The sequence below is a fragment of the Salipiger marinus genome, from assembly GCF_035481585.1.
Taxonomy (GTDB): Bacteria; Pseudomonadota; Alphaproteobacteria; order Rhodobacterales; family Rhodobacteraceae; genus Salipiger; species Salipiger marinus.
On sequence record NZ_JAYKSL010000005.1, the window covers coordinates 37,042 to 150,119 of the forward strand.

Annotated in this window: 105 protein-coding genes (1 of these 105 running past the window's edge); 48 read left to right on the forward strand and 57 right to left on the reverse strand. The window is 68.4% G+C overall.

Going from position 1 to position 113,078, the window contains the following annotated elements:
- The 6 genes from VK682_RS08230 to VK682_RS08255 form a co-directional block, all read left to right on the forward strand.
- Positions 1-635: TRAP transporter large permease subunit (locus tag VK682_RS08230; protein WP_324781649.1), on the forward strand; the 635-nt coding region annotated here is incomplete at its 5' end.
- Positions 636-643: 8 nt separating this feature from the next.
- A complete protein-coding gene (locus VK682_RS08235) occupies positions 644-1,333 on the forward strand; it encodes a cyclase family protein (RefSeq protein ID WP_324781650.1) in 690 nt (229 codons plus the stop codon).
- 33 nt (positions 1,334-1,366) lie between these two features.
- The gene (locus VK682_RS08240) at positions 1,367-2,332 is read left to right on the forward strand and encodes a Bug family tripartite tricarboxylate transporter substrate binding protein (protein WP_324781651.1); all 966 of its coding nucleotides are present in this window, start codon (positions 1,367-1,369) and stop codon (positions 2,330-2,332) included.
- 52 nt (positions 2,333-2,384) lie between these two features.
- Complete coding sequence (locus VK682_RS08245) at positions 2,385-2,852, forward strand: tripartite tricarboxylate transporter TctB family protein (protein WP_230795462.1); 468 nt, start codon at positions 2,385-2,387, stop codon at positions 2,850-2,852.
- On the forward strand, positions 2,843-4,315 hold the full coding sequence (locus tag VK682_RS08250) for a tripartite tricarboxylate transporter permease (protein WP_324781652.1): 1,473 nt from the start codon (positions 2,843-2,845) through the stop codon (positions 4,313-4,315). Before VK682_RS08245 ends, VK682_RS08250 begins: the two co-directional genes overlap by 10 nt.
- Positions 4,312-5,199, forward strand: coding sequence for an amidohydrolase family protein (locus tag VK682_RS08255; protein ID WP_324781653.1), 888 nt, complete (start codon positions 4,312-4,314; stop codon positions 5,197-5,199). The genes VK682_RS08250 and VK682_RS08255 overlap by 4 nt, the downstream gene beginning before the upstream one ends.
- A gap of 3 nt (positions 5,200-5,202) precedes the next feature.
- Here VK682_RS08255 and VK682_RS08260 read toward each other — a convergent pair whose 3' ends face one another.
- From VK682_RS08260 to VK682_RS08295, 8 genes are all read right to left on the reverse strand, one after another.
- Positions 5,203-6,009, reverse strand: coding sequence for an N-acyl homoserine lactonase family protein (locus tag VK682_RS08260; RefSeq protein ID WP_324781654.1), 807 nt, complete (start codon positions 6,007-6,009; stop codon positions 5,203-5,205).
- A gap of 76 nt (positions 6,010-6,085) precedes the next feature.
- A complete protein-coding gene (locus VK682_RS08265; protein WP_324781655.1) occupies positions 6,086-7,447 on the reverse strand; it encodes an FGGY-family carbohydrate kinase in 1,362 nt (453 codons plus the stop codon).
- Positions 7,444-7,758 (reverse strand): L-rhamnose mutarotase, encoded by a 315-nt coding sequence (locus VK682_RS08270; RefSeq protein ID WP_324781656.1) that lies wholly within the window; start codon positions 7,756-7,758, stop codon positions 7,444-7,446. The genes VK682_RS08265 and VK682_RS08270 overlap by 4 nt, the downstream gene beginning before the upstream one ends.
- Complete coding sequence (locus VK682_RS08275) at positions 7,758-8,756, reverse strand: ABC transporter permease (RefSeq protein ID WP_324781657.1); 999 nt, start codon at positions 8,754-8,756, stop codon at positions 7,758-7,760. The genes VK682_RS08270 and VK682_RS08275 overlap by 1 nt, the downstream gene beginning before the upstream one ends.
- On the reverse strand, positions 8,753-9,733 hold the full coding sequence (locus VK682_RS08280; RefSeq protein ID WP_230795470.1) for an ABC transporter permease: 981 nt from the start codon (positions 9,731-9,733) through the stop codon (positions 8,753-8,755). The genes VK682_RS08275 and VK682_RS08280 overlap by 4 nt, the downstream gene beginning before the upstream one ends.
- Positions 9,730-11,277 carry a sugar ABC transporter ATP-binding protein gene (locus VK682_RS08285; RefSeq protein WP_324781658.1) on the reverse strand — a complete coding sequence of 516 codons (1,548 nt, stop codon included), beginning with the start codon at positions 11,275-11,277 and terminating at the stop codon, positions 9,730-9,732. The genes VK682_RS08280 and VK682_RS08285 overlap by 4 nt, the downstream gene beginning before the upstream one ends.
- 91 nt (positions 11,278-11,368) lie before the next feature.
- Positions 11,369-12,364 carry a rhamnose ABC transporter substrate-binding protein gene (gene rhaS, locus VK682_RS08290; RefSeq protein WP_230795471.1) on the reverse strand — a complete coding sequence of 332 codons (996 nt, stop codon included), beginning with the start codon at positions 12,362-12,364 and terminating at the stop codon, positions 11,369-11,371.
- Positions 12,365-12,404: 40 nt separating this feature from the next.
- Positions 12,405-13,208: a DeoR/GlpR family DNA-binding transcription regulator gene (locus VK682_RS08295; RefSeq protein ID WP_089849201.1), complete on the reverse strand. Its 804-nt coding sequence runs from the start codon at positions 13,206-13,208 to the stop codon at positions 12,405-12,407.
- A gap of 189 nt (positions 13,209-13,397) precedes the next feature.
- Between VK682_RS08295 and VK682_RS08300 the strand changes: the two genes are divergently transcribed.
- Positions 13,398-15,500, forward strand: a complete 2,103-nt coding sequence (locus VK682_RS08300) for a bifunctional rhamnulose-1-phosphate aldolase/short-chain dehydrogenase (RefSeq protein WP_324781659.1) — start codon at positions 13,398-13,400, stop codon at positions 15,498-15,500.
- Between the two features lie 72 nt (positions 15,501-15,572).
- Positions 15,573-16,847: an L-rhamnose catabolism isomerase gene (gene rhaI / locus VK682_RS08305; RefSeq protein WP_230795473.1), complete on the forward strand. Its 1,275-nt coding sequence runs from the start codon at positions 15,573-15,575 to the stop codon at positions 16,845-16,847.
- A 20-nt stretch (positions 16,848-16,867) separates the two neighbouring features.
- Here rhaI and VK682_RS08310 read toward each other — a convergent pair whose 3' ends face one another.
- Positions 16,868-18,037, reverse strand: coding sequence for a CaiB/BaiF CoA transferase family protein (locus tag VK682_RS08310; RefSeq protein ID WP_230795474.1), 1,170 nt, complete (start codon positions 18,035-18,037; stop codon positions 16,868-16,870).
- Complete coding sequence (locus VK682_RS08315) at positions 18,034-18,999, reverse strand: hydroxymethylglutaryl-CoA lyase (RefSeq protein WP_324781660.1); 966 nt, start codon at positions 18,997-18,999, stop codon at positions 18,034-18,036. The genes VK682_RS08310 and VK682_RS08315 overlap by 4 nt, the downstream gene beginning before the upstream one ends.
- 67 nt (positions 19,000-19,066) lie before the next feature.
- Between VK682_RS08315 and VK682_RS08320 the strand changes: the two genes are divergently transcribed.
- The 5 genes from VK682_RS08320 (at position 19,067) to rocF (ending at position 23,818) form a co-directional block, all read left to right on the forward strand.
- Positions 19,067-19,795 (forward strand): GntR family transcriptional regulator, encoded by a 729-nt coding sequence (locus tag VK682_RS08320; protein WP_324781661.1) that lies wholly within the window; start codon positions 19,067-19,069, stop codon positions 19,793-19,795.
- A gap of 79 nt (positions 19,796-19,874) precedes the next feature.
- Positions 19,875-20,852, forward strand: a complete 978-nt coding sequence (locus VK682_RS08325; protein ID WP_324781662.1) for a Bug family tripartite tricarboxylate transporter substrate binding protein — start codon at positions 19,875-19,877, stop codon at positions 20,850-20,852.
- Complete coding sequence (locus tag VK682_RS08330; RefSeq protein ID WP_089849187.1) at positions 20,849-21,280, forward strand: tripartite tricarboxylate transporter TctB family protein; 432 nt, start codon at positions 20,849-20,851, stop codon at positions 21,278-21,280. Before VK682_RS08325 ends, VK682_RS08330 begins: the two co-directional genes overlap by 4 nt.
- A 9-nt stretch (positions 21,281-21,289) precedes the next feature.
- Positions 21,290-22,786, forward strand: a complete 1,497-nt coding sequence (locus VK682_RS08335) for a tripartite tricarboxylate transporter permease (RefSeq protein ID WP_324781663.1) — start codon at positions 21,290-21,292, stop codon at positions 22,784-22,786.
- 102 nt (positions 22,787-22,888) lie between these two features.
- On the forward strand, positions 22,889-23,818 hold the full coding sequence (gene rocF / locus VK682_RS08340; protein ID WP_324781664.1) for an arginase: 930 nt from the start codon (positions 22,889-22,891) through the stop codon (positions 23,816-23,818).
- 41 nt (positions 23,819-23,859) lie between these two features.
- Here rocF and metE read toward each other — a convergent pair whose 3' ends face one another.
- Positions 23,860-26,190, reverse strand: coding sequence for a 5-methyltetrahydropteroyltriglutamate--homocysteine S-methyltransferase (gene metE, locus VK682_RS08345; protein WP_230795481.1), 2,331 nt, complete (start codon positions 26,188-26,190; stop codon positions 23,860-23,862).
- Positions 26,191-26,288: 98 nt separating this feature from the next.
- Between metE and VK682_RS08350 the strand changes: the two genes are divergently transcribed.
- Positions 26,289-27,182, forward strand: a complete 894-nt coding sequence (locus VK682_RS08350) for a LysR family transcriptional regulator (protein ID WP_230795482.1) — start codon at positions 26,289-26,291, stop codon at positions 27,180-27,182.
- Positions 27,183-27,197: 15 nt separating this feature from the next.
- Here VK682_RS08350 and VK682_RS08355 read toward each other — a convergent pair whose 3' ends face one another.
- From VK682_RS08355 to VK682_RS08365, 3 genes are all read right to left on the reverse strand, one after another.
- Positions 27,198-27,827 carry a glutathione S-transferase family protein gene (locus VK682_RS08355; protein ID WP_230795483.1) on the reverse strand — a complete coding sequence of 210 codons (630 nt, stop codon included), beginning with the start codon at positions 27,825-27,827 and terminating at the stop codon, positions 27,198-27,200.
- Positions 27,828-27,923: 96 nt separating this feature from the next.
- Positions 27,924-28,391: a copper chaperone PCu(A)C gene (locus tag VK682_RS08360; protein WP_230795484.1), complete on the reverse strand. Its 468-nt coding sequence runs from the start codon at positions 28,389-28,391 to the stop codon at positions 27,924-27,926.
- Between the two features lie 105 nt (positions 28,392-28,496).
- Positions 28,497-29,498 (reverse strand): LacI family DNA-binding transcriptional regulator, encoded by a 1,002-nt coding sequence (locus VK682_RS08365; RefSeq protein ID WP_230795485.1) that lies wholly within the window; start codon positions 29,496-29,498, stop codon positions 28,497-28,499.
- 134 nt (positions 29,499-29,632) lie between these two features.
- Between VK682_RS08365 and VK682_RS08370 the strand changes: the two genes are divergently transcribed.
- Genes VK682_RS08370 through VK682_RS08400 form a run of 7 tightly spaced genes read left to right on the forward strand, consistent with a single transcriptional unit; the run spans position 29,633 to position 38,981 of the window.
- Entirely contained in the window at positions 29,633-30,724 is a 1,092-nt protein-coding gene (locus VK682_RS08370) for an ABC transporter ATP-binding protein (RefSeq protein WP_230795486.1), read from the forward strand.
- Positions 30,725-30,727: 3 nt separating this feature from the next.
- A complete protein-coding gene (locus VK682_RS08375; RefSeq protein ID WP_230795487.1) occupies positions 30,728-32,794 on the forward strand; it encodes a hydantoinase/oxoprolinase family protein in 2,067 nt (688 codons plus the stop codon).
- On the forward strand, positions 32,791-34,782 hold the full coding sequence (locus tag VK682_RS08380; protein ID WP_324781665.1) for a hydantoinase B/oxoprolinase family protein: 1,992 nt from the start codon (positions 32,791-32,793) through the stop codon (positions 34,780-34,782). The genes VK682_RS08375 and VK682_RS08380 overlap by 4 nt, the downstream gene beginning before the upstream one ends.
- Positions 34,783-34,822: 40 nt before the next feature.
- Positions 34,823-35,863, forward strand: a complete 1,041-nt coding sequence (locus VK682_RS08385; RefSeq protein ID WP_324781666.1) for an ABC transporter substrate-binding protein — start codon at positions 34,823-34,825, stop codon at positions 35,861-35,863.
- Between the two features lie 52 nt (positions 35,864-35,915).
- A complete protein-coding gene (locus tag VK682_RS08390; RefSeq protein WP_089849167.1) occupies positions 35,916-36,758 on the forward strand; it encodes an ABC transporter permease in 843 nt (280 codons plus the stop codon).
- Between the two features lies 1 nt (position 36,759).
- Entirely contained in the window at positions 36,760-37,551 is a 792-nt protein-coding gene (locus VK682_RS08395) for an ABC transporter permease (protein WP_230795491.1), read from the forward strand.
- The gene (locus VK682_RS08400) at positions 37,548-38,981 is read left to right on the forward strand and encodes an NAD(P)-binding domain-containing protein (RefSeq protein ID WP_230795492.1); all 1,434 of its coding nucleotides are present in this window, start codon (positions 37,548-37,550) and stop codon (positions 38,979-38,981) included. The genes VK682_RS08395 and VK682_RS08400 overlap by 4 nt, the downstream gene beginning before the upstream one ends.
- Here the strand turns inward: VK682_RS08400 and VK682_RS08405 are convergent.
- The 9 genes from VK682_RS08405 to VK682_RS08445 all read right to left on the reverse strand — a co-directional run bounded on the left by VK682_RS08405 (position 38,978) and on the right by VK682_RS08445 (position 51,431).
- On the reverse strand, positions 38,978-39,703 hold the full coding sequence (locus VK682_RS08405) for a phosphatase PAP2 family protein (RefSeq protein WP_230795493.1): 726 nt from the start codon (positions 39,701-39,703) through the stop codon (positions 38,978-38,980). The two genes, VK682_RS08400 and VK682_RS08405, sit on opposite strands and share 4 nt — an antisense overlap.
- A 78-nt stretch (positions 39,704-39,781) precedes the next feature.
- Positions 39,782-42,406 (reverse strand): molybdopterin-dependent oxidoreductase, encoded by a 2,625-nt coding sequence (locus tag VK682_RS08410; protein WP_324781667.1) that lies wholly within the window; start codon positions 42,404-42,406, stop codon positions 39,782-39,784.
- Entirely contained in the window at positions 42,403-42,732 is a 330-nt protein-coding gene (nirD, locus tag VK682_RS08415) for a nitrite reductase small subunit NirD (protein ID WP_230795813.1), read from the reverse strand. Before nirD ends, VK682_RS08410 begins: the two co-directional genes overlap by 4 nt.
- A 50-nt stretch (positions 42,733-42,782) precedes the next feature.
- Positions 42,783-45,215, reverse strand: coding sequence for a nitrite reductase large subunit NirB (nirB, locus tag VK682_RS08420; RefSeq protein ID WP_230795495.1), 2,433 nt, complete (start codon positions 45,213-45,215; stop codon positions 42,783-42,785).
- Between the two features lie 5 nt (positions 45,216-45,220).
- Positions 45,221-46,906 carry an ABC transporter ATP-binding protein gene (locus VK682_RS08425; protein WP_324781668.1) on the reverse strand — a complete coding sequence of 562 codons (1,686 nt, stop codon included), beginning with the start codon at positions 46,904-46,906 and terminating at the stop codon, positions 45,221-45,223.
- 5 nt (positions 46,907-46,911) lie between these two features.
- Positions 46,912-47,994: an ABC transporter permease gene (locus VK682_RS08430; protein ID WP_324781669.1), complete on the reverse strand. Its 1,083-nt coding sequence runs from the start codon at positions 47,992-47,994 to the stop codon at positions 46,912-46,914.
- Between the two features lie 45 nt (positions 47,995-48,039).
- Positions 48,040-49,407 (reverse strand): CmpA/NrtA family ABC transporter substrate-binding protein, encoded by a 1,368-nt coding sequence (locus VK682_RS08435; RefSeq protein ID WP_324781670.1) that lies wholly within the window; start codon positions 49,405-49,407, stop codon positions 48,040-48,042.
- A gap of 267 nt (positions 49,408-49,674) precedes the next feature.
- Positions 49,675-50,850: an ABC transporter substrate-binding protein gene (locus VK682_RS08440; RefSeq protein WP_230795499.1), complete on the reverse strand. Its 1,176-nt coding sequence runs from the start codon at positions 50,848-50,850 to the stop codon at positions 49,675-49,677.
- A complete protein-coding gene (locus tag VK682_RS08445) occupies positions 50,847-51,431 on the reverse strand; it encodes an ANTAR domain-containing response regulator (protein WP_089849289.1) in 585 nt (194 codons plus the stop codon). The genes VK682_RS08440 and VK682_RS08445 overlap by 4 nt, the downstream gene beginning before the upstream one ends.
- Positions 51,432-51,629: 198 nt before the next feature.
- Between VK682_RS08445 and cobO the strand changes: the two genes are divergently transcribed.
- Entirely contained in the window at positions 51,630-52,244 is a 615-nt protein-coding gene (cobO, locus tag VK682_RS08450) for a cob(I)yrinic acid a,c-diamide adenosyltransferase (RefSeq protein WP_230795500.1), read from the forward strand.
- Positions 52,245-52,253: 9 nt separating this feature from the next.
- On the opposite strand, the gene nikR is transcribed toward cobO, so the two are convergent.
- A complete protein-coding gene (gene nikR, locus VK682_RS08455) occupies positions 52,254-52,676 on the reverse strand; it encodes a nickel-responsive transcriptional regulator NikR (RefSeq protein ID WP_324781671.1) in 423 nt (140 codons plus the stop codon).
- Between the two features lie 154 nt (positions 52,677-52,830).
- On the opposite strand from nikR, the gene VK682_RS08460 reads away from it, so the two are divergent.
- From VK682_RS08460 to VK682_RS08480, 5 genes are read left to right on the forward strand one after another with little or no spacing between them, the layout of a single operon-like run.
- The gene (locus VK682_RS08460; protein WP_230795501.1) at positions 52,831-54,366 is read left to right on the forward strand and encodes an ABC transporter substrate-binding protein; all 1,536 of its coding nucleotides are present in this window, start codon (positions 52,831-52,833) and stop codon (positions 54,364-54,366) included.
- A complete protein-coding gene (locus VK682_RS08465; RefSeq protein ID WP_230795502.1) occupies positions 54,345-55,334 on the forward strand; it encodes an ABC transporter permease in 990 nt (329 codons plus the stop codon). The genes VK682_RS08460 and VK682_RS08465 overlap by 22 nt, the downstream gene beginning before the upstream one ends.
- Positions 55,331-56,143 (forward strand): ABC transporter permease, encoded by an 813-nt coding sequence (locus tag VK682_RS08470; RefSeq protein WP_230795503.1) that lies wholly within the window; start codon positions 55,331-55,333, stop codon positions 56,141-56,143. Before VK682_RS08465 ends, VK682_RS08470 begins: the two co-directional genes overlap by 4 nt.
- On the forward strand, positions 56,143-56,919 hold the full coding sequence (locus VK682_RS08475) for an ATP-binding cassette domain-containing protein (RefSeq protein ID WP_230795505.1): 777 nt from the start codon (positions 56,143-56,145) through the stop codon (positions 56,917-56,919). The genes VK682_RS08470 and VK682_RS08475 overlap by 1 nt, the downstream gene beginning before the upstream one ends.
- Positions 56,912-57,505 (forward strand): ABC transporter ATP-binding protein, encoded by a 594-nt coding sequence (locus VK682_RS08480; RefSeq protein WP_089849142.1) that lies wholly within the window; start codon positions 56,912-56,914, stop codon positions 57,503-57,505. Before VK682_RS08475 ends, VK682_RS08480 begins: the two co-directional genes overlap by 8 nt.
- 42 nt (positions 57,506-57,547) lie before the next feature.
- On the opposite strand, the gene VK682_RS08485 is transcribed toward VK682_RS08480, so the two are convergent.
- The 6 genes from VK682_RS08485 to VK682_RS08510 form a co-directional block, all read right to left on the reverse strand.
- Entirely contained in the window at positions 57,548-58,903 is a 1,356-nt protein-coding gene (locus VK682_RS08485; protein WP_324781672.1) for a PepSY-associated TM helix domain-containing protein, read from the reverse strand.
- A gap of 106 nt (positions 58,904-59,009) precedes the next feature.
- A complete protein-coding gene (locus VK682_RS08490) occupies positions 59,010-59,360 on the reverse strand; it encodes a hypothetical protein (RefSeq protein ID WP_324781673.1) in 351 nt (116 codons plus the stop codon).
- A 59-nt stretch (positions 59,361-59,419) separates the two neighbouring features.
- On the reverse strand, positions 59,420-59,716 hold the full coding sequence (locus VK682_RS08495; RefSeq protein ID WP_089849136.1) for an AtuA-related protein: 297 nt from the start codon (positions 59,714-59,716) through the stop codon (positions 59,420-59,422).
- Entirely contained in the window at positions 59,703-61,013 is a 1,311-nt protein-coding gene (locus VK682_RS08500; RefSeq protein ID WP_230795510.1) for an acyclic terpene utilization AtuA family protein, read from the reverse strand. Before VK682_RS08500 ends, VK682_RS08495 begins: the two co-directional genes overlap by 14 nt.
- Positions 61,010-62,869 (reverse strand): TRAP transporter permease, encoded by a 1,860-nt coding sequence (locus VK682_RS08505; RefSeq protein ID WP_089849132.1) that lies wholly within the window; start codon positions 62,867-62,869, stop codon positions 61,010-61,012. The genes VK682_RS08500 and VK682_RS08505 overlap by 4 nt, the downstream gene beginning before the upstream one ends.
- 1 nt (position 62,870) lies before the next feature.
- Positions 62,871-63,830 carry a TAXI family TRAP transporter solute-binding subunit gene (locus VK682_RS08510; RefSeq protein WP_230795512.1) on the reverse strand — a complete coding sequence of 320 codons (960 nt, stop codon included), beginning with the start codon at positions 63,828-63,830 and terminating at the stop codon, positions 62,871-62,873.
- 91 nt (positions 63,831-63,921) lie between these two features.
- Between VK682_RS08510 and VK682_RS08515 the strand changes: the two genes are divergently transcribed.
- Positions 63,922-64,824 (forward strand): LysR family transcriptional regulator, encoded by a 903-nt coding sequence (locus VK682_RS08515; protein WP_165616855.1) that lies wholly within the window; start codon positions 63,922-63,924, stop codon positions 64,822-64,824.
- Positions 64,825-64,836: 12 nt separating this feature from the next.
- Here the strand turns inward: VK682_RS08515 and VK682_RS08520 are convergent, their stop codons facing one another.
- The 4 genes from VK682_RS08520 to VK682_RS08535 all read right to left on the reverse strand — a co-directional run bounded on the left by VK682_RS08520 (position 64,837) and on the right by VK682_RS08535 (position 69,264).
- The gene (locus VK682_RS08520) at positions 64,837-65,445 is read right to left on the reverse strand and encodes a hypothetical protein (RefSeq protein ID WP_230795513.1); all 609 of its coding nucleotides are present in this window, start codon (positions 65,443-65,445) and stop codon (positions 64,837-64,839) included.
- A 120-nt stretch (positions 65,446-65,565) separates the two neighbouring features.
- Positions 65,566-67,629, reverse strand: coding sequence for an NAD(+) synthase (locus tag VK682_RS08525; protein ID WP_230795514.1), 2,064 nt, complete (start codon positions 67,627-67,629; stop codon positions 65,566-65,568).
- Positions 67,626-68,138 (reverse strand): CinA family protein, encoded by a 513-nt coding sequence (locus VK682_RS08530; protein ID WP_230795515.1) that lies wholly within the window; start codon positions 68,136-68,138, stop codon positions 67,626-67,628. Before VK682_RS08530 ends, VK682_RS08525 begins: the two co-directional genes overlap by 4 nt.
- 220 nt (positions 68,139-68,358) lie before the next feature.
- Entirely contained in the window at positions 68,359-69,264 is a 906-nt protein-coding gene (locus VK682_RS08535) for an SDR family oxidoreductase (protein WP_230795516.1), read from the reverse strand.
- A 78-nt stretch (positions 69,265-69,342) separates the two neighbouring features.
- On the opposite strand from VK682_RS08535, the gene VK682_RS08540 reads away from it, so the two are divergent.
- Both VK682_RS08540 and VK682_RS08545 read left to right on the forward strand, forming a co-directional pair.
- Complete coding sequence (locus VK682_RS08540; RefSeq protein WP_230795517.1) at positions 69,343-70,188, forward strand: helix-turn-helix transcriptional regulator; 846 nt, start codon at positions 69,343-69,345, stop codon at positions 70,186-70,188.
- 86 nt (positions 70,189-70,274) lie between these two features.
- A complete protein-coding gene (locus VK682_RS08545) occupies positions 70,275-71,273 on the forward strand; it encodes a homoserine dehydrogenase family protein (RefSeq protein ID WP_324781674.1) in 999 nt (332 codons plus the stop codon).
- A gap of 383 nt (positions 71,274-71,656) precedes the next feature.
- On the opposite strand, the gene VK682_RS08550 is transcribed toward VK682_RS08545, so the two are convergent.
- The gene (locus VK682_RS08550; protein WP_089849114.1) at positions 71,657-72,064 is read right to left on the reverse strand and encodes a RidA family protein; all 408 of its coding nucleotides are present in this window, start codon (positions 72,062-72,064) and stop codon (positions 71,657-71,659) included.
- Positions 72,065-72,271: 207 nt separating this feature from the next.
- On the opposite strand from VK682_RS08550, the gene VK682_RS08555 reads away from it, so the two are divergent.
- A complete protein-coding gene (locus VK682_RS08555) occupies positions 72,272-73,171 on the forward strand; it encodes a LysR family transcriptional regulator (protein ID WP_324781675.1) in 900 nt (299 codons plus the stop codon).
- A 21-nt stretch (positions 73,172-73,192) separates the two neighbouring features.
- Here the strand turns inward: VK682_RS08555 and VK682_RS08560 are convergent, their stop codons facing one another.
- Positions 73,193-74,095, reverse strand: coding sequence for a LysR family transcriptional regulator (locus VK682_RS08560; RefSeq protein ID WP_324781676.1), 903 nt, complete (start codon positions 74,093-74,095; stop codon positions 73,193-73,195).
- A 120-nt stretch (positions 74,096-74,215) separates the two neighbouring features.
- Here VK682_RS08560 and VK682_RS08565 point away from each other — a divergent pair, with 120 nt between their 5' ends.
- Entirely contained in the window at positions 74,216-74,851 is a 636-nt protein-coding gene (locus VK682_RS08565) for a glutathione S-transferase family protein (protein WP_324781677.1), read from the forward strand.
- A 62-nt stretch (positions 74,852-74,913) separates the two neighbouring features.
- The gene (locus tag VK682_RS08570) at positions 74,914-76,545 is read left to right on the forward strand and encodes a pyridoxamine 5'-phosphate oxidase family protein (protein ID WP_230795524.1); all 1,632 of its coding nucleotides are present in this window, start codon (positions 74,914-74,916) and stop codon (positions 76,543-76,545) included.
- A gap of 1,349 nt (positions 76,546-77,894) precedes the next feature.
- Here VK682_RS08570 and VK682_RS08575 read toward each other — a convergent pair.
- The 4 genes from VK682_RS08575 to VK682_RS08590 form a co-directional block, all read right to left on the reverse strand.
- Positions 77,895-78,587, reverse strand: a complete 693-nt coding sequence (locus tag VK682_RS08575) for a type 1 glutamine amidotransferase domain-containing protein (protein ID WP_230795525.1) — start codon at positions 78,585-78,587, stop codon at positions 77,895-77,897.
- Between the two features lie 172 nt (positions 78,588-78,759).
- Positions 78,760-79,350: a TetR/AcrR family transcriptional regulator gene (locus VK682_RS08580; protein ID WP_230795526.1), complete on the reverse strand. Its 591-nt coding sequence runs from the start codon at positions 79,348-79,350 to the stop codon at positions 78,760-78,762.
- 102 nt (positions 79,351-79,452) lie between these two features.
- Entirely contained in the window at positions 79,453-80,586 is a 1,134-nt protein-coding gene (locus VK682_RS08585) for an MFS transporter (protein ID WP_230795528.1), read from the reverse strand.
- Positions 80,583-81,110 (reverse strand): TetR/AcrR family transcriptional regulator, encoded by a 528-nt coding sequence (locus tag VK682_RS08590; protein ID WP_230795530.1) that lies wholly within the window; start codon positions 81,108-81,110, stop codon positions 80,583-80,585. The genes VK682_RS08585 and VK682_RS08590 overlap by 4 nt, the downstream gene beginning before the upstream one ends.
- A gap of 209 nt (positions 81,111-81,319) precedes the next feature.
- Here VK682_RS08590 and VK682_RS08595 point away from each other — a divergent pair, with 209 nt between their 5' ends.
- From VK682_RS08595 to VK682_RS08605, 3 genes are all read left to right on the forward strand, one after another.
- Positions 81,320-82,339 carry a nucleotidyltransferase family protein gene (locus VK682_RS08595; RefSeq protein ID WP_230795531.1) on the forward strand — a complete coding sequence of 340 codons (1,020 nt, stop codon included), beginning with the start codon at positions 81,320-81,322 and terminating at the stop codon, positions 82,337-82,339.
- Positions 82,340-82,426: 87 nt separating this feature from the next.
- Positions 82,427-82,879: a thiol-disulfide oxidoreductase DCC family protein gene (locus tag VK682_RS08600; protein ID WP_230795532.1), complete on the forward strand. Its 453-nt coding sequence runs from the start codon at positions 82,427-82,429 to the stop codon at positions 82,877-82,879.
- Entirely contained in the window at positions 82,876-84,489 is a 1,614-nt protein-coding gene (locus tag VK682_RS08605) for a saccharopine dehydrogenase family protein (protein WP_324781678.1), read from the forward strand. Before VK682_RS08600 ends, VK682_RS08605 begins: the two co-directional genes overlap by 4 nt.
- Here VK682_RS08605 and VK682_RS08610 read toward each other — a convergent pair.
- Positions 84,486-85,160 (reverse strand): TetR/AcrR family transcriptional regulator, encoded by a 675-nt coding sequence (locus VK682_RS08610; RefSeq protein ID WP_230795534.1) that lies wholly within the window; start codon positions 85,158-85,160, stop codon positions 84,486-84,488. The two genes, VK682_RS08605 and VK682_RS08610, sit on opposite strands and share 4 nt — an antisense overlap.
- Before the next feature lie 127 nt (positions 85,161-85,287).
- On the opposite strand from VK682_RS08610, the gene VK682_RS08615 reads away from it, so the two are divergent.
- Genes VK682_RS08615 through VK682_RS08625 form a run of 3 tightly spaced genes read left to right on the forward strand, consistent with a single transcriptional unit; the run spans position 85,288 to position 90,168 of the window.
- Positions 85,288-86,466: an efflux RND transporter periplasmic adaptor subunit gene (locus VK682_RS08615; protein ID WP_230795535.1), complete on the forward strand. Its 1,179-nt coding sequence runs from the start codon at positions 85,288-85,290 to the stop codon at positions 86,464-86,466.
- Positions 86,463-89,579: an efflux RND transporter permease subunit gene (locus tag VK682_RS08620; RefSeq protein WP_230795536.1), complete on the forward strand. Its 3,117-nt coding sequence runs from the start codon at positions 86,463-86,465 to the stop codon at positions 89,577-89,579. The genes VK682_RS08615 and VK682_RS08620 overlap by 4 nt, the downstream gene beginning before the upstream one ends.
- A gap of 58 nt (positions 89,580-89,637) precedes the next feature.
- Positions 89,638-90,168: a ferritin-like domain-containing protein gene (locus VK682_RS08625; protein WP_230795537.1), complete on the forward strand. Its 531-nt coding sequence runs from the start codon at positions 89,638-89,640 to the stop codon at positions 90,166-90,168.
- Positions 90,169-90,356: 188 nt separating this feature from the next.
- On the opposite strand, the gene VK682_RS08630 is transcribed toward VK682_RS08625, so the two are convergent.
- Positions 90,357-91,250: a LysR family transcriptional regulator ArgP gene (locus VK682_RS08630; protein ID WP_324781679.1), complete on the reverse strand. Its 894-nt coding sequence runs from the start codon at positions 91,248-91,250 to the stop codon at positions 90,357-90,359.
- Between the two features lie 88 nt (positions 91,251-91,338).
- On the opposite strand from VK682_RS08630, the gene VK682_RS08635 reads away from it, so the two are divergent.
- Positions 91,339-91,950, forward strand: coding sequence for a LysE/ArgO family amino acid transporter (locus tag VK682_RS08635; protein WP_324781680.1), 612 nt, complete (start codon positions 91,339-91,341; stop codon positions 91,948-91,950).
- Positions 91,951-91,956: 6 nt separating this feature from the next.
- On the opposite strand, the gene VK682_RS08640 is transcribed toward VK682_RS08635, so the two are convergent.
- From VK682_RS08640 to VK682_RS08675, 8 genes are all read right to left on the reverse strand, one after another.
- Positions 91,957-92,259 carry a tautomerase family protein gene (locus VK682_RS08640; RefSeq protein ID WP_269061960.1) on the reverse strand — a complete coding sequence of 101 codons (303 nt, stop codon included), beginning with the start codon at positions 92,257-92,259 and terminating at the stop codon, positions 91,957-91,959.
- Between the two features lie 153 nt (positions 92,260-92,412).
- Entirely contained in the window at positions 92,413-93,555 is a 1,143-nt protein-coding gene (locus tag VK682_RS08645) for an MFS transporter (protein WP_324781681.1), read from the reverse strand.
- Positions 93,548-94,303 carry a DeoR/GlpR family DNA-binding transcription regulator gene (locus VK682_RS08650; RefSeq protein WP_324781682.1) on the reverse strand — a complete coding sequence of 252 codons (756 nt, stop codon included), beginning with the start codon at positions 94,301-94,303 and terminating at the stop codon, positions 93,548-93,550. The genes VK682_RS08645 and VK682_RS08650 overlap by 8 nt, the downstream gene beginning before the upstream one ends.
- A 282-nt stretch (positions 94,304-94,585) precedes the next feature.
- Complete coding sequence (locus VK682_RS08655; protein WP_324781683.1) at positions 94,586-95,635, reverse strand: TRAP transporter substrate-binding protein; 1,050 nt, start codon at positions 95,633-95,635, stop codon at positions 94,586-94,588.
- 50 nt (positions 95,636-95,685) lie between these two features.
- Positions 95,686-96,966, reverse strand: a complete 1,281-nt coding sequence (locus tag VK682_RS08660) for a TRAP transporter large permease (RefSeq protein WP_324781684.1) — start codon at positions 96,964-96,966, stop codon at positions 95,686-95,688.
- A gap of 2 nt (positions 96,967-96,968) precedes the next feature.
- Entirely contained in the window at positions 96,969-97,490 is a 522-nt protein-coding gene (locus VK682_RS08665; RefSeq protein ID WP_230795550.1) for a TRAP transporter small permease, read from the reverse strand.
- Positions 97,487-98,548: a D-TA family PLP-dependent enzyme gene (locus VK682_RS08670; RefSeq protein ID WP_230795551.1), complete on the reverse strand. Its 1,062-nt coding sequence runs from the start codon at positions 98,546-98,548 to the stop codon at positions 97,487-97,489. Before VK682_RS08670 ends, VK682_RS08665 begins: the two co-directional genes overlap by 4 nt.
- A gap of 1 nt (position 98,549) precedes the next feature.
- Positions 98,550-99,428, reverse strand: a complete 879-nt coding sequence (locus tag VK682_RS08675) for a MurR/RpiR family transcriptional regulator (RefSeq protein ID WP_089845268.1) — start codon at positions 99,426-99,428, stop codon at positions 98,550-98,552.
- A gap of 172 nt (positions 99,429-99,600) precedes the next feature.
- On the opposite strand from VK682_RS08675, the gene VK682_RS08680 reads away from it, so the two are divergent.
- Genes VK682_RS08680 through VK682_RS08695 form a run of 4 tightly spaced genes read left to right on the forward strand, consistent with a single transcriptional unit; the run spans position 99,601 to position 103,070 of the window.
- Entirely contained in the window at positions 99,601-99,972 is a 372-nt protein-coding gene (locus VK682_RS08680; protein WP_230795552.1) for a RidA family protein, read from the forward strand.
- A gap of 9 nt (positions 99,973-99,981) precedes the next feature.
- A complete protein-coding gene (locus VK682_RS08685) occupies positions 99,982-101,118 on the forward strand; it encodes an amidohydrolase/deacetylase family metallohydrolase (protein WP_230795553.1) in 1,137 nt (378 codons plus the stop codon).
- Positions 101,115-101,873: a creatininase family protein gene (locus VK682_RS08690; protein ID WP_230795554.1), complete on the forward strand. Its 759-nt coding sequence runs from the start codon at positions 101,115-101,117 to the stop codon at positions 101,871-101,873. The genes VK682_RS08685 and VK682_RS08690 overlap by 4 nt, the downstream gene beginning before the upstream one ends.
- A 12-nt stretch (positions 101,874-101,885) precedes the next feature.
- Positions 101,886-103,070: a threonine synthase gene (locus VK682_RS08695; protein WP_230795555.1), complete on the forward strand. Its 1,185-nt coding sequence runs from the start codon at positions 101,886-101,888 to the stop codon at positions 103,068-103,070.
- A gap of 42 nt (positions 103,071-103,112) precedes the next feature.
- Here the strand turns inward: VK682_RS08695 and VK682_RS08700 are convergent, their stop codons facing one another.
- Together VK682_RS08700 and VK682_RS08705 are read right to left on the reverse strand one after the other, a co-directional pair.
- Positions 103,113-104,042 carry a TRAP transporter large permease subunit gene (locus VK682_RS08700; protein ID WP_230795557.1) on the reverse strand — a complete coding sequence of 310 codons (930 nt, stop codon included), beginning with the start codon at positions 104,040-104,042 and terminating at the stop codon, positions 103,113-103,115.
- Between the two features lie 119 nt (positions 104,043-104,161).
- A complete protein-coding gene (locus VK682_RS08705) occupies positions 104,162-104,701 on the reverse strand; it encodes an FCD domain-containing protein (protein ID WP_230795560.1) in 540 nt (179 codons plus the stop codon).
- Between the two features lie 303 nt (positions 104,702-105,004).
- Here VK682_RS08705 and VK682_RS08710 point away from each other — a divergent pair, with 303 nt between their 5' ends.
- Entirely contained in the window at positions 105,005-105,643 is a 639-nt protein-coding gene (locus tag VK682_RS08710; RefSeq protein ID WP_230795562.1) for a cupin domain-containing protein, read from the forward strand.
- On the opposite strand, the gene VK682_RS08715 is transcribed toward VK682_RS08710, so the two are convergent.
- Positions 105,571-106,464, reverse strand: coding sequence for a LysR family transcriptional regulator (locus VK682_RS08715; RefSeq protein WP_230795564.1), 894 nt, complete (start codon positions 106,462-106,464; stop codon positions 105,571-105,573). The two genes, VK682_RS08710 and VK682_RS08715, sit on opposite strands and share 73 nt — an antisense overlap.
- 130 nt (positions 106,465-106,594) lie before the next feature.
- On the opposite strand from VK682_RS08715, the gene VK682_RS08720 reads away from it, so the two are divergent.
- The 3 genes from VK682_RS08720 to VK682_RS08730 all read left to right on the forward strand — a co-directional run bounded on the left by VK682_RS08720 (position 106,595) and on the right by VK682_RS08730 (position 108,672).
- Entirely contained in the window at positions 106,595-107,581 is a 987-nt protein-coding gene (locus tag VK682_RS08720; protein ID WP_230795567.1) for an MBL fold metallo-hydrolase, read from the forward strand.
- A gap of 189 nt (positions 107,582-107,770) precedes the next feature.
- Positions 107,771-108,415, forward strand: coding sequence for an aldo/keto reductase (locus VK682_RS08725; RefSeq protein ID WP_230795568.1), 645 nt, complete (start codon positions 107,771-107,773; stop codon positions 108,413-108,415).
- Entirely contained in the window at positions 108,409-108,672 is a 264-nt protein-coding gene (locus VK682_RS08730) for a hypothetical protein (RefSeq protein WP_230795570.1), read from the forward strand. Before VK682_RS08725 ends, VK682_RS08730 begins: the two co-directional genes overlap by 7 nt.
- Positions 108,673-108,910: 238 nt before the next feature.
- Here VK682_RS08730 and VK682_RS08735 read toward each other — a convergent pair whose 3' ends face one another.
- The 4 genes from VK682_RS08735 to VK682_RS08750 all read right to left on the reverse strand — a co-directional run.
- The gene (locus VK682_RS08735) at positions 108,911-109,591 is read right to left on the reverse strand and encodes a molybdopterin cofactor-binding domain-containing protein (RefSeq protein ID WP_230795572.1); all 681 of its coding nucleotides are present in this window, start codon (positions 109,589-109,591) and stop codon (positions 108,911-108,913) included.
- A gap of 93 nt (positions 109,592-109,684) precedes the next feature.
- The gene (locus tag VK682_RS08740) at positions 109,685-110,377 is read right to left on the reverse strand and encodes a class I SAM-dependent methyltransferase (protein WP_230795574.1); all 693 of its coding nucleotides are present in this window, start codon (positions 110,375-110,377) and stop codon (positions 109,685-109,687) included.
- A gap of 35 nt (positions 110,378-110,412) precedes the next feature.
- Positions 110,413-112,731: a xanthine dehydrogenase family protein molybdopterin-binding subunit gene (locus VK682_RS08745; protein ID WP_230795575.1), complete on the reverse strand. Its 2,319-nt coding sequence runs from the start codon at positions 112,729-112,731 to the stop codon at positions 110,413-110,415.
- 8 nt (positions 112,732-112,739) lie between these two features.
- A protein-coding gene (locus VK682_RS08750) for a (2Fe-2S)-binding protein (protein ID WP_230795577.1) crosses the window boundary here: on the reverse strand, positions 112,740-113,078 show its 3' portion. It continues 126 nt past the right edge of the window; only the last 339 of its 465 coding nucleotides appear in the window; its start codon lies beyond the right edge, outside the window; it ends in the stop codon at positions 112,740-112,742.

Sequence of the window (113,078 nt, forward strand, 5' to 3'; positions counted from 1 at the left end):
CCGCCGTGGCCCTGCTGACCCCGGTGCTGATCGTGGGCGGAATCCTCGGCGGCATCATGACCGCCACCGAGGCCGGGGCCATCGCCTGTCTCTATGCCTTCCTTACGGGGACGCTGTATTTTCGCGAACTTGACCTCCCGGGCATCGCGAAATCCCTCATCGGCGCGGCACAGGGGACGGCGATGGTCCTTGTCATCGTCGGGGCCTCCTCGCTGTTCGCGTGGATCGTCGCCGACCTGCGGCTCAGTCAGGCGGTGGGGGATCTCATCACCCGCTTCGGCGACAGCCCGCTGCTGTTCCTGCTGATGGTCAACCTGTTTGCGCTGGGGCTGGGGCTGTTTCTGGATCCGCTGGCGGCGCTGGTGATCCTTGTGCCGCTGCTGCTGCCCAATGCGGTGGATCTGGGCATCGACCCCGTGCATTTCGGCATCATGCTGGTGTTCAACCTGATGATCGGGCTGACCACGCCGCCGGTGGGCTATCTGATCTACCTGTCCGCCCATATCGCCGGGGAACGGCCCGAACGGGTGATGCGCGAAAGCCTGCCCTTCATGGTGGCGCTGTTTGTCGCGCTCGCCATCCTGACCTTCGTGCCCGCCGTCACCACGCTGCTGCCCCGCCTGTTCATGACCTGAGAGAGCCCATGCGCATCCACGATCTGTCCATGCCCATCCTTGCCGATCACTTCCGCTGGCCCGCGCCGCGGCAGGTGACGGGGGATCATTCCGACACGCAGCCGTTTCAGGTGACCAAGCTCACGCTGTCCTGCCACAGCTTCACCCATGTCGACGCGCGGCGCCACATGCTGCCCGGCGCGCCGACCATCGACCAGACAGCGCCAGAGGATGTGGCGGGCGCCTGTTTTGTCGCGGATCTGAGCGATGTCGCCCCGGATGAAGAGATCACCGCCGCCCGCATCGCCAAGGCCATCGCCGGATATGGGGGCGAGCCGATCCTGCTGCTGCGCAGCGCATGGGACCGCCAGCGCGACTGGCGTACCCCGGCCTACTGGCGCGAGGCGCCTTACATGAGCCGGGAGGCCGCGCGCGCCGTGGCAGCCCTTGCCCCCCGCGCGGTGGCCTTCGATTTCCCGCAGGATTACACCATCCGGCTGTCGCTGGACGGCATCGTGCCGCCCATCACCGACCACGTCACCCATGACGAGATCCTGCGCCATGGCATCACGCTCATCGAATATCTGATCGGCACCGCCGCGCTGACCGGCCCGCGCTGTTTTCTCTGCGCGCTGCCGCTGAAGATCGAGGGCGCGGATGGCGCGCCTGCCCGGGTCGTCGCCTTCGAAGGGCTCGCAGAAGCCCCCGGCGCGACCTGAGCCACACCCATAACCACAGGGAGGAGACCCGATATGACCCTTATCCAGAAAATGCTGACCGGCGTGGCGCTGGCCTGTCTGCCCGCAGGGGCGGCGCTGGCCGACTATCCCGACCGTCCCGTCACCATCCTCGTGCCATGGGGCGCGGGCGGCGGCACCGACACGATCATCCGCATCTTCGCCACCGGCTTCGAAGAGGCGATGGGCCAGCCCATCAACGTGGTGAACCGCGATGGCGGATCGGGCGTGGTGGGCCATATGGCCATCGCGCAGGCACGGGCTGACGGCTACACGCTGGGGGCCTGCACGCCCGAGATCACCTATTTCAAATCCATCGGCCTTGCCGACCTGACGCCCGAGAAGTTCACCCTGATCTCGCGTCTGGCGCTGATCCCGGCAGGCATCACCGTGGCGCAGGACAGCCCCTATGCCGATCTGCCCGCGCTGGTCGAGGCGGTGAAATCGGAACCGGCGGGCCATTTCCAGTCCTCGGGCTCGGGCATCGGCGGCACGTGGCACATGGCGACGGCGGGCTTCCTCAAGGCTCTGGGCGAGCCGGTGGACAAGATCGACTTCATCCCCTCCAAGGGCGGCGCGCCCGCGCTGCAGGACATGGTGTCAGGCGGGCTCAACATGTTCACCGGCTCCCCGGTGGAGGCCAAGGCGCTGGCCGATGCCGGAGAGGTGCGGATCCTTGGCATCATGTCCGACGAACGGTCCGATGCCTTCCCCGACGTGCCGACGCTGAAGGAATCCGGCGTGGAGTTTGCGCTGTCGAACTGGTTCTCGCTCTGCGCGCCCGCCGGTCTGCCCGAGGAGGTGACGGCGAAGCTGGCCGAGGCCGCGCGCGAGGCACATGGCGCGGCGGTGGTGCAGGACGCGCTCGCGCAGCGCGGCATCACCCCCTATTTCGACGGGCCGGAAGAGTTTTCGACCTTTGCCGCAGGCTTTGCCGACGAGGCGGGCACGCTTCTGGGCGAGCTTGGTCTGGTGAACTGATCCGCTGCCCGCCGGAGCCACCGGCCCCGGCGGGCCCTCAAGGGCAGGCATGATGAAATTCAACGACCGAGTGATCGGCATTCTGGCCATTCTGGGCGGGATCGCCATCATCAGCGGCACCTTCGGGTTCCGCGAGGCACCGGGGCAGCAGTTCGGATCCGGCTTCTTCCCGCGCATCGTGGGTGCCGCCGCGATGCTGGCGGGGCTGGTGCAGGTTCTGGCGGCGTGCGATCCCGGCCCGTGGATCCGCATCGCGCCGGAACTGCGCAGCCGCGATGCCTTTCTGAAGCTGGGCGTGCTTGCCGCCGTGGTGTTCTGGCTGCTGACGGTCCAGATGCTGGGCTTTCTGCTGACCACGACGCTGGTGGCGCTGGCGCTGAGCGTGGCGATGGGGGCGCGGCCCCTGCCCGCCACCGGCGTGGCGGCAGGCCTCTCCGCGCTGCTGTGGCTGGTGTTTGGCATGGTGCTGCGGGTGCCGCTGCCGCGCGGCTTGATCGAAGGACTGATGTCATGGACGTGATGTGGGAGGCCCTGCTGCTTGTCGCCCGGCCCGATGTGCTGCTGACCATTCTTGCCGCCTCGACGCTGGGCATCGTGATCGGCGCCATTCCCGGTCTGACGGCGGTGATGGGCGTGGCGCTGCTGGTGCCCATCACCTTCTTCATGGATCCGGTGCCCGCCATTGCCGCCATCGCGGCGCTGGCGGCCATGGCGATCTTTTCCGGCGACATTCCCGGCGCGCTGCTGCGCATCCCCGGCACCCCCGCCTCTGCCGCCTATGTCGATGACGCCTTCGCCATGACGCGGGCGGGCCGCCCCGAACGCGGGCTGGGCCTGTCGCTGGGATCGGCGCTGATCGGCGGGGTGATCGGCGTGCTGCTGCTGATGTTCGCGGCGCCGCTGCTGGCGCGCTTCGCCACCAATTTCTCCTCGGTCGAATATTTCTGGCTGGCGCTGCTCGGCCTTTCCTGTGCCGCCATCGTGTCGACCGGATCGGCGCTCAAGGGCGTGCTGTCGCTGATCTTTGGCCTGTTCGTGGCCTTCATCGGCATTGACGAGGTGGCGGGCCAGCCGCGCTTTACCTTCGGCAGTTTCGAACTCATGGGCGGGGTCAGCTTCATTCCCGCGATGATCGGCATGTTCGCCCTGACCGAGATCCTGCGCAACGCCACCCGCAACGCGCCGAAACCCGAAGCGCCGCGCATGGGCCCGGTCTTTGCCGGGCTGGGATCGACGCTGGTCCACCGCTGGCGCAACGTGCTGCGCGGCGGGCTGACCGGGTCGCTGGTGGGCGCCCTGCCCGGCGCGGGCGCCGACATCGCCGCGTGGGTGTCCTATGCCATCGCCAAGCGCCGCTCCAGGACGCCCGAGAAATTCGGCACCGGCCATGACGAAGGCCTGATCGAGGCGGGCGCCTCCAACAATGCCGCGCTCAGTTCCGCATGGGTGCCGACGCTGGTCTTCGGCATTCCCGGCGACAGCATCACCGCCATCGTCATCGGCGTGCTGTATCTCAAGGGGCTGGAACCGGGGCCGATCATCTTCGTCAAGACGCCGGAGTTGATCTATGCCATCTTCCTGTCCTTCCTGCTGGCCAACCTGCTGCTGCTGCCCTTGGGCTGGGCGGTGATCCGGCTGGCGCGCCATCTGCTGCGGGTGCCGCAGGCCTATCTGATGCCGATCGTGCTATGCGCCTGCATCGTCGGCAGCTTTGCCATCAACAATTCGCCCTTCGGGGTGGGGATCATGCTGGCCTTCGGGGTGATCGGCTGGCTGTTCGAGGAAAACGGCATCCCCGTCGCCCCGGCCATCCTTGGCATCGTGCTGGGCGCCATGCTGGAATTCAACTTCGTGACCTCCATGCTGAAATCCAAGGGCGATCTGATGACCTTTGTCGAACGGCCCATCGCGGCGGGTCTGGGGCTGGTGGTGCTGCTGCTTTGGGCCGCACCGGTGCTGCGCGCGCTCAGGAGCCGGACATGAAGATCATCGACTGCCATCACCATTACTGGGATCCGCGCGTCAACCCGCATCCGTGGCTGACCGACCGTCCGATGATCCCCTTCCGCTATGGCGATTATTCGGCGATCTGCCGCCCTTGGCTGCCCGGGGATCACGCCCGCGCCGCAGCGGGCTGGGATCTGGTGGCCAGCATCACGATGGAGGGCGAATGGTCCCCCGCCGATCCCTTGGGAGAGGCGCGCTGGATGGCGCAGCTGGCGCAGGAGCAGGGCACGCCCGCCGCCCATGTCGGGCAGATCTGGCTCGACCGCGACGACTGCGCCGAGGTGCTGGACGGCTATGCCACGCTGCCGCTGACCCGCAGCGTCCGGCACAAGCCGCGCAGCACGCCCCGTCCCGGCATGGGCCCCGGCGGGCTTGCCGATCCGGCCTATCTGGCGGGGGTGGCGGCTCTGGCGCGGACGCCGCTGATGTTCGACCTGCAATGCCCGTGGTGGCATCTTGCGGATCTGGCGCGGCTGCGCGAGGTGGCGCCCGACCTGCCGGTGATCGTCAACCATACCGGCCTGCCCGCCGACCGGTCGCCTGAAGCGCTTGTTGGCTGGCGCGCGGCGCTGGAACAGGCGGCGGGCATGGGCACGGTCTATCTCAAGATCTCGGGGCTGGGCCTGCCGGACCGCCCATGGCGGCTGGAAGACAACCGCGACATCATCCGCACCGCCATCGACATCTTCGGCCCGGACCGCGCCATGTTCGGATCGAACTTCCCGGTGGACGGGCTCTGCGGCAGTTTCGACACGATCTTTTCCGGCTTCGATGCCGCCACACGCGACTACGGCGCGGCAGAGCGCGCCGCCCTGTTTCATGGCACGGCGGCGCGCGTCTATGGTCTGGATCCGGTCTGAGCCTCAGCCCCGCGCGGCGGGCTCTGCGTCCAGCCGCAGCACATGCTCGGATCCGGCGCCCTCGGCCTGCGGGTAGATCAGGGCAAGGCGCGGATCATGGCCGGGCAGCACATGATCGTCGCTGTCGGCCAGCGCCCGGATGACGTCATGCCCGGCGATCATGTCGGCGGAGCTGTAGACGATGGCAAAGGGGATGCCGCGTTCGTATTCCTCGTAATAATGCAGCGCATCCGAGGCAAGCACGACCCAGCCGCGCGCGGTGCGCACCCGCACGATCTCCTGCCCGGCGGTATGGCCGCCCACCCAGTGCAGGCTGACGCCATCGGCCACCTGCCGCTCGCGCCCGTGCAGATGCAGGCGCCCCGCGTGCAGCAGGCTGACCAGCTTCAGGATCTCGGCGGAGTCATAGGCGCGGCGGAACCACGGGCGTGCCATGAACGGCCCGGTGATATAGGCCATCTCCTCGGCCTGCATGTAGAACCGCGCGTTGGGAAAAGCGTCGAGATAACCCAGATGATCGTAATGGGCATGGGTCAGCAGCACCGTGTCGATCTGCGCCGCCTCCAGCCCCAGCGCCGCCAGCGCCGCGACCGGGCTCAGCAGCGGCGTGTGGCCGTGGCGGGCGGCGACCTGCGGATCCATGCCGGTATCGACCATGATCGCGCGGTCGTCAGAAACCAGCACCCAGCAGTAGAAATCCAGCACCAGCGGCGCCCCGGGATCGGGGTCAAGGATGTAATTCTGCCCCCGGGTCCGGTTGGCGTTGATGGCGTGACGGATGCCATAGATCCGCCATGTGGTCTCGTTCATGTCCTGCTCCTCCTGCTCCGCCGCAGGGTCCGGCGCGGGCGGGGCGAATGCAACCCCGATTGCGCCCCGGCAGGCGTCAGCCCACCGCCGCCCGCCATGCCTGCGCATAGGCGCGCAGCGGCGCGGGGTCGGGGGCAGTGACCGCGCGCCCCGCCGGGACGGCGGCGGCGGACCCAAAAAGCAGCGCCGCGCCCGCGCTGGTGCCGGTGGCGGATCCCATGGCGGTCACCCCCTGCGGATACAGGGCGGCCAGCATCTCCAGATAATCGGCATTCTGGGCAAAGGGCCCTTCGATGACCACCGGCCCCGCCGCCCCGGCAAGGCTCAGGCAGGTGTCGGTCATCAGCGCCAGATACCATGACAGCGCCAGCATCCTCTCGCCCTCGCTGCCGGGCGGAGAGGTCCAGCCGCCCTTCATCCCGCGAAACGGCCCCGATCCGCGTTCGGTCGCGGGCAGGCGCCGCAGCTGCCGCGCCAGCACCGCCTGACGGTCGGCGGCGGTGGGCCGGGCGGTCGCGCCTTCGCGCAGGATCTCGTATTCGCGCCCGCCCATGAAGCGGGCGGAGGGCACCGGCTGCCCCAGCGCGTTGACATTGACCAGCGTGTCGCGCGCCGGGTCCAGCGTCACCGGGCGGCCCCCCACCGCCATCGCCACCACCCATGTGCCGGTCGACACCACCGCAAAGGGCGCCTTGCGCGACAGCACATGCGGATAGAGCGAGGCGTTGCTGTCATGGATGCCGGTGGCCACGGGCGTGCGCGGCGTAAGCCCGGTGATCCGCGCCACCTGCGCCGAGACCGGCCCCAGCAGATCGGCGGCGCGGCGCGGCGGCGCCAGCCGCCCGGCAAGCCCGAGCCGGTCCAGCAGCGCCGAAGGCCGCCCCCGCCACGGATCCCACAGATCGGTGTGACAGCCCAGCGAGGTGACGTCGCTGGCCCGCACCCCGGTCAGACGGAAGCCCCAGTATTGCGGATAGGTCACCACATGCGCCAGCCGGTCGCGCAGCCCGGGATCGCGCTGCAGCATCCAGTGCAGCTGCGCGCCAAGGTTCAGCCCGGCGCCCAGCCGGGGGCTGCCGGTGTCGTCAAAGCCGGGGCGCAGCGCGTCATAGTCGGCGGCGCAGCTGTCGGGGCCGTCATGTTCGTAATCCAGCATCGGCGCGGCAAGCCCGCCCGCCGCATCCAGCAGCACCGCAGAAGCGCCATGGGTGGTGACCGAAATCGCATCGACCCGGTGGCGGGCGTGAAACCGCGCAAGCGCGTCGAGCAGAAAGGCCCAGTGACCGCTCAGATCGAAATGCGGCCAGGGCGGGCCGGGGATCACCCGGTTCGGCCGGGTTTCCACCGCAAGTTCGGACAGATCCGCCGCATCGACCAGCGCCAGCTTGGCATTGGTCTTGCCGATGTCGATCACCGCGATATGGGCGGGGGCGGTCATGGCAGGTGGAACATGGGCACGAGCTCCGTCACGCAGGGCGAGCCGTCGGGGTTGGTGTCCATGAGATCGGCCATATGCGCCCACCAGCGCTGCATCACCGGATGGGCGGGCAGATCGGCCATGCCGTGATCGGCAGGCCGCCAGAGCACGGCAAAAAGCGCCGACGTGTCGGGATCAAGATGGATGGAATAGTCGCGCACCCCCGCCTCGCGCAGCAGGGCGGCAAGCTCGGGCCAGATCGCGTCATGGCGGCGGCGGTAGTCTTCGGCGCAGCCGGGGCGCAGGGTCATGCGGAAGGCGTATTTTTCCATCACCGCCCCCGGATCCGCGCGACCAGCCGGGGAATGGCGATGACCCCGATCAGCAGCGCCCCGATAAAGATCGACATGACGATGCCCGGCACGTTGAGCAGGCCCAGCCCGAAGGTGACCATGCCCATGACCAGCGCCGCCAGCACCACGCCGGGAATGGATCCCGACCCTCCAAGGATCGACACGCCGCCCAGCACGACCATGGTCACCACCTCCAGCTCCCATGCCGAGGCGATGGAGGGCCGGGTGGATCCCAGCCGCGCGGTCAGGCAGACCGCCGCGATCCCCGACATCAGCCCGGTGAGCAGGAACAGCACCATTTTCACCCGCTCCACCCGGATGCCGGAAAACCGCGCCGCGGTGGGGTTGTTGCCGATGGTCACGACATGGCGGCCAAAATTGGTCCGGTGCAGCACGATCCCGTAGATCAGCGCAAAGACCGCAAACAGCACCAGTTCGAACGAGATCACCCAGACCACATAGCCACGCCCCAGCCATGCGAAGCTGTCGGGATAGCCGTTGAAGGCCTGATCCCCCAGCACGATATAGCTGATGCCACGGAACAGGCTCATGGTGCCGATGGTCACCACGATGGAGGGCAGGCCAAGCCGCGTGACCAGCGCGCCGTTCACCGCGCCGCAGGCCAGCCCCACCGCCAGCCCGATCATCACCAGCCCCGGCGTGCCCAGCCCGAACTGCAGCGCCCAGCCCATGGCGGTGGAGGCCAGCGCGATGATCCCCGCCACCGACAGGTCGATCTCGCCCGCGATGATCAGCAGCGCCATGGCAAAGGCGATCATCGCCTTTTCGGTGAAGTTGAAGGTGGCGTCCGACAGGTTCCACGGATCAAGGAAATAGGGGCTCGCCTGCGTGTTGGCGACAAAGATCAGCACCGCGATGCCCAGAAGCAGCACCTCCCAGCTGCGCGACAGGCGGGCCACGGGGCCGGTCAGCCGGTCGGGCAGGCTGCGGGAACGGGGGGGATCAAGCAGGCTCATGCCGTGGACTCCGGTCTGAGGATGAGACGCCCCGCCTTGGCAGAGGACCGGGCGTTGAAGGCGACGGCGATGATGATCGCGGCCCCTGAAATGGCGAGCTGCCAGAAGGGAGAGATCCCCGCCACGGGCAGCGCGTTCTTGATGGTGCCCAGAAACAGCGCGCCCAGCACCGCGCCGCCCACCGTGCCAAGCCCGCCCGCGATGGAAATGCCGCCGATCACGCAGGCGGCGACCACGTCAAGCTCGAACCCGCCCGCGACATCGACATAGGCCACCGCATAGCGCGACACCCAGAGATAGCCGCAAAGCCCGGCAAGCCCGCCCGCGATGGCGAAGGCGGCAAAGCGGGTGCGGCCCACATCGATCCCGGTATAGACCGCCGCATGGGGATTGCCGCCCACGGCCAGAAAGGCCCGGCCAAGCGCGCTGCGGTTGACCAGCACCGCAAATCCCGCGATCACCGCCAGCGCGATCCATGACAGCACCGGCAGCCCGATCAGCTCGGCCCGGGGCAGCGCCTTGTAGGCGGCGCTCATCTCGTGGCTGTTCACCCATGCGCCATCCGAGATCAGGAAGATCAGGCCGCGATAGATGGTCAGCGTGCCCAGCGTCACCACGATGGGCGGGATGTCCAGCTTCCAGACCAGAAGCCCGTTGACCATGCCCATCACCACCCCCAGCGTCACCGCCAGCGCGATCAGCGCCGCCACCGGCAGGCCCGGGACCGCGGCATTGAGCATGGCGGTGACCATGCCGGTCAGCGCGAGGTTCGAGGCCAGCGACAGGTCGATGCAGCGCGTCAGGATCACCAGCATCTGGCCAAGGGCCAGCATGATGAGGATGGCGGTGTCGTTGAACACCGCCGCCAGATTGCCGGGGCTGGCGAAGCCGGAAAAGCGGCTTTCCACCAGCAGCACCAGCGCGATCAGGGCGCCCAGCAGGATCGCCTCGCGCGATCTGACGAAGCTGCGGATCATGCGGCCACTCCTTTGCGGTCATAGCCGGCGGCGGTGCGCACCAGCGTTTCAGGGGTCAGCCCGGCGCGGTCGAATTCGGCGGCAATGCGCCCCTCGCGCATCACGATCACCCGGTCTGACATGCCCAGAATTTCCGGAATCTCGGACGAGACCATGATGACCGACAGCCCCTCTGCGGCGAGTTCGGCCATGAATTCGTGCACCGCCGCCTTCGATCCCACGTCGATCCCCTTGGTCGGCTCGTCAAGGATGATGACCTTGGGCCGGGTGGCGAGCCATTTGGCGATGACCACCTTCTGCTGGTTGCCGCCCGACAGCTCCCCCACCGGCTGGTCAAGCGCCGCCGCGCGCAGATCCAGCCGTTCGGTATAGGTGCGGGCCAGCGCAAATTCCTCCGCCATGCGGATGAAGCCACGGCGCGAGGTGCGGGGCAGCGAGGGCAGCGTGACGTTCTGGAAAATCGGCATCGCGGTCACGGCGCCCTGCCGTCCGCGATCCTCCGGCACATAGACGATGCCCTGCGCGATGGCCTCCGCCGGGGAGCGGATCACCGCGATGCGGCCATCGATGCGCACCGCCCCGCGCGCGGGCCGGGTCACGCCGAAGAGCGCCTGCATGACCTCTGACCGCCCGGCCCCCACCAGCCCGTAAAACCCGAGGATCTCGCCGCGCCGCAGGGTAAAGCCGATATCGGCGAATTCGGTGGGATGGGCATAGCCCGCCACGGTCAGCACCACCTCGCCGGGAACGGACTCGCGCTGCGGAAAGATCGTGTCCACCGCGCGGCCCACCATCTTTTCCACCAGCTGGGTTTCGGTGACATCGGCCATCCGTCCGGCATCGACCATCTGCCCGTCGCGGAACACGGTATAGCGGTCCGCGATGCGGAAGATCTCGTCGAACTTGTGCGAGATGAACAGGATCGCCTTGCCCTCGCGCTTCAGCCGGTCGACCAACTCGTAAAGCTCTTCGATCTCGGTGGCCGAAAGTGCTGCCGTGGGTTCGTCCATCACCACCACCCGCGCCTCGATGGATAGGGCGCGGGCGATGGCCACCAGATGCTTGGAGGCGATGCCAAGCTCGCGCAGCGGCGTCGCGGGGTCGATCTGCGCGCCGATCCGGGTCAGGATCGCGGCGGCCTCCCTGCGCATCCGCGCCCAGTCGATCAGCCCGAACCGCCCGCGCGGGGCATGGCCCAGAAAGATGTTTTCCGCGACGCTCAGGTCATCGAACAGCACGGTTTCCTGATGGATGGCGGTGACCCCTGCCGCTGCCGCATCGCTGGCCGTGGCAAAGCGCACCGCCGCGCCGTCGAGTTCGATCCGGCCCGCATCGGGCTGGTAAAGCCCGGTCAGGATCTTGACCAGCGTGGACTTGCCCGCGCCGTTCTCGCCGATCAGCGCGGTCACCTGCCCGGGATAAAGCGCCAGTTCCACATCGCTCAGCGCCTTGACCCCGGGAAAGCTCTTGCTGATCCCGGCCAGCCGCAGCACCGGACCCCTGGTCCCGGCGGTGTCGTCCGTCATGTCGATGGAATAGCTCATCACTCCCCCGGAAGCCGATGGTTGTCGTAAGATCGCGGATGGATATGGGCGCGGACCCGGCGCCAAGGCCGGGCCCGCAAGGGGGAGCCCCTCAGAAGACGCTCTTGAACTCGTCGATGTTGCTGGCGTCATAGGTGAAGGGTTCGGACATCGCGGCGCTGGTCTCGTCGTCCAGCGTGACGCTGCCCATCCGGCCCGTGGCGATCTCGGCGCCGGGTTCGGCGCTGGCCGCGTCGCTGGCCAGCGCATGGGCGATCATCGCGGCGGTGTAGCCCAGATCCACCGGGTTCCAGATCGCGAAGGACTTGGAGGCGCCGGATTCGATCGCCCCCGCCATTTCCGACGGCAGGCCCAGCCCGGTCACATTGACCTCCCCCACCTTGCCCGCATCCTGCACGGCCTGTGCTGCCGCGACGATCCCCACCGAGGTGGGCGCGATGATGGCATCCAGATCGGGATAGGTCTGGATCAGGCCTTGGGTCTCGCGATAGGACTTGTCGGCCAGATCGTCGCCATAGACGGTCGCCACCACCTCGATGTCGGGATACTGGTCCATCACCTTGGTCATCTCGGCGATCCAGACATTCTGGTTGGTCGAGGTGGAGGTGGCCGACAGCACCGCCACCTTGCCGCCTTCGGGCAGATGATCGGCGGCAAGCTTGATGATGGTCTGCCCGATCAGCGCGTCCGAGGAGGGCGCCAGATGCATCTCGCGGCCTTCGGGGGCCACGCCCGAATCCCAAGAGATCACCGTGATGCCGCGCTGCATCGCCTTCTGCAGGGCGGGCACCACCGCGTCGGGATCATTGGCGGAAATGGCGATGGCATCGACCCGCTGCGCGATCAGCGAATTGATCACCTCGATCTGGCCCTCCGCCGTGGTGGAGGTGGGGCCGGTATAGATGATCTCGGTATTGCCAAGCTCGGCGGCGGCCTCTTCGGCGCCACGCGCCGCAGCCTCGAAAAAGCCGTTGCCCAGCGATTTGGCGACCAGCGCGATGCGCATCGGATCCTGCGCCATGGCGCTGGTGCCCAGAAGGCTGGCGGCAAGGCCGAGCCCAAGGGCGAGACGTCTGTTGAATGTCATGTCTTTCCTCCCTGAAAGTCCTGTTTGATCGGCGGCGCGGTCAGCCCGCGTCAGCCTCCTCCTCGTCGGCCCCTGCGGGTGCCACGATCAGCGTTACGCCCGCGCTTTCCAGCATGGCGGCATGGGCATCGGTCACCCGGTCATCGGTGATCACGGTGTCGACCTGCGCCAGCGGGCACAGGATCAGGCTGGACCGCTTTTCGAATTTCGTGCTGTCGGCAAGGATCACCACCTTGTCCGCCTGTCCGATCAGTTTCTGTTCGGACTGGATCACCAGCGGATCCGGTTCCATGATGCCGATGGGGGCAATGCCCTGACAGCCCATGAACATGCAACGCGCGTAGAAATTGCGCGTCACGTCATTGTCGAAGGGCGACAGGATGATGTTCTGCTCGCGGTAGATGGTGCCGCCGGGCAGGACAACGGTGTTCTTGGTCTGCCGCAGCAGATGTTCCGCGATGGGAAAGGAATTGGTGAAGACCTGACAGCGGCGCGTGGCCAGCGGATGCACCATCTGAAAGGTGGTGGTGCCGCCGTTGATGATGATCGACTCGCCATCTTCGACCAGCGCCACCGCCGCGCGCCCGATGGCGCGTTTCTGCCGGGCATTCTTGGACAGGTTCACCGAAAACGGCCGCCCCGCCAGCCCGATCACCGCAGGTGGCGCCACGGATTCCGCGCCGCCCCGGACGCGGCGCAGCTTTTTCTGCATGTGCAGCGTCGCGATGTCGCGCCGGATCGTCGCCTCGGAGGACTCGGTCATCTCGACCATTTCCGCGACCGAGACGAAGGGCTTGGCCTCGACGGCGGACAGGATGACGCGATGGCGTTCGTTTTCGTGCATGGGATCCTCCCTGATGTCGCAGGCTGCCCGACAAAACCAATCACTGTCAATCATAAATGATCGTATAATGAGTTTCTGCGCCTGCAAAATGATTGTTATTGATTGTTTGTGATTGACATTCAGCTGCCCCGGCGCAACCCTGCCTCCCGAACCGGGCTGAGCACCTTGGCCGTGATGGGAGGATTCTTCATGCTTAACACCGCACCGGGAACGGCGCTCGACAACCTTTGGGACGACGCGCATGCGGCGACGCTCAGCGACTCCGACAAGCTGCTCTATCGCTCCAACCTCTTGGGATCGGACAAGCGGGTGACCAATTACGGCGGCGGCAACACCTCGGCCAAGGTGACGGAGACTGATCCGCTGACCGGCGCCCCGGTCGAGGTGCTGTGGGTCAAGGGATCGGGCGGCGACATCGGCACGATGGACAAGCAGGGCTTTGCCACGCTTTACATGGACAAGCTGCAGGCGCTGAAGGGGCTTTACCGCGGCGTCGCCTTCGAGGACGAGATGGTGGGCTACCTGCCGCACTGCACCTTCGCGCTGAACGCGCGCGCGGCCTCCATCGACACGCCGCTGCATGCCTATGTGCCGCGCCGCCATGTCGACCATGTGCATCCCGACGCGATCATCGCCATCGCCGCCTCGGCCAATTCGGAAGCTCTGACGCGGCAGATCTTTGGCGACGACATCGGCTGGCTGCCGTGGAAAAAGCCCGGTTTCGAGCTGGGCCTGTGGCTGGAGGAGTTCTGCCGCAAGAACCCAGCTGCCAAGGGGGTGGTGCTGGAAAGCCATGGCCTCTTCTGCTGGGATGACGACGCCAAGACCTGTTACGAGACGACGCTGGCCACCATCAACCGCGCCATCGCATGGTTCGAGACGCAGATGCAGGAAGTGCCCGCCTTTGGCGGCCCGGCCCATCCGACCCTGCCCGAACCCGAGCGCCGCCGCATCGCCGCAGCGCTGATGCCCGCGATCCGGGGCATGATCTCCGAAGGCAGCCACAAGGTCGGCCATTTCGACGACCAGCCCGCAGTGCTGGACTTCGTGGCGGCTGCCGAGATGCGGCGGCTGGCCGCCCTTGGCACCTCCTGCCCGGACCATTTCCTGCGCACCAAGATCCGCCCGCTGGTAGTGGAGTTTGACCCCGCAGCCCCGGATCTGGACGCGACGCTGGCGCAGCTTTCGGCCATGGTGGAAGCCTATCGCGCCGAGTATGCCGCCTATTACGACCGCTGCCGCCATCCCGACAGCCCGGCGATGCGCGATCCCAATGCCGTGGTCTATCTGGTGCCCGGCGTGGGCATGATCACCTTTGCCAAGGACAAGGCCACGGCGCGGGTATCGGCGGAATTCTATGTCAACGCCATCAATGTCATGCGCGGCTCGGATGCGGTCAGCGACTATCGCGGCCTGCCAGAGCAGGAGGCCTTCGACATCGAATACTGGCTGCTGGAAGAGGCGAAGCTGCAGCGCATGCCGAAGCCCCGGTCGCTGGCCGGGCGCGTCGCCATCGTCACCGGTGGGGCGGGCGGCATCGGGGCTGCCACGGCGGAGCGTTATCTTGCCGAAGGCGCCTGCGTGATGCTGGCCGATATCGACGCCGAGGCACTGGCCGCCACCCGGCAGGCGCTGGCCGCCCGCCACGGCGCGGACCGGGTCGCGACGGTGGAGATGAACGTGACCTCCGAAACGGCGGTGGCTGCGGCCTATGCCGACCTGGCCGTGGCCTTTGGCGGGGTCGACATCGTGGTGTCGAATGCGGGCATCGCCTCTTCGGCCAGGATCGAGGACACCACGCTGGAGCTTTGGGACCGCAACATGTCGATCCTGTCCACGGGGTATTTCCTTGTCTCGCGCGCGGCGTTCCGGCTGCTGAAGGCGCAGGGCATCGGCGGCTCCATCGTCTTTGTCGCCTCCAAGAACGGGCTCGCCGCCTCGCCCGGGGCCGCCGCCTATTGCACCGCCAAAGCCTCGGAAATCCATCTTGCGCGCTGCCTTGCGCTGGAAGGCGCGCCAGAGGGCATCCGGGTCAATGTGGTGAACCCCGACGCGGTGCTGCGCGGATCCAAGATCTGGTCCGGCGAATGGCTCGACCAGCGCGCCGCCACCTATGGCACCGACAAGGAGGGGCTGGAGGAGATGTATCGCGCCCGCTCGCTGCTCAAGCGGTCGGTGCTGCCCGAGGATGTGGCGGAGGCCTGCTATTTCTTCGCCGCCGATCTCAGCGCAAAATCGACCGGCAATATCCTGAACGTGGATGCCGGCAACGTGCAGGCCTTCACCCGCTGACCGGCGGGGCAGGCAGACAGGGCCCGCGGCAGGCCACAGGCCGCTGCGGGCGGGACGAAACGGGAGGACAGCGTGATCGACAGGACCATCATCGAGGCGGCCAATGCGGCTGCCGAACCGGGGCTGCGCGCCGAGTATGACGCGCTGGGAGAGCAGCTTGACCGCCGCGGCCTTGCCATCGACAGCCTCAAGGCGCGGGTGGCGGCCTATGGCATCGCGATCCCGTCCTGGGGAGTGGGCACCGGCGGCACGCGCTTTGCGCGCTTTCCCGGCGCGGGCGAACCTGCGGGGATCTTCGACAAGCTCGACGATTGCGGGGTGATCCACCAGTTGACCGCCGCCACGCCGCGCGTGTCGCTGCATGTGCCGTGGGATCTGGCCCCCGCCGCCGATCTGCGCGCCAAGGCGGAAGAGGTGGGCTTGGGCTTTGACGCGATGAATTCCAACACCTTTCAGGACCAGCCCGGGCAGGCGTCAAGCTACAAGTTCGGCTCGCTGTCGCATGTCGATGGCGGCACCCGCGCGCAGGCCGTGGAGCATAACCTTGCCTGCATCGAGCTTGGCCGCGAGATCGGATCAAAGGCGCTGACGGTCTGGGTGGGCGACGGGTCCAACTTTCCGGGCCAGAGCCATTTCACCCGGCAGTTCGACCGCTATCTGGACAGCGCCCGGCAGATCTATGCCGCGCTGCCCGGGGACTGGCGGCTTTTCACCGAACACAAGATGTTCGAGCCTGCCTTCTATGCCACCGTGGTGCAGGACTGGGGCACCAATTACCTGATCGCCACCGAACTTGGGCCGCAGGCGCAGTGCCTTGTGGATCTGGGCCATCACGCGCCCAATGTGAACATCGAGATGATCGTGGCGCGGCTGATCCGCTTCGGCAAGCTGGGCGGCTTTCATTTCAATGACAGCAAATATGGCGATGACGATCTGGACACCGGATCCATCGATCCCTACCGGCTGTTTCTGGTGTTCAACGAACTGGTCGATGCCGAAGGCCAGCCCGGCTTTGACCCCGCGCATATGCTGGACCAGAGCCACAACGTCACCGATCCCATCGAAAGCCTGATGTCCTCCGCGATGGAGGTGCAGCGCGCCTATGCGCAGGCGCTGCTGGTGGATCGCGCCGCCCTGTCGGGCTATCAGGAGGAAAACGACGCGCTCATGGCCTCCGAGACGCTGAAGCGCGCCTTCCGCACCGATGTCGGCCCGATCCTTGCCATGGCCCGGCTGGAGGCGGGGGCGGCCATCGATCCCGTCGCCACCTTCCGCCGCTCGGGCTACCGGGCGGAGGTCGCGGCGCGACGGCCCCAATCCGGCGGCAGCGGCGGCGGCATCGTCTGATGCCTTGGCCGGGCGGGGCCTCAGCCCCGCTCGCGCGCCAGTGCCGCCAGCACCTCCTCGGTATGCTCGCCAAGACGGGGGGCGGGCAGACGGGCCGCGCAGGGGGTGCGGCTTAGCTTCACCGGAAAGCCCAGCATCCGCACCGTGCCGCGATCCTCGCCATGCGGCACGTCGATCGCCATGTCCTGCGCTTGGATCTGCGGATCGGCAAAGACCTCTTTCAGCGTCTGGATCTTGCCGGTGGGCACGCCCGCGCGGTTGAGCCGGACAATCCAGTTTTCGCGCGTGTCACTGGCCAGCGCCGCATCCAGCAGCCCGTGCAGTTCCTCGCGCCGGGCGAAGCGCTTGTCGTTGCTGTCAAAGCGCGGATCGGACAGCAGGTCGGGCAGGCCGATCTCGGCCAAGAGCCGTCCCAGCACCTGATCGTTGGAGGCGGCAATGGCGATCTGCCCGTCGGCGGCATTATAAAGCCCGTAAGGCGCCACCAGCGGATGATCGTTGCCGGTGCGCTGCGGGTTCTCGCCGGTGACAAAATGCTCGGAGGCAAGATAGGCCATCATGCTCAGCACGCCATTGACCATGGAGGTTTCCACCGCCTGCCCCGCCCCGTCGCGGTTGCGGCCATGCAGCGCCGAGACGATGCCGAAAGCGGTGTAAAGCCCCGCCACCAGATCGGTGACCGGCTGGGCCGCGCGCAGCGGCGGCTGGTCGGCGGGGCCGTTCACGCTCATGAACCCGCTCATCGCCTGCGCGATGAAGTCAAAGGCGGGCCGGTCGATATAGGGCCCGGTGGAGCCGAAGCCGTTGACGCTGGCCACGATCAGCCGGGGATTGAGGCGGTCCAGTTCCTCCTGCGGGAAGCCCATCCGCGCCAGCACGCCGGGGCGGAAGTTTTCGACCAGCACGTCGGCGGTTTCCAGAAGCCGGGCCAGCGCCTGCCGCCCCTCGTCGGAATAAAGATCCAGCACCACGGATTTCTTGTTGCGGTTGAAGCTCGCGAAATACCACGAAAAGCCGTTCTTGTGATGGCCCTGCCCGCGCACCGGATCGCCTGCGGGGCTTTCGATCTTGATGACCTCCGCCCCCATATCCCCCAGCAGCATGGAACAGAACGGCCCGGACAGCACGCGGGTCAGGTCGATCACCCGGATCCCGTCCAGCGGCGGCTTCATCCCCGTCGCCACGGTCATGCCGCATCCCCGCGCGAGGAGCGCACCGCGTCGCGCCCATAGGCCCGCAGCCGCGGCCCCGCCTTCATCACCTGCCCCGGCAGTTTCTGGCCAAGCGCGGTTTCGGTGCGCTGCGCCACGCCGATCAGCGCCTCTAGGTCGATGCCGGTTTCCACCCCGCTTTCGTGCAGCAGATAGACCAGATCCTCGGTGCAGATGTTGCCGGTGGCGCCCGGGGCGAAGGGACAGCCGCCGATGCCCGCCACGCTTGCCTCGAACCGGGTGATGCCCTCCTGCAGCCCGGCATAGGCGCAGGCCAGCCCGACGCCGCGCGTGTTGTGGAAATGCAGCGCGATGTCGGCCTGCGGCAGATCTGCGGCCAGCGCCCGGCAGCGTTCCTGCACCAGACGCGGTGTCGCCATGCCGGTGGTGTCCCCCAGCGAGATCTTGGTGATGCCGCAGTCGGCATAGGCCTTGGCCACATGCAGGATGTCGCTGACCGGCACATTGCCTTCGAACGGGCAGCCAAAGGCGGTGGCGATGGCGCCATAAACCGCCACGCCCGCCTCCTGCCCCATCCGCGCGATCTCGCGCGCGGCGGCAAGCGAGGTGTCGCGCGCGCAGTTCACATTGGCCTGGTTGTGGCTTTCGGAGGCCGACAGAAACACCACCATCGCATCCACCTTCGCCTCGATGGCGCGGGCGGCGCCGCGGGCATTGGGCACCAGCGCGGTCAGTTCGGCACCACGGCTGCGGTCGATGGCGGCCATGACCTCGGCGGCATCGGCCATGTTGGGCACGGCGCGCGGGGCGACAAAGGACGTGACCTCCAGCTGCGGCACCCCTGCCGCGATCAGCCCGTTGATCATCGCGATCTTCACATCCGTGGGCACCGGCTCCGGCCAGGCCTGCAGCCCGTCCCGGGGGCCCACGTCCACGATCCGCACTCTTTCGGGGAAACCCTCCAGCGTGACCTGCGTCATAAGCCCTCCTCCAAAAGCTGTTGATGTGGTCTACCGGCGTGGTATACCACCCGGACAGGGAGGGTCAATGCAGACCATGGACGCCACTGACGCGGGGGATACGGCGGCACTGCCGCAGGCGGAACGCGCCCTTCAGGACATCCGGCGGGATGTGCTGTCGATGGCCTTCGCCCCCGGCGAGCCGGTGTCCGAACGCGCCCTGCAGGACCGCTACCACATGTCCCGCACCCCGATCCGCGCGGCGCTGGCGGCGCTGAGCGCCGAAGGGCTGGTGGATCGCGACCCGCGCGGCGGCTATCTGATCGCGCCCATCGACCTGACCGAGATCCGCGACCTGTTCGAATTCCGCGAAGAGCTGGAAGATACCGCCGTGCGGCTGGCCTGCCGCCGCGCGCAGGCGGAGGATCTGGCGGCGCTGCGCCAGACCATCGACCGGGGCCGCACCGATTTCCGGGTGGAGGACTGGATGGCCTCCGGGCTTGACGTGCATGTGGAGCTTGCCGCGCTGTCGGGCAATCCGTTCCTGCGCGATGCGGTGCGCGCTGCCGTGGGCCGGGCGCTGCGGCTGCGCTGGCTGCTGGCAAGCGATGCCGCACAGCGCGAAACCGCGTGGCAGGAACATACCGAAATTCTGGATCTCGTCACCGCCGGGCAGGAGGATGCGGCGGCGCGCCAGATCCGCCTGCACACCCGCGCCGTGCGGGACCAGATCCTTGACGCCGTGGAGGGCGCGCGCCGGTTTCTTGGCACGCGTGGCGTTGTCGATCACAAACAGGGTCGGGGAGGCAGCGTCTAGACCCAGACACCAGACCACCCGGGGCGGGAGACCCCGGCAGAGCAGCCCGTCAGGGCCAAGGGACAAAAGGGAGGAAACCATGTCCATCACGCGCAAACTTGTCACCGGAGCGATCTTCGCCACCGGGCTTACCGCCATCAGCGCTGTCACCGCCAGCGCCGCCGAATGCATCGCCCCCGCCGATCCGGGCGGCGGCTGGGATTTCACCTGCCGCACCGTGGGGCGGCTGCTGACCGATCTCGGCATCGAAGACAGCTCGGTTCAGGTCACCAACATGCCGGGCGGCGTCGGCGCCGTGGCCTTTGCCAATGTGGCGGGCAAGCGCGCGTCCGAAGGTGAACTGCTGGTGGCCACCTCCACCGTGGGCGTCACCCAGATCGCGCAGGGCAAATATCCGGGCGGTGTCGACGTGATGCGCTGGGTGGGCATGCTGGGCACCGATGTCGGGGTCATCACCGTGCCGGCGGATTCCGAATATGACAGCATCGACGACCTGCTGGATGCGCTGAAGGCCGATCCCACCTCCATCCCGGTGGCCGGATCCTCGGGTGCGGGCGGCTGGGACCATATCCGCCTGCTGATGCTGGCCGATGCGGCGGGCATGTCCGGCGAGGATTACAAGGCGATCCGCTGGGTGCAGTTCGATGGCGGCAGCCCCGCCGTGACGCAGATGCTGGGCGGTCAGGTCGGCGCGGTCTCCACCGATCTGGGGGAGATCGCAGGCTTCGTGGAATCCGGCGACATCAAGATCCTCGCGGCCCTGTCCGACGAGCCGATCCCCGCCTTCCCCGACGCCCCCACCGCCAAGGCGCAGGGCTATGACGTGACCGGCTACAACTGGCGCGGGTTCTATACCGGCGGCGACGTCTCCGATGCCGAGTATCAGGCATGGGTCGACAAGCTGAAGGCGCTATACGACACCGCCGAATGGAAGGAAGCCGCCGAAGGCAACGGGCTGATCACCGTCTGGCGCGGTGGTGACGAGTTCGAAACCTATGTGGCCGAACAGGCGCAGCAGATGGAAGAGATCTCGCGCAGCATCGGGGTCATTCAATGATCGACCGCATGGTCGGAGCCGTGATCTTCATGATCGCGGTTTCGGCCGTCTGGGTGGCGCGCGGCTACGAGGCGAGTTTCGGGGATCCTCTGGGCCCCGCCGCCTTTCCGCAGATGGTCGCAGCACTTGCGGCCATCCTCAGCCTCGGGCTGCTCCTGCGCCCCGATCCCGACCCCGTCGCACAGTCCGGCCCGGCGCTGGCCCGGCAGCTTTGCACGCTGGCCGTGCTGTCCGGCTATGTGCTGCTGCTGGAGCCCTTGGGCTTTCCGCTGTCGACCACGCTGGGCACCGGCTGTCTGGCGCTGCTGTTCGGCGCCCGGCCATGGAAGGCGGGCGTGACCGGTCTTGCGGTCGGCATCTCCCTTTTTGTGATCTTTGACGCGGTGCTGGGGCTGCCCCTGCCCTTTGCCCCCGCGATCTTCGGCTAGCGAGACTTCATGGACATCCTGACCTCTCTCATGGGCGGGTTCGCCGTCGCCGTCACGCCGCTCAACCTTGCGCTGGCGGTGTTTGGCTGTTTCGCGGGTACGCTGATCGGCGCGCTGCCCGGGCTTGGCCCGGTGAACGGCGTGGCCATCCTGATCCCCGTGGCCTTCGCCATGGATCTGGAACCGGGCTCGGCGCTGATCATGCTGTCCTGCATCTATTACGGCTGCATGTATGGCGGGCGGATCAGTTCGATCATGCTCAACATTCCGGGCGACGAGCCCGCGATCATGACCACGCTTGACGGCTATCCCATGGCGCAGCGCGGGCAGGCCGCCAAGGCGCTTGGCATCTCGGCGGTGGCCTCGTTCACCGGCGCCACCTTTGCCACGCTGGGGCTGACCTTCTTTGCGCCGCTCTTGGCCAAGGCCGCGATCCATTTCGGCCCGGCGGATTACTTCGCGCTTTATGTCATGGCTTTCGCCACCATCGGCGGCGTCACCGGCGTGAACCCGTTCAAGACGCTGCTGGCCGCCGTGCTGGGGCTGCTTCTGGCCAGCGTCGGGCTTGATCCCGCCACCGGCACCGCGCGCTTCACCTTCGGGTCGTTCCATCTTTATGACGGGTTCGATCCCATCGTCGCCATCGTGGGCCTGTTCGCGGTCAGCGAGATCATCATGTATTTCGAAAGCCACGCCACCTCGGGCGCGGGTCCGGTCAAGCTGGGCCGCGCCCTGCCCCGGCTGCGCGAGATGTTCGAGGGCTATGGCGCGGCACTCCGCGGCTCGGTCATCGGCTTTATCTGCGGCGTGCTGCCCGGCGCGGGCGCCTCGCTGGGGGCGTTTGTGTCCTACAGCACCGAAAAGCAGCTCAGCGACAAGGACGGCACCTTCGGCACCGGCGATCCGCGCGGCATCGCGGCGCCGGAGGCAGGCAACAACGCGGCCTCGGGCGGGGCGCTGATCCCGATGCTGACGCTCGGCGTGCCGGGCTCCGGCACCACGGCGGTGATGCTGGCGCTGCTGGTCTCGCTCAACATCCAGCCCGGACCGCTGCTGTTCGAACGCCAGCCCGATCTGGTCTGGGGGCTGATCGCGGCGCTCTATCTGGCCAATGTCGTGCTTCTGGTGCTGAACATCCCCATGGTCGGCATCTTCACCCGGCTGCTGTCGCTGCCGCAATGGCTGCTGATGCCCATCGTGGTGATGGTCAGCTTCATCGGCATCTATTCGATCAGCCATTCCACCTTTGACCTCTTCGTGATGATCGGCTTCGGCATCCTTGGCTACGGGCTGCGCAAGCTCGACTTTTCGCTGGTGCCGGTGGTGCTGGGGCTGCTTCTGGGCGCGGACATGGAAAACAACCTGCGCCGCGCGCTGTCGATTTCCGGCGGAGAGTTCGGCATCCTGCTGCAAAGCCCCATCGCGCTGGTGATCTATGGCTTCACCGCGCTGATGCTGGTCTTTTCCTTCGGCATCGCGATGCGCCAGCGCCCCGGCGCACGCTAAGCGCCCACGCGCCCGCCCTTGCGGCGGGCGCGACCGCTTCAGCCCGTCTCGGCTGTTGCCATGCTCCGCCAGATCGGCAATCTGCGCAAAACAGGAGCGCCAATGACACGAACTTGTTCTCTTCTCGGGGCGGCCATCGACACCGGCGCCTCCCGGCCCGGCTGTCTCATGGGACCGGCGAGCCTGCGCACCGCCGGGCTGGCAGAGGCGATCCGCGCGCTTGGCTGGGCCATCACCGATCTGGGCGACGTGACCATCGCGCCGCAGGATCCGCTGCCCCATGCCAATGCCGCCATCCACCATCTGGCCGAGATGCGGGCATGGATCGAGGAAATCGCGCCCAAGGCCCATGCGGCGGCAGCGGCGCATGACCTGCCAGTGTTCATGGGCGGCGATCATTCCATTTCGGCGGGCACCGTGGCCGGGATGGCGCGGCATGCCGCCGATCTAGGCCGCCCGCTTTACGTGCTGTGGCTGGACGCGCATCCCGACCTGCATTCGCCCGACACCACGCAAAGCGGCAACCTGCATGGCACGCCCGTGGCCTATGTCACCGGGCAGCCCGGCTTTGACGCCTATCCGCCGCTTCAGGTCGCGGTGGATCCGGCCAATATCTGCATGATGGGCATCCGGTCGGTGGACAGCGCGGAACGCGATCTGATCCTGAAGCTGGGGATCGATGTGCATGACATGCGCGCCATCGACGAAACCGGCGTGCTGGTGCCGCTGCGCCGGTTTCTGGACCGGGTGCGCGCCACCGGGGGGCTGCTGCATGTCAGCTTTGACGTGGATTTCCTTGATCCCGGCATCGCCCCCGCCGTGGGCACCACCGTGCCGGGCGGCGCCACCTTCCGCGAGGCGCATCTGATCATGGAAACGCTCTGCGACAGCGGGCTGGTCTCCTCGCTCGATCTGGTGGAGCTGAACCCGTTTCTGGACGAACGTGGCCGCACCGCCTCGCTGCTCTGCGATCTGACCGCCTCGCTGATGGGCCGCCGGGTGCTGGACCGCCCGACGCGCAGCTTCGCCTGACCCGGCGGACGGGCGGGATCGCGCCCGCCCGCCCCCTGCCCCTAGCGGCAGGCGCAGGCCTGCACCCTGGCCTTGGCGCCGGTGACCGGCAGCGGGGCCAGATCGCCCGCGCGCAGGGCCGCTGCCGCAGCGACAAGGTTGCGCAGCGCCGCCAGCGTTTCCGGCCATGCGCGGGTTTTCAGCCCGCAATCGGGGTTCACCCACAGCCGTTCCGCCGGGATCACGCTGCTGGCCTTGCGCAGCAGGGTGACCATCTGCGCATGGCTCGGCACGCGGGGCGAATGGATGTCCCACAGACCCGGCCCGATCTCGTTGGGATAGGCGAAGCTGCCGAAATCCTGCAGCAGATCCATGTCCGACCGCGAGGTTTCGATGGAGAGCACATCCGCATCCATGGCGGCGATGGAGGGCATGATGTCGCTGAATTCGGAATAGCACATATGGGTGTGGATCTGCGTCGCGTCCCGCACGCAGGCCGCAGACAGGCGGAAGGCATCGACCGCCCAGTGCAGATAGCCGGTCCAGTCGGCGCGGCGCAGCGGCAGGCCCTCGCGCAGCGCCGGTTCGTCGATCTGGATGGCGCGCAGGCCCGCCGCCTCCAGATCCGCCACCTCGTCGCGGATGGCGAGCGCAATCTGCCTGCAGGTCTCGGACCGGGGCTGGTCATCGCGGACGAAGGACCATTGCAGCAGCGTCACCGGTCCGGTCAGCATGCCCTTTACCGGCCTGTCGGTCAGCGCCTGCGCGAAGCGTGCCCAGTCCACGGTCATCGGCTGCGGGCGGGACACATCGCCATAGATCAGCGGCGGCTTCACGCAGCGCGAGCCATAGCTCTGCACCCAGCCCGCCCGCGTGAAGGCGTAGCCCGACAGTTTCTCGCCGAAATATTCCACCATGTCCGTGCGTTCGAATTCGCCATGCACCAGCATGTCGAGCCCCAGATCCTCCTGCTGCCGGATGCAGGCCTCGGTCTCGCGCTGCAGGAAGCCGGTGTAGTCGGCGTCGCTCAGCAGGCCCTTGCGATGATCGGCGCGGGCGCGGCGCACCTCTGCGGTCTGCGGAAAGGATCCGATCGTGGTGGTCGGAAAGGCGGGCAGCGCCAGCACCGCCTGCTGCGCGCGGGCGCGCTGCGCATAGGGTGCGGGGCGGGCAAGATCGGCGGCGGTCACCGCCGCACTGCGCGCCTTGACCCGCGGATCATGGATGCGCGGCGAGGCCCGGCGCGCCGCCACCGCCGCATCGCTTGCGGCCAGATCCGCTGCCACATCCGCGCCTGCCAGCGCGCGGCTCAGCACCGCCACTTCGGCCAGCTTCTGCGTGGCGAAGGCCAGCCAGCCCCTGAGATCCTCCTCCAGCCCGGTTTCTGCGGCCAGATCCACCGGCACATGCAGCAGCGAGCAGGAGGGGGCGATCTGGATCCGCTCCGTGCCGAAGGCCTGCGCGGCCTGCTGCGCCACGGTCAGCGCCTGCGCCAGATCGGCACGCCAGACGTTGCGGCCATCGACCAGCCCCAGCGACAGCACCTTGCCCGCAAGCTGCCCAGACTCCGCCGCCAGCACCTGCGCGATCTGTCCGGGCGCGCGCACCAGATCCAGATGCAGCCCGGCGGTGGGCAGCGACAGCGCCAGATCCAGATTGTCGTCCAGCGCGCCGAAATAGCTGGCCAGCATCACCTTCGGCCCGGCCTCTGCCAGGTCCGCATAGGCGCTGCGCAGCGCGCGGGCCTGCCCCTGCGACAGGTCGGTGACCAGCACCGGCTCGTCGATCTGCACCCACTCCGCCCCGGCCTGCCGCAGCCGCCGCAGGATGTCGGCATAGATCGGCAGGATCGCGGGCAGCAGCGCCAGCGGATCGACCCCCGCCGTCTTGGCCTTGCCAAGGCTCAGCCATGTCACCGGACCCAGCAGCACCGGGCGCGTCAGGATGCCCTGCGCCTTGGCCTCCAGAAACTCCTCGACCGGCTTCAGCGAGCCCAGCCGGAACGCCTGCCCGTCGGTGAATTCCGGCACGATGTAATGATAATTCGTGTCGAACCATTTGGTCATCTCCATGGCGGGCGCCGTCTTGGTGCCGCGCGCCATGGCGAAATACTGCGCCGGGGTGACGGCGCCCTGCAGCGGGCCGAACCGTTCCGGCACCGCCCCCAGCAGCGCGGTGGCATCCAGCACCTGATCGTAAAAGGAAAAATCGTTGGACGGGATCACGTCCAGCCCCGCCTCCTTCTGCAGCGCCCAGTGCCGGGCGCGCAGCAGCGCCCCCTCTGCGGCCAGATCCTCGGCCGAGATGCGGCCCGCCCAATGCGCCTCCAGCGCGGTTTTCAGCTCACGCCGGGCGCCGATGCGCGGGAATCCAAGGTTTGCGGCAATCGCCATGTTCATTCTCCGGAACAGTGTGGTCCGGGGCAGGTTAGGGGCTTTGATCCATGAGCATAAATGGTATGTTCTCATCGATCCATGACAGAGGCTCATCCATGATCGACCGCCAGCATCTTGCCATCCTGCGCGAAATCGACCGGCTTGGCTCGCTCACCCTCGCGGCAGAGCGGCTGAACCTCACGCAATCCGCCCTGTCGCACACCATGCGCAAGTTCGAGGCCCGCCACGGCGTCCGCATCTGGCAGAAAGAGGGGCGCGGCCTGCGCTTCACGCAGGCGGGGGAGTACCTGCTGGCGCTGGCGCAGCGGGTGCTGCCGCAGATCGACCATGCCGAACAGGTGCTGTCGGAATTTGCGCAGGGCCATCGCGGCGCGCTGCGGGCGGGCATGGAATGCCACCCCTGCCAGCACTGGCTGATGCGGGTGGTGGCGCCCTATCTTGCCGCATGGCCGGATGTGGATCTGGACATCCGCACCGCCTTCCGCTTCGGCGGCATCGGCGCGCTGCTCGGGCATGAAATCGACCTGCTCATCACCCCCGATCCGCTGGATCTGCCCGGCCTGCATTACACCCGGGTCTTTGACTACGAACTGGTGCTGGCGGTGCCGCGCGACCATCCGCTGACCGGCCCCGCCCGCCCGCAGGATCTGACCACAGAGACGCTGCTGACCTATCCGGTGGCGCCCGAACGGCTGGACGTGTTCACGCAGTTTCTGGTGCCCGGCCACTGCCTGCCGAAACGGCACCGCACGGTGGAAACCACCGACATGATGCTGCAGCTGGTCGCGGCCGGACGCGGGGTCAGCGCGGTGCCCGACTGGATCCTGCGCGAAGAAGGCGCAGGCCTGCCGCTGCGCGCCGTGCGTCTTGGCACGGGCATCGCCAAAAGCCTGCATATCGGCGTGCGGCGCGGAGAGGAGAGCACCGATTACATCGCGGGATTTCTGTCTCAGGCCCGCGCGCTTGGCGCGCGCCCGGACCCGGCCTGAGCGCGCGGCGCGGGATCAGCCCTGCGGGATCTCTCCGGCATCGATGGGCACGTGATAGCCGCGCTGCACCGCGTCCCGCTCGCGCAGGCGCTGATACCACACGCGCACATGCGGATATTGCGCCAGATCGACCCCGTGCCACGCATGGCGCGCCACCCAAGGCCAGCAGGCCATGTCGGCGATGGAATAGTCGCCCACCAGATAGGGGCCCTGCGCTAGCTGCGCGTCAAGCACGCCGTAAAGCCGCTGCACCTCGGCCCCGAACCGCTCTTCGGCATAGGCGGATTTGCCGGGGTTGAAATGCAGGAAGTGATGCGCCTGTCCCAGCATCGGCCCGAAGCCGCCCATCTGCCACATCAGCCAGCCCATGACCCGCATCCGGTCCTCGGGCTGCGCGGGCAGGAAGGCGCCGTGCTTTTCCGCCAGATACCACAGGATGGCCCCGGATTCCATCAACGCCAGCCCGTTGTCCTGATCGACGATGGCGGGGATGCGGCCATTGGGGTTTATGCGCAGGAACTCCGGCGCCTTCTGCGCGCCACTGCCGATGTCGATGGCATGGACGCGGTAGTCCAGCCCCAGCTCTTCAAGCAGGATCGACACCTTGCGCCCGTTGGGGGTGGACCATGTGTAAAGATCGATCATGTCGGCTCTGCCTCCTCGCCCGCGCCGGACCGCCCCGGTCCGGTCTCGGGCGCATCTAACGGCAAAGTCTCGACAAAGCCGAGCGTTTTGTGCCGCTCAGTGGCCGGAATGGTCCATGCCAGAGTGGCTGCCGCCCTGCGCGGGATCGACCATGAACTCGACCTCGACCTCGCCCGCGTTGCGGAAGACCAGCGTTGCGGGGATCATGTCGCCCTCATCGGCGGGACCGCTCAGCCCCATGAACATGACATGGATGCCGCCCGGTTCCAGATTGACGGTCTCGCCCGCCGGGATCACCAGTTCCTCCAGCCCGCGCATCCGCGCCACGCCCTCCTCGAAGATCGTGGTGTGCAGGGTGGCATGTTCGGCAAAGGGCGTGCGCACGTCGATCAGCGCCTCGGGCTCCGCCCCGTCATTCGAGATCGCCATATAGCCCGCGGCAGAGCGCGCGGTGGGCAGCGGGTCGGGAATGGACGGGTGGATGATGTGCAGATCCCCGGACACAAGATCATGCGCGGCCAGCGGGCTGGCCAGCAGCAGCAGAAGCGGCAGGCAACGGATCATCACAAACTCCTATCTCAGGGCGGCGGACGCGGCGCCATGGTCATTGGCGGCGAGGGATAGCACCGCAGGCCCTTCGCGCAAGGCGGGAATTGCCGCACCCAAGGCTCAGGCGCTTTCGCGCAGTTCCAGCGCGAACCGGGTGCGGACCAGACCGGGCCCCGTGCCCTCCAGCAGCGCCGCGACGGTGGCAAGGCCGATCTCGTCGGAAAACGGCGCGATCGTGGTCAGCGAGGGGCTGAGCTGCCGCCCGATGTCGTAATCGCCCCAGCCCGCGACGGCGATTTCCCCGGGCACCGACAGGCCGCGCCGGGTGCATTCAAAGATCGCGCCCGCCGCCACCACGTCGCTGGGGCAGAGGATGGCATCCAGCCGCGGCTCCCGCGTCAGGAACTCGTTCAGGATCCGCGCGCCAGAGCCGAACCCGTCAGCGGCATGTACGGTCAGCACCAGCGCATCGGACAGATGCGCCGCGAACATCTCCTGCCGGAAGGCGGGCAGCCGCATGGAATAGCGCAGCCCGCCCCCGCCCGAGATGTCGACAAAGCCGATGCGGCGGCGGCCCTGCGCGATCAGATGGCGGGTCAGCGCGCGGCTGGCCGCGCCCACGTCATACCCCACGCCGCAGCCGATCGCCTCCTCCGCGCCCCAGCTTTCCGCCACCGGGATGCCGGAGCGGTCCAGCAGCCGCCGCAGATCCGGCGCATGCGGCCCTGCCACCAGCGCAAGCCCCGCCACCCGCAGGCCCAGCAGGGTCTGGACGGCGGAAAACTCCTCTTCGGGGGATTCCGCGATCATGGTGATGACCTCGTGCCCGCGCGCGGCGGCGGCGCGGCGCAGCCCCGCCGAATAGTTGAAGAACGACGAGTTGCGCATGGAGGGCAGCACCGCCCCGATCACCCGGCTGGATCCCGCCGCCAGCAGCCCCGCCGACATGTTGGGCACATAGCCCAAGTCTGCCGCGACCCGCAGCACCGCCTTGCGGGTCTTGTCCTGCACCCGGTCGGGGTAGCGAAAGCAGTTGGACACGGTCATGGGCGACACACCCGCGCGCCGGGCGACATCCTGCATCGTCAGGGCTCGGGGGGTGGCACGTGGCGCGTCGGACATCACATCTCTCTTGGCTGCCTAAGAAATGCGGCGGCGCGGCGGGAATGGCAAGTCTTCCGCGGGCATGTCGCATTTTCTCTTTACATGTGATTTGTAGCGCTACAATCGTAGCAGGGAAAGCCAGCGGAGCCCGCATGACCGACACTCCCTCAGCCCTGAGCCTGACCGCGATCCGCAAGACCTTTGCCGGGCTGACAGCGGTGGACGACCTTCACCTTGCCGTGGAGCCCGGCGCGCTGGTGTCGCTGCTGGGGCCGTCGGGCTGCGGCAAGACCACGACGCTGCGCATGGTCGCGGGGTTTGAACGCCCCGACAGCGGCAGCATCTGGATCGGCGGCGAGGACGTGACCCGGCAGGCCCCCAACAACCGCGGGCTTGGCATGGTGTTCCAGAGCTATTCGCTGTTTCCGCATCGCACCGTGGCGGAAAACGTCGCCTTTGGCCTGCGCATGGGCGGCGCCAGCAGGCAGGCGCAGGCCGAAGGTGTCGCGCGGATGCTGGACATGGTGCATCTGCGCGGGCGCGAGGACATGTATCCGGCGCAGCTGTCGGGCGGACAGCAGCAGCGCGTGGCGCTGGCGCGCGCGCTGGTGGTCAACCCCCGGGTGCTGCTGCTGGACGAACCCTTGGGCGCGCTGGACAAGGGCCTGCGCGAGTCGATGCAGTTCGAGATCCGCGAGATGCAGCAGCGGCTGGAAATCACCACCCTGCTTGTCACCCACGATCAGGAAGAGGCCATGTCGATGTCCGACCAGATCGCGGTGATGCAGGGCGGGCGCATCCTGCAGCTTGGCGCCCCGAACGACATCTATGACCGGCCCAAATCCGCCTTTGTCGCCACCTTTCTTGGCACTTCGAACCTGTTTACCGGCACCGTGGCACCGGATGGCCAGCATCTGGACAGCCCGGCGGGGCGGCTGCCCCTGCCCGAAAGCCTGCCCGCTGGCCGCCGCGCCACGCTGTCGGTGCGCCCGGAACGGATCGTGCTGGGCGGGGCGGCGGCGGGCCTGCCGCAGCAGCTGACAGGCCGCATCACCGCCAGTTCGTTCCGCGGATCCCATGCCGCCTATCGCGTCGTGCTGGACGGGTCGGGCGCCGATCTGACCGTCTACCGGCAGGCCGATGCGGGCTTGGGACAGGTGGGGCTGGCCTTGGGCGATCCGCTGAGCTTGGGCTGGCGGATCGAGGACAGCGTGATCGTGACCGCCCCCGAGGGCGAGGAGTAAGACATGACAGACACCGCCCAACTCCCCCCCGGACGGCTGCGCATCGGCATCGATGTGGGCGGCACCTTCACCGATTTCGTGATGGCCGATGCCCAGACCGGCGCCGTGGCGCTGTTCAAGGAACCGTCGACCCCCGACGATCCGTCCCGCGCGCTGATCGACGGGCTGGAGAAATTCCTTGCCCGCGAGGGGATGACCGCGCGCGATGTCGGCGGGCTGATGCATGGCACCACCATCGGGCTCAACGCCATCATCCAGCGGCGCGGCGCGCGCATCGGCCTGATCGTGACGCGCGGCTTCCGCGACATTCTGGAAATCGCGCGCTGCCGCATGCCCTCTTCGTTCGACCTGCACGCGGAAAAGGAGGTGCCCTTGGTGCCCCGCGCCCGGGTGGTGGAGATTGACGCGCGCTTTGACCGCAGCGGCAGGCTGACCCATGCGCCCGATGCTGCCGAGCTTGACCGGGTGGCGGCGGAGCTCGCGGCGCTGGATCTGGACGCGGCGGCGCTGATGCTGCTCAACGGCTATGCCGATCCCGAGGCGGAGGGCCACATTGCTGCCGGCCTGTCCCAGCGGCTTGAGGGGGTGCAGATCAGCTCTGCCGCGATGATCTGGCCCGAAATCCGCGAATACGAACGCACGCTGGTCGCCTGTCTCAACGCCTATATCCAGCCGCTGATGGCCGCCTATTTCACCCGGCTGACCGAGGGGCTGCAGCGCATCGGCGTGACGGCGCCGCTGCTGGTCACGGCCTCGAATGGCGGATCGCTGTCGGTGGGTTCTGCCGTGGCGCGGCCGGTGGAAACCATCCTGTCGGGCCCCGCCTCCGGCGTGATGGCCGCCGTGCGGCAGGCGGCGCAGTCGGGCATGGACAACATCATCACCTTCGACATGGGCGGCACCTCGTCGGACATGGCGGTGGCCACGGGGGGTGTCGCGGGGATCGCCACGCGCACCGATATTGGCGGGCTGCCGCTGGTGCTGCCGGTGGTCGATGTCAACGCCATTGGCGCGGGCGGCGGATCCATCGTCTGGGCCGATGCGCAGGGCGTGCTGAAGGTGGGGCCGCACAGCGCGGGCGCCCATCCCGGCCCGGTCTCTTACGGGCGCGGCGGCACCGATCCGGCGGTGACCGACTGCTACATCGCCTGCGGCTTCATTGACCCTGCGAATTTTGGCGGCGGCACCATGCCGCTCGATGGGGAAGCGGCGGGTGCGGCGCTGGACAGCATCGCGCAGGGCATCGGCATGACCGGCCCCGACCGTGCGCCGCGTCTGGCCGAAGGCGCGCTGGCCGTGGCCTCGGCGGGCATGGCGGGTTCGCTGTTCCGCACCATGGCCGAACGCGGGCTTGATCCGCGCGACTTCGTGTTGCTGCCCTTTGGCGGCGCGGGGCCGACCCATGCCGCCCTGCTGGCCGAGGAAATCGGCATCGCGCGCATTCTGGTGCCGCAGGCCGCCGGGGCCTATTGCGCCATGGGGGCGGCGGGGGCCGATCTGCGCCGCGACTTCGTGCGCTCGCTCCGGCAGGTGCTGACCGAAGACAGCGCCGCAGGCGCCGAGGCACTGTTTGCCGCCCTGACCGCCGAGGGCGAAAGCTGGCTTGATGCCGAACTGCCGGGGCTCGCGGGCCGCCGCGCCGAACGCTCCGCCGACATGCGCTATGCCGGGCAGGCCTATGAGCTGCGCGTGACGCTGGAACCGGGCGCGGAGGCTGCCGATTACGCCGAAGCCTTCCACCGCGAGCATGAGCGCATCTATGGCTTCCGCGACACCGGGGCACCGGTGGAAATCGGCACCATCCGGCTTGCGATGATCGGCGAGGGGCGCCCGCTCGCCGCCTCTGCGGCCACGGGGGACGGCGCACCGCTGCGCAGCCGCAGGCCGGTCTTTCACAAGGGCCAGTGGCATGACGCGGCGGTGTTCGACCGCCAGAAGCTGGGTGAGGGCGCGCATCTGCCCGGCCCCGCCGTGGTCGAACAGCCCGAAACCACCACCGTCATCCTGCCCGGCTGGGCCGCCCGCGTCGATGCCCAAGGCAATCTCATCCTTGAAAGGACCACGGCATGAGCCCGCCTGATCCCGTCCTGCTGGAAATCCTTGGCAACAAGTTCGCCTCCGTCACCGAAGAGATGTGCCTGACCCTGCAGCGCACGGGCCGCACGCTTTACGTCAAGGAGACGGCGGATTTTGCCTGCGCGCTGGCGGGGGCCGAGGGCCGGTTCTTCGCCTATCCGCGCTCCATCGGCGTGTCGGGCTTTGTCGGGCTGGAATGTCTGCCCACGATCGAGGCCGCCGTAGCCGCCTGCGGCGCGCTGGAACCGGGCGACGTGATCCTGACCAACGACCCCTACCGGTCCACCGGGCTTGCCACCCATCTGCCCGACCTGCACATGATCGAGCCCTATTTCCACGAAGGCGAGATCGTCGCCTATGGCTGGTGCTTCGTGCACTGTTCGGATGTGGGCGGGCGCGTCGCCTCGTCGATCTCGCCGGTCAATACCGAGATCTTTCAGGAAGGCCTGCGCATCCCGCCGCTGAAACTGATGCGCCGGGGCGAGATGTCGCCCGAGGTCAGGCTGTTTCTGGATGCCAATTCCCGCACGCCCGAGGCCAATATGGGCGATATCCGCGCCATGCTCGCCTCGCTCGCCACCGGGCGGCGGCGGGTGGCGCAGATGCTGGGCCAGCACGGCCAGACCGATCTGGTCGCGGCACAGGAGGCGCTGATGACCTATGCCGCAGGCAAGGCCGAGGCGGTGCTGCGCCGCATCCCCGAAGGGCGCTACAGCTTTTCCGACTATCTTGACGATGATGCCGCGACCCGCCTGCCCGTCCGCCTGTCGGTGACGGTGGAGATCCGCGACGGGCGCGTGCATCTGGATTTCACCGGCACCGATCCGCAGGTGGCAACGGCGATGAATATCCCCTCCTGCGGGCGGCCCCATGCGTGGCTGACGCTGCGGATGCTGGCGCTGGTGCAGACGCTGGACCGGTCCGCGCCGCTGAACGCGGGCCTGCTGCGTCCGCTCAGCATCACGGCCCCCAAGGGCAGCCTTGTGAACCCCGAGGAACCCGCCGCCACCGGCGTACGTCATGCCGCCGCCATCCGGGTGAACGACATCCTGAACGGCGCCTTCGGCCTTGCGCTGCCCGATGTGCTGCCCGCCGCCGCCTCCGGCACGGTGATCCCCATCGTGATGAGCGAGCCCAGACCCTCGGGCGGGCGCATGGTGCAGGTGATCGAGCCGCTGATCGGCGGCACCGGCGCGCGCCATGGCCATGACGGGGTCGACGGGCGCGACAGCGGCATTTCCAACCTTGCCAACAACCCGGTGGAAACGGTGGAGGCAGAACTGGGCGTCGAGGTGCTGCGCTACGGGCTGCGGCCCGATTCCGGCGGCGCGGGACAATGGCGCGGCGGCTGCGGCATGGTGCTGAGCTTTCGCGTGCTGACCGACGGCACCCATATCCTTGGCCGGGGCATGGAACGGCTGATGTTCCGGCCATGGGGACAGGCGGGCGGCCAGCCCGGCCTGCCCGGATCGCTGGTGGTGAACGAAGGCTGCCCGCGCGAACGCAGGCTGGGCAAGATCGACGTGCTGGAGGTCAACGCGGGCGACATCGTCACCTTCCGCACCCCCGGCGCGGGCGGCTGGGGCGATCCCATGGCGCGCGACCCGCAGGCGGTGCTGGCCGATCTGGCGGCAGGCTTTGTCACCCCCGACCACGCCCGGCGCGCCTATGGCGTGGTGCTCTGCGACGGGGCGCTGGACAATGCCGCCACCGAGGCGCTGCGCCGCAACGCCCCCGCCAGCCATGGCACCGTTTTCGGCCCCGAGCGCGAGGCATGGGACAGCATCTTTGGCAGCGCCCTGATGGACCGGCTGAACGCCGCGCTGCTGGCGCTGCCGCTGGCGCGCCGCCAGAGCCGCCGCCGCGAGATCTATGACACCGTGCTGGCCGATCTGCCCTCGGATTTTCCGCGCAACCCGGCCAGCGACACCCAGTGCGAGACGGCCATCAGGCGCCTTGAAACCTGTCTGAGCAGCTTCTGAACCAGAACCGGAAAACGGCCCAGCCCCAATGGAGAGAGTTATGACCCTGAACAGACGCAGATTCCTTGGCACCGGCGCCGCGGCGACGGGCCTGATCGGCCTCAGCGGCCTGCCCCTGCGCGCGCAGAACCGCGTGCTGAACGTCACCGCCTATGGCGGGGTCTGGGAACAGGCCATCCGCGACTGCTTCGTCGCCCCCTTCGAGGCCAAGACCGGCGCCACCGCCACCGTGTCGCTGGGCGGTCCCGCGCAATGGCTGGCGCAGGTCGAGGCGAACCCGGAAAACCCGCCGCTTGACGTGCTCATCATGACGCCGGATCTGGCCGTGCTGGCCGCCGAAGGCGATCTGATGGACGATTTCACCGTCGAGAAACTGCCCAACCTTGCCAAGATCCCGCAGGAATTCACCGATGCCTGCCTCGGCAAGGGCACCTATTTCGATTACGGCGTGGGCGGCATCACCTATAACACGCAGGTGGTGGCCGAGCCGCCGCGCAGCTTTGCCGCCTTTGTCGACCGGGTGGCGGCGGGGGAATTCATCGCCTCGGTGCCGTCGATCTCTTACGGGCCGACGACGATCTTCTTCCTCTGGGCGCTGAACAACGCGCTGGGGGGTGACGTCAACAATGTTGATCCGTTCTTCGCGGCCATGGAGAAGATGAAGGGCAATCTGGTCTACTGGGCCGGTCCCAACGATTTCTTCAACCATCTCGCCTCGGGCGAGGCGGAACTGGGCATCTATTTCGATGGCCGGACATGGAACCATGTCGATGAAGGCGTCGACTGGATCGACTTCCTGAACCCCGAGGAAGGCGGCGCGATGACCGCCGTGGCGATCCAGAAGCCCAAACATGCCTCTGATCTGGCATGGGATTACCTGAACGAGGTGCTGGACGCCGGCAATCAGGCCAAATTCGCCGACATCCTGAATTACGGCGTGACCAATACCGAAGTGGTCTACAGCGAAAAGCTTGCCGCCCGGGTCACCCCGCTGGCCGAGGCGAACCTGCCCCCCTATGCCGAGATCGCCCGCGTCCGCAACGACTGGGTGGACCGCTGGAACCGCGAAATCGGCATGTGATGCCCCTCTCCCGCCGGTCCGCCGGCGGGAGCCCCTGACGCCCGAGGTCGCCATGTCCAAAGCCGCCCCCCTGTCCGACCGCAGCCGCCGCGCGCTGCTGCTGGCGCCCGCGCTGATCTTTCTGGCGGTGTTTTTCGTAATGCCGCTTCTGGACAATTCCGCCCGGTCCTTCCTGACCGAGGAGGGCGGGCTGACCTTCGCGCGCTACACCGCCTTTCTGACCGACCGCTTCTATCTGGGGGTGATCGCGGAAACGGTGATCCTGTCGGCGGCGGTCACGGTGATTTCCGTGCTCATCGCCTATCCGGTGGCCTATGTGCTGGTGCGCAAGGCCGGGCGGCTGTCGGGCCTCATCATCTTCCTGCTGATCGCGCCGCTGCTGACCTCGATCATCATGCGCACCTTCGGCTGGCAGGTGCTGTTCGCGCGGCGCGGGCTGGTGAACCAGTGGCTGGTCACCGATCTGGGCCTGCTCGACGCGCCGCTGCGGCTGCTCAACACGCCCGGCCTTGCCATCGCGGCGCTGGTGCATGTGCTGGTGCCCTTTGCGGTGCTCTCCATCGCTTCGGTGCTGCAGGGCATCGACCGGCGGCTGGAGGAAGGCGCACTGATGCTTGGCGCCTCGCGGTTCCGCACCTTCTGGGAGGTGACGCTGCCGCTGACCATGGACGGCATCGGCACCGGCGCCATTCTGGTGTTCATGATCGCGAACGGATCCTTCGTCACGCTGGTCCTGCTGGGGGGCGGGTTCCAGACGCTGCCGCTGCTGATCTACCAGCAGTTCAACACCACCCGCGACTTCGCGCTGGCCTCGACCATGAGCACGATCCTTCTGGTCATCGCGCTGGCCTGCCTGTGGCTGCAACTGCGCCTCGTGCGCCGTCAGGGAGTGTGACATGCGGCTGACCGACCTCCTGCTCTGGGCCTTCACCGTGGCCTTTTTCACCTTCATGATCCTGCCCATCGTGGTGGTGGTGGTGATCTCCTTCACCGAGGCGGGGTATGCCGCCTTTCCGATCCCCGGCTGGTCGCTGAAATGGTTCGCGCGGATCTTCGAATACGAGCCTTTCATGGACTCGCTGCGGGTCAGCCTGCTGCTGGCCGTGACCGCCACCGTGGCAAGCTGCCTGCTGGGCATTCCGGCCGCCCTTTATCTGTCGCGGGCGCGGTCCGGCTGGGCCACGGCGATCACCACCTTCCTGCTGTCGCCGCTCTCCATGCCGATGATCGTGATCGGCTTTGCCTCGCTGTTCTTCCTGTCTTGGCTGGGCTTCGGGCTGTCCTTCACCGCGCTTTGCATCGTGCATACGGTGATCTGCCTGCCGTATGTCATCCGCACCGTCACCGCCGTTTACCGCTCGGTGCCGCCCGCCTATGAGGAGGCGGCGCTGATCCTTGGCGCGTCGCGCGTCACCACCTTCCGCGAGGTGACGCTGCCGCTGATCCGGCCCGGCATCGCGGCGGGCTGCCTGTTTTCCTTCCTGACCTCGTTCGACAACCTGCCGGTCAGCTATTTCTTCGGCTCGGCCCAAACCAACACGCTGCCGGTGGTGATGCTGGCCTATATGGAACACCAGTTCGACCCTTCCATCGCGGCGCTGTCGACGCTGCAGCTGGGGATGGCGGTGATCGCGCTGCTGGTCGCCGACCGGCTTTACGGCATCGAAAAGATGACGGTGGCAACATGACCGGGCTTGCCACGCTCGAGGCGCGTCTGGCCGAGGATCTCGCCTGCCTCGCCCTGCCCGCCGCGCCTTGGGTGCCCGCGCGCGAGGGCGTGACCGATGTGCTGGTGGTGGGGGCGGGCATGTGCGGGCTTGCGGCGCTGGCCGAACTGCGCCTCTTGGGGATCGACCGCAGCCTTGCCGTGGACGCCGCCCCCGCCGGGCTTGAAGGCCCGTGGGACACGTTCGCGCGGATGCGCACGCTGCGTTCGCCGAAATCGCTGACCGGCCCCGCGCTTGGCCTGCCCGCGCTGACCTTCCGCGCGTGGTTCACCGCGCAATGGGGCGCCCCCGCATGGGCGGCGCTGGACAAGATCCCCAAAGGTCAGTGGATGAACTACCTGCGCTGGTATCGCCGCGTGCTGGCCCTGCCCGTGCGCAACGACACCCGCCTGACCGACCTGCGCGGCGAGGGTGATCTGCTGCGCGCCACGCTGCACACGCCCGCAGGGCCGGAGGTGCTGCTGGCGCGGCGCGTCGTGCTGGCCACCGGGCGTTCGGGTCTGGGCGGCGGTGCCGTGCCTGCGGTGCTGCAGGGCCTCGACCGCCGCTTCTGGGCGCATAGCGCCGAGGAGATCGACTTTGCCGCGCTGCGCGGGCGCGACGTGGTGGTGCTGGGCGCCGGAGCCTCGGCCATGGACAATGCCGCAACGGCGCTGGAGGCGGGGGCGGCGCGGGTCGATCTGCTGATCCGCCGCGCCACCATCCCGCCGGTCAACAAGCTGACCGGCATCGGCAGCCCCGGGACCGAGCTGGGGCTGGGCCATGTCAGCGACGCGTGGAAGCTGCGCATCCACCATTACGCCGCCACGCAGCAGGTGCCACCCCCCGCCCATTCCGTCCGCCGCGTGGCGGCCCATGCCAATGCCGCCTTCCATCTGGACTGCGCGCTGACCGGGGCTGCGGTGCAGGACGGGCGGCTGCGGCTCGACACCTCGCGCGGCAGCTTTGCCACCGATTTTGTGATCGCCGCGACCGGCTTTCGCAACGACTTCGCCGACCGGCCAGAGCTGGCAACGCTGGCGCCACATGTGCTGTGCTGGGCCGACAGTGCCGATTTCCCGGCGGATCTGCCCAAGGACCGCCCGCTGGGGCAGGCGCCCTATCTGGCGCCGGATTTCACCTTCCGCGAACGCGTGCCCGGCGCCTGCCCGGCGCTGGCGCGGCTGCACTGCTTCAACGATGCGGCGATGCTGAGCCATGGCAAGGTCTCGGGCGACATCCCGGCGGTCAGCGTCGGGGCGAAACGGCTGGGTCGTGCCATCGCGGCGGAGTTTTTCGCCGAGGATGTGGAGACGCAGTTCGCCCGGCTGCAGGCCTATGACACGCCGGAACTGCGCGAGGGCGATTATCACCCCGCCCCGCATCTGCCGCAGGCGCGCCGGGGCGGTTAGGAATCGTCGGTGCCGCCGCGATCCGGCTCGATCTGGCCGGTGCGCGCCAGATGCCGCGCCAGCAGCCAGACCCCCAGCGCCCATGCCGCCCCCAAGGACCACCCCGCCAGCACGTCCGAGGGCCAGTGCACCCCCAGATAGATGCGGCTGACCCCCACCAGCACCGCAAGGATCGCCGCCACCACGAAATAGAAAATCCGCACCCGCTGCCGCGTCGAGGTGCGCGCCAGCATCACCGCCAGCGTCAGATAGGTGACCGCCGCCATCATCGAATGGCCCGATGGGAACGAGGCGGTGGCGGCCTCCACCCCATGCGGCACCAGATCGGGGCGCGGGCGGGAAAAGCCAAGCTTGGCCAGATGCGAGATCGCCTGACCGCCAAGGATGGCGCTGGCCAGCAGCAGCGCGGCGGCGCGCTGGCGCTGCAGGAACAGGAACACCAGCACCGAGATGGAAATCAGCGTCAGCACGCTGACACCCCCCAGCGCGGTCAGATCGCGCATGGCAATTTCCACCTGATCGCTGCCGATCGGGTCCGACAGGTCGCCGGGCGTGCGCAGCGCCAGCAGCACGTATTCGTCAAAGGCGTGCAGATCGCCCTCTGCCATTTCCGAGGCGAGCGAGACAAAGCCCCAGAGCGCGCCGCACACGATCAGGATCGCCGCAAGGGTCACGCCTTCCAGCCTGCGGGTCAGGGTCTTCAGATATGCGAACAATGCCATGGGGTCTTCCGTGCTGTCTGGCCCCCTCTATGGGATCTCCGGGGTGGGGGTGGCAACCCCCCGCCCCGCGCCCTCCGGCTATTCGGCGGCCTGCCTCTGGCGCAGGCTGTTCAGCAGCGCCGCCAGTTCCGGACGGCAGGATCCGCAATTGCTGCCCGCCTGCAGCGCCGCGCCGATGGCATCGACATCCATCAGCTGCTGCGTTTCGATGGCGTGGACCAGCGTGTTGACCCCGACGTTGAAACAGGCGCAGAGCACCGGGCCGGGATCGGGCTGGTCCGCCGGGGGGCGCCCGGCCAACGCCTGCCTTGCTTCGGTGCCGGGCAGCGTGGCGAGATGGTCGCGCAGCAGCGCCACGGGTTCGCGCGCCACGTATAGCGCCCCCAGCAGCCGCCCCTCCTGATAGAGCGCGACCCGCGCCCGGCCCCGTGCGGCATCAAGGATCGACAGCGCCTCTGCACCGGGCGCGCGCAGCAGGCGCCGCGCCTCCTCCACCCAGTCCTCCGGCTCGGTCTGCCCGGCCAGTTCCGCGCGGTAGCCCGCTGTCGTGCGCGCCAGCGCCCAATACGCGCTGTCAAACGCCGGCGCGGTGACAGAGACGGCAAAGCCATACCACGCCGCATCAAACCGGCGCAGCGCCACCCGCGCCGCCTTGCTTTCGGGCTGGCCCGAGACCGGATCCGTCACCGGCGGCACCAGCGCGTCGATCCGGGCCGAGGGCGCGGTCTCTCCGGTCCAGTGGATCGGCGCGAAGACCTGCCCGCGCGCCTGTACGGGGGTCAGGCGCGCGCGCAGGATGGCGCGGCCCGTGGGGTTCTGCACCTGCACCAGATCGGCGGGGGCGATGCCCAGATCACCGGCATCGGCGGGGTGAATGTCCAGAAACGGCTCCGCCAGATGCGCCGACAGGCGCGGGCTGAGCCCGGTGCGGGTCATGGTGTGCCACTGGTCGCGGATGCGCCCGGTGTTGAGCGTGAAGGGATGGCGCGCGCCCCCGGCGGTGACGGGCGGACGGTGGCGCAGCGCCAGCAGCCGCGCCTTGCCATCCGGGTGATAGAACCGCCCGTCGCCAAAGAACCGCCCGCCCTGCCGCGTGGCACTGACCGGCCAGCGGGTCGGAGGCAGGGCGGCATAACCCGCCGCATCCAGCCCCGCCAGCGCGGAGATGTCGAAATCCCGCCCGAAGCCGCCCGCGATCCCCGACAGGGCGGCATGTTCGCGGAAGATCTCGGCGGGGCTGGCATAGTCGAAGGCCCGCGCCCAGCCCATGCGGCGGCCCAGTTCGGCAAGGATGTCCCAGTCGGGCCGTGCGGCACCGGGGGCAGGCAGGGCCGCGCGCTGGCGGCTGATGGTGCGGTCGGAATTGGTGACGGTGCCGTCCTTTTCGCCCCATGCGGTGGCGGGCAGCAGCACATGCGCCAGCCGGGCGGTATCGGTGGCGGCGGTGATGTCGCTGACCACCACAAAAGGACAGGCGGCGATGGCATCGCGCACCTGATCCGCCTGCGGCAGGGTCACGGCGGGGTTGGTGTGGATGACCCACAGCGCGCGGATGCGCCCGTCCGCCACGGCGCGGAACATGTCCACCGCCTTCAGCCCCGGCGCCTGCGGCAGCGCGGGCGCCTGCCAGAACCCCTGCACCGCCGCGCGGTGACCGGGATTGTCCAGATCCAGATGGGCGGCCAGCATGTTGGCAAGCCCGCCCACCTCGCGCCCGCCCATGGCATTGGGCTGGCCGGTGACGGAAAACGGCCCCATGCCCGGCCTGCCGATCCGCCCGGTGGCCAGATGGCAGTTCAGGATCGCGTTCACCTTGTCGCTGCCGCTGCTGGACTGGTTCACGCCCTGGCTGAACACCGTCACCACCCGCGTCGTGCCGATCCACATCCGGCAGAACGCCGCCAGATCACCGGGATCCAGCCCGGTCAGGCCCGGATCCTCGGCCCGGGCGGCGGCAAGGGCAGCCTCGATCCCTTCGGTGCGGGTCAGGAAATCGGGATCCACCGCTCCGGCCCGGTCGATCTCGGCCAGCACGTGGTTGAACAGCGCCACATCGCTGCCGGGGGCCAGCGGCAGGTGCAGGTCGGCCCCGTCGCAGCTGGCGGTGCGGCGCGGATCGATGACCACGATCTGTGTGCCCCGCGCCTTGCGCGCGGCCAGCAGCCGCTGGTGCAGCACTGGATGGCACCATGCAAGGTTGCTGCCCACCAGCACCACCAGATCGGCCTCTTCCAGATCGTCATAGGTGCCGGGCACGGTGTCGCTGCCGAAGGCGCGGCGGTGCCCCGCCACGGTGGAGGCCATGCAGAGCCGCGAATTGGTGTCGATATTGGCCGAACCGATGAAGCCCTTCATCAGCTTGTTGGCGACGTAATAATCCTCGGTCAGCAGCTGGCCGGAGACGTAGAAGGCGACGCTGTCGGGGCCATGCGTGGCGATGGTGTCGCGGAACCGCGTGGCCACATGATCCAGCGCCGTGTCCCAGTCGGTGTCGCGGCCCAAGACGCGCGGCGACAGCAGGCGCCCCTCCAGCCCCACGGTTTCGCCAAGCGCGGATCCCTTGGAACAGAGCCTGCCGCGATTGGCGGGATGCGCAGGATCACCGCGCACCGCCAGCCCGCCGCCGCCCTCGCGCCGCAGCAGCACGCCGCAGCCCACGCCGCAATAAGGACAGGTGGAGCGGATTTCGGGCGCGGCTGTCATGCGGCGGACCGTTTGGCCAGCAGGCGGCCGTCCAGCAGCACCCGCCCCGCCACAAGTCGCACGGCATAGGTGGCAAGCCGCGCGTCCTCGCCCAAGGCCGCGCCGCTTTCCAGATCGAAGACCCAGCTGTGCAGCGGGCAGGTGACGCGGCGGCCATGCACGATGCCTTCGGACAGCGGGCCGCCCCGGTGCGGGCAGGCATCGGCGGTGGCGAACACCTCCTCGGGGCCGGTGCGGAACAGCGCCACGCAGCCCGCCTGCGTCTTGACCACCCGCGCGCCGCGTTCGGGGATGTCCTCCAGCGCGCCAATGTCGATCCAGTCCATGAGGCCCTCCTGTTCCGGGGTCAGCTTGGGGGTCAGCACTGCGGCGCCGGTCATTCCGCCGCCTCCCGCGTCAGATCGGCAAGCGGCGCATAGGCGCGGCCCCGGTCGGCATGTTCGGCCCAAGGATCCTTGCGATAGATGCTCTGCGACAGTTCGAACGCCTCGATCAGGCGGCGGCGTTCGGCGGGATCGTCCACCACCCGCGCCTTGACCCAGTCGAGCCCGACCTTCGCCACCCATTTATAGGGCCGGTCGAGATATCTGGCGTTTTCACGGTAAAGCTGGATGAAGGCCACGGTCAGATCCATCGCCTCCTGTTCGGTGGCCACATCCGCCAGACGTTCGGTTTCCTTCAGATCCATGCCCGCCGCCCCGGCCACGCCGATCTGGTAGCCGCTGTCGACGCAGATGATGCCCACATCCTTGCAGGTGGCCTCCGCGCAGTTGCGCGGGCAGCCCGACACCGCCAGCTTGACCTTGTGCGGCGTCCACGATCCCCACAGCGTCTGTTCCAGCTTGATGCCGAGCCCGGTGCTGTCCTGCGTGCCGAACCGGCAGTGATCGGTCCCGACACAGGTTTTGACGGTGCGCAGGCCCTTGGAATAGGCATGGCCCGACACCAGCCCCGCCCGGTTCAGATCCGACCAGATCGCGGGCAGATCCTCGCCCTTGATGCCCAGCAGGTCGATCCGCTGCCCGCCGGTGACCTTGACGGTCTGGGCGCCGTATTTTTCCGCCGCATCGGCGATGGCGCGCAGTTCCACCGGGTTGGTGATGCCGCCCCACATGCGCGGCACCACGGAAAACGTGCCGTCCTTCTGGATGTTGGCGTGCTTGCGTTCATTGACGAAGCGGCTCTGCGGATCGTCCAGATATTCCAGCGGCCAGTCGGCCAGCAGATAGAAATTCACCGCCGGACGGCAGACATGGCAGCCATTGGGGGTGGTCCAGCCCAGTTCCTGCCAGACGGCGGGCTGGCTTTTCAGCGCCTTGGCCTTGATGAGCCGCCGCACGTCTTCATGCGTAAGCTCGGTGCAGGTGCAGACGGGCCGCGCGGCGGGCGCGCTGTAACCCTCGCCCAGCGTCACCTGCAGCAGCTGCTCCACCAGCCCCGTGCATGTCCCGCAGGAGGCGCTGGCCTTGGTGGCGGCGCGCAGACCGCCCAGATCCTGCGCCCCGCCCTCGATCGCCTGAACGATGGTGCCCTTGCAGACGCCGTTGCAGCCACAGATTTCCGCCTCAGGCGGCAAGGCTGCAACGGCCGACAAAGGGTCCGCGGCGGATCCTCCCTGAAAGCCGGGGCCAAAGATCAGCGTGTCGCGCATCGCGTCGATTTCGGTACCGTCCTTGATGAGGCCGAAGAACCACGCGCCATCGGCGGTGTCGCCATACATCACCGCACCCACCAGACGGTCGCCTTCGATGACCAGCCGCTTGTAGATGCCGCGCGCGGGATCGCGGTAGACGATGTCCTCGCGGCCCGGCCCTGCGGCAAAATCCCCCGCCGAAAACAGATCGCAGCCCGTCACCTTCAGCTTGGTCGCGGTGTCGCGCAGCACAAAGGCATCGGGCCGCCCCAGCAGGGTCTGCGCCGCCACCTTGGCCTGATCGTAAAGCGGCGCCACCAGCCCGAAGAGCTGCCCGGAAAACTCCACGCATTCGCCCACGGCCAGAATAGCGGGATCCGAGGTGACCATCTGCGCGTCCACCTCGATGCCGCGCGCCACCTGCAGGCCCGCATCGGTGGCCAGCCGGGTTTCGGGGCGGATGCCGACCGCCATCACCACCAGATCGGCGGGCAGCAGGTCGCCGTTTTCCAGCAGCACGGCCTCGGCGCGGTCCTCGCCCAGAATGGCCTTGGTCGAGGCCTGCGTGCGCACGGTGATGCCGCGCGCCTCCAGATCGCGGCGCAGCAGATAGCCCGCCGCCTCGTCAAGCTGGCGTTCCATCAGATGGCCCATCAGATGCACCACGGTCACCGCCATGCCGCGCCCGGCCAGCCCCGCCGCCGCCTCCAGCCCCAGCAGGCCGCCGCCGATCACCACGGCGGAGCCACCGCGCGCCGCCGCGTCGATCATCGCTTCGGTGTCGTCAAGGTCGCGATAGGTGACGACGCCCGGAAGGTCACGCCCGGGCACCGGGATGACGAAGGGCGCCGATCCGGTGGCGATCAGCAGATGGTCATAGGCCACCTCGCCGCCCTGCCCCACCACAACCTTGGCCTCGCGGTCGATGCGGGTGACGTGTTCGCCAAAGCGGCAGGTGATGCCGCGCGCAGCATACCACGCCGCGTCATGGGTGACGATGTCCTCATAGGTCTTGTCGCCCGACAGCACCGGGGACAGCATGATGCGGTTGTAATTGCCCCGGCTTTCGCCATTGAACAGGGTGATGTCAAAGGCATCGGGGGCGGTTTCGGTTAGCTGTTCCAGCACCCGGCCCGAGGCCATGCCGGCGCCGATCACGACGAGTTTCTGTTTCATGGGGGTCACTCCGCGGCGAGGGCTTGCGGTTTTGCCGTCCGGGGCGCGGGTTTTGCGCCATGCTCGTAGTCCTCAAGGAAATCGAGCACCTCCTGCCGGTAGGCGTAATAATCGGGGTGTTCCAGCAGCGCCTTGCGGGAGCGCGGGCGCGGCAGATCGACCTTGGTGATGCGGCCGATGGTGGCCTGCGGGCCGTTGGTCATCATCACCACCCGGTCGGCCAGCAGGATCGCCTCGTCCACATCGTGGGTGACGCAGATCGCGGTGACGCCGGTCTGCTGCCAGACCTCCATCAGAACGTCCTGCAATTCCCAGCGGGTCAGGCTGTCCAGCATCCCGAAGGGTTCATCCAGCAGCAGCAGCTTGGGCGACAGCGCGAAGGCCCGCGCGATGCCCACCCGCTGCTGCATGCCGTTCGACAGGGTGCTGGCGGGGCGGGTCATGGCATCGCCCAGCCCCACCCGTTCAAGGTAATAGTCCACCACATCCTGCCGTTCGGCGCGGCTGGCGCGGGGATAGACCTTGTCGACGCCGATGGCGACGTTTTCGCGCGCGGTCAGCCACGGGAACAGGTTCGGCGACTGAAACACCACGGCGCGTTCCGGATCGGCCCCCATCACATGGCGCCCGTCGAGCTTGATCGCGCCCTTGGAGATGCCGTTCAACCCCGCCGCCATGGTCAGCACGGTGGATTTGCCGCAGCCGGAATGGCCGATCAGGCTGATGAATTCGCCCCGGTCGATCTTGAGGTCGAAATCCTCCACCACGGTCAGCGGCCCCTTGGGCGTGGCATAGACCTTGTGCAACTGGCTGAAATCCAGAAACCGTTCGGCGATCAGCCCGTCCTGCGCCTGACGCAGGGCGGCGGGCAGGGCATGGATCGGCGTCACGTCGGGCAGATGCCGGGTCTGGTCCCGGCGCTGCTGGATGCCCACATCCATCAGATATTTGGTGACGGCGCCGCGCAGCTTCTTGAAGGTCTCGTCATGGTTCATGGCGCCGCGGTCGCGCGGGCGGGGGATGGTCACGCGGAATTCCGCCCCCAGCGTGCCGTCGGGATTGAGCGCGATGATGCGGTCGGCCAGCACCAGCGCCTCGTCCACGTCATTGGTGATCAGCACGCAGGTCTTGCGCTCCGCCTGCCACAGCCGTTCGATCTCTGTGGCCAGATTGGCGCGGGTCAGCGCGTCCAGCGCCGACAGCGGCTCGTCCAGCAGCAGCACCTCCGGTGACATGGCCAGCGCGCGCGCCACGTTCACCCGCTGCCGCATCCCCCCCGACAGTTCCGCCGGGCGGCGATGCGCGGCATGGGCCAGCCCCACCATCTGCACGTAATGAGCCACCTTCGCGGCCTTCTCGGCGCGGGACAGGCGCGGAAACACCGCCTCCACCGCCAGCCGCACATTGCCCGCCACGGTCAGCCACGGCATCAGCGCGTAGCTCTGGAAGATCACGCCGCGCTCCGGTCCCGGTCCGGTGACGGGGGCGCCGCGAAAGCTGACGGTGCCGCTGTCGGGGCGATCAAGCCCCGCCATCAGGTTGATCAGCGTGGTCTTGCCCGTGCCGGAAAAGCCAAGGATGACGACAAACTCCCCCTCCGCCACGGTCAGGTCGATGTTGCGCAGCACCTCCCGGCGATGGGTGCCGGTGCCGAAGCTCTTGCAGACATTGTCAAAGGTCAGGACGGACATGGCGCTCACCGATTGTTCGAGAAGGTGAAAAGCTGCTGCAGCGCGAACATCACCCGATCAAGCAGGAAGCCGATGAGGCCGATGGTCAGCACCGCCACCATGATCCGCGCGAGGCTGGAGGAGGATCCGTTCTGGAACTCGTCCCAGACAAATTTGCCAAGCCCCGGATTCTGCGCCAGCATCTCTGCCGCGATCAGCACCATCCAGCCCACGCCAAGGCTCAGCCGCAGCCCGGTAAAGATCAGCGGCAGCGCCGAAGGCAGCACCAGCCGGGTGATCTTGGCCCATGTGGACATCTTCAGCACCTTGGACACCGCCACCAGATCCCGGTCGATGGAGGCGACGCCAAGCGCCGTGTTGATCAGCGTCGGCCACAGCGAACAGAGCGTCACGGTGATGGCCGAGATCAGAAAGGATTTCGACAGCCAGCCATCCTGCGTGGCATAGACCGCCGAGACCACCATGGTCACGATGGGCAGCCATGCCAGCGGCGACACCGGCTTGAAGATCTGGATCAGCGGGTTCAGCGCGGCATTGGCGGTGGGGGACAGTCCGGCAAGGATGCCCAAGGGCACCGCCACCAGCGTCGCCACCACGAAGCCGAAGAACACCGTGCGGATCGAGGTGCCGATCTGGTCGTAATAGCTGGGCGCGCCGGTATAGGCGATCTGCTTGACCTCCTCGGGGCGGCCCGCCTCGATCAGCTTCTGATTGCGGGCCTCCACCATGGTCTCGAACTTGGCCTGCTGCGCCGCCTTGGCCTGCGCGTCCTGATGCAAGACCTTCGCCTCGGCCCAGACCTGCGCCGGACCGGGCACCGCCCCCAGCGAGGTCTGCACCTTGGGCGCCAGCACGCCCCATGCCAGCAGGAACAGGGCGATGGCCAGCAGCGGCACCAGCAGCAGCCGCCAGATCTCGGACAGCTGGCCGCGCGGGTTGTCGCCGGCTGCGGCGCGCAGCAGGGGGGTGATCCATGCCAGCCCCAGCACGCGGAACCAGCGGTCGGCGGTGGCGATGCGGGTGAAAAGCCGGGCGCGGCGGGCCTCGCGGGTGGCGGAGGGGGCGAAGTTGGGGTCCACGGTGGTCATGGGGTGCCTTTCGTCAGGAGGAGGGGAAAGCGGCGCGGGGCGGGATCAGCCCTGCACCTCGTTGCCCACCACGACCTGCGCGCCCTTCAGCCCGATCGGCAGGCTGTCCAGATAGGCATTGGGCGCGCGGCCGTCATAGGGGATGGCGTCGATGATGTCGGCGGCAGGTGTCGGCGCCTTGTAGCCGTCGCTGCCCCACGGAAAGCCGTCCTCGGGGGCGAGCCCCTCGTCCACCAGCATCCGCGCGGCCTGCAGATAGATGTCGGGCCGGTAAACGCTTTCGGCGGTGTCATGATACCACTGATCCGGCATCGCCTCGGCGATCTGGCCCCAGCGGCGCATCTGGGTCAGATACCAGATGGCATCCGAATAGAACGGATAGGTGGCGTTGTAGCGGAAGAACACGTTGAAATCGGGGATGTCGCGGCGGTCGCCCTTTTCGAACTCGAAAAAGCCGGTCATGGAATTGGCGATCACCTCGGCATCGGCGCCCACATATTCGGGCCGCGCCAGCATCTCCACCGCCTCGGCGCGGTTGGCATTGTCGTTCTCGTCCAGCCAGATCGCGGCGCGGATCAGCGCCTTGGTTAGGGCCAGCGTGGTGTTGGGATAGGCTTCGGCAAACTCGGCGGTGATGCCGAAGACCTTTTCGGGGTTGTTCTTCCAGATCTGGGTGTCGGTGATGACCGGCACGCCGATGCCCTTGAACACCGCCTGCTGGTTCCACGGCTCGCCCACCGAATAGCCGTTGATGGTGCCCGCCTCCAGCGTGGCGGGCATCTGCGGCGGCGGCGTCACCGACAGCAGCACATCCGCCGCGATCTGGCCGGAGATGTTGTCGGGGCTGTAATAGCCAGGATTGAGCCCGCCCGCCGCCAGCCAGTAGCGCAGTTCGTAATTATGGGTGGAGACCGGAAACACCATGCCCATGTTGAAGGGCCGGCCTTCGGCGCGGAAGGCATCGACCACCGGCGCCAGCGCCTCGGCGCTGATCGGATGCTGCGGACGGCCATCTGCCTGTTTCGGCACATGCGGCAGCATCTTTTCCCAGACCTCGTTCGACACGGTGATGCCGTTGCCGTTCAGGTCCATGGAAAACGGCGTGACGATATGCGCCTTGGTGCCAAAGCCGATGGTGGCGGCCAGCGGCTGACCGGCCAGCATATGCGCGCCGTCCAGCTGCCCGCCGATCACGCCATCCAGCAGCACCTTCCAGTTGGCCTGCGCCTGCAGCGTGACAAACAGCCCCTCGTCCAGAAAATAACCCTTTTCATAAGCCACGGCGAGCGGGGCCATATCGGTCAGCTTGATGAAGCCGAAGGTCAGCTCATCCTTTTCCAGATCAAGCATCTGGGCCATGGCGGGGCCCGCCAGCGCGCTGGTCGTGGCACATACGAGAAGCAGGGTCTTCATCATCTGTCCTTTCGAAACGGCCAAAGGGCCGGAAGGGGGGCGCAAAACGCAAAAAAGGCCGCTGCACATCCGACCGGGGGTCCGGTGGAGCGCGAGCGACCTTGCTCAGGTATCCCTGTCATCGGGAAAATTCGGCGCGGCCCACGCCATTGCAGGCCGCTGTCCTCATCATGCCGCAAAGCAGCGTCGGGCAAACAGGAAAGCGGCCCCTTGGCGGCCGTTTCCGGCAAAAACCCCGGCCTGCGCGGCGCGGCGCCCGGAATTTAGTCAGTCGATGCGGCTGGGGTCAAAAATGCGGCCATCAAAAAACGCGTCCTGCAGCAGGCTCAGCTGGCCCTTCTGCGACGCGATGGCGGTGGGATGGCGAATCGCGCCCTCCAGCTTTTCCGAAGCGCCGGGCAGATCGGCATCGGTTTCCGCCATATGCGCGCGGTAGAGATCGCTGCGGAACACCGCCGCCCCCAGATCGCGCGCGGAACCCCGTGGCAGGCCCTGCGCCAGCGCCAGCCGGTCGCCGATCCAGCGCGCCTGACTGCGCCACGGAAAGCTCGCCGCCCCCTGATGGAAGCCGACAAACCCCGCCACCTGCCGCTGCTCGGCCCGCCCCGAAATGATGAACCGGCCCGACAGCGCCCGGTCGATCACTTCGGCGGGCACACCCAGCCAGTCGGGGCGCGACAGGATCTCGGCGGTGGTGGTGCGGCTTTCGGGATGGGACAGCCAGCGCCCGGCCTTCCACACCGCCCGCATCAGGCGGCCCAGCAGATGCGGTTCGGTCTCGGCCCAGTCGGTGCGCACCGCCAGCACCTTTTCCGGGGCAAAGGCCCAGATCGCGCGGCCCGGCAGCAGCAGCGCGCCCGCGCCCTGTTCCACCGCGACCGAGCCCCACGGCTCGCCCACGCAGAACGCGTCCACATCGCCTTCGGCCAGCGCCTGCGCCATCAGCGGCGGCGGCACGGTGCGGATGTCGATGCCGCAGCCCGCCAGCGCAGTATGCTCGACCCAGTAGCGCAGCAGTTCCACATGCATGGAAAACGGAAAGGGCACACCAAAGACGATGGGCCCCTCGGCCACCGCCGCCAGCGCCGTGGCCGCCGCCCGCGCATCGGCAAAATCGAAGCCGAAGCCCTGCGCCCGCAGCGCCTGTTCCAGCGCGCGGCCCACGCCGATCACATTGCCATTGACCGACAGCACCGACACGGCGGAGACGGGGGTGCTGACCCCGCCCAGCCCCATGGCCATGGCCACCGGCACCGGCGACAGCAGATGCGCCGCATCCACCCGGCCAAAGGCCAGCATGTCGCGGACCGAGGACCACGAGGGCGCCGCCACCAGATCAAGCGCGATGCCCTCGGCCTCGGCAAAGCCCATCTCCTGCGCGATGATCAGCGGGGCCGCATCGACCAGCGGCATATAGGCGACCGGCAGCGGAACCGGTCTCATCGCAGCAGCCCCGAGGCGGTGACCAGCGCTTCGGCCACCTCGGCCACGCGGCGGCCCTGATCCATCGCGGTGCGGCGCAGCAGCGCATAGGCCGCATCCTCGTCGATGCCCTTGGCCTTCATCAGCAGCCCCTTTGCACGGTCGATGACCTTGCGTTCTTCCAGCGCGCGGCGGGTTTCGGCCAGTTCGATGCGCATCTGCCGGAACATGCGGAAGCGCGCGATGGTCACCTCCAGCACCGGCAGCAGCCGTTCCGGTTTCAGCCCGTCCACCACATAGGCCGACACCCCCGCCTCGATCGCGGCCTGCGCCAGACCGCCCGCCGCGCGGGAGACGAACATCGCCACGGGCCGCTCCAGCGGGCCGGAGGCCAGCGTCAGTTCCTCCAGCATGTCGCGGGTGGGGTTGTCGACATCGATCAGCACCACATCGGGCGCATGGGCCGCGATGCGCCGCGCCAGACCCGAGGTGGTGCCGATGACGAACAGATCGCAGTCGCAGCTGTCCTTCAGCGCGTCCACGATGGCGAGCGCCCGGTCCCGGTCTTCCTCGACCACCACAACTGTCAGCTTTGATGTCATGGCCGATCCATGGCGCGTGGGCCGCATCTCCACAAGCGGCACCGGCCCGTCCTGCGGCGCGGCGGGCGGCTGCGGGGCCCTGCCCCGGGCTGTGTGCCCAAAACTTGGGCGCTGGTCTGGCGCGCCCCGGCGGTTTACACCGGGCGGGACCGGATGCCGCAGCGATGCCGCATCCCCCAGCCAGATCAAGGACCGCCCATGACCGAAGACGACCTCAACACCCGTCACGCCGAAAAGATGCGCCGCATCAAGGCCGCGCGCGACCGCATGATGGAAACCAAGACCGAGGAGAAAGGTCTGATCATGGTGCATACCGGATCGGGCAAGGGCAAATCCTCCTCCGGCTTCGGGATGATCCTGCGCTGCATCGGCCACGGGATGCCCTGCGCGGTGGTGCAGTTCATCAAGGGCACATGGGTCACCGGCGAGGCCGAGATGCTGCGCAACCGCTTTGCCGGGGAATGCCGCTTTTTCGTCTCGGGCGAGGGTTTCACCTGGGACACGCAGGACCGCGAGCGCGACATCGCCGCCGCCCGGCGCGGCTGGCAGATCGCGCAGGAGCAGATCCTTGATCCCGAGATCCGCTTCGTGCTGCTGGACGAGATCAACATCGCGCTGCGCTACGACTATCTGGACATCGACGAGGTGGTGGATTTCCTGCTGACCCGCAAGCCGCAGATGACCCATGTCTGCCTGACCGGGCGCAACGCCAAGCCGGAACTGATCGAAGCCGCCGATCTGGTGACAGAGATGACGCTGCTCAAGCACCCGTTCCGCGACGGCATCAAGGCACAGAAGGGCGTGGAATTCTGATCCCGGCGCTCAGGCCCCGGCGCTGCCGCGCTGGGGCACCGGGATGATCACCACCTCGCCATTCTGGACATTGCGGCGGGACACGAGGTGATCGGTGAAATGCCGCACCTCGGCCACCTGCCCTTTCAGGATCGACACTTCCAGACAGGTGTCATGGTCCAGATGCACATGCAGCGAGGAGACCGCCAGATCGGGATGGTCATGATGCGCCGAGGTCAGCTGCCGCGCCACTTCGCGCGCGCGGTGGTCATAGGTATAGACCAGCGCCGCGACGCAGGGCGCATCGGGCGCGGCCTCGGTGCGGGCGCGCGCCAGCCCGGCGCGGGCCATGTCGCGGATGGCCTCTGACCGGTTCTGGTAGCCGCGCGCGGCCATCAGCGCGTCAAGCTCCGCCATCAGATCATCGTCGAGCATCACGGTCACGCGCTGCATGGTGCCTCCGGTCTGTGCCTGCGATCCGGGCAGCCCTGCTGCCGCCATCCGATTTTTGCCGCTGCCGCCCGCGCGCCGCAAGCCCTGCCATTGCGGGGGGCAAAGATCAACGGTATGCGGATTTCGAAAATATGTCATACGAGGGGACAGGCAGATGACACCGATCCGCGCGGCGGCGGCCGCCCTGCTGCTGGGATGCGCCCCGGTTCAGGCCGCGCCCGATCTGGTGCTGGCGCTTGGCGGCGAGCCGGACACGGGCTTTGATCCGGTGCTGGGCTGGGGCAGCTATGGCACGCCGCTCTTCCAGTCCACCCTGCTGCGGCGCGATGCGGATCTGGCCACCGTGCCCGATCTGGCCACAGACTGGGATCTGTCGCAGGACCGGCTGACATGGACCATCTCGCTGCGCCCGGATCTGCGGTTTTCCGACGGCACGCCGCTGACCGCCCATGACGTGGCCTTCACCTATGAACAGGCCAAGCGCGCGCCCGGCGCCCATGACCTGAGCGTGATGGTGCAGGCCCGGGCGCTGGACGATCACCATCTGCAGATCACCCTGAGCCGCCCGTGGATCACCTTTGCCGAAACCTTCTACACGCTCGGCATCGTGCCTGCCGCCAGCTACGGCCCGGATTATGGCCGCGCGCCGGTGGGCAGCGGTCCCTACCGGATGGTGTCATGGACCGAGGGCGAGCAGCTGATCGTCGAACGCAATCCGGCCTATCACGGCACGCCCGGCGCCTTTGACCGGCTGACCTTCCTGTTCACCGGCGCCGATGCTGGGCTCGCGGCGGCGCGGGCGGGGGCGGTGCATCTGGTCTCGGTGCCCGCGCAGCTGGCCGATGCGCGGCCCGAGGGGTTCCACGCCGTGACAGCGCGCACGGTGGACAATCGCGGGCTGAGCCTGCCCTTCCCGCCGCCGCGCGACGAGGCGGGGCGGCGCATTGGCCATGCCGTCACCTCCGACCCGGCGGTGCGGCGCGCGATCAATCTGGGCCTCGACCGCGATCTGGTGGTGGATGTGGCGCTGAACGGCCATGGCACGCCCGCCTTTGGCCCCGCCGACGGTCTGCCATGGGCAGGGCCCAAGGACCGCATAACCCCCGACCCCGAGGCGGCGCGGCAGCTTCTGGATCAGGCGGGCTGGATCCCCGCCGCAGATGGCATCCGCGCCAAGGACGGCCAGCGCGCCGCCTTCCCGGTCCATTACCCCGCCTCCGATCCCACCCGGCAGGCGCTGGCCGAAACCGTGGCCGAACTGCTGCGCCCCTTGGGGATCGAGGCCACGCCCAAGGGCGGCAGCTGGGACAGCATCGAACGGGTGATGCATGCCGAACCGGTGATCTTCGGCTTCGGCAGCCATTCGCCGTTTCAGCTTTACAGCCTTTATGCCGCCGGTCTGGGCGGGGTCGGCTACATGAACCCCGGCTTCTACGCCAATCCGCAGGTAGAGCAGCTTTTTGCCGAAGCGCAGGCCGCCCCCAGCCTCGAAGCCTCCTTCCCGATCTGGGCCGAGGCTGCAGCGCAATACGGGCTGGCGGGCGACAATGCCTGGGCGTGGCTGGTCAATCTGGATCATGTCTATTTCGCCAATCCTTGCCTGGATCTGGGGCAGACGCAGATCGAACCGCATGGCCATGGCTGGCCCGTCACCGCGACGCTTGCGCAATGGCGCTGGACCTGCGACTGACCATGCGGGCGCTGCGGCTTCTTGCGCGGCAGGTGCTGCTGCTGACCGTCGTGGCGCTGGCGGTCTTTGCTATGATGAAGGCCTCGCCGGTGGATCCGGTCACCGCCTATCTGGGGCCCGCGATGGCGCGGGTGGGGCCCGAACAGACCGCGCAGATCGCCGCCGCATGGGGGCTGGACCAGTCGCCCGCCACGCAATTCCTGCGATGGGCCGGGCAGCTGTTGACGGGCAATGCCGGGCACAGCACCGCCTATAACGCGCCGGTGACGCAGGTTCTGGCAGAGCGCGGGCTGGCCTCGCTGGCGCTGACGGGGCTTGCATGGGCGCTGTCGGGGCTGCTTGGCTTTGCGCTGGGGCTGGTCGCGGGCACCACCGAAGGCCGCTGGCCGGACCGGATCATCCGGCTCTGGTGCTATCTTCTGGCGGCCACGCCGACCTTCTGGCTGGGGATGCTGGCGCTCGCGCTCTTCGCGGTCACTCTGGGCTGGGCGCCGGTCTGCTGCGCGGGGCCCATCGGCCTGCCCCCCGACGAGGTGACGCCGGGCCAGCGGCTGGCGCATCTGGCGCTGCCGCTGGCGGTGCTCACGCTGTTCGGCGTGGCGCAGATCGCGCTGCACACCCGCATGAAGGTGATCGAGGTTCTGGCCTCGGACTATGTGCTGCTGGCCCGCGCGCAGGGGGCGGGCCTGCCCGACATCCTGCTGCGCCACGCCGCGCGCAATGCCGGGCTGCCCGCGCTGGCAGCCCTTTTTGCCACCACCGGAGAGATCATCGGCGGCTCGGTTCTGGCCGAACAGGTCTTTGCATGGCCGGGGCTGGGCCGCGCCACGGTGGAGGCGGGGCTGAAGGGCGATGTGCCGCTGCTGATGGCGATCGCGCTGCTGACGGCGCTGGTGGTGTCCTGCGGCAACCTTCTGGCCGATGCGCTGGCGCGGCGGATGGATCCGCGCCTGACCGGGGCGGCATGACCGGGCGGCTGCGCCTGATCGCGGCGGCGGGGCTTGCCGCTGCCCTGATCCTTGCGGTGGCGCTGGCGTCATGGGGGCTGGGCGCGCGCGGCATCGCCGCCGATTTTGGCGCGCGGCTGCTGCCGCCGTCGCCCGCGCATCCCTTCGGCACCGATCACATGGGCCGCGACCTGCTGGCGCGCAGCCTGCACGGGCTCGCGCTCAGCCTGCGGGTCGGGCTGGCGGCGGCGGGGCTGTCGGCGCTGATCGCGGTGGCGGTGGCGGGTCTGGCGGGGCTGGGGCGGCGCGCCGATGCGGTGGCGGGGTTTGTCACCGATGTGATGCTGGCGCTGCCGCATCTGCTGCTGCTGCTGCTCTTGTCCTTCATGCTGGGCGGCGGCACGGCGGCGGTGATCCTTGCCATCGCGGTGAGCCACTGGCCCCGGCTGGCGCGCATCCTGCGCGGCGAACTGCGGCAGGTCATGGCGATGCCCTATGTCGAAACCTCGCGCGCGCTGGGGCGTCCGCGCCGCTTCGTGCTGGTCCATCACGTGCTGCCGCATCTGGCGCCGCAGCTGCTGGTGGGGGTGCTGCTGATGTTCCCCCATGCCATCCTGCACGAGGCAGGGCTGACCTTTCTCGGCTTCGGGCTGGACCCGTCGCGCCCGGCCACGGGCGTCATGCTCGCCGAGGCGATGCGCCATCTGGGTGCGGGCCGCTGGTGGCTGGCGGTCTTTCCGGGGGCCATGCTGCTGGCGCTGGTGCTGGCCTTCGATCTGCTGGGCGGCAGCCTGCGGCGGCTGCTCTCTCCGGCAGAGGCGCGGCTCTGATGCTGGTGCTGCGCGATGTCACCATCACCTTTCGCCGCTATGCTGGCCTGCTGCGGCAGGTGGAGGTGCCGGGGGTGCGGGGCGTGTCGCTGCGGCTGGCCCCGGGCGAGGTGCTGGCGCTGGTGGGCGGCTCTGGCGCGGGCAAAAGCCTGATCGCCCATGCCATTCTTGGCCTGCTGCCGCGCAATGCCCGGCTGCGCGGCACGCTGGAGTTTGACGGGCAGGTGCTGGGCCAACCCTATCCGCCGGGGCTGCGCGGGCGGCGCATCGCCTTTCTGCCGCAGCAGGCCTCGCATCTCGATCCCACGGCGCGGGTGGGGCGGCAGCTGGCATGGGCGGCCCGCCGCGTGGGCGCGCGCGCCGATCTGGGCGCGCGGCTTGCCGCGCTGGCGCTGCCGCAGGGCACGACGCGGCTTTACCCGCACCAGCTGTCGGGCGGCATGGCGCGGCGGGTGCTGGCGGCGGCGGCGGGCGCGGGGCAGCCCGATCTGCTGATCGCCGACGAGCCGACCGTGGGGCTTGATCCCGCCAGCGCCGCCCGCCTGCTGGACCGCCTCCGCGCCGAGGCCGCGCGCGGGGCGGCGGTGCTGCTCATCAGCCATGACCTGCCCGCGATCCTGCCGCTGGCGCATCGCGTCGCCGTGCTGGCCGAGGGCGGGATGCGGGCCGAAGAACGGGCGGCGGATTTTGCGGGCCAAGGTGACGCGCTCTCCAGCGCCTATGCCCGCGCGCTGTGGCGGGCGCTGCCGCAGAACGGCTTTGACCCCGATGCTTGAGGCGCGGGGCATCACCGCCGGGCATGGCCGCGCGGCACCGGTGCTGGCGGATCTGTCGCTGCATCTGGCGCGGGGCGAAATCCTTGGCCTTGCCGGGCCCTCCGGCTCTGGCAAGACCACGCTGGGCCGGGTGCTGGCGGGGCTGCACCCGCCGCGCGCGGGCAGGGTCACGCTGGACGGCGCCCCCCTGCCCCGGCGCGGCCCCTGTCCGGTGCAATATGTGGCGCAGCATCCGCAGATGGCGATGAACCCGCGCTGGCGCATCAATCGGGTGCTGGCCGAGGCGGGGCCGCCCGATCCGGCGCTGGCGGGGCTGCTGCAGGTGGCGCCCGACTGGCTGGACCGGTTTCCGCAGGAGCTTTCCGGCGGGCAGCTGCAGCGGGTGGCGCTGCTGCGCGCGCTTGGCGCGGCCCCCCGCGTTCTGGTCGCGGACGAGCTGACCGCCTCCATGGACGCGCTGTCGCAGGCGCGGATCTGGCAGGTGCTGCGCGATCTGGCAGAGCGGACCGGGCTTGCCGTGCTGGCCATCAGCCATGACGCGGCGCTGCTGGACCGCATCGCGTCCCGGATCCTGCGGCTCCCCTAGCCGCAGGCGGGCGCCCGGCGGACCGGACGCCCAAGAGTGCTATCAGGCCATGCGCAGGCGGCGGCGGCGGCGCAGATGCACCGCCAGTTCCACCCCCGCCAGCGCCAGCATCGACAGGCCCACCAGCGGAAAGAACAGCCCCGCCGCCACCGCCATCAGCAGCAGCATGCGCGGGATGCGCCAGTCGGTCGGCACCTGCGGCACGCCCAGCGATCCCGAGGGGCGGCGTTTCCACCACATGACCGAGGCGGAGAGGCAGAGCGCGATCATGGCAAGGCAGGCCAGCAGCAGCACGATCTGGTTCAGCAGGCCGAATTCCTGCCCCATATGCACGCTGATACCCCATTCGGCCCAGCGTCCCAGCGTGCCCAGATCGGCCAGATCCGCATCATACAGCACGGCGCCGCTATACTGATCCAGATGGATCACCCGTTCATAGGTGATGTCATCGGGATAGACCGAGGCGGTGAACACCCCTTCCGGCGTGCCGGGGATGGTGACGGCATAGCCGGGCACGAGCCCCAGATCCTCGACCCGCGCCACGACGGTGTCGAGCGGCTGCACCGGGCCTTCGCTGGCACCGGACAGCGGCAGCGGCTGGTTTTCCATGATCCATGGCGCGCGATCCACCGCGTCTTTCACCGGCACGGTCGAGACGGGCGCCCCGGACCAGTAGCCATCGGGGATGCCCAGCCCCAGCGCATAGGAATAGTCGTAGAACTTGCCGCCCCAGACCCCCGACCATGGCAGGCCGGTCAGCGCCAGAAACACGATGAACATGCCGCTATAAAGCCCGGTCACCGCGTGCAGGTCGCGCCACCACGGGCGCCCGCGCGTGGCCTTGATCCGCACGGTGCCAAGCCTGCTGCCGCGCGGCCACCACAGATAGGTGCCGGTCGCCACCAGCAGCACCATCCAGCCCGCCGCCGCCTCGATCAGGCGGTTGCCGAACCAGCCCACGTAGTCAAGCGAGTGCAGCTTGCGCACCACGAACATCGCAGGGCTGCCCGCCGCCCCGCCATCCCAGAGCGTGCCAAGCACGGTGCCGCGATAGGGATCGACATAGACCGTGTCGCGCAGCCCGTCTTCGCCCAGGATGTCGACCTCGGCGCTGCGGTCGGGCGCAGGTGCGGGGCTATAGGCGCGCAGCGTGCCGGGATGCGCCGCAAGGGCGGCTTCGGTGATCTGCGAGGGCAGCAGCGGCGCGGTTGTTGCCGGGTCGACAAAGCGCAGCGGGCGATAGGCGGCGTCGTTGATCTCGTCCTTGAACAGATAGATTGCGCCGGTCACGGCAAGGATCAGCACGAAAGGCAGGATCAGCAGTCCTGCGATGAAATGCCAGCGCCAGATGGCACGGTAAAGCGCGGCGCTGGCCGCGCGCGGGGAAGTGTCGGTCATGAGGTCAGTCCTGAAACCCCGCCGTCGAGGGCGGGCAGATGCCAAGGATCGGGGCGCGCGGAAGCCCCGCGCGCGGTCCGGTGCGGTCAGCACGGCCTGCGGGCCGTCAGGTCAGGACCGGCGGTGCCCTTGGCGAATGACAGAGCCTGCGCGCCTGTGCGGCGCGGTGCAGATCGGCAAGCCTGCGCCAGCCGTCATGCGGCACCAGCGCCGCCTCGCGCCCGGTGGCCCCGAAGACCGGCGCCTCGGGCAGGCCGTGGCACAGCGGGCAGGTCAGCGCATGGCCCGCCTCCTCGCCGCAAAGATCACCGGCGGCAAGCCCGTAGATCTGGTCGAGCATCTGCAGGGCGACCGTGTCGCGGTCCGGCGCCATGGCGCGCGCCGAGCCGACCCCGGTCCCCCCAAGGAGGACCGCAAGCAGGACGGCAAGAACAGCTGTGGCGCGCCGGATCGACATGGCCCTCACATGCCACGCGGGCGCGCGGCGGAAAAGCCGAAACACTGTCGCAGGCGGCGTTACAGATCCATGTCGAGCAGCACCGAGGACAGGCATTTGCCATGCGCGTCCAGCGCCAGCGACCGGGTGACGCCGCCGGTCAGCGCGCCGCGCAGCACGAAGTTCAGCGCCTGCAGCTGCGGCAGGACATGGCGGGTCACGGACGCCTCTGGCTGGCCCAGATGGGCGGCAACCCGCGCCGGGGTCAGATCGGCCAGCAGGCGCGGGAAATCCTCCGCCCGGTAGGCGATGACAGAGATGTTGGACACGTCGCCCTTGTCGCCGGTGCGGCCATGGGCCAGGTCATGCAGGCGCATGCTGCACCTCCTCCAGTTCGGCGCGCACGGGTACCTGCCCTGCGGGCATCAGCGTCGAGGCGATGGCCACGATCTCGCGCAGCGTGGTTGTGACCCCGCCCCCGGCGGCGGGACCGCAGAGGTAAAGCGCCTCCACCTCCTCGGCCACGCTCTGCGCGGTCAGCCGGTCGGCGCAGCGCGCGGCATAGCGCAGCCGCACCTCGCGCGGGGCCTCGGCCTGCGCGCCGATCAGATCGCCGCGCCGTTCAAGGATCGCCGCCTCGCGCAGCCGCTCGTCCAGAATCTCCAGCCCCAGTTCTCCGCGCGCCACGCAGTTCGCCCCCGCATAGGAGATCTGCCCCTCTCCCAGCCAGCCGTCACGATAGCCGACCGAGACTTTCAGCAGCCCCGAGGGCGCCTGCCCTGCGGCCCCCGCCACGCGCACCCGGTCCGGGCCGATCTGGTCCAGCGTCACGCCGGAAAAATCCGCGATGACATCGGGCTGCATGTAACGGGCGGGATCGTGGATTTCATAAAGCAGCTGTTCGGTGCAGGTGGCGCGGCTGACAAGGCCGCCGGTGCCCGGCAGCTTGGTGATGACAGCCGTGCCATCCTCCGCCACCTCGGCCAGCGGAAAACCCAGATGCGCGAGCCCCGGCACGTCCTTCACGCCGGGATCGGCGAAATAGCCCCCGGTGATCTGCGCCGAACATTCCAGCAGATGCCCGACCAGCGTGCCCCGCCCCAGCCGGGTCCAGTCATCCATGGCCCAGCCGAAGTGATGGACCAGCGGCGCAAGGAACAGCGCCGGATCGGAGGCGCGGCCACAGATCACGATATCTGCCCCCTGCGCCAGCGCCGCCACGATGCCGCCCACCCCGATATAGGCATTGGCCGAGATCAGCCGCGCCCCCAGATCGCGGGCGGGGCGCCCGGTCTCGTCCAGCACCTGCCCGCCGATGCGGTCCAGCACATCATCGCCGGTGACCGCCGCCACCTTGAGGTCGAGCCCAAGCTCGGCCACGACGGCGCGGGCGCGGGCGGCGGCGGCGCGGGGATTGGCCGCCCCCATATTGGTGACGATGCGCGTGCCTGCCTTGGCGCAGGCGGGCAGCACCGCGCGCAGGCGCCGTTCCAGCCGGGGATCGAAGCCTGCGGCGGGATCGGCCAGCCGGGCCTGCTGCGCCAGCGCGATGGTGCGTTCGGCGAGGCATTCGAAGACCAGAAAATCCAGCCCGCCGCGTTCGGCCAGATCAACCGCCGGGCCGATGCGGTCGCCCTGAAACCCGGCGCCTGCGCCAATGCGGATCGTGGTCATGCCAGCGCCCTTTTCTGTCTGTGCCCCAGATGGCGCGCGCCAAAGAACAGGGCCAGCGCCAGAAACGGCGTCGCCACATGCGGAAAGATTGCCAGCCCGATCACCACCAGCAGCAGCGCCACATCCACGCCGCGCCGCCCGGTCAGCGGCGCCCCCGCCAGAAGGGCGGGCACCGCCAGCACCAGCGCCAGCCCCGCGAACACCGCCTCGAGGATGCCGAGCGCGCCGCCCTGCAGCAGCATCCCCGGATAGAGCAGCAGCAGGAAGGGCACGATATAGGTGACCGCCCCCAGCCGCACCGCCTCGCCCGCGGCGGGCAGCCAGTTGGTCTTGGCGATGCCCGAGGCCACAAAGACCGCCACGCAGACCGGCGGCGTGATCACCGAGATGGTGGCGAAGTAGAACACGAAAAGATGCGCGGCCAGCGGATCGACCCCCACCGCCGTCATCGCGGGCGCCAGCACCGCCGCCACCAGCACATAGGCGGCGGTGGTGGGCAGGCCCATGCCCATGATCAGGCAGACAAGCCCCACGATCCCCGCCACCAGCACCACGGAATCCCCGGCCAGCGCCACGATCAGCGAAGACAGCGTGACCCCGATCCCGGTCAGGTTGATCATCGACACCAGCACCTGCGCCCCCGCCAGCAGCACGCCGATGATGACCATGCCGCGCCCGGCATCCTCCAGCCCGTCCAGCACCCGGCCCGCCATGGCGCGGGGCCGCAGCTGCCCGGCCTGCGTCAGCACGAAGGCCAGCAGCAGCCCGATCACCCCGTAAAACGCCGAGGTGGAGATGGAGCGGCCCAGCCAGATGCCGATGCCCAAGCCCCCAAGCGCGCAGAGGATCGGCGCGACCCGGCGCGGCGCGAGGATGGTGCCCCATGCGGGCAGATCGGCCTCGGGCACCACGGCAAGCTCGCGCCGCACCGCCACAAAATGCACCGTCACGAAGACCGAGACATAGAACAGGATCGCGGGCAGGATCGCGCCCATTATGATGGTGGTATAGGGCACGCCCAGAATCTCGGCCATGACGAAGGCCGCAGCGCCCATGATCGGCGGCGCGATCTGCCCGCCCGTCGAGGCCACCGCCTCGACCGCGGCGGCGAAGGGGCGCGGATAGCCAAGCCGGATCATCATCGGGATGGTGAAATTGCCCGTGGTCGCCACATTGGCCACGGCGGATCCGGAGATCATGCCGAAAAGCCCGCTGGCGATGGTGGCGATCTTGGCGGCACCCCCCGGCTGCCGCCCGCCAAGCCGCATCGCCAGATCCATGAAGGCCTGACCGCCCCCGGTATGCAGCAGCAGCGCGCCGAACAGCACGAAGGCCGCGATCACCGTGGCGGCCACGCCGGTCAGCATCCCCCAGATGCCCAGATCCCCCAGAAAGATCGTCTCGGTCACGAAGGCGCTGTCAAAGCCGCGATGCCGCAGCGGCCCGGGCAGGTGATTGCCGAAAAGCGCATAGCCCAGCCCGAGCAGCACCAGCACCGGAAAGATCAGCCCGACCGTGCGCCGCCCCAGTTCCAGCACCGCCAGCACCAGCCCTGCGGTCAGCACCATGTCAAGCGTGGTGGCCCATGGCAGGGTGGTCATGATGGCGTCGTAATTCCAGACCACATAGCCACAGGCCGCCAGCACCACGGCGGACAGCGCCAGATCCAGCGCCAGCCCCGCCGGGCGCCAGCGCGTGCCAGCCCCCAGCGGATAGAGCGCAAAGCCAAGGCAGCAGACCAGCGCCAGAAACAGCGCGCGCTGGATCAGCCCCTCGAAGGGGCCGGTGGCCGCCGTGTAGAAAACGAAGGCGCCCACGAGGATCGCCAGTCCTTTCTGGACGCGCTCCGCGGTCATGTCATTCGGCCTTCAGCTTGGCGGGGATCTCGATGCCCTGTTCCTCGAACCAGCGGGCGGCGCCGGGATGCAGCGGGATGCTGCCATAGTCCAGCGTCATCTGCGCAAGGCTTTCATCCTTGAGGCTTGCCATGGCATTGGCCTGCGCGGTCTGGTCGGCCATCACCGCGCTGACGATGGCATAGGCGGTGTCGGCATCCATGCTTGACGGTGCCGCGACACCCACGCCGAAGGCCCATGTGGTATAGGCGGGAACGCCTTCTGCCGCGCCTTCGGGAATGTCCACCACCGCCAGATCCGGCATTTCGGTGCGCAGCGTGTCGGCCTGTTCCGGGCTCAGCCCCAGCACCGCGATGTCGGTGGTGGTGGCCACGTCCATGGTGGAGCCGTCCAGTTTCAGCCCGGATCCGGATTTGACATAGCCCGCCACGCGGTTGTCCTTGATCGCATCCACGATGTCGGTGGTCGAGCCGCGCACGTAATCGGCAGTCAGGCCCAGCGTGTCGAACACGGCTTCGGTGGTGCTTTCCGTGGCGCTGCCCTTGATGCCGGGGTTGAAGCGCACCTCGGCCAGAGCTTCGAGGCTGTCGACCCCCGCATCCTGCCGGACCACCACGTTCTGCGGCGCGTTGCTGTAGACCCAGAGCAGGCGCAGATCCTGCGCGTTGCCTTCGAAATCCTTGGTGCCGCTATAGGCGTGCTGCGCGGTGTTGGTGGTGACCAGACCCAGATCGACCTGCCCGCGCGCCATGCGGCGGATGTTGTCCATGGTCGCGCCGGTTTCCACCACGCTGGCGCGCAGCCCTTCGGCGTTTTCGTTGATGATCTGCCCCACCGCGACGAAATAGCCGTAATGGCTGGACGAGGCCGAGGTGGATCCGATCAGCAGATCCGTGTCCTGCGCCAGCGCGGGGCCCGCAAGCAGGGTGGCGCCCAGCAGGGCGGCAAATGCGTGTTTCATGGTATCCTCCCAAAAACCCCCTCCTCGGGGTCAGGTCATGATGCCGCAGGGAGTCCATTGCGAAAACAGACAAGATCTGCACAATTGCTGCATGACACGCAACAATGCCACCCTGCAGGACTATCTCGCCGTGCTTGCCCTTGCGCGTGGCGGATCGTTCCGCGCCGCCGCCGAGGATCTGGGCCTGTCGCCCTCGGCGCTGTCTCGGCAGATCGCGGCGCTGGAGGACCGGCTGGAGGCGCGGCTTTTCGACCGCGACACCCGCAATGTCAGCCTGACCCGCAGCGGCGAGGTCTTTGCCCGCATCGCGGAGCGGATGGTGCATACTGCGCAGGACGCGCAGGCCGAATTTGACGCGCATCTGTCGGCGCGGCACGGGCATCTGACGATTGCCGGGCTGCCCTCGGTGACCACGGCGCTGCTGCCGCGCATCCTGCGCAGCTTTTCCGCCGCCCATCCCGACATCGACCTGCGCATCATCGACGCGCTGTCGGGCAGCGTCATCGAGGCGGTGGAGACGGGGCGCGCCGACCTGGGCTTTGCGGCGGGCACGGTGTCGGCGCGCAGCCGCCTGTCCTTCCTGCCGCTGATGGATGATGCCTTTGTCGCCATCGGCGCCCCCGACGGACCCTTGGCCGAAGACCGCGCCTATGACTGGGCCGAACTGGTGCGGATGCCGTTCATCGCCATGGCGCAGGGCACGTCGGTGCGCGAACTGCTCGACGGTGCCTGCCTGCGGCTGGGGCAGCCGCTGTCGCCCCGGTTCGAGGTGGCGCATCTGGCCACGGCGGGGGCGCTGGTGGCAGAGGGGCTGGGCGTGTCCGCCCTGCCCGAACTGACGCTGCCGGTGCTGCGCACCGACCGGCTGATCCGTCGTCCGATCCGCGATTTTGGCGCCAAGCGCCGGATCGGGCTGGTGCGCCGCACCGGGCGCTCGCTCACCCCCGCCGCACAGGCCTTTCTGACCCATGTCACGCGCGAGACGACCGGCTGACCGCCCGCGTGCTTAGCCCAGACGGCTTTCCAGCTTCTGAAGCAGGGCGCGGCGCCCGGCCCGGCTGCGGATCTGGTCGGTGTCGATCTTGGTCGCAAGGATGGTGGGCGCGCCCTCCTCGTCAAAGCTGACCCGATACTGGCGCGAGGCCCCGACCAGCGACCAGCGCGCCGCGGTGGCCGCCACCACGACGATGGTCACCGTTTTCAGATCGCTGACCGGGATCGGCTGCGAGGCGGATCTGTGCAGCAGGATATCAAGCGTGCCGATGCTCATGAAATTGCCGCTGGCCAGCGGACCCTGATTGGTGGCCTCGCCGGGGTTGTTCAGTTCGCGGTCGTTCATTTCGGTGCGGTCGGTCACCACCGCTTCGGTCGTGCCCTGCTCGGTTTCGAGCCGGACCAGAACATCGACGATGAACACCGGCTCCAGCCCCAGATTGGCCACGAACCAGCTGGCCTTCGTCCCGGCCCCCGCGCCCAGCGAAATGATGATCTCGGGGCGGCGCTGGCGCCGGAAACTGATGAGAAAGACCTGCAGATAGATGATCCAGACCAGCGCCGTCAGGCCGCTGAGCATCACCTGCAGCGCGTCGCTATGGGTTGATAACCATTCAAACATGATCGTCGCCTTCTTCTGAACCTGCGCCGGAGCCGCGCGGCCTCCGGCCTGTCCCGCGCCAGCCTGCGCGGGTCGTCAGGCCCTGCCCGCAGGCAGGACCGGCCCCGAGGGTGGCAGCGCTCAGCCCGCCGGCCAATGCTCCGGCACGTGGCGGCGCAGCTCGTCCAGCCACGGACCCGCCACGCTGTCGGAGGGCGCGCGCCAGTCGCCCCTCGGGCTCAGCGCGCCGCCCGCGCTGACCTTCGGCCCGTTCGGCAGCGCCGAGCGCTTGAACTGGCTGGTGGCAAAGAACCGCACGAGGAAGCGTTCCAGCCAGTGGCGCAACGTCTGCAGGTCGTATTCGTTGCGCTTGGCCTGCGGAAATCCGTCCGGCCAGACCCCCTGCGCCGCGTCATGCCAGGCATGCCATGCCAGAAACGCGACCTTGGAGGGTGCGGCGCCGTAGCGCATGATGTGGAACAGGAAAAAGTCGTTCAGCTCATAAGGGCCGATCATCGACTCCGTGCTCTGGATCTGCTCGCCCTCGCCTGCGGGCACCAGCTCGGGCGAGATTTCGGTGGCAAGGATCGCCTCCAGCACCGCATCCGTTTCGGGATCGAACTGGTTGGTGCGGGTGGTCCAGCGGATCAGATACTGGATCAGCGTCTTCGGCACGCCCGCATTCACCGCGTAATGGCTCATCTGGTCGCCCACGCCATAGGTGCACCAGCCAAGCGCAAGCTCGCTCAGATCACCGGTGCCCACGACAAAGCCGTTCCGCTGGTTGGCAAGCCGGAACAGATAGTCGGTGCGCAGCCCCGCCTGCACGTTCTCAAACGTGATGTCATAGACCGGCTCGCCCCCCGCAAAGGGATGGTCCATGTCGGCCAGCATCTGCCGCGCGGCGGGGCGGATGTCGATCTCGTCGGCGCTGACCCCCATGGCGCGCATCAGCTTCCACGCGTTGTCCTTGGTGGCATCCGACGTGGCAAAGCCCGGCATGGTGAAGGCAAGGATGTTCTTGCGCGGCAGGCCGATCCGGTCGCAGACCTTGGCCGCGACGATCAGCGCATGGGTGGAATCGAGCCCACCCGAAATGCCGATGACCATGGTGGTGCCGCGCGTGGATTCAAAGCGGCGGCGCAGGCCCTCCACCTGAATGTTGAACGCCTCGAAACAGTCCTGATCCAGATGGCTCGCGCGGTTCGGCACATACGGGAACCGTCGCACCGGACGGATCAGCCCGGCCTCGGCGCGGTGCGGCTGGTGGTCGAACAGGATCCGGCGGAAGCTGGGCGCCTTGTGGCGGGCGGCATCGTCGAAGCTGCCGGTGCGCATCCGTTCCGACTGCAGCCGCCCGGTATCCACATCGGCCAGTGTCAGCTGCGGCTCGGTCGGGAAGCGGTCGGATTCCGCCAGAAGATCGCCCAGTTCATAGATCATCCCCTGCCCGTCCCAGGCAAGGTCGGTGGTGCTTTCGCCCGGACCTGCCGCGGAATAGACATAGGCGGCAAAGGCGCGCATGGACTGCGACTGGCAGAGCAGATGCCGGTCCGACGCCTTGCCGATGACGATGTTGGAGGCCGAAAGATTGGTCAGGATCAGCGCCCCCGCCATGGCCGCATCGGCAGAGGGCGGCGCGGGGGTCCACAGATCCTCGCAGATCTCGGTATGGAAGATCAGGCCGGGCAGGTCGGAAGCCTCAAAAATCAGATCGTCGCCGAAGGGCACCCGCTGGCCCGCCACGGCGATCTCGCCCGCCAGCCCGCGGCCATGGGCAAACCACCGCTTTTCGTAGAATTCGCGGTAATTCGGCAGGTAGGATTTGGGCACGACGCCAAGGATGCGCCCCCGCGACAGCACCACCGCGCAGTTGTAAAGCCGCCCGTCGCGCCGCAGCGGCGCCCCGATCAGGATGACCGGCGACAGACCGGCGCTGGCTTCGGCCAGCGTGGCAACCGCCTGCTCCACCTCGGAAAGCAGCGCCTCCTGCAGATGCAGGTCATCGATGGCATAGGAGGACAGGCAGAGTTCGGGGCAGACCAGCAGATCGGCGCGGGCCTGATCGGCGCGCCGCATCTGGTCCAGCATGCTGTCGCAGTTGAACCGGACATCCGCAGGCCGCACCTGCGGCGTGCTGGTGGCGACGCGCACGAAGCCGTGGCGGTGATAGGCGGCAAAGGAGCTTTTGGTGCGATCTGTCATGCGACAGCGCTTTCCAGCATATCCAGCACGGTTTCAAGGCATCTTTGCCGGATCGGCTCCCGCCCGATGGCCCCAAAGGACTCCTGCCGGTGCCGGGTGGGCCCGCCTTTCCGGGCCAGCGCGAAATGCACCAGCCCCTCTTCCCGCCCCTCGCCGGCAGGTCCGGCATAGCCGGTGACGGAAACCGCAAGATCCGCGCCCGACCGCATCAACGCCCCGTCCGCCATGGCCACCGCCACCTCCTTTGACACCGCGCCACAGTCTTGAAGCAGGCGGCGGTCCACGCCAAGCAGTTCCTGCTTGGCCGTGTCGGTATAGGCGACAAATCCACGGTCAAAGGCGTGCGAACAGCCTTCGATATCGGTGACCAGCGCCGCGACCAGCCCGCCAGTGCAGCTTTCCGCCGTGGCAAGCGTCAGGTTACGGTCGCAGGCCCGCGCCAGCACATGCGCCGCGCGGGTGGCAGTCAGATCAGTGGTTTCCGGGGCGTTCATCTTGGGGTCTGACATCCTGTTTTCTTTCTGGAAGGGCCGCCCCAGAACCATGAACCCCTCCGACTGTTCCCGCCCCGCCTCAGGCGCGATGGCAGATCACGGCAGAGCCTGCGCGCCGGTCGGGCTGCGCCGCCGCGCAAGATTGCGCCCGTCCGGCACGGGATCCTCAAAGGAGTGCGGTCATGGCGGACCCCCGTCCGGGGGTCGCGCAGGATCAGTCCCGGAAGACTGCGCCCTAGACCACCGGCACCTCGAAATAGCCCGCACTCCGGAGGTCGGTCAGCAGATCGGGACCGCCGGGCTGCCAGCCAAGCCGCGCGCGGGTCCGGTCGCCGGACGCGGTCTGGTCAATCGTGGCGAAGGGAAAGAACCAGCCGAAATGGGCGCGCGCCTCCTCCTCGGACAGCGACATGCTTGGCACGCCAAGCCCGGTCGCGATCGCCTCCGCGATCTGCCGGAACGGCACGCCCGCCTCGCCCACGGCATGGCAGATCTCGGCGCTGGGGCCCTGTTCGACAGCCAGACGATAAAGACGGGCGGCATCCTGCACGGCCACGGCGGGCCACAGATTGGCCCCCTCGCCGATATAGGCGGCACGGCCCGTCCGCCGCGCGATGTCGATCAGCATCGGCACGAAGCCATGATCACCCCGGCCATGCACGCTGGGCGGAAGGCGCAGAAGCGTCACCGGCACACCCTGCGCGCGTAGCGCATCCGCCGCCGCTTCCGTGGCCCGCGGATAGGCCGCGGAGGGCGGGAAGGCGCGGTCGGTTTCCACCGCGACCGCACCGGCGGTGTCCAGAAAGGCAAGCCCCGCCGTCACCACCAGCGGCTTGCCCGTGCCCGCCACCGCCGTGCCAAGCGCCTCGATCGCCCGGCGGTCGATCTCGCAGGCCTCCGCGAAGCGCGGAAAATCGTGCAGGAACCCCGCATGAAGGATGGCGTCGGCGGCCCGCGCGCCCGCGACAAGCCGGTCGGGCATCGCAAGATCGCCCCTCAGCACCTCCGCCCCGGCGGTCTTCAGCTGCGCCGCGCTCCGGTCGGACCGCGCCAGCCCCAGAACGCTGTGCCCGTGGGCCTGCAGGTCGCTGACGACTGCCGCGCCGACAAACCCTGTGGCGCCCGTGACAAATATTCTCATGACAAACTTTCCTCTCGTGTCCGCAGACACTCTGGGGCAGTCTGACTGCTATTAAAGACGTGACATTATAGGGGTATAATGACCACCACCCTCGACAGCGCGGCGGCGGGGCACCGGCTTGGCGCCTTTCTCAAGGACCGGCGGGAGCGGCTTGATCCCACGGCCTTTGGCTATACGGGCCGTCGCCGGACCCCGGGCCTGCGGCGCGAGGAGGTCGCGCAGCGCGCCTGCATCAGCACCACATGGTATACATGGCTGGAACAGGGGCGCGGCGGGGCGCCGTCGCCGCGCGTGCTCGACAGTCTGGCCAAGGCGCTGATGCTGAGCGAGGCGGAGCGCGAGCATCTGTTCCTTGTCGGCATCGGGCGTCCGCCCAAGCTGCAGCCCCGCGCGCCAGAGGGGATCTCGTGGCGCCTGCAGCGGTTTCTAGACGCGATGCCGCTGATCCCGGCCACGGTCGCCACGGCCACATGGGATGTCATCGGCTGGAACCGGGCCGCGCAGCTTGCCCTGACCGATTACGCCGCGCTGCCGCCGGAGGGGCGCAATATCCTGCGGCGCATGTTCCTTGATCCTGCCACCCGCGCCGCCCAGACCGACTGGCAGGGCGTGGCGCGTTTTCTGGTCGCGACCTTCCGCGCCGAAACCGCCCGCGTGGGCGAAGACGGAGCGGCGGCGCGGCTTGTCGCCGAGCTTTCGGCGGCAAGCGAGGATTTCGCGCGCATGTGGGCGGATCATGACGTGCTGACCCCCGGCGAAGGCGCCAAGACAATCCGCCATGCCACCGCAGGAGAGATCAGCTTCGAATTCTCCTCCTTCGCGGTGGATGGCCGACCTGATCTCAAGCTGATGATCTACACTCCGGCCAGCGCTGGCGATGCGGAAAAGATGCGCGGCCTTGCCGGTCCGGACGGGCTGGCCTGACCCATGCCGTCTTGCGCGGTTGCGGATCCGGCCCGGCCCGCCCAAGACGGGCTCAGGCACCACGCAAGGAGGAAAGGCAGACTGCCATGCAAAAGGTCACCGTTGCGATCGCGGGGTTCGGGGGCGTCGGGCGCGCCACGGCAGAGCTGCTTCTGTCCCGGCGCGCGCGCTACCGCGAGGTTCATGGGGCGGATGTGCGGCTGGTCGCGGTCTGCGGCTCCCGCGCCGGTCTGGCAGGGCCGCAGGGGCTGGAGGCGCACCAGCTGACGTCGCTGCAGGAAGGGCTGACCGGCCCGGAATTTATCGCGCAGAGCCAAGCCGATATCCTGATCGAGGCCGGGCCTACCAATTTCCGCACCGGCGGCCCCGGGCTCGCCTATATCGAGGCGGCGCTGTCGGCGGGGCGCGACACTATCGTCATCTCCAAGGGCGCGCTGGTCTATCGGGGGCCGCATCTGCGCCAGATCGCGCGGCAGACGGGCGCGCTGCTGAAGCTCAGCGGCGCCGCCGCCGCAGCCCTGCCGACCATCGACCTTCTGCAGACCAGCCTTTCCGGCAGCAGCGTGCTCAGGCTCGACGGCATTCTCAACGCCACCACCAATGTCCTTCTGGAGGCCATGACGGTCCGGGGTCTTGGCTTTGACGCGGCGCTGGCAGAGGCGCAGGCAAACGGCATTGCCGAGGCCGACCCCCGCAACGACATCGAGGGCTGGGACACCGCCTGCAAGCTGCTGCTGATCGCCAATTTCGGGCTGGGTGCCACGCTGACCATGGCGGAGGTGAGCGTGGACGGGCTGCACTCCCTCACGCCTGCGCAGATCGACGACTGGCGCGCCCGCAGCGTGGTGCCCAAACTTGTCGGCAGCCTGACGCGCGAGAAAGAGCGGTTCCGCGCCGAGGTGAAGATCAGGACCTTCCCGCCCGATGACCCCTTCGCGCGGGTGAGCGGCAAGGCCAAGGCCATCCGCATCATCACCGACGCCATGGGCGAGACGCTCGCGATTTCCGACGCGCCGGAGCCTCTGGCCACCGCCGCCGCCGCGCTGAAGGATCTTGAACAGATCCTCGCCGCCAGATCCGCCTGACCGACGGACCCCAAGGCTGCCATGGCTCTGCCCATCCGGGCTGCGCGGTGCTGCCGGAGCGGGACAGGGCACCGGTCCGGGCCGGATGATCACCGCAGCGGGCCGCACAAGATTGGATCTGAGAACAAAGGCGCCCCTGTCCACCGCGCGGCGGAAGGGCTTGCCGCCCCTGAGGCCACAACCGGCCCCGAGATCCCGCGGCAGTCTGGCCAAAGGCGCGGCGGATGCAGCTTTCTGGGCGCCGCCCGCGCTTCGGGCCGCAAATGCCGCGACGCCGTGCCGTGGCGGAGCCGGAGGGACGCGCCCCCCTTGCGGGCAAAGCGGTGGTCACGACGCAGCACATCCTGCGGGGCACCGGCTAGGGGCAAGGCCGCGCGCCCCGGTCAGTCGGGAACCCGCACCACCATCTCGATCTCGATCTTCAGGTCGGGACGGAACAGCGCGCTGATGCCGATGCCGGTCAGGCTGGGCATGGCATCGCCAAGAAAGGCGACCAGCGGCGGGAACACCTCGGCGGCCTTTTCCGGTGTCCAGTCGACGATATAGGCGCGCAGGCTGACGATATCCCCGGATGCGGCGCCGACGCTGTCAAGACAGCTGCGCAGGTTCCGGCACACGATCTCTGTCTGCGCGGCCAGCGATGGCGGCGCCATCTCCACCCCCCGCTGCCATGCGATCTGTCCGGAAAAGAAGGCGAGCCTGCCCCCGTCCACAAGGGTGCCCTGCGCATGGTGGTTCTGGCTGGCATCAAAAAGCCCGGCGGGGTTGAGCCGGATCAGCGGTCTGGTCATGTCGGTCTCCTGCTGACCGGCGCGGCGCCGGTCGTGACTGTGGTCCTGTCCAGATAAGCGATCCTGCGCGGAACGGATGTCCGGCCAGTGCTGACCGGAAGTCACGCCTGCCGCCGCTGGACGCCCGCGACCGACCGAGGCTAGGGTTCCGCCAGCCCACGGAGCCGCCCGCATGACACCCGCCCCAGACATCCGCCGGACCCCGGCATGACGCCCACCAAGGTGAACGAAATCGTCATCTTCATGGCGGTGGCGGAGGCGGGCAGCTTCGTGCGCGGGGGCCGCAGCCTTGGCCTGACCGGATCCGCCGCCAGCAAGGCGGTGGCCCGGCTTGAAGCCCGGCTGGGGGTGCGGCTGCTGCACCGCAATTCGCGCTCGGTCCGGGTCACGGAGGAGGGGCAGGCGCTGATGGAGGGGGGCCAGCGCATCCTTGACGCCATCGAACAGGCCGAAGCCGCCGTCGCGGGCCCCGTCGGCACGCCGCGCGGCCTGCTGCGCCTGACGGTGCCGGATGCCTTCGGTCGCCGGATGATCCTGCCGCTGGTGACGCGGTATCTTGAGGCATGGCCGGACGTCCGCGTGGACATGGCGTTTTCCGACCGCACGGCGGATATTGTCGCCGAAGGTTTCGATCTGGCGATCCGCATCGGGGCAGAAACCGCGCCCGCCGGGCTGATGTCGCGGCGGATCGCCAGTTACCCGGTCTGGCTCTGCGCCGCGCCCGGCTATCTGGCGGCGCAGGGCACCCCGTCACAGGCCGAGACGCTCGGCCGCCATGACTGCATCCTGTTTCGCAGCGGTACGCTGACGCAGGACTGGCATGCCCATGACCCGGATGGCCGTCTGCACAAGCTGCCGGTGCGCGGACGGCTGCGCATGGACAGCGCCCATGCGATCCGCGAGGCGGCGCTGGCCGGGCAGGGCATCGCGCTTCTGCCCGCCTTTCTCATCGACGAGGACATCGCCCAGAAGCGGCTGGTGCGGGTTCTGCCGGATCTGGAGCTTGGCACGCTGCGCATCGTCGCGCTTTACCCCAGCCGCCGCCTGCTGGAGCCGCGCGTGCGCCGCTTCATCGACTTTCTGGCCGAGGAACTGGGCCGCCGCTAAACGGCGGGTTCCCGGGATAGCTCAGGCTCTGGCCCGACGCAGCGCGCTGTTCTGACGCAGGCGTTCGGCGGCAAACTCCATGAAGGCCCGCACCTTCGCCGCGCTGCCCCGCCCGTCGGCCCGGACCAGATGGATCGGCAGCGCCTCCGGCGCCTCGGCGTCAAGGACGGTTTCCAGCGCGCCGCTTTCAAGGTCGGGCCCCACCTGATAGGACAGCACCCGGCTCAGCCCCCAGCCCTGCCGCGCGATCTCTATCGCGGCGGCGATGCTGCTGACATTCAGCTGCGGCCGGATCGCGACGGCGGGCCCGCTGCCGAACCGCCATTCCCGCGCCGAACCACCCGTCCCGATCGACACCAGCCGGTGCCGCGAAAGCTCGGCGGGGCTTGCCGGTCGCCCGTGCTGGCGGAAATAGGCCGGGGCGCCGCAGACGATGCGCCGCACCTCCCCAACCCGGACCGCAACAAGGCCCGAGGAGGGCAGCGGGCCGATCCGCACGGCAAGGTCGAACCCTTCCTCCACCAGATTGACGACGCGATCCACCATCAGCACATCGGCACTGACTGCCGGGAAGCGGTCAAGAAACTCGGTCAGCAGCGGTGCGACATAGATCCGCCCGAATTCCTGCGGGCAGGTGATCCTGAGCTGCCCCACCGGTCTCTGGGCCGTGCCTGCGGCCTGATCGTCCGCCGCCTGAAGCTGGGCCAGCACGTCGCGCACCTGTTCAAGATAGGCGCGCCCGGTCTCGGTCAGCCGGACCTGCCGCGTCGTGCGGGTCAGCAGCGCGGTGCCAAGCGCGGTTTCGAGCGCATGCACCGCGCGCGTGGCGGTTGGCGCGCTGACCCCCATCGCCCGGGCACCCCCGGCGAAGCTTTCCGCCTCCGCCACGGCGGCAAACAGGCTCAGGGCATGCAGACGGTCCATCGCGGCGCATCATTTCAGATTTGGTAATTCAGGCATTCACGATCGACCCATTATTGCAGGATGTAAAGGCTGCTACGTGTCGAGGGCACCCGGATGATGCCCCCGCAGAGGAGAGTTCCCATGGCCGACGCGCTGCCCGCCGCCCCCGTCACATTGTTCCGCACCCCCAAATCGGGGCACTGCCACCGGGTCGAGCTGATGCTCGCGCTGCTTGGCCTGCCCTATGAGACCGTCGATCTTGACATGACGCAGGGGGCCCACAAGGCGCCCGGGTTCCTGATGATCAGCCCGCTGGGGCAGGTTCCCGCCATCGACGACAACGGCACGCGGCTGAGCGATTCCAATGCCATCCTCGTCTATCTTGCCGCGCGCTATGGCAAGGAGCCGCTCTGGACCGGCATCAGCCCGGCGGAAAAGGCCGAGGTGCAGCGCTGGCTCTCCATCGCGACGGGCGAGATCGCGGCAGGGCCCTGCGCGGCGCGGCTGGTCACGCTGTTCGGGGCGCCGCTGGACCATGAGGCGGCAAAGGCCAAGGCGCATGATCTGTTCAGGGTCATGGAAACGCATCTGCAGGGCCGGGACTGGCTGGCCACGGACCGCCCGACGCTCGCCGACATCGCAGGTTACAGCTATATCGCCCATGCCCCCGAGGGCGACGTGAGCCTTGCGCCCTATCCGACGCTCCGCGCGTGGCTCGCGCGGATCGAGGCCCTGCCAGAATTTGTCGGCATGGCGCGGTCGCCGCAGCTGGCCTGACGCCCTGCCCCCCCCTGCCCCCAGCGATCCGCCCGGCACCGCCGCGCGGAAGGAGAACGGTCATGCCCACAGATACCAGCCCCTTTCATCCCGGCGAACTGACCGCGCAGCGGCGCGCGGGCGCGCTGGAGGTTGCGGCCTCCGCCGGGCCCTTCATCCGCGATCACATGCCCGGCCAGCACCGTGACTTCTTCGCGGCGCTGCCGTTTCTTGTGCTTGCGGCGGGAGATGCGGAGGGGCGCCCTTGGGTGTCGCTTCTTGAGGGGCCAGAGGGGTTCATCGCCACGCCGGAGGCGCGTCGCCTGATCCTGCACGCCCGCCTTGCGGCGCAGGATCCGCTTGCCGGGGCGCTGCGGGCGGGGGCAGAGATCGGCCTGCTGGGCATCGATCTGGCGAGCCGGCGGCGCAACCGGGTCAACGGGGTCGTCCACAGCACCCGCGACGGCTACGGGATCCATGTCCGCCAGAGCTTTGGCAACTGCCCGCAATACATCCACCCCCGCAGCTGGCACCGCGCCGAGGCGGCCCCGCAGGGCGCGGCGCGGGTCACGGAGCGGCTTGATGCGGCGCAGATCCGCCGGATCGAGGCGGCGGACACGGTCTTCATCGGGTCCGGCCAGTCCTCCGGGGCGGGCCTCGCGACCGATGGCTATGACGCGTCACATCGCGGCGGCGCGCCGGGCTTTGTCCGTGTGGCGGCGGACGGAACGCTGCGCATTCCGGATTACGCGGGCAACCGGTTTTTCAACACGATCGGCAATCTTGTCCGGGATCCGCGTGTGGGCCTGTGTTTTGTCGATTTCGGCACAGGCGGGCTGCTGCAGCTGACCGGGCGCGCCCGCATCGACTGGACCGGGGAGACGAGCCACGATCCGGAGGCGCGGCGGATGATCCTGGTGACGGTCGACCAGGTGATCGACCGCCCCTCCGCGCTTGCGCTGCGCTGGAGCCGCGAGAGCATCGCGCGGCTGCGGCTGAGGGTGATCGACAAGGTGCCGGAGGGTGACGAGATCACCTCTTTCCTGCTGGCCGACGCGGCGGGCGGCAGGCTTGGACGGTTCCGCGCCGGTCAGCACCTGCCGGTGGCGCTCGACGTGCCGGGACAGCCGGGCAAGGTCCGGCGCAGCTATTCGCTGGCCGGAGCGCCCGATGGTGGACCCTACCGCATCGCGGTCAAGCGCACGGCACGGGGTCTGGCCTCGCGTCACCTGCAGGACGCGGTCGGGATCGGCGACGTGATCGAGGCCTCCCCGCCCGCAGGCAGTTTCGTGCTGCCGCAGGGGCGCGACCCGCTGGTGCTGGCCAGCGCCGGTGTCGGGATCACGCCGATGCTGGCCATGCTGCACGAGCTTGCGGCGGAGCAGCCCGACCGCCCGGTCTGGCTGCTGCACGGCACCCGCACCCGCCGCAGCCATGCCTTCGCGACCGAACTGGCCCTGCTGGCAGCCCGCGCGCCCATGCTGCGCATGAGGTTTTTCTACAGCGCGCCGGGTGCGGAGGACCGGCCCGGGCCGAATTGCGATGCCGAAGGGCGGATCACCGCCCGCGACCTGCTTGCCCTGAACCTTGGCGCACGGGCGCGCTATCTGCTCTGCGGGCCGCCCGGCTTTCTGGCCGATCTCCGCTCCGGTCTGGACGCGGGCGGGGTGGCGGCGGAGCATGTCATCACCGAAACCTTCGGCCCCTCGGGCTAGCGCCTGCCCGGATCACACGGGCATGGTGCGGCCAGCGCCGGGCGGGGGCCTGACGGAGCGCACGTTCTGCGGCAGCCGGGGGCCAGCCCCCGGACCCCCGGGATATTTTTGCCAAGAAGAAGCAGCGGGCGGGGGGCGCGATTGCGGGATCACAGCAGAGGAGCGCATGCCGGACATCGTGATGCGGCTCGAAGGGGGCGGGCGGCGCGGCGGGAGCGCTTGACCTGCTCGGTCGGCAGCGCCTGCAGCCAGACAGGGGGGCCTCGTGCCGTGGCCGCTGGCCGGGCGCGGCATCGCGATGGGGGCGCCGCCGCGCCTGTCCAGCGGCTCGACCGGGAGAGGCTCCTCTCCCGCGTCATGCGGACCGGCGGCTGCGGGCAGGATCTGTCGACCGAGCGCCGCCCCGGCCCCGCCATGGTGTCGGAAGCCGTCATGCGGGCGGGGACAGATCTGCGGTGGCCCGGCTGGCGAGGACGCCGGGCGCCGCTGGCTGGCCGCCTCTGGCTGGCCGCCTCTGGCGGCGATGCCCGGCGGGATGCGCTTGGCGCGGATCACATGGGGGCGCGGCGACGTGGCCTGCGCTCCGGATCACACCGCTGACACAGCTGTTCCCCCCGACAGCGGTCTGTTTGCCCGCAGGCTTGGCGCGCGGCCCGAGGCGCCGCTGGCTTTGGCGGAGCATGTCCGGCGCTTTGGCGCGGCGTCTTCTTCCAATGATCTGGACGGCGACCGCATGATCGCCTTCCGCTTTTTGGTAACCGGCGCGCCGCTGCGGATGGAGCTTCAGCTGGAAGGCAGCGTCATCACGCGCCTGCCGCCCGTGGCGCTGGCGGACCCCGCAGCAGAGACGTGCGCCGCTGCCATGCGCCTTGGCAGCGGCCTGAGCCAGGCACCAAGATACCCCTGCGCCGAGGAGATCACCGCCGGGCGTCTGGTCGCGCTTCTGGCCGCGACACCGCCCGCGCGGGGGGGGGCCGCTATATCTCTGCGACCGGCAGCTTTCACCTCGGGTGCGGGTGTTTCCGGACTGGATCGGCACCACCGGCTTTTCGACCCCCCTCGCGAGGGGTCTCTCCCGCTCCGGATCCCCCATGCGCCGCAGCCGTGCAGCCCCGGCGCAACGGGGCGCGGGGCAGCCTTTCCCGCGACGCGGCTGCCGCCTGCGATCACCGCCACCGGGATCCGCCACGGGGGCCCGATCCGTGGCGACGCCGCAGAGGCGGAGGGTTCGCTGCCGGAGGGGAGCGTCACGCGGACCGGAGCCTGGCCGTGGCGGGCCGCCGCCTCTGGCCACGACAGGGCCGAAGCCCTGCCGCGATCAGGAACCGTCGCGATGAGACGCGCGGCGGTCAGGCCGCGTTCTGCGCCCCAAGGGTGGCGATCAGCCGCGTTGCCGTCTGCGCCGAGGAGGCGGGGTTCTGGCCGGTGATCAGCTGACCGTCCTGCACCGTGAACGGCGCCCAGTCGGGCCCGTGGACGAAGCTGCCGCCCTTGGACCTGAGCATGTCCTCGACCAGATAGGGCACGATCTGGGTCAGGCCGACGCCCTCTTCTTCGGAATTGGTGAAGCCGGTGACCTTGCGGCCCCGCACCAGCGGCTCTCCATCCGTGCCTTTCACGTCGCGCAGCACGCCCGGCGCGTGGCAGACCAGACCGACAGGCTTGCCCGCCGCATAAAACGCCTCGATCAGCGCAACCGAATGGGCGTCTTCAGTGAGATCCCAGAGCGGGCCGTGGCCGCCGGGATAAAAGACGGTGTCGTAGTCGGCCTCGTCCAGATCCGACAGCTTGCGCGTCTGCGCCAAGGCTTCTGTCGCTTCGGCATCCGCCTCGAAGCGCCGGGTGTCTTCGGTCTGGGACTCGGGTGCATTGCTGACCGGATCAAGCGGCGGCTGGCCGCCCTTGGGCGAGGCCAGCGTGATCTGAGCCCCCGCATCCTTGAAGATGTAATAGGGCGCGGCCAGCTCTTCGAGCCAGAAGCCGGTCTTGCGACCGGTATCGCCAAGCGTGTCGTGCGAGGTCAGAACCATCAGGACTTTCATGTCTGTCTTCCTTTTTCCGTCATGTCATGGGCGGGGCATGGCGCCCCGGAGGGGGCCCGCGCGGCGGGCCGGGGGGCGGGGCAGCCTGTTGCCCCACCCGGATTTCATGTTTGCAGTAGACCAGTCGTCTAGCTGAAAGACGCCAAGCCGCCCGCGTCGGAGCGGGCCCTGTTCAGCCCAGTCTGGACCGGGTGGCCGCCATTGCCGCCCGCAGCGGCGCGTCATCCCGCGTGATCTTGGCCAGCAGGCTGGCGCCAAGCCACGACTGGTAAAGCTGCGTTGCAATCTCCTGCGGCGCGCCCTGCACCGCCAGCGATCCGTCGGCGATGCCCGCCTCGATCATCTCGGCCAGCCGGGCGGTGATCTGCCCGGTGCCCTCCAGCAGGACGCGGCGCATCGGCTCTGAAAGATCCGACACCTCTGCCGCCAGCTTGACGACAAGGCATTTGCTCTGCGGATCATCCGCCGTCTGCGTCTCTAGCCAATGCGTCCAGTAGGCCGCCAGCCGCTGCGCCCCGGTCAGGCCGGGCCGCGACAGCAGCTCGTCCATGGCCGCCAGATACAGCTCGAAATAGCGTTCAAGCAGCGCCTGACCAAAGGCCTCCTTCGAGCCGAAATAGTGGTAGAACGACCCCTTGGGAACCTCCGCCGCCGTCAGCACCTCGTTCAGGCCGACACCGGAGAAGCCTTTGCCGCTCATGATCTTCTGAGCGGTGGCAAGGATATGCGCGCGCATGTCGGTGGGGGCAGTATCGTCTTTCATGACCGGAGAGATAGGGTGAATTAGACCAGTCGTCTAGGGCTCCGTCCAGAAATTTCCCCACCCGCCCTGCGCTGTCCTGGCGATGGCCCGCAGGCAACAGCACTAGGTCGCCGCCAAGGCTCTGCCGCGCGCGGGGACCAGACCCGCCAGCAGCGCCAGAGCGGCAAAAGCCGGGACGGCGGCCCCGGCCCCAAAGGCGCCAAGAAGGACACCGAAGAGCGGCGCGCCCATCGTCTGGCCAATGGCGATGGTCAGGAACCCGATCATCAGCCCGGTCGCGGGCCGGTCCGGCAGCGCGCGCAGGCCCCAGATCAGGTAGACCCCGGTCAGCATGACATAGGCCGCACCGAAGAGCGCACCCCCAGCCAGCGCCATCGCAGGCGGCGCGCCGCCGGACCCGACCGCAAGGATGCCCGTCGCCATCAGCACAAGAAAGGCGCGGTGGATGCGGTCAAGCCCGAACCGGGTGACAAGACGGCCCGCCCCTGCCCCGGCGAGCCCGCCCGCGCCGATGGCGCTCCACAGCATCGCGGTGCCGGTTGGTCCCCAGCCAAAATGCCGTGCCCCGAGATCGCCGCCGAAGGACCAGAGCGCGGTGCTGGCCGCGCCCATCAGGAAGGAGGCGGCGATCAGGCGGCGGATCCCCGTGCTTAGCGCCGGCAGGCCCCGGGCCGGGCCGCCGCCCCGCGACGCGGGCAGCGCAAGGGCGGTGGCGACCGCGACCATCCCCGCCACGACGGCGAAGGCCGCAAAGGCCATGCGCCAGTGCCCGGCCATGGCCAGCGCGATGGGGCCGGACAGGGCCACCCCCGCGCTTGTGCCCGCATTGATCGTGGTGTTGGTCGCATCGCGGTGCGGCGCGCGGACCGCCGCTGCCACGGCGGCGGCCATGGGCGGCGAGGCAAGGCCGGTGCTGGATCCCGCCACGATCACGGCGGCGGCCAGCAGCTCGGGCGACGGGGCCAGCGCGATCCCCGCCATGCCGCAGGCCGCCACAAGCGCCGCCGCCGTCGCTACGGCGCGGGGCCCCAGCCGTTCGGTCAGCGCGGCGGAGGCGAGGATGGCCGCGCAATAGGCCGCAAAGGACGCGCCCGAGATCACGCCGCCCAGTTCCGGGCCAAGGCCAAGATCGCCATCGATCTGCGGCAGGAACATCCCGAAGGCGAAGCGGGCAAACCCGTAGCAGACCGCGATCAGGCCGAAGCCGGTCGCGCCAAGGCGCAGGGCGGGGCTCATGCCCGGGCCTGCGCGACCAGCACCGCCGCCGCGCTCCGCGCGGCCTCCACCGCCTCGGGGCCCAGCGTGACCGCCGCATGGGTCGCGCCCTCGACCAGAACCAGCACCTGATCGACAAGCAGCGGATCGGGCGCGGCGCCCAGATCCGCCGCGACAATCCCGGCCACGCGCTGCCGGAGCGCGGTCTTGTGCGCCGCGACCGCATCGGCAATCTCGGGCACGGTGCCTCCGGTTTCGGCCCGGCTGCGCAGGAACAGGCAGCCCCGCGCGCCCTCGTCCCGGATCCAGCCGGCAAGCGCCGCAAACAGCGCCTCCACGCTGGAAACCTCGATCTGCCTGAGAAAACGCCGGTCGCGTTCGGCCAGCACCGCCGCCATAAGCTGCGCCTTGCTGCCTGCATGTTTGTAAAGCGTGCGGCTCGACATGCCCGCCGCGCGGGTCAGCTGGTCCATGCCCGTGGCCATGTAGCCATGCCGGTCGAAGAGCCGCTCCGCCGCGTCCACCAGTCGGGGGGTCAGGTTCATCACAACGCTCCTTCGGCATCCTTCCGGGCATATGTAAAACGCTCGTTTTACATTGCAACCCGGCACCGCGGACCAGCGGCGCCTGAAGGGCCGCGACCATCTGGCCGGGAAGGTTTGCCGCCGGGAATGTGCATCAAACTTATCATTGCTGCGCACTTGTGTTTGTCTGCAGCGGAGATAAGTTTGATGCACATGATCCGAGGTGAGTGATGCCCGTCCAGTCCCATTCCCGCGCCGCCCATGTCGCCTATCAGGATCTGCTGCGCCTGCATCTGGAGGACAGCGCGTCAGAGCTCGTCGGCAGCATCGAGGAGCGCAGCCGCAACGGGCGCAGCTATCTTTACGACAAGTTCCGCCTCGGCACCGAGATGAAGAGCCGCTATCTGGGCGAGGGCACGCCGGAGCTGCGCGCAAGGCTGGCGCGGGCGGCCGAGCTGAAGGCGCAGGGTGAGGCGCGCCGCAAGACCATGGCGCGGCTGGCGCGTGTCCTGCGCGCTGAAGGGCTGGTCGCCACCGACCGCGACACCGGATCGCTGCTGCTGGCCTTTGCGCGCGCCGGGGTCTTCCGGCTGGGCGGCACGCTGGTGGGCACCGCCGCCTATGCGCTTTATCAGGGCGAGCTTGGCGTGAGGTTCGGCTCTGACGAGCTGGCACAGACCGGGGACATCGATTTTGCCAGTTTCGAACGGCTGTCGGTCGCACTTGGCGACCGGGTCGAGGAAAATCCCGGCGATATCCTGCAGGCGCTGCGGTTCGATCCGGTGCCGGGCGTGCAGGACCGCCAGATCTGGAAATGGCGGCAGAGCCATGGCACGGCCATGGTCGAATTCCTGACGCCTGCTTTCGGCGATGAACGGGTCAAGCCGCTGCCCGCACTTGGCGTCAGCGCGCAGGCACTGAATTACCTGAACTACCTGATCGCGGAGCCCATTCCGGCGGTCGCGCTCTATCGCTCCGGCATCCTTGTGCAGATCCCCCGCCCCGAACGCTTTGCCATCCACAAGCTGATCGTGGCGGACCGCCGTCACGGCGGCCCCGATCAGGCCAAATCCCGCAAGGACCGCGCACAGGCCGCCTTTCTGATCGCGGTGCTGGCCGAGGACCGCCCCGACGATCTTGCCGACGCCGTGGAGGAGGCGCGGTCGCGCGGACCGCGCTGGCAGCAGCGGCTGGAGGCGAGCCTTGCCCGCATGCCCGACACCGCAGACCTGCTGCGCGGGCTGACCTGATCCCCGCGACCACGTGGCGCAGGCCCTGCGCGCCCGAGGACGCACGACGCGCTTGCGCCAGCCCCGGAGCCGGAGGAAAGTCGCGGCATGACAGCCCCGCCCTTCTCTTACCGACAGGATCCGCAGGTTCCCGCCTTTGACGATGCGGCGCCCGTGGCGGTGATGGATGCCGACTGCGCGCTCTGCAGCTGGGGGGCGCGCCTGATCCACCGGCTTGACCACAGCGGGACCGTGCGGATCTGCCCGGTCCAGACCCCGCTTGGCGCGGCGCTGCTGCGCCATTACGGGCTGAGGCCCGACGATCCGTCAAGCTGGCTGTTCCTTGATGCCGGGGTGGCGCATGTCGATCTTGACGCCGCCCTGCATGCCGCGCGGCGCTTCGGCGGCTGGGGACGGCTGGCCAGCCTGCTGCGGGTGCTGCCGCGACCGGCCCGGGGCTGGCTTTACCGCCGCATCGCGCGCAACCGATATGCGCTGTTTGGACGGGGCGATCTCTGCGCCCTGCCGGATCCTGCCTTTCAGGCGCGCCTGATGCGATGAGGATCCTGCTGCTTGGCGGATATGGCGTGTTTGGCGTCCGGCTGGCGCGGCTGCTGGTCGCCGACGGGCATGATGTCTGCATCGCGGGCCGCAACCTTGACCGGGCGCAGGCCTGCGCGCGCGATCTTGGCTGCCGGGCGATGGGGCTGGACCGCGCGGGCCCGCTTGACGCGGTTGCGGATCATCAGGTGGTCATCGACGCGGCGGGTCCATTCCATGCCTATGGCGCGGATCCCTACCGGCTGGCGCGGGCGGCGCTTGCGGCGGGGGCGCATTACCTTGACCTCTCCGACGATGCCGCCTTCTGCCTTGGCATCTCTGCGCTGGACGGTGAGGCGCGCCGCGCCGGGTGCTGCGTGCTCTCCGGCCTGTCCACGGTCCCTGCCCTGTCCTCGGCGGCGGTGCGGGCGCTGGCCGGGGCCGAGGTGCCGCGGGTGATCGACGAGGCGATCCTGCCCGGCAACCGCGCGCCGCGTGGCCTGTCGGTGATGCAGTCCATCCTGTCCGGGGCCGGGCGCCCGATGCCGGTCTGGCGCGGCCAGCAGTGGGACCGCGTGCCGGGCTGGTCGGAGCCTGCGGATTATGCCCTGCCCGGCGGGCTGATCCGGCAGGGCTGGCAGATCGCGGTGCCGGACCAGCGGCTGTATCCGGCGCATTTCGGCGCCGACACCGTGCGCTTCCGGGCCGGGCTGGAACTGGCGGTGATGCGCTACGGGCTTGCCGCATTTGCGCTGCTGCGGCGACGTGTGCCGGTTCCGGTGACCCGGCCCATGGTGCGGGTGGTCAAGCTGCTGGCCGATGCGCTGGCCCCCTTCGGCAGCGGGCGCGGCGGCATGTCGGTGACGGTCATCACCGACCACGAGACGCGCCGCTGGACCCTGCTGGCCGAAGCGGGCGATGGCCCCTATATCCCCGCCATCGCGGCCCGCGCGCTGCTGCGCCGCCCCACGCTGCCCGCCGGGGCCGGACCGGCGGTGGAGGCGGTGACGCTGGCCGAGGCAGAGGCCGCGATGTCCGATCTTCGGGTGCGCAGCGACCGCAGCGTCACGGCCAATGATCCGCTGTTTCCCCGGGTTCTGGGCGACAGCTTTGCCCTGCTGCCGGAACAGATCCGGCAGACCCACCTGACGCTTGACCGCAGCCGCTGGACGGGACGCTGCGAGGTGCAGCGCGGCACCGGTCTCTGGTCGCGGCTCCTCTGCGCGCTGTTCCGCTTTCCGCCCGCCAGCGCCGATGTCGCGGTCGAGGTCACCAAGACCGTCACGCCGCGCGGAGAGATCTGGCAGCGGCGCTTTGGCGACCGGTGCTTCCGCTCGCATCTTTCCGCCACGTCGGGGCGGCTGCAGGAACGCTTCGGCCCCTTTACCTTCACGATCGGGCTGCAGGTGCGGGACGGCGCGCTCCATTATCCCGTGACCGCCGGGCGGCTGGGGCCGGTGCCGCTGCCGCGCTGGATGCTGCCGGTGTCGGTCGCCCGCGAACATGTCTCTGACGGGCGCTTCCGGTTCGACGTGGAGCTTCTGGCGCCTCTCACCAAACGCCGCATGGTCCGGTATCGCGGCTGGCTCCGCGCCAAGCCGCCCGGCGATCCGACCCGCCCGCCGAGCTAGGCGGAGCAGAGGAAGCCCGCAAACTCCTCCGGATCCGGCATCCGAACCGGCGTCTTGGTGCAGCCAAGCAGGCGGCTGGTCATCCGCTCCTCCAGCTGCAGGCGCTCCTCCAGCAGCGCCCGCCCGCCGGACAGATCCCCCGCCGCGCAGCGCTGGCGCGCCTCGGCCAGCACCACCCAGCGCAGGCGCCACGCGCGCTGCAGCAGATCGACCGTCATTTCCACATCGACCACGTCAAAGACCCCCTGCTCCACCCCGGCGCGCACAAGGGTGCGCATCAGGGGCGTGGCGCGGCGCTGCGCCTCCTGTTCCAGCTTCAGCAGGATGGGTTCGTTGCCTTCGCGCAGCGCGATGCGGATGACCCCCATGATCTGGTCGGCATGGGCCAGTTCCCACCGCGCGGTGGCGGCCAGAAAGGTGGTGAACCGTGCCACCGGCCCGCCCTCGCTGCGCTCGTAAACCGCCTGCCCGGCGGCAGTGCTGGCATCGGCCAGCCGCATCAGCACCGCCGCCAGCACATCCTCCTTGGAGGTGAAGTGATGATAGAATCCGCCCTTGGAGATCCCCGCCGCCTCGTGGATCTGCGCCACCGTCACGTCTTCCCACGGATGGGTGGCGATCAGGCCGGTTGCCACGTCAAGGATGACGGTCTTGCGGTCCTTGGCGGACATTCTGGAACGCTTCGCAGTCACGTTTCCGTTCTCCCTGACCGGTGGCCTTGATTACCGACCGACCGTCGGTATGTAAAGGCGCAGGCCAGAGGGCGCGATCACACCTCCATGAGCAAGGGGAACCAGCATGACCGACCATCCCGCCCCCGCGGCACAAACCGAGCCGCTGCGCTTTGAGACCGATCGCGGCGCGTCCCGGTCGATCTGGATCGCGGTTGCGCTGGTGGTGGCGCTGATCGGCTGGATGGGCAGCGGCATCATCTTTCCCGGCGAGGCCCCTGCCGCGGAAACCGCCGCCGAGGATCCGCCGCCGCCTTCGGTCATGGTCACCCGCTCTGCCGCCGAACCCGTGACGCTCAGCTTCCGGGCCGAGGGTCAGGCGCTGCCCGACCGTGATACCGATGTCATCGCCGAAACCGCCGGAACGGTGATCGAGATGCCCTTCGCCAAGGGCGACCGGGTGGCGCCGGGCGATCTGCTGGCCCGGCTGAACTCCTCCCGCGCCGAGGCGGCGCTGGCGCAGGCCCGGGCGCAGCGGCTGAATGCGCAGCGCGAATTCGACAATGCCACGCAGCTGTTTGACCGGGGCGTTGCCACCCGGGACCGTCTGTCAGAGGCCCGCGCCGCCCTTGCCACCGCCGAGGCCGATGTGGCCAGCGCCGAGGAGGCGATGGAAAACCTTGTGGTCGAGGCGCCTTTTGCGGGGCGGATCGAAACCCTGCCCGCCAGTCAGGGTGAATATGTGCAGTCGGGCTCCACCATTGCCCGCATCGTCGACAATGATCCGCTGACCGTCGCCATTCAGGTGCCGCAGCAGGCGCTGAGCCGGATCAGCGAAGGCCAGACCGCGCAGGTCAATTTCATCACCGGCCAGACCCGCGAGGGCCGCGTCAGCTTTGTCGGTGCCGCCGCCGCCTCTGAAACGCGGACCTTTCTGACCGAGATCGAGGTCACCAATCCCGGCGGCGAGATTCCGGCGGGGATTTCGGCGCAGGTCACCATCCCCACCGGCGACGCCACGGCGCATCGGGTCACGCCCTCGATCATCTCGCTGGACGAAAGCGGGCAGCTTGGCGTCAAGACCGTGGAGGACGGGCATGTCGCCTTTTACCCCATCGAGATCGTGAAGACCGAGATCGACAGCGTCTGGGTCACCGGGCTGGTGGAACAGGCCGAGATCATCACCGTCGGGCAGGGCTTCGTGCGCGATGGCGAAGAGGTGCGCAGCCAGCACGCCGAAGGCGAGACGCAGGAAGACACCGAAAGCAGCGCGATCCCGCAGGCGCTGGCGGAGGATCAGCCGTGAACGCGCTGATCGACGCCGCCTTTTCCCGGGGCCGCGCGGTGATGATCCTGCTGGCGATCATCCTGACCGTCGGCGCCGTCGCCTATATCGCCATCCCCAAAGAGGCCAATCCCGAGGTGCCGCTGCCCTTGGTCTATGTCAGCACCACGCTGGACGGCATCAGCCCCTCCGATGCCGAACGGCTGCTGATCGAGCCGATGGAGGCCGAATTCGGCGCCATCGAAGGGCTGGAGCAGATGTCTGCCGAGGCGACCGAGGGCTTTGCCAGCGTGCAGCTGGAATTTGCCGCAGGCGGCGACATTGACGAGGCGCTCGACAAGGTGCGCGAGGCGGCGGACACGGTGCAGCCCGATCTGCCCGCCGATGCGACCACGCTCAACGTCACCGAAATCAACACCGCCCTTTTCCCGATCATCACGGCGGTCCTGTCCGGGCCGCTGCCCGAACGCACGCTCAACGACATCGCCGAAGAGGTGCAGGACCGGCTCGAGGCGCTGCCCGGCGTGCTGGAGGTGGATATCGGCGGCGCGCGCGAGGAATTCCTCGAGGTGCTGATCGACCCCACGGTGTTCCAGACCTACAATCTCAGCTTCGAAAGCCTGACCAGCCAGCTTCAGCGCAACAACCAGCTGATCGCGGCGGGCGCCATCGAGACCGGCGGCGGGCGCATCGTGCTGAAGGTGCCGGGCCTGATCGAGGATCTGGCCGATGTGATGGCGATGCCGGTGAAGGTGGACGGCACCACCGTCGTCACCTTTGGCGATGTCGCCACCGTGCGCCGGACCTTCGAGGATCCGACCGGCTATGCCCGCATCGACGGCCAGCCGTCGCTGGCGCTGGAGGTCACCAAGCGGTCGGGCGCCAACATCATCGACACGGTGGCCCAGACCAAGCAGGTCATCGAAGAGATGAGCGGCGACTGGCCGGACAGCCTGCGCGTGACCTATCTGCAGGACCAGTCCGAACAGGTGAAGACGCTGCTGTCGGATCTGGAGGCCAATGTGATGGCCGCGATCATGCTGGTGATGGTCGTGATCGTCTTTGCGCTTGGCCTGCGGTCGGCGGTGCTGGTGGGCCTGTCGATCCCCGGCGCCTTCCTTGCCGGGGTGGCGGTGATCTGGGCCATGGGATTCACCATGAACATCGTCGTGCTCTTTGCGCTGATCCTTGTGGTCGGCATGCTGGTGGACGGCGCCATCGTCACGGTGGAGCTGGCCGACCGGCGCCTGCAGGAAGGCGACAGCCCGCGCGACGCCTATGCCCATGCCGCCAAGCGCATGGCATGGCCGATCATCGCCTCCACCGCCACCACGCTGTCGGTGTTCTTTCCGCTGCTGTTCTGGACCGGGCTCATCGGCCAGTTCATGAAATACCTGCCCATCACCGTGATCCTGACGTTGGGGGCCTCGCTTTTTATGGCGCTGATCTTCATTCCGGTGATCGGCGGCATGATCGGGCGCAACCAGCCGCGCACCGCTGCCGCCAAATCCGCGCTGCAGGCCGCAGAACGCGGCGATCCGCGGACCATCGGCGGGCTGACCGGCGCCTATGTGCGGCTGCTGGAACGCGCGCTGCTGCGGCCATGGACCACGGTGGTGCTGGCGCTGGCGCTGCTCTTGGGGGGCTTTGCGCTTTACGGCCAGTTCGGGCGCGGCATCTCGTTCTTCCCGTCGATCGAACCGGAATTCATGCAGGTGCAGGTGCGCGCCCGCGACAACCTGTCAATCTATGAACGCGACGATCTGGTGCGGCAGGTCGAGGACCGGCTGATCGGCACCGGCGGCATCCAGAGCATTTATGCCCGTTCCACCATGAGCGCGGGCGGCGGCGACGAGGATGTGATCGGCACGATCCAGCTTGATCTGGTCGACTGGCAGACCCGCCGCCCCGCCGCAGAGATCGGCGCGGAAATCCGCAACAAGATGGCCGATATCGCGGGCATAGACGTGCAGGTGGAAACCGAAAGCGGCGGCCCCTCCAGCGGCAAGCCGGTGAACCTGCGCGTCTCGACCCAGGATTTTACCCAGCAGGGCGCTGCGGTGGACACGGTGCTGGCCACGATGGAGCGGATCGGCGGCTTTACCGATGTCACCGACACCCGCCCCCTGCCCGGCGTCGAAGTCGCGATCAATGTCGACCGCGCCGAGGCGGCGCGCTTTGGCGCCGATGTCAGCCTTCTGGGTCAGGCGGTGCAGCTGCTGACGCAGGGCGTGACCGTGACCGATTACCGCCCGCCGGATGCCGATGGCGAACTTGACGTGCGGGTGCGGTTTCCCAATGACTCGCGCTCGCTGGCGGAGTTGACCAACCTGCGCGTGCCCACCTCGGCGGGGCTGGTCCCCATCTCCAACTTCGTGACCTTCGAACCGGTGGAGCGGGTCGGGGTGATCCGGCGCATCGACGAACGCCGCGTCACCACGATCGAGGCCAATGTCGCCTCCGGGCTGCTGGTCAACGATCAGGTCACTGCGCTGCGCAGCGCGCTGGATCAGGCCGACCTGCCCGACAGCGCCAGCTACGAATTCGCGGGCGAGGCGGAGGACCAGCAGGAATCGATGATCTTCCTCGCCGCAGCCTTCGTGGCCGCCATCGGCCTGATGTTCCTGATCCTCGTGGTGCAGTTCAACAGCTTCTACCAGTCCTTCGTGGTGATGAGCGCGATCATCTTTTCCATCGGCGGCGTGCTGCTGGGGCTCATCGTCACCGGGCGGCCCTTCGGGGTGGTGATGGGGGGCGTGGGCGTCATCGCGCTGGCGGGGATCGTGGTGAACAACAACATCGTGCTGATCGATGCCTATAACGACCTGCGCAAGACGGGCCTGTCGCCGATGGAGGCGGCGGTGCGGACCGGGGCACAGCGCCTGCGGCCCGTGGTGCTGACCTCCGTCACCACGGCGCTTGGGCTCATGCCCATGGTGCTGGGCATGAACATCGATTTCATCGGGCGGGAGATCCTGTTCGGCGCGCCTTCGACCCAGTACTGGACCGAACTTTCCAGCGCGATTGCGGGCGGGCTGATCATCGCGACGGTGCTGACGCTGGTGGTGACCCCCGCCATGCTGATGCTGCGCGAAAAGCCGGAGGCGCGGGCCCTGCCCACCCCCGTGTCCTGAGGCGGGATCTGGACGCTGGAACAACGCCGCCCCGGGCCGGTTCATGGACCTCAAACCCATGCCGGAGGACGATATGGCCAAGACGATCAGCGCAAAGGACGTGTTTCTCAGCGGGTTGCGGAACGCCCATGCCATGGAAAAGCAGGCGCTCGCCATCATGCAGCCGCAGGTGAACCGGCTGCAGCATTACCCCGAGGTTTCGGCGCTGCTGCAGCGCCATATCGAGGAAACCGAAGGCCAGCTGCGCCGCCTCGACGAGGTTCTGGCCCAGGTCGATGCCTCCGCCTCGGGGTTCAAGGACACCGCCACCGCGCTCAGCGGCACCTTGGCGGCGCTGGGTCACACCATGGCCGATGACGAAATCCTCAAGAACACCTTCGCCAATCACGCCTTCGAGAATTTCGAGATCGCGGCCTATGTGTCGCTGATCACCACCGCCGATCTGTGCGGTGCCAGTTCGGCCACGCTGCTGCTGCAGCAGAATCTGGACGAGGAACGCCGCATGGCCGCCGCCCTGCATGACAGCATCGAAGCGGTCACCCGCCGCTATGTCGACCTTGGCAGTTCGGACGAGCGGGCGGATATCTGAGGGCCCTTCCCGGCCATGCCCGGGGCCTGTTTCCGACCGCCCCCGGGGCACGCGCGCAGGAATGCCTCTTTTCTAGGCAGGTCAGCCGCAGGCCAAGGGGGCAAGGGAAAAGCCCCCATTCATCCACAGATCCATCCCCCGCTTGCGGGGATAACTCACAGGCCGGTGACGCAGACGCTGCACCCACCTCAGACCAGCGCCCGCTTCGCCTCTGCCACGATGGCGCTGGTGAGCGAGGCGATGCTGCCCGCCGCCTGATGTCCGATCTGCCATGACAGCGGCACATCCAGCGGCGCCCCCGGCACAAGTTCTACCAGCCGGCCCGAGGCAAGATGCCCGCGCACAAGGTGGATCGGGTTCAGCCCCCAGCCCATCCCCGCCAAACCCGCATCCACAAAACCCTGCGAGGAGGGCAGCCAGTGGGTGGGCAGCGTCACCGCATGGCCAAGCTGCTGCTGCACCCAGTGCTGCTGCAGGCGGTCTTTCTGGTTGAAGGTCAGGGCAGGTGCTGCGGACAGGGCCTGCGCCGTCACCCCCTGTGGAAAGAACTGGCGCACAAACTCCGGGCTGGCGGTGGCGTGGTAGCGCAGGCTGCCAAGCGGCTTCACCTGACAGCCCTGCACCGGCTTGCCCAGCACCGTGACCGCCGCCATGACCCGGCCCCGGCGCAGCCACTCCGCCGTATGCTCTTCGTCATCTACGGCAATGTCGACCAGATGGCCGCTCTCCCTCGTAAAAGGCGCCAGCGCGGGCAGCAGCCATGTCGCAAGGCTGTCGGCATTGGTGGCGATGTGCAGCGTCACCGGCGCCGCCGCCCCGCCAAGCTGCAGCTGCGGAAAGCGCCCGGCCAGTTCCCCCTCCAGCAGGCCCACCTGTTCCATGTGGCGGCAGAGCCATGCGCCCTCTTCCGTGGCCGTGCAGGGGGAGCCGCGCGCCACCAGAATGACGCCCAGCCGGTCTTCAAGCCCCCGCACCCGCTGCGACACGGCGGAGGGCGTGATGCCAAGGCTTCGCGCCGCGCTTTCGAAGCTGCCGCTCTGCACGACAAGCAGCACGGCTCTGGCAGCGGGATAGTCGAGCATAAGTTTTCCTAATCCGGGGTTAGCCTGTTTAATTTGGCTAACCCGGCGCGCTGGTCTATGGCCAGCGGAAACAGAGGGCGGGGCGTGCATGGATCTGACAGTTTTTTTCACGGGTCTGACGATGGGGCTCAGCCTGATCATGGCCATCGGGGCGCAGAACGCCTTCGTGCTGCGGCAGGGGCTGAAGGGCGAGCATGTGGTCTGGATCTGCCTGACCTGCGCGCTGTCCGACGCCCTGCTGATCGCGCTCGGCCTCACCAGCTTCGGCAGGATCGCGGCATGGCTGCCATGGGTGGATCCGCTGATGCGCTATGGCGGGGCTGCCTTCCTGATCTGGTATGGCGCCCGCAGCCTGCGCTCTGCCCTCCGCTCGCGCGAGGTGCTGACCGCCGCCCCGGCGCAGGAGCCATCGGGGCTGGCGGGCGCGCTGCTGACCTGCCTTGCGCTGACATGGCTCAACCCGCATGTCTATCTGGATACGGTCGTGCTGCTTGGCACCCTGTCCACCCAGTTCGGCGCGCAGAAGGCGAGCTTTGCCGCCGGGGCGATGACCGGGTCTTTCCTGTTCTTCTTCGCGCTTGGCTTTGGCGCGGCGGCGCTGCGACCGGTCTTTGTCCGCCCCGCCGCATGGCGCCTGCTGGAAGGCGGGATCGCACTGGTCATGTGGGCCATCGCGCTGAAGCTGCTGCTTGGCGCCTGAAGCGGCTCAGACCTTGGCCCGCACCACCGCGACGGGATCCATCATCTGGATCTCCACGGAGACGGACAGCGCCTTTCCCGCCACAGGCCTCACCTGCGCGGTCACCGCATCCCGCGCCGCTTCGGAGATCTGCAGCAGCACCGCATCGTCCCGCCCGGGCCGGGTCCGGATCAGCACGGTGACAAAGCCCTTCCGCCCCTCGGTGTCGGTGCCGAAATGGAACCGCTCCTGCACAGTCGCGCGGGTCTTGATCGCCTCGGTCGGCAGCGTGTCCAGCCCGCAGAGCCGGTCATGCACCGCCTTGGTCAGGGTGGCCGGATCGGCCCACTAGCCGATATTGTCCGAAAATTCGATGATGACATGCGGCATCGGCGGGATCCTTGCGCTTGGGGCACCGCAGCGTCGCGGCGCCGTCTTCCTAGCGCGGCAGCCCGCCACTTGGCCATCCCCCAGCCGGGCCGGTCAGCCCTCCCTCTCCGGCTGGAGGACGCCGGACAGCAGCACGATCAGCAGCGACAGGCCCGCCAGCAGCAGAAAGGCGTGGCGCAGCCCCACCAGCTCTGCCAGCGCGCCGATCAGGGGCGGACCCAGCAGCATCCCGCCATAGCCAAGGGTGGCGACGCTGGCGATGGCCCGGCCCTGCGCGCGCCCCGCCCCCGCTGCGGCGCGGGAAAAGGCCAGCGGCATGATCGTGGCATATCCCGCCCCCAGCAGACCAAAGCCCAGAAGCGCCACGGGCAGCCCCTCGGACCAGACGATCAGCGCGGCACCCGCTGCGGCGAACCCGCCGCTAAACTGTGCCGTGCGCGCAGGCCCGAGCGTGGCAATCAGCGCCGGGCCTGACAGCCGGGTGACCACCATGGCCACCGAAAAACAGGCATAGCCCAAGGCTGCCAAAGCGTCCGACGTGCCGGTGACATCCGCCAGAAACACCGCGCTCCAGTCCGCCATGGCGCCTTCGCCCACCGCCGCCGCCAGCGCCACAAGCCCCACGATCAGCAGCGGCCCGCGCGGAATGGCAAAGCGCGGCCCCTCGTCTGCGGCGGCGCGGGCCGACGCCCATGGCACGCGCGCAAAGACCCAGGCCAGTGCTGTGGCGGCCCCGCCGACGCAAAGGAAATGCAGCCCCGGCGCAATCCCCAGCGACACCGCCGCATAACCGGTTGCCGCCCCAAGCCCCGCACCCAGACTGTAAAGCGCATGAAACCGCGACATCAGGTGGCGCTGCCGGGCCTGTTCCACCTCGGCGCCCCAGGAATTCATCGCGACATCCATCGCGCCGTAAAACGCGCCGTACAGCGCCAGCGCCGCCGCCAGCAGCGGCACGTTGGGCGCGACGGCCAGCAGGCAGAGGGCCGTGACATAAAGCGGCGCGAGCCCTTTGGTCAGCGCGGCGGCGCCCATGCGGTCGGACAGCCGCCCCGCCACCGGAAAGGACAGGATGGCGCCGCCCGCAAGGCAGAGCAGCAGCAGACCCAGCGTGCCGGGCGTCAGGGCGAATTCTGCGGTGAAGGCCGGGATCCGCGAGGCCCAGACCCCGAACAGCCCGCCATTGAGGGCGAACATCGCGCAGACGGCCCCCACCGGCGTTACGAGTTTAGGCATGATGCACCTCCAGCCCCGCCGCGCGCAGATCCTCCACCTCCGCCGGGTCCGCATCCGTCACCAGATGGTCAATCGCGGCGGCGGGCAGCGTCCGGTGGCGCGCCCTCTGGCCGAGTTTCGATCTGTCGGCAAGCACAACCGTGGCGGCGGCGGCGCGCGCCATCACCCGCTTGACGCCGGATTCAAGCGCGTCGTCGGAACTCATCCCGAAGGCGGCATCAAGCCCGCAGGCGCCCAGAATGGCCATGTCCGCTGCCAGATCGTGAAGCTGGGCTTCGGTGTCGAGGCCGACGCTGATCCCGCCGCCCGCGCTGAGCTTTCCACCCAGCATCAGCACCTCGATGCCCTTCGGCTGGCAGGCCACGGCCACCCAGGGCGAGGGCGTGACCACCAGCAGACCCCGCTCCGGCTCCAGCACATGGGCCAGCGCAAGCACCGTGGTGCCGCCATCCAGCAGCAGCGTCTTGCGCCCTTGGCAGAGCGCAAGCGCCTTGCGCGCGATCCCCGGCAGCGCGGGCTGGGTTTTCAGCATCCGCGCCTCCATCGGTTCGGCAGGAACTGCGGGGCGCAGCGCGCCGCCCCGGACCCGCCGCGCCTCGCCCGAGGCTTCAAGCGCGATCAGATCCCGCCGCACGGTGTCGAGAGAGACGTCGAATTCTTCGGCGATGCGGGCGGCAACCAGCGGCTCGCCGTCCAGCAGGCGCCTGCGCAGCACCTTCAGCCGCATTTCAGGAATGTTCAGGCTCACCTGCATGACTCCGCATGATTCTGCATAATCATGCAAATTTACGCATAAACCTGCAACACGGAAAATGACGGCGCCGGTCAGACCAGCGCCGCCTTGCGGCTTCCGTTCCTGACATCCCTCCGCTCCACCTGCGCAGGATGCAGGCCAGCAGGACGCCCTCCGGCCAAATCCTTGTTCTTGCAGACGGCCTGTGACGCGGCGGGCGCGGCGGGCAGCCAGACCAGACTGGGCGCGGCGATCCTGTCCCCGGTTGCCCGACCGGGCGCCGGAGACAGGGAGAGGTCAGTTCGACACGAGGTAGCTGGCGTCGTTCGCCGCCTGAGCCTCTTCCTTCAGCACGTCGAGCAGGGCCACCGCGTCTTCGCCCAGCTGGTCGGCGATATGCGCGTCGAAAGCGGGCTGGGTCACGTCGCGCATCTCGTCGCGCTGCGCCTGATCAAGGGCTGAGATCTCCATCAGGTTCGACAGGCCGGTCACGCCACGATCCGAGGCTTCGATGATCCGGGCCAGCCCGCGCGAGGCGGTCACGCAGGACTGCGCGGCACTGGTGACGATCTTCTGGTGCTCGGCACTCAGCTCTTCCCAGACCGCGCGGTTCATCAGGAAGATATAGGGCGAAAACAGATGGTTGGTCAGGGTCATGTAACCCTGCACCTCGCCCAGATTCGCAAAGGAGATGATCGGGACCGGGTTCATCTGACCGTCGATCACCCCGGTCTGCAGGGCCGAATACAGCTCGCCCCAAGCCAGCGGATAGGATTCCGCCCCCATGGCGTTCATGATGACCTGATGCGACGGCAGGGTCATGGTCCGCACCCGCACCCCTTCGAAATCGGCCAGATCGGTGATCGGCTTGGAGGAATTTGTCACCGCAAAGAAACCGCCGGTATCGGGAAAGCCCAGCACCACCACGTCGCCCAGCTCCTCCTCGATATCGGCTTTCAGCATCTCGCCGAAGCGGCCATCGAAGACCTCGTAGGTGGCGGCATTGCCGCTGAAGGCGAAGGGCAGGTTCAGCACGTCGATCTTCGGATAATAGGAGGCGATGGCCCCGGTGGAGGAGATGGTCGCCTGCACCACCCCGTCGCGGGTCATCTGCACCTGTTCGGTATTGGTGCCGACCTGATCGTTGGGGAAGAATTCGACATCGACGGCGCCGTTCGTCTCGGACCGGACGATGTTGCCGAAGACCGCGGCGCAGGCATGGCCGGGATTGTCGAACGGGTCGGGGTTGTTGTCATGGGCAAGCTGGATCACAAGATCCTGTGCAGCGGCCATGCCGGGGGCCAGCAGCGCCGTCAGGGCCAGTCCATAGATCGGGGTGCGTTTCATCAGTCTCTCTCCTTGTTGGTTTCTGGTTTCTTGTTGGTGGGGTCGACCGCTCAGACGAAGCCGAACAGCCGGGGGATCAGCAGCGCCGCGTCTTCCCAGAAGGCGAAGACCAGCAGCACGCCGATCTGGGCGAGCAGGAAGGGCCAGAGCTTGGCCGCGATCCGTTCAAGCCGCTCGCCCGTGACCGAGGACAGGACGAACAGGCAGGCGCCCACGGGCGGTGTCATCAGCGAGATGTTGAGCGCCACCACGAAGATGATCCCGGCATGGATCGGCTGCAGGCCGATCTGCGCGGCAATCGGCGCCAGCACCGGGGCGAGGATGATGAGGATGGCGGTGACATCCATCACCATGCCGATCGCCAGCAGCAGGCCGATGATGAGAAGCAGCAGGATCTGCGGGTTTTCCGAGATGCCAAGCAGGCCGCTCGCAATGTCCTGCGGGATGCGGTTGAAGCTCATCCACCAGCCCAGAATGCCCGCAAAGCCGATGATGACGAAGATGACGCCGCTGATGACGGCGGTCTGCAGAAGCATCCGCCCCAGCGCCCCAAGGTCAAGGTTGCGGTAGATCACGAAGCCCACGAACAGCGCATAGGCCACCGCGATGGAGGCGGCTTCGGTCGGGGTGACGATGCCGCCAAGGATCCCGCCCAGAATGATGACCGGCATCAGCAGCGCGGTGGTGGCATCCAGAAACGCGCGGAGCACCTCGCGGAAGCTGGCGCGGCGGGCCGCGACGGGCAGCCCGTTGCGTCTGGCGCCGAGCGCGATGATGAGCATGCAGACCACGCAGATGGCGAGGCCGGGCAGGATGCCCGCCGCAAAGAGCCCGCCGATCGAGACCCCCATCAGCGAGCCATAGACGACCATGATGCCCGAAGGCGGGATGGTCGGGCCGATGATCGACCCCGCCGCCGTGACGGCGCAGGCATAGTCGCGCCGGTAGCCCTGTGCCACCATTTCCGGCACCAGCGTGCGCCCGAAGGCGGCGGCATCCGCCGTGGCAGCCCCCGTCAGCCCCGCGAACATCACCGAGGCGACCATGTTGGCATGGGCCAGCCCGCCGCGGAAATGCCCGACAAGGATATGCGCAAACCGCATCAGCCGCGACGTGATGCCGATATGGTTCATGATCTCGCCCGCCAGAATGAAGAACGGCATGGCCAGAAACGGAAAGATGTCGAGGCTGTTGAACATCCGGCTGGGGCCCATGGCCAGCATGCGCGCATTGCCCATCTCGGCAATTCCGGCGAGCCCCGCGATGCCGATGGCAAAGCCGATGGGCGATCCGATCATCAGAAGACCGACAAAAAGTATCCCGATCAGCATGCCTAGTTCCTTTCAGCGCGATCCCGCAGATCGTGAGTGCCGCGATCCCTGAGGGCCACGAGGAGAAGTTGAACGAAGGCAAGCCCCGCCGAGACCGGAATGGCCGCATAGGCGGGCCCAAGCGTCATGCCGAAGATCATCGCCTGCCGGGTGGCGCCGCCTTGGGCAAAGCCTACGCCGAACCAGAACAGATAGGCGAACAGCGCCAGCGCCAGAATGTCGCTGAGCAGCAGCAGGCCGCGCCGCAGCCCCTGCGGCAGCAGGTCGATGAACATGGTCAGGCCGATATGCTCGCGCCGCGCGATCCCCACCGAAATGGCCAGCAGCACGGTCCAGATCATCAGGTAGCGGGCCAGCACCTCGGGCCAGTTCAGCTGCCATCTGAACAGGTAGCGGTCCAGAACGCCGATCCAGACGTCAAGGACCAGCGCCGCCATCAGCACGATCAGCACCACCTCGACAAGGCGGGACAGCGCGTGACTGGCCTTGCCCGCCACATGGCTCAGCCGCGACAGATCCGTCATGTCACGCATCCCCGTGCATCGACGCGCAGCGGCGTGGCGCCGCCCTCTGGATCCAGCAGCCAGACCGTGTCGAAGAGGTTGGAGACCGGGCAGGCATGGTTCGGGATGATCCGCACGCGCGCGCCCAGTTCCGGCGGCACCGCACAGCGCGACACATCCATGACGCCATGCTCCTCGCTCAGCGTCACGATGCTTGCCTCGGGGTGGTCCGGCAGAAACCCGAACCCTTCAAGCCCCATCGCGTCAGAGGTCAGCGTTTTTGACCCCGCATCAATCACCGCGCGACCCGGCGCCGGAGTAGAGACCACCGTCGCCAGCACCTGCAGCGCGCACTCCTCGCTGGTGCAGGCCCCTGCCGCGATCTGGCTGCGGTCCATGTAGATATAGGTGCCGGGGCGATATTCCGTGACGATGCCCGGCTGCATCGCGTCCCAGATATCCGGGGTGCCGCCCGTGGTGACGATCCGTGGCGGCAGGCCGTGGTCCGACAGCAGCGCCACCGCCCGCGCCAGCCAGTCGCGCGAGGCCTGAACGCCCCCGGCAGCGGGATAGGTCATCAGCCCGCCAAACCGCAGCCCGGGCGCCGCCTCAAGAACGCGGGCCAGATCCAGCGCGGCCTCGGGGGTCTGCACGCCGCAGCGCCCCATGCCGGTGTCGCATTCCACCAGCACGCTCAGCGGCCTGTCCGCACCCGCCATCACCTGCCGGTAGCCTTCGGCGACGGGGGCGCTGTCGCAGGTCACGGCAAGGCGGCACCGGTCGGCCAGCGCCCGCAGCCGGGCCAGCTTTGCGGCGCCAAGGATGTTGTAGGTCAGCAGGATGTCGTCGATGCCGCCATCGGCCATCACCTCGGCCTCACCCAGCTTCTGGCAGGTGACGCCAACAGCACCCTGCGCGATCTGCTCTTGGGCAAGGCGAAGCGACTTGTGGGTCTTGATATGCGGGCGCAGGGCCAGCCCTGCGGCATCGGCGGCGGACTGCGCCCGCGCCAGATTGCGGCGGAGCTTGGCAAGATCGATCACCACGGCGGGTGTCTCTAGGCTGTGGAGGGTGTCCATGTCAGTCTCCGATGGGCCAGATTGGATCGTCGGAATTGATGCCGGACAGGGCGACGCGGACGCGGCGCAGCTTCTCCAGCACGTCGGGGCCGATATGTTCGGCGACCGCGGTGGCGATGAGGTCGATGATGAACAGCAGCGCGTAGCGCGCGGGCGTCGGCTTGTAGAGGTAATCGTCCGGCGGCACGAGAAAGGGCAGGACGATCTGCGCGCTGGCCGCCAGACGCGACCCCGGCTTGGTGATCGCGATGGTCGTCACGCCATATTGCCGGGCCAGTTCGATGGATTCCACGATCGACTGCACCTGACCGGAGACGGAAATCGCCACGATGACATGCTCGGGTCCGCTGATGGCCGCGATCATGCGCTGAAGCTGCCCGTCGGTCTGGGCGACGATGGGAATGCCCAGCCGGAACAGCCGGGTCTGCATCTCGATCGCACCCAGAGAGGACACGCCGCCCGAGCCGAACACCGTGACCTGCTTTGCCGCCACAAGCGCGGGCAGGATGCGGGTGATGTCGTCGCGCGTCAGATGGCTGCGCACCAGCGCGATGGCGCGCTCGATCCCGGCGGTGATCGCCTCCGCCACGCGGTCGCTGCTGTCATCCGTCTCGACCGGGCGCGGGTAAAGATAGGGCCCGCCCAGAACCATGATCTGCGCCAGCTTGTGCTTGAAATCGCGCATGCCGTCGAACCCGAGCGACCGGCAGAACCGGGTCACGGTGGGCTCGCTCACCTCGGCGCGCGCGGCAAGATCGGCGATCGCGGCGCGGGACGCAAAATCGACGTCTTCCAGAATGATCCGCGCCAGTCGGCTGTTCGCCCCTGTGTCGCTGCCGCTGATCTCCCGCAGCATGTTGACGATGTCGATATTGGTCATGTCCCGCCCTGATCCCGGAGGATTCGATGCCTCGTCCAGAGATCATGCTGCGCAGTCTCATGTAATAAAGCAACATATCATTTTCGTAACTTCACCGATAAAACTGTTGATTTATGAACATGCCTAAAAGAATGTAAGAAAGTTACATGATTCAGCGAATAAGGGACAGCTCATGGCAAAGCAGACTTTCGGCACCTCGCACGTGCCGCTTTCTCCGGCGGTGCGCGCGGGCGATTTCGTTTTCATTTCCGGGCAGGTGCCGGTCGGGCCGGACGGCGCGCTTGTCGGCGGCGGCGTCGCCGCCGAGGCAGAGCAGGTGCTTGCCAATGTGAAGACGGCGCTGGAACTGGCGGGCGCGGGGATGGAGGATGTCGTCAAGACCACCGTCTGGCTGCGCGATGCTGCGGATTTTGCCGAGATGAACGCGGTTTATGCCCGTCACTTCGCCACGAACCCGCCTGCCCGCACGACCGTGGAATCCCGCCTGATGGTCGACATCGCGCTGGAAATCGAGGCAATCGCCTATTGCCCGCAGCAAGACTGAGGATCCAAGATGGCATTTGACCTTGTCCTGACCGGCGGTCGCGTGGTCGACCCGTCCCAGAACCTTGATCAGGTCTGCGACGTGGCCTTTGCCGGCGGCAAGGTGGCGCAGATCGGACAGGATCTGGCCACCGGCGCCACACAGAGCCGCGACGTTTCGGGAAAGGTGGTGACGCCCGGGCTGATCGACCTGCACACCCATGTCTACTGGGGCGGCACCTCTCTGGGCATCGACGCCGAGGCCTTTGCCCGCAGCAGCGCGGTCACCACCGCCGTTGACACGGGCAGCGCGGGGCCGGGGAATTTTGCGGGCTTCCGCAAACATGTCATCGACCCCTGCCGCTCGCGCATCCTTGCCTATCTGCACGTCTCCTTCGCGGGGATTTACGGCTTTTCGCCGCGCATCATGATGGGCGAAAGCCATGATTTCCGGCTGATGGCCCCGCAGGAGGCGATCCCGGTGATCGAGGCCAACCGGGATGTCATCGTGGGCATCAAGGTCAGGATCGGACGCCATGCCAGCGGCCCGCAGGGGATCGCCCCGCTGGATGTGGCGCTGGATCTGGCCGAAGAGACCGGCCTGCATGTGATGTGCCATATCGACGAGCCGCCCCCCAGCTACGAAGCGGTGGTGGCGCGGCTGCGCCGGGGCGACGTGCTGACCCATTGCTACCGGCCCTTCCCCAATGCGCCGGTGCGCGGCGACGGCACGGTCAAGGACGAGGTTCTGGCCGCCCGCGACCGCGGCGTGATCTTCGATGTCGGCCATGGCATGGGATCGTTTTCGTGGAAGACGGCGCGGGCCATGCTGGCCGCAGGGTTTCCGCCCGATGTCATCTCTTCGGATGTGCACGCCTTCTGCATCGACGGGCCCGCCTATGATCAGGTCACGACCCTGTCGAAGTTTCTGGCGCTCGGGATGCCGCTTGACGAGGTCATCGCCGCCTCGACCAGCCGTCCGGCGGCGGTGCTGTCGCGCCCCGATCTTGGCACGCTGCAGCCGGGGGCTGCGGGTGACGCCTCTGTCCTGACGCTGGCCGAAGGCAGCTTTGCCTTCGCGGATGTGAAGGGCGAGACCGTCACCGGATCGCAGCGGCTGACCAGCGGTGGCGTCGTCATCGGCGGCGCGTGGTGGGATCCGGCATGATCTGGGCCGACCTGACCTCGGCAGAGCTGGAGACCATGGACCGGTCCGTGCCGGTCCTGCTGTCGGTCGCCGCCATCGAACAGCACGGGCCGCACCTGCCGCTGTCCACCGATGCGGTGATCGGCCAGCGCTTCCTGTCCCTGATCGAGGCGCAGATGCCGGACGAGGTGCTGATCCTGCCGCAGGTCGCTGTCGGCTGTTCCGAGCATCACATGGATTTTGCGGGCAGCCTGTCGGTCAGCCATCGCAGCTTTGCGCTTTATGTCGGCGACATCCTGCGGTCCGTGCTGCGTCACGGGTTCCGGTCGGTCATCGTGCTCAATTCCCATGGCGGCAATCAGGCCATCGGGCAGGTTATGCTGGAGGAACTGGGCGCCGCTCATCCCGACCGCAGCCTTGCCTTTCTGACATGGTGGCGGCTGGCGGCCCCCGAACTTGCCGGGATCCGCAGCAGCACGCGCGGCGGTCTTGGCCATGCCTGCGAATTCGAAACCTCGCTGATGATGTCGGCAGCCCCGGGAACCCTGCGCGCGGATCTGATCCCGCATCACGACGACGGGCGCGATCCCGCGCCGCACTGGGCACAGGAAGACATGCTGGAGGCCGGGCGCGGCGTGCTGCACCGCACGATGCGGGTAAAATCCGGCGGCGACGGGGTGGTGGGCGCCCCGCATCTGGCCACGGCGGCCAAGGGCGGCGCCATCGAATCCGCCGTCGTGGCACAGCTGGCCCATGTCATCCGCAGCCTGTCGTAAAGGAGACCCGCCATGACCGAGGACCATCTGATCTGCATCAGCTGCGGGAGCAGCGAGGAGATTGCCAAGGTGCCCTCCACCTGCCCGGCCTGCGGCGGCATCCTTGATCTGGTGCTGGGATTTGATGCGCCTTCGCGCGTGGCGGGACCGGGGGTCTGGGCCTGGGCGAACCGCCTGCCCGCCGTGCGCCCGCAGAACCGCATCACCTTGGGCGAGGGCGCGACCCCGGTGCTGCAGGCCAGCAGGCTGGCCCGGCAGAAGGGCCTGTCGGATCTGTGGATCAAGACGGATTCCCTGATGCCCACCGGGTCGTTCAAGGACCGGGCCATCGCGGTTGCGACAGCGCTTGCCTGCGAATACGACCGCCCCGGCATGGTGCTGTCCTCCAGCGGCAATGCCGGGGCCTCTGGGGCGGCCTATGCCGCGCGGGCTGGCCGACCCATCGTCATTCTTGTGCCGCGCACGGCGCCCCCGGCAAAGCTGCGCCAGATCGCCATCACCGGCGCAAGGCTGGTCACCGTCGATGGCCCGACCAGCGAATGCTGCAGGCTCGCCGAAGAGCTGTCACGCGAACGGGGCTGGGTGAACCTGACGACGACGTTTCACAATCCCTTCGGTGTCGACGGCTACGCGACCATCGCCTATGAACTGGCGCCGCTGAAACCGGATGTGCTGCTTCTGCCGATTTCCAGCGGACCGCTGCTGGTGGGGCTGATGAAGGGGTTCGAACATCTGCACGCCATCGGTGCCATCGATCACGTGCCGCGCCCGGTTGCGGTGCAGCCGACCGCCTGCGCCCCGATCGCCCGAGCCTTTGACGCAGGTGGCGATGTGGGGCCATGGGCGCATCAGCCCACCATCGCCTCGGCCCTGAACGACACGCTGGAAGGCTATGAGAACAACGGCGATTACACGCTTGCCAAGATCCGGCGCCATGGCGGGGCCGCCATTGCCATCGGCGAGGCGCAGATTCTGGACAGCCAGCGCGAGCTTGCCTCGGCCGAGGGCATCCTGCTGGAACCAAGCGCCGCCATCACCATCGGCGCCATCGCGCCGCTGCTGGCCGCCGGGCTGATCACACCCGATGAGCGCGTCGTGGCGGTAGGCACCGGCCACGGGCTGAAGGATCTGTCGGCGGTCAGCCTCGACACTGCCTCGGGCGCCACCTCCCCGCAGGATCTGCTGCGCGAGATCTGAGCCCGTCCGCGCCGCCTGCCCCGCCGGGTCAGGTCGGCAGGATCAGTTCGACAGGGCCCAGCTGGTGAAGCCGGGGACATAGGTCACCAGCATCAGCACCGCCAGCATGATCCCCCAGAACGGCAGCATGGCGCGCGACAGCCGCAGGATGGACACGCCCGAGATGCTGCTGGCAAGATACATCGCCGTGCCCACCGGCGGCGTCAGCAGCCCGATGGTCAGGTTGATCACCATGATCAGCCCGAACTGCACCGGATCGACTCCCAGATGCCCCGCCACCGGCGCAAGGATCGGCGTCAGCAGCAGGATGGCGGGACCGCTGTCAAGGAACATGCCCACCACCAGCAGCATCAGGTTGATGAGCAGCAGCAGGATGCGGTTTTCGGTCAGCCCGAGGATGGCCCCGGCGATGGTCTGCGGCAGCTGCGCATTGGTCAGCAGCCAGCCGAACAGCGAGGTGGCGGCAATGATCGCCGCGATGACTGCGGTGCCGATGGCGGCCTCCATGCAGATCGCAGGGATCTTCTGCAGCGTGATTTCCTTGTAGACAAAGATGCCCACCAGAAAGGCATAGACGGCCACCACCGCCCCGCCCTCGGTCGGGGTGAAGACACTCATGCGGATCCCGCCGATGATGATGACCGGCATCATCAGCGCCCAGCTTGCCTCCTTCAGCCGCCGCCATTTTTCGGCACCGCTGACCCTGCCTTCGGTGGGATAGCCATGCTTGCGGGCGTAGAAGGTCGGGCAGTATTTGAACAGGACCTGCTGGTAGCCCTGCGCCCGCAGCCAGTCCAGTGCCGCCAGCGACTGCGCAACCGCCTGTTCCGCCGGATCGCTGCGCGCTTTCAGCGCAACGACCCCGGCCTCGATCACCGGATCAGGCGGCTGATCCGGAACGCCGGAATACTGGGTGAAGCGCATGGATTGCTTGGAGCCGGTGAAATCATAACCAATACAGCCAGGAAGCATCGTGGAGCCGTTGCAGAAAGTTCGGTCGCCACCGGCGCGCTAGTCGCTGCCGCAGCCCGGGCGGGCAAACGCCCCTGCCCCGTCCGCGCGCATCGCAGCACCGCCCTGTGCCGTCTGTGTCAGTCCGCCGGATCGGCGGCCTCTTCGCGGATGTCCGAGTAGGTCTGGACCACCACCGTCAGGTGGGCGCGCATCGCAGCCTCGGCGCGGTCCGCGTCGCGGTCCCGGATCGACTCGACCATCTGCCGGTGCGCGGCCATGGCCCTGGACAGCGCCTCGGGATGGTTCAGCGACATGCGCCGCTGGTCCTCCGGCAGTTCCGGCACGACATGAGTGAGCGGATCCTGCGCGATGCTCGCAATCCGGTGGTGAAAGGTGTAATCGGTCCGAGGAAAAAGCGCGATGTCCTCGTTCTGGGCCAGAGGCTCCGCCAGATCGCGCTCTGACGGCAGGCGGGCGCGGTTCGCAAATTCCCCCGACCGCCCCTGCGCCTCGACGTCCTTGGCGATCTGGCCCGACAGCCAGTCGCGACGCAGGCGGAGAATGGGGCTGATGGCTGCGGCCCCGACGGTGAGGACGGCCTCGCCCGCCCCGGCTTCGGGGTCGCGAAGCTCCTCGTAGGGGGGATGGCCGAAGGACTGAACACCGGCGGCTATCATGATGGCTCATCCTCTGTCACGCCGTGGATCCGCTGTCTCATCTGCTGGCGCTGCTCAAGCCGCGCAGCTGCATCACCGCCGGGGGCGACCGGGGGGCTGAGCCTTGATGATCTGGCCGGTCGCATCAAATGCGACGCGGTGATCAGGGGCGACTGCTGGCTGGCCATGGCGGATGCGGCACCGGTCCATCTGCGCAGCGGCAACTGCTTCGTCCGGCCCAGTGGCCGGTCCGTGACCAAGTCCAGCAGCCCCGGACATCCCCACCGCAGCGGTCAGGTGGTGACCTAAACTGGCCGCGGCGACGTGTTTCTGGTCGGCAACCGGTTCGAGATCGCCGCAGGACAGGCGGCGATGATGCCGCCGATCATCCGCATCGAAAGTGCGGCAGAGCAGGCGCGGCTCCGGCTTTATCGGGATCTGATGACGGCGGAGATGCGGGAGGGTGCCCCCGGATCCGCGCTTGTGGCGCAGAACCTGTCCCGCATGATCCTCGCGCAGGCGCTGCGGCCTTCCCTTGCCGATGTGCCGAAGGTGGATAGAGGCTGGGTCTCGGCGCTGGCCGATCCGAACCCCGGCACCGTCCAGGACGATCCGGGCCGAGCATGGACGCCGGAGGCGCTGGGGCGCATCGCCGGGATGCCGCGCTCCAGCATCGCGCAGCGCTTCCGCAGCCGGGTCGGCGAGACGCCGATGGGGTTTCTGGCCCGCTGGCGGAGGATGTCCGCCGCCGCCCTGCTGGCGGAAGGGCAGCATGTGGTCTTCGCTGGGTTCAACCGCGTCACCGGATCGCCGCCGGGACAGGTCGCCGGCACCCACTGGCACGGATCAGTCCGCCGCGCGTCCGAGACCGTGCAGGGGCGCGGCAGCGCTCAGCGCGCTGAGCGGCGCACGAAGTCCAGAAAGGCGCGCATGGCGGCGCTGCTGTGGCGCCTGTTGGGGTAATAGAGGAACCAGCTGGGCAGGGTCGGGCTCCAGTCGGTGAGAAGATCGACAAGCCTACCCTCCGCGATCGGCGCGCGGGCATAATCCTCCAGCACATGCGCGATCCCCTGCCCGGCAAGGGCGGCCTGAAGCTCCTGATGCGCCGAACTCAGGGTCAGGCGGCCCTCCGGCACCAGCTCGACCGTGTCGCCCTCCTTGGCAAAGGCCCACGCCGCCAGCGCGCCCCCCGGATAGCGGCGCCGGATGCAGTTATGGCCGATCAGATCGCCGGGGGTTTCGGGGCGCCCGCGGTCCCTCAGATAGTCCGGGCTCGCCACGATCGCATAGCGCAGCGGCGGACCAAGCGGCACCGCGATCATGTCCTCTGCCAGCTGCCGCCCGAACCTGACACCCGCGTCGAAACCCTGACTGACGATGTCGACGATGGCGGCATCGCTGACGATCTCGACCCGGACTTCGGGATAGGTCTCCATGAAGGCGAAGGCGAGCGGACAGAGCACATGGTCCACCGCAGGCCCCGGCGCGTTGATGCGCAGGGTGCCGGACGGAGTTTCGCGCAGCTGGTCAAGCTCGACAAGCGCGAGGCGGATGTCGTCAAGCGCCGGGCCAAGCCGGTCCAGCAGCCGCGCCCCCGCCTCGGTCGGGGCGATGCTGCGCGTGGTGCGGTTCAGCAGCCGCAGGCCAAGCGCCTGTTCAAGCGTGGTCATCGTCTGGCTCATCACCGAGGAAGAGACGCCGCGGTCCGTCGCCGCCGCGCGAAAGCCGCCGGATCGCACGATCAGCGCGAAGGTTTCCAGATGATCGAGCCGTACAGGCGGCATTGCTCGCTCCAGCAGATCAGTGTGCTCTTCTTTGCTCGGCTTATCATGCGGTTGGCGGGGTGTCATCTTCGGAGCGACCGCAGCGCCGTCTCGGGGCCGCCAGACCATTCCCCGCTTGAAAGGACCAAGAATGCTTACACTCAACCGTCGCAAGATCATGCTGACCGCCATGGCCGGGGCATCCGGCCTGCTGGTCGGTTCCGGCGCATCAGGACGGCTGTCGGCACAGCCCGCCCCCGTGTCGCCGGTCGGGAATGCGGGGCATTACCGCTTCCGCATCGGAGATATTGCCGCGACCGTGCTGAGCGATGGCATGATCGGCGGCCCGCCCGCGATCTATGCCGGGGATGCCCCGGAGGCGGATCTGGCGGAGGTTCTGCGCCGCGCCATGCTGCCGACGGAGTTTCTTGCCCTCAACCTCAACACCCTGCTGCTGGAGATCGGCGGCCAGCGCGTGCTGCTGGAGGCCGGGGCCGGGGCGACCATGGGTCCGAATGGCGGTCGGCTGTTCGACAACCTGCGCGCCATCGGCCTTGCGGCAGACGACATCGACATGGTGGTCATCTCGCACACCCATCCCGATCATGTCGGCAACCTGCGCAGCGCAGAGGGGGGCCGCGCCTTTCCCCGCGCCACCGTGATGGCCCCCCGCCCCGACTGGGCCTTTTTCGTGGAGGCAGAGCCGGATCTGTCCTACATGCCGGTGCCAGAGGAGTTCCGGCAGCGCTTCGCCGCCAACATCAAGCAGAGCGTGCAGCCCTATCTTCAGGACATCGCGCTTTACGACCCCGGCACAGAGATCCTGCCCGGCCTCACCACGATTGCCGCACCGGGCCACACCCCGGGCATGGCGACGTTCCTTGTGCATTCGGGCGACGCGCAGGTGCTGCTGACCGCCGATCTGGCCTATCACCCCGTCATCAACATCAACCAGCCCTGGCGCCCCGGACCCGACCGCGATCAGGAGGGGGCCGCCGCGACCCGGCAGCGCATCTTCGACCGGGCAGCGGCTGACCGCATCCCCGTGCTGGGCTTTCATTTTCCCTTCCCCGGGCTTGGCCACATCCTGCGGACCGACAGCGGCTACGCTTGGGTGCCTGCGGGCTGGCAGTTCTGAGCTTGAAGGGCCCATGACATCACGACCATCGACCGGCGCAGCCTGCCGGGCGCCGAGGGGGCCGCCGCGCTCGGTCTGGCCTCGACCGGAGCGGGCAGCGCGCAAGCGCAGCAGGCCGGGTCCGCCGACAGCGCGGAAGATGCGCAGATCACGCGCCAGATCGGCCAGACCGGCCAGACCGGCCAAGCGGTGACGGCGCTGGGGCTGGGCCCCTTCCTGACCTTCGACCTGCTGCCCGGCGCGCCGCGCGCGCCGCTGCGCGAGGTCGTCGCCCGGGTTGCCGCGGGTGTCGGCGGCGTGGTCGACACCTCGCCGCTTTATGGCTCAGCCGAGGTCAGCCTTGGCGCGATCATGTCCGAGATGCCAGAGGCACGGGACATCTTCGTGGCCAACAAGATCTGGTCGACCGGCGACTATCTGGGCGATACCAGCCATGCCACGGCCAGCCTTGATCAGTCGAAGCTCCGCATGTGGCGCCCGGTGATCGGCCTGATGCAGTGCCACAGCATGACAAATGCCGGGGTTGTCCTGCCGCTGATGCAGGCATGGAAGTCCGAGGGCCAGATCGGCCATGTCGGGGTCACCCATCACGAGTCCTCCTATCAGGCGGAGCTGACCGGTTTCATCGAGCGGGGGGGATGTCGTGCAGACCAGCCATTCGATCTTCAACCGCTCGGCAGAGGACAGGCTGCTGCCCGCCGCCGCCGACCGGGGCATCGGGGTCTTCGTCAACCTGCCGCTGGCAAAGGCGCGGCTGATGCATGTCGTGGCGGGAGCCCCTGCCGGATTTCGCGCAGGATTTCGGCGCCAGAAGCTGGGCGCAGTTCTTGCTGAAATGGGTCATCGCCCATCCCGCCGCGACCTGTCTGCTCTGCGGCACGTCGAACCCTGACCATATGAGCGACACCCTGATGGCGATGCGCGGCCCGCTTCCGGACAAACCGATGCGCCGCCGGATGCTGCGCCACATGGAAACGATCCCGGGCTTCAGCACGATTGCATCCCTGCCATGGGTTCCGGGCAAGGACGCGCTTTATCATGGCCGGATACGCAGCGCGCAGGCGGCGGCGCGCACTGCCACACTCCGCTGACGCGGGCGATCGGGGCAGATCCCGCTGCAGGCACCGCGGCGCGAGGAGACATCAGGCAGGACGGCGGGTGACGGAACCGCCGCCCTTTCCTCTGCCAGCCGCGCCGTTGGCCCTATGCGAGCCTGCCGTTTCAGGTCAGGCTGCGCTGGCCCGGCCTCGGCCAGGCGCGGGGCCGGGCTGCAGCGGCACCGGGCGCCGGTCATGGCGGCGCCGGGCGTCACGCCGCAGCGCGCGGCGCTCAGGCCTCCTCTGCCGCGGGCAGGATCGACCGGGTCCGCCGCACACCCACGGGCTGTGTCACCGCAAGCTGGAGGCGGCGCAGCCGCCGTCCGGTTGCCGCAAAGATCGCATCGGCAAGGGCGGGCGCGACCGGGATCACGCCGGGCTCTCCCGCTCCCCCCGGCGGCGCGTCGCTGTCAGGGAGCGCGACATGCACATCGGGCGCGTTGTGCAGGCGCTGCACCGGGAAGTCGTGGAGGTTCGTTTCCCGCATCGCGCCCCTGTCCAGCGTGTTGGCGCTCATCAGCGCGGTGGTCAGGCCCCAGCAGATGCTGCCCTCCATCTGGGCGATCACCTGAGCGGGGTTGATCACGGTGCCGACATCGGCAGCGCAGGTCACCCGGTCCACCGTCACCTCGCCCTCCTCGGACACCGTCACCTCGCCCTCCTGCGCCACGATGCTGTAGAATGCGCGTTCGATGGCGATGCCGCGCCCGCGTCCGGCGGGGAGCGGATCATCCCAGCCCGCCAGCGCGGCGACACGGTCGAGCACGGCAAGATGACGCGGGCTGTCCCGCAGCAGCGCCCGCCGGTAGTCGAGCGGGTCGATCCCGGCGACATGGGCGCATTCATCCATGAAGGATTCCGAAAAGAAGGCGTTGTGCGAATAGCCGTTCGACCGCCAGAGGCCCACGGGCACATGGGACGCACCGGAGGTGAGGCTGAGCCAAGGCAGCCGCTACACCACGCGCCACCGGCATATACTATACCGTATAGAACGAGCCAGCATCGGTCATGACCGGTCAGGCACGGTCAAAGGCGCGCTGCGGCTGATGCGGTAGACCGAGGCGGGCGGAAGATTGGCCCAAGTGCCCCCGATGCGCTGCGCCTGCAGGCCAAGCCGGGTCAGAATCGAAGGCGGCACCGGGCAGCGCGGGCCATAGGTGAACTGATAGAGGCTGCCATCGGGGCGAAGGCAGGCGAAGGCGGTCCTCAGGATCGCCAGCACCGTGCGCAGCTTCATCGACAGAAGCCCAAGCCCGCTGACCACCGCCCCTGCCCTGTCTTGCGGAAAAAGCACGGACGCAGACAGCCGGGCGGCATCGCGCTGCAGCACCCGCGCCTGAGGGAAGCGCATGCGCAGCAGCGCGGCAAAGTCGGGGCCCATCTCGACCAGCGTCAGCTGGTCTTCCGCAAGGCCACGGGCCAGCAGCGCGCGCGTGAACACGCCCGTTCCCGCGCCCAGCTCCAGCACCGGGCCGTGGTCGGGCGTGATCTCACGGGTGATCAGCTCTGCCAGCCGCACGCCAGAGGGGGCGATCGCCGCGACGCGCAGCGGATCCGACGCCCAAGACCGCAGAAAGCGCAGGCTGTCGGATCCGCAGCGCGTCGACATCGGGGGCGCGCGGTGATCGGTCTGTGCCCTGTCGCGCTCTGCGGACAGGGTAGGGCGCTGGGGCGTGTCAGCTTTGGCAGAAAGGGACATGAGCATCCTCGGATGTCTGAAAGGGCAAGCGGCGGTCACGCCTGATCGGGCGGCAGCATGCTGCGGATCCGGTGCGCGCCGATGGTTTCGGTGACGGTCAGCGGCAGGTGGCGCAGGCGGCGCCCGGTGGCGGCAAACAGGGCATTGGCGACCGCTGCCGCCGCCGGAACCACGCCGGGTTCCCCCGCCCCGCAGGGCGGCCCGCCGCTTTCGACGATCTCGACAGCGATGGCGGGCGCGTTGGCGAGGCGCTGCACCGGAAAATCGTGGAAGTTGGTTTCCACAACGGCGCCGCGTTCGACGCGGATCGCGCTCATCAGCGCGGTTGTCACGCCATAGATTGCACCGCCCTCCATCTGGGCCACGACCTGATCGGGGTTGATGACGAGCCCTGCATCGATGGCGCAGAACAGCCGGTCCACCGTCACCTCGCCGTCGGGCGCCACCGTCACCTCTGCCACCTGAGCGACGACGCTGCGATAACATTCCTCGATCGCGATGCCCCGCCCGCGTCCCGGAGCCAGCGGCGCGCCCCAGCCTGCCATCCGCGCGACCCGGTCCAGCACGGCCAGATGCCGCGGGCTGTCGCGCAGCAGGGCCCGCCGATAGGCCAGCGGATCGGCCCCCGCCGCCTGCGCGCATTCGTCGATGAAGCTTTCGGTGAAGAAGGTGTTGAAGGAAAACCCGTTCGACCGCCAGAAATGGATGGGCATGTGGCTGGGCACATGCTGGCTGCGCATCCGGCGGTTGGGCAGGGTGTAGTGACGCTTGTCCAGCCCCTCGACCGTCAGAACGTCGCCGTCCGGGCCGGGCGTGACCGGCAGGTTGCGCCCGCCCATGGAATGGAGGATCGACTGCGCCGCCACCAGCGCGTCATAGGCCACAGGCAGCCCGTCCGGCCCCAGCGCGGCGCGCAGGCGGGCGGCGGCGTGGCTGCGATACAGGCCGCGCCCGATATCCTCTTCGCGCGACCAGATCACCTTGACCGCCCGGCCCGGGTGGCGGGCGGCGAGATAGGCGGCCTCGGCGATCACGTCCTGATCGCTGCGCCGCCCGAAGGCGCCGCCGTTCATCGTGATGTGCAGCGTGGTCTCGCGGGCGCTGACCCCCGCCCAGCCCATGCCGCGCGCAGCCCCCGAACGCATCGTGACGCGGTTCTGCGAGGGCGCCCAGATCTCGGCGCGGCCATCCGGATGCAGGATCGCGGTGGCGTTCATCGGCTCCATGCAGGCATGGGTGACAAAGGGCACACCGTATTCGGCCTCGATGACCTTGGCCCCGGGCGCGGCCAGCGCCGCCGCCGCATCGCCCTCATCGATATGGTCATGCGGGCTGCCGGTTGCCAGCGCTTCGGTCAGGCGTGCGGCAAGCCGCGCGCTGTCCACCGCCTCTGCACCGGTTGCCGACCAGTCGATCTGCAGCAGCCATGCCGCCTGTTCGGCCTGCCACCACGAGCGGGCCAGAACCGCCACATGCCGCCCGTCGATCTGCACCACATCCACCACGCCGGGTGCGGACCGCACCGTCGCCTCGTTCCGCACACCAGTGACGCTGGCGCCAAACACCGGCGCGTGGCGGATCGCGGCATGCAGCATGTCGGGCAGGGTCACATCCATGCCAAAAACCGGAGCACCCCTGACCTTGGCAGGCAGATCCACCCGCGGCTGCGACCGCCCGATCAGCCGCCAGTCCGACCGGGCTTTCAGCACAGGATCGTCCGGAGGCGGCAGCACCGCCGCCGCCCGCGCCAGTTCCCCATAGGAAAGGGCCCGTTCGGTCGCCTCATGGCGCACGACCCCTGCCGCCGTGGTCAATTCCGACGGCGGCACGCCCAGCCGGATCGCAGCGGCGGCGATCAGCATCTGCCGCGCCGCCGCCCCCGCCACGCGCATGGGATGCCACAGCCCCATGGTCGAGCCCGAAGCCCCGGTGGCGATGAAGCCCATCTCGCCCAGCACCCGCCGCCCCAGCCAGACCACCGGGCCGCTCGCCTCTTCCGGACGGACCTGCAGGACGTTGAACCATGTGGAATAGGCGGGATGGGCGTCGGTCGGGAAGTCGACCCGGATGCGGTCGTCAAAGGGCAGGTCCATTTCTTCGGCCACGATCATGGCAAGGCCGGTATGGATCCCCTGTCCCATTTCGGTCCGGGGCACGTTGATGACGACGCTGCCATCCGGATGCAGCACCACGAAGGCGTTCAGGACAGCACTTTCGCCATCGACATGACCCTCCAGCCCGTCGACATCGACGGTGGAGAGATAGCCGATACCGGCAATGCCAGCGACAAGGGCGGTGCCGCCCAAGGCGGCGCCAGTCAGAAGCAGGCCGCGGCGGGTGATCAGGCGGGGCATGGCGGCTCCTATCCGGCAGACAGCGTGGCGGCGGCGCGGTGGATGGCGCGGCGGATGCGGGGATAGGTGCCGCAGCGGCAGATATTGGTGATCGCCTCGTCGATCTGCGCATCGCTGGGGTTGGGGATCTGCGACAGAAGCGCTGTCACCGCGATCAGGAAACCGGGCTGGCAATAGCCGCATTGCGGCACCTGTTCGTCCAGCCAGGCCTGCTGCACCGCCGAAAGCTGGCCATCGGGCTGGGCCAGCCCCTCCACCGTCACGACGCGGGCGCCTGAGAGGTCGCCGACAAAGACCTGACAGGAGGGCACGGACTGCCCGTCGATCAGCACCCGGCAGGCGCCGCA

Bases quoted from the DNA above. Each gene is read 5' to 3' on its own strand.
- VK682_RS08500 (WP_230795510.1), bottom strand. From the start codon at position 61,013: ATGACCACGATCCGCATTGGCGCAGGCGCCGGGTTTCAGGGCGACCGC.
- VK682_RS08410 (WP_324781667.1), bottom strand. From the start codon at position 42,406: ATGACAGCCGCGCCCGAAATCCGCTCCACCTGTCCTTATTGCGGCGTG.
- nikR (WP_324781671.1), bottom strand. From the start codon at position 52,676: ATGCAGCGCGTGACCGTGATGCTCGACGATGATCTGATGGCGGAGCTT.
- VK682_RS08580 (WP_230795526.1), bottom strand. From the start codon at position 79,350: ATGAAAGACGATACTGCCCCCACCGACATGCGCGCGCATATCCTTGCC.
- VK682_RS08435 (WP_324781670.1), bottom strand. From the start codon at position 49,407: ATGAAGACCCTGCTTCTCGTATGTGCCACGACCAGCGCGCTGGCGGGC.
- VK682_RS08680 (WP_230795552.1), top strand. From the start codon at position 99,601: ATGGCAAAGCAGACTTTCGGCACCTCGCACGTGCCGCTTTCTCCGGCG.
- VK682_RS08550 (WP_089849114.1), bottom strand. From the start codon at position 72,064: ATGACCAGACCGCTGATCCGGCTCAACCCCGCCGGGCTTTTTGATGCC.
- VK682_RS08325 (WP_324781662.1), top strand. From the start codon at position 19,875: ATGTCCATCACGCGCAAACTTGTCACCGGAGCGATCTTCGCCACCGGG.
- VK682_RS08685 (WP_230795553.1), top strand. From the start codon at position 99,982: ATGGCATTTGACCTTGTCCTGACCGGCGGTCGCGTGGTCGACCCGTCC.
- VK682_RS08265 (WP_324781655.1), bottom strand. From the start codon at position 7,447: ATGACCGCCCCCGCCCATATCGCGGTGATCGACATCGGCAAGACCAAT.
- VK682_RS08575 (WP_230795525.1), bottom strand. From the start codon at position 78,587: ATGAAAGTCCTGATGGTTCTGACCTCGCACGACACGCTTGGCGATACC.
- VK682_RS08285 (WP_324781658.1), bottom strand. From the start codon at position 11,277: ATGAGCTATTCCATCGACATGACGGACGACACCGCCGGGACCAGGGGT.
- VK682_RS08270 (WP_324781656.1), bottom strand. From the start codon at position 7,758: ATGGAAAAATACGCCTTCCGCATGACCCTGCGCCCCGGCTGCGCCGAA.
- VK682_RS08475 (WP_230795505.1), top strand. From the start codon at position 56,143: ATGCTGGTGCTGCGCGATGTCACCATCACCTTTCGCCGCTATGCTGGC.
- VK682_RS08565 (WP_324781677.1), top strand. From the start codon at position 74,216: ATGGCCGACGCGCTGCCCGCCGCCCCCGTCACATTGTTCCGCACCCCC.
- VK682_RS08315 (WP_324781660.1), bottom strand. From the start codon at position 18,999: ATGACGCAGGTCACGCTGGAGGGTTTCCCCGAAAGAGTGCGGATCGTG.
- VK682_RS08440 (WP_230795499.1), bottom strand. From the start codon at position 50,850: ATGAGACCGGTTCCGCTGCCGGTCGCCTATATGCCGCTGGTCGATGCG.
- nirD (WP_230795813.1), bottom strand. From the start codon at position 42,732: ATGGACTGGATCGACATTGGCGCGCTGGAGGACATCCCCGAACGCGGC.
- VK682_RS08560 (WP_324781676.1), bottom strand. From the start codon at position 74,095: ATGGACCGTCTGCATGCCCTGAGCCTGTTTGCCGCCGTGGCGGAGGCG.
- VK682_RS08245 (WP_230795462.1), top strand. From the start codon at position 2,385: ATGAAATTCAACGACCGAGTGATCGGCATTCTGGCCATTCTGGGCGGG.
- VK682_RS08595 (WP_230795531.1), top strand. From the start codon at position 81,320: ATGCCCGTCCAGTCCCATTCCCGCGCCGCCCATGTCGCCTATCAGGAT.
- VK682_RS08400 (WP_230795492.1), top strand. From the start codon at position 37,548: ATGACCGGGCTTGCCACGCTCGAGGCGCGTCTGGCCGAGGATCTCGCC.
- VK682_RS08350 (WP_230795482.1), top strand. From the start codon at position 26,289: ATGATCGACCGCCAGCATCTTGCCATCCTGCGCGAAATCGACCGGCTT.
- VK682_RS08505 (WP_089849132.1), bottom strand. From the start codon at position 62,869: ATGACCGCGGAGCGCGTCCAGAAAGGACTGGCGATCCTCGTGGGCGCC.
- cobO (WP_230795500.1), top strand. From the start codon at position 51,630: ATGACCGAAGACGACCTCAACACCCGTCACGCCGAAAAGATGCGCCGC.
- VK682_RS08240 (WP_324781651.1), top strand. From the start codon at position 1,367: ATGACCCTTATCCAGAAAATGCTGACCGGCGTGGCGCTGGCCTGTCTG.
- VK682_RS08600 (WP_230795532.1), top strand. From the start codon at position 82,427: ATGACAGCCCCGCCCTTCTCTTACCGACAGGATCCGCAGGTTCCCGCC.
- VK682_RS08520 (WP_230795513.1), bottom strand. From the start codon at position 65,445: ATGTTTGAATGGTTATCAACCCATAGCGACGCGCTGCAGGTGATGCTC.
- VK682_RS08275 (WP_324781657.1), bottom strand. From the start codon at position 8,756: ATGAGCCTGCTTGATCCCCCCCGTTCCCGCAGCCTGCCCGACCGGCTG.
- VK682_RS08385 (WP_324781666.1), top strand. From the start codon at position 34,823: ATGACCCTGAACAGACGCAGATTCCTTGGCACCGGCGCCGCGGCGACG.
- VK682_RS08705 (WP_230795560.1), bottom strand. From the start codon at position 104,701: ATGATAGCCGCCGGTGTTCAGTCCTTCGGCCATCCCCCCTACGAGGAG.
- VK682_RS08515 (WP_165616855.1), top strand. From the start codon at position 63,922: ATGACACGCAACAATGCCACCCTGCAGGACTATCTCGCCGTGCTTGCC.
- VK682_RS08405 (WP_230795493.1), bottom strand. From the start codon at position 39,703: ATGGCATTGTTCGCATATCTGAAGACCCTGACCCGCAGGCTGGAAGGC.
- VK682_RS08535 (WP_230795516.1), bottom strand. From the start codon at position 69,264: ATGAGAATATTTGTCACGGGCGCCACAGGGTTTGTCGGCGCGGCAGTC.
- VK682_RS08430 (WP_324781669.1), bottom strand. From the start codon at position 47,994: ATGACCACCGTGGACCCCAACTTCGCCCCCTCCGCCACCCGCGAGGCC.
- VK682_RS08425 (WP_324781668.1), bottom strand. From the start codon at position 46,906: ATGTCCGTCCTGACCTTTGACAATGTCTGCAAGAGCTTCGGCACCGGC.
- VK682_RS08695 (WP_230795555.1), top strand. From the start codon at position 101,886: ATGACCGAGGACCATCTGATCTGCATCAGCTGCGGGAGCAGCGAGGAG.
- VK682_RS08390 (WP_089849167.1), top strand. From the start codon at position 35,916: ATGTCCAAAGCCGCCCCCCTGTCCGACCGCAGCCGCCGCGCGCTGCTG.
- VK682_RS08300 (WP_324781659.1), top strand. From the start codon at position 13,398: ATGCTTAACACCGCACCGGGAACGGCGCTCGACAACCTTTGGGACGAC.
- VK682_RS08395 (WP_230795491.1), top strand. From the start codon at position 36,760: ATGCGGCTGACCGACCTCCTGCTCTGGGCCTTCACCGTGGCCTTTTTC.
- VK682_RS08460 (WP_230795501.1), top strand. From the start codon at position 52,831: ATGACACCGATCCGCGCGGCGGCGGCCGCCCTGCTGCTGGGATGCGCC.
- VK682_RS08490 (WP_324781673.1), bottom strand. From the start codon at position 59,360: ATGTCGATCCGGCGCGCCACAGCTGTTCTTGCCGTCCTGCTTGCGGTC.
- VK682_RS08700 (WP_230795557.1), bottom strand. From the start codon at position 104,042: ATGCTTCCTGGCTGTATTGGTTATGATTTCACCGGCTCCAAGCAATCC.
- VK682_RS08465 (WP_230795502.1), top strand. From the start codon at position 54,345: ATGGCGCTGGACCTGCGACTGACCATGCGGGCGCTGCGGCTTCTTGCG.
- VK682_RS08720 (WP_230795567.1), top strand. From the start codon at position 106,595: ATGCTTACACTCAACCGTCGCAAGATCATGCTGACCGCCATGGCCGGG.
- VK682_RS08585 (WP_230795528.1), bottom strand. From the start codon at position 80,586: ATGAGCCCCGCCCTGCGCCTTGGCGCGACCGGCTTCGGCCTGATCGCG.
- VK682_RS08370 (WP_230795486.1), top strand. From the start codon at position 29,633: ATGACCGACACTCCCTCAGCCCTGAGCCTGACCGCGATCCGCAAGACC.
- VK682_RS08635 (WP_324781680.1), top strand. From the start codon at position 91,339: ATGGATCTGACAGTTTTTTTCACGGGTCTGACGATGGGGCTCAGCCTG.
- VK682_RS08485 (WP_324781672.1), bottom strand. From the start codon at position 58,903: ATGACCGACACTTCCCCGCGCGCGGCCAGCGCCGCGCTTTACCGTGCC.
- VK682_RS08630 (WP_324781679.1), bottom strand. From the start codon at position 91,250: ATGCTCGACTATCCCGCTGCCAGAGCCGTGCTGCTTGTCGTGCAGAGC.
- VK682_RS08590 (WP_230795530.1), bottom strand. From the start codon at position 81,110: ATGAACCTGACCCCCCGACTGGTGGACGCGGCGGAGCGGCTCTTCGAC.
- VK682_RS08645 (WP_324781681.1), bottom strand. From the start codon at position 93,555: ATGCCTAAACTCGTAACGCCGGTGGGGGCCGTCTGCGCGATGTTCGCC.
- VK682_RS08555 (WP_324781675.1), top strand. From the start codon at position 72,272: ATGACGCCCACCAAGGTGAACGAAATCGTCATCTTCATGGCGGTGGCG.
- VK682_RS08540 (WP_230795517.1), top strand. From the start codon at position 69,343: ATGACCACCACCCTCGACAGCGCGGCGGCGGGGCACCGGCTTGGCGCC.
- VK682_RS08295 (WP_089849201.1), bottom strand. From the start codon at position 13,208: ATGCACGAAAACGAACGCCATCGCGTCATCCTGTCCGCCGTCGAGGCC.
- VK682_RS08525 (WP_230795514.1), bottom strand. From the start codon at position 67,629: ATGACAGATCGCACCAAAAGCTCCTTTGCCGCCTATCACCGCCACGGC.
- VK682_RS08665 (WP_230795550.1), bottom strand. From the start codon at position 97,490: ATGACGGATCTGTCGCGGCTGAGCCATGTGGCGGGCAAGGCCAGTCAC.
- VK682_RS08320 (WP_324781661.1), top strand. From the start codon at position 19,067: ATGCAGACCATGGACGCCACTGACGCGGGGGATACGGCGGCACTGCCG.
- VK682_RS08670 (WP_230795551.1), bottom strand. From the start codon at position 98,548: ATGGACACCCTCCACAGCCTAGAGACACCCGCCGTGGTGATCGATCTT.
- VK682_RS08545 (WP_324781674.1), top strand. From the start codon at position 70,275: ATGCAAAAGGTCACCGTTGCGATCGCGGGGTTCGGGGGCGTCGGGCGC.
- VK682_RS08655 (WP_324781683.1), bottom strand. From the start codon at position 95,635: ATGAAACGCACCCCGATCTATGGACTGGCCCTGACGGCGCTGCTGGCC.
- VK682_RS08480 (WP_089849142.1), top strand. From the start codon at position 56,912: ATGCTTGAGGCGCGGGGCATCACCGCCGGGCATGGCCGCGCGGCACCG.
- rhaS (WP_230795471.1), bottom strand. From the start codon at position 12,364: ATGACATTCAACAGACGTCTCGCCCTTGGGCTCGGCCTTGCCGCCAGC.
- nirB (WP_230795495.1), bottom strand. From the start codon at position 45,215: ATGAAACAGAAACTCGTCGTGATCGGCGCCGGCATGGCCTCGGGCCGG.
- VK682_RS08335 (WP_324781663.1), top strand. From the start codon at position 21,290: ATGGACATCCTGACCTCTCTCATGGGCGGGTTCGCCGTCGCCGTCACG.
- VK682_RS08235 (WP_324781650.1), top strand. From the start codon at position 644: ATGCGCATCCACGATCTGTCCATGCCCATCCTTGCCGATCACTTCCGC.
- metE (WP_230795481.1), bottom strand. From the start codon at position 26,190: ATGGCGATTGCCGCAAACCTTGGATTCCCGCGCATCGGCGCCCGGCGT.
- VK682_RS08355 (WP_230795483.1), bottom strand. From the start codon at position 27,827: ATGATCGATCTTTACACATGGTCCACCCCCAACGGGCGCAAGGTGTCG.
- VK682_RS08675 (WP_089845268.1), bottom strand. From the start codon at position 99,428: ATGACCAATATCGACATCGTCAACATGCTGCGGGAGATCAGCGGCAGC.
- VK682_RS08625 (WP_230795537.1), top strand. From the start codon at position 89,638: ATGCCGGAGGACGATATGGCCAAGACGATCAGCGCAAAGGACGTGTTT.
- VK682_RS08740 (WP_230795574.1), bottom strand. From the start codon at position 110,377: ATGTCCCTTTCTGCCAAAGCTGACACGCCCCAGCGCCCTACCCTGTCC.
- VK682_RS08280 (WP_230795470.1), bottom strand. From the start codon at position 9,733: ATGATCCGCAGCTTCGTCAGATCGCGCGAGGCGATCCTGCTGGGCGCC.
- VK682_RS08445 (WP_089849289.1), bottom strand. From the start codon at position 51,431: ATGACATCAAAGCTGACAGTTGTGGTGGTCGAGGAAGACCGGGACCGG.
- VK682_RS08610 (WP_230795534.1), bottom strand. From the start codon at position 85,160: ATGTCCGCCAAGGACCGCAAGACCGTCATCCTTGACGTGGCAACCGGC.
- VK682_RS08310 (WP_230795474.1), bottom strand. From the start codon at position 18,037: ATGACCGTGGCGACGGGGATGAAGCCGCCGCTGGACGGGATCCGGGTG.
- rocF (WP_324781664.1), top strand. From the start codon at position 22,889: ATGACACGAACTTGTTCTCTTCTCGGGGCGGCCATCGACACCGGCGCC.
- VK682_RS08470 (WP_230795503.1), top strand. From the start codon at position 55,331: ATGACCGGGCGGCTGCGCCTGATCGCGGCGGCGGGGCTTGCCGCTGCC.
- VK682_RS08330 (WP_089849187.1), top strand. From the start codon at position 20,849: ATGATCGACCGCATGGTCGGAGCCGTGATCTTCATGATCGCGGTTTCG.
- VK682_RS08495 (WP_089849136.1), bottom strand. From the start codon at position 59,716: ATGCGCCTGCATGACCTGGCCCATGGCCGCACCGGCGACAAGGGCGAC.
- VK682_RS08530 (WP_230795515.1), bottom strand. From the start codon at position 68,138: ATGTCAGACCCCAAGATGAACGCCCCGGAAACCACTGATCTGACTGCC.
- VK682_RS08715 (WP_230795564.1), bottom strand. From the start codon at position 106,464: ATGCCGCCTGTACGGCTCGATCATCTGGAAACCTTCGCGCTGATCGTG.
- VK682_RS08745 (WP_230795575.1), bottom strand. From the start codon at position 112,731: ATGCCCCGCCTGATCACCCGCCGCGGCCTGCTTCTGACTGGCGCCGCC.
- VK682_RS08380 (WP_324781665.1), top strand. From the start codon at position 32,791: ATGAGCCCGCCTGATCCCGTCCTGCTGGAAATCCTTGGCAACAAGTTC.
- VK682_RS08570 (WP_230795524.1), top strand. From the start codon at position 74,914: ATGCCCACAGATACCAGCCCCTTTCATCCCGGCGAACTGACCGCGCAG.
- VK682_RS08375 (WP_230795487.1), top strand. From the start codon at position 30,728: ATGACAGACACCGCCCAACTCCCCCCCGGACGGCTGCGCATCGGCATC.
- VK682_RS08510 (WP_230795512.1), bottom strand. From the start codon at position 63,830: ATGAAACACGCATTTGCCGCCCTGCTGGGCGCCACCCTGCTTGCGGGC.
- VK682_RS08260 (WP_324781654.1), bottom strand. From the start codon at position 6,009: ATGAACGAGACCACATGGCGGATCTATGGCATCCGTCACGCCATCAAC.
- VK682_RS08605 (WP_324781678.1), top strand. From the start codon at position 82,876: ATGAGGATCCTGCTGCTTGGCGGATATGGCGTGTTTGGCGTCCGGCTG.
- VK682_RS08250 (WP_324781652.1), top strand. From the start codon at position 2,843: ATGGACGTGATGTGGGAGGCCCTGCTGCTTGTCGCCCGGCCCGATGTG.
- VK682_RS08615 (WP_230795535.1), top strand. From the start codon at position 85,288: ATGACCGACCATCCCGCCCCCGCGGCACAAACCGAGCCGCTGCGCTTT.
- VK682_RS08255 (WP_324781653.1), top strand. From the start codon at position 4,312: ATGAAGATCATCGACTGCCATCACCATTACTGGGATCCGCGCGTCAAC.
- VK682_RS08365 (WP_230795485.1), bottom strand. From the start codon at position 29,498: ATGTCCGACGCGCCACGTGCCACCCCCCGAGCCCTGACGATGCAGGAT.
- VK682_RS08360 (WP_230795484.1), bottom strand. From the start codon at position 28,391: ATGATCCGTTGCCTGCCGCTTCTGCTGCTGCTGGCCAGCCCGCTGGCC.
- VK682_RS08660 (WP_324781684.1), bottom strand. From the start codon at position 96,966: ATGCTGATCGGGATACTTTTTGTCGGTCTTCTGATGATCGGATCGCCC.
- VK682_RS08690 (WP_230795554.1), top strand. From the start codon at position 101,115: ATGATCTGGGCCGACCTGACCTCGGCAGAGCTGGAGACCATGGACCGG.